The organism is Pseudomonas frederiksbergensis (genome assembly GCF_003732275.1).
Classification (GTDB): domain Bacteria; phylum Pseudomonadota; class Gammaproteobacteria; order Pseudomonadales; family Pseudomonadaceae; genus Aquipseudomonas; species Aquipseudomonas frederiksbergensis_H.
This window is the reverse complement of record NZ_MOBM01000002.1, coordinates 1-112243: the sequence shown is the minus strand read 5'-3', so window position 1 is coordinate 112243 and position 112243 is coordinate 1. Positions and strand designations below refer to the sequence as shown.

At 59.2% G+C, this 112243-nt stretch carries 110 protein-coding genes and 3 pseudogenes (1 of these 113 cut by a window edge); 59 read left to right on the top strand and 54 right to left on the bottom strand.

The window, feature by feature from the left end; all coding sequences use genetic code 11:
* Both BK662_RS00880 and BK662_RS00875 read left to right on the top strand, forming a co-directional pair.
* On the top strand, positions 1–1662 hold the 3' portion of the coding sequence (locus BK662_RS00880; RefSeq protein WP_123355917.1) for an ABC transporter ATP-binding protein/permease. 66 nt of this gene lie to the left of the window's left edge; the window shows 1662 of its 1728 coding nt (coding positions 67–1728); the start codon falls outside the window, past its left edge; its stop codon occupies positions 1660–1662.
* 180 nt (positions 1663–1842) lie between these two features.
* Complete coding sequence (locus BK662_RS00875; protein WP_052965770.1) at positions 1843–2589, top strand: FadR/GntR family transcriptional regulator; 747 nt, start codon at positions 1843–1845, stop codon at positions 2587–2589.
* Between the two features lie 70 nt (positions 2590–2659).
* On the opposite strand, the gene BK662_RS00870 is transcribed toward BK662_RS00875, so the two are convergent.
* The 3 genes from BK662_RS00870 to BK662_RS00860 all read right to left on the bottom strand — a co-directional run bounded on the left by BK662_RS00870 (position 2660) and on the right by BK662_RS00860 (position 4734).
* Positions 2660–3034, bottom strand: a complete 375-nt coding sequence (locus BK662_RS00870) for a hypothetical protein (RefSeq protein ID WP_123356106.1) — start codon at positions 3032–3034, stop codon at positions 2660–2662.
* Between the two features lie 162 nt (positions 3035–3196).
* Entirely contained in the window at positions 3197–3388 is a 192-nt protein-coding gene (locus tag BK662_RS00865) for a hypothetical protein (RefSeq protein WP_123355916.1), read from the bottom strand.
* Between the two features lie 14 nt (positions 3389–3402).
* Positions 3403–4734 carry a phospholipase gene (locus BK662_RS00860; RefSeq protein WP_123355914.1) on the bottom strand — a complete coding sequence of 444 codons (1332 nt, stop codon included), beginning with the start codon at positions 4732–4734 and terminating at the stop codon, positions 3403–3405.
* A 235-nt stretch (positions 4735–4969) separates the two neighbouring features.
* Between BK662_RS00860 and kdgD the strand changes: the two genes are divergently transcribed.
* The 5 genes from kdgD (at position 4970) to BK662_RS00835 (ending at position 11659) form a co-directional block, all read left to right on the top strand.
* On the top strand, positions 4970–5881 hold the full coding sequence (kdgD, locus tag BK662_RS00855) for a 5-dehydro-4-deoxyglucarate dehydratase (protein ID WP_123355912.1): 912 nt from the start codon (positions 4970–4972) through the stop codon (positions 5879–5881).
* 61 nt (positions 5882–5942) lie between these two features.
* Positions 5943–7388: an aldehyde dehydrogenase family protein gene (locus BK662_RS00850; protein WP_123355910.1), complete on the top strand. Its 1446-nt coding sequence runs from the start codon at positions 5943–5945 to the stop codon at positions 7386–7388.
* Positions 7389–7598: 210 nt separating this feature from the next.
* Positions 7599–8966: an MFS transporter gene (locus BK662_RS00845; RefSeq protein ID WP_123355908.1), complete on the top strand. Its 1368-nt coding sequence runs from the start codon at positions 7599–7601 to the stop codon at positions 8964–8966.
* A gap of 11 nt (positions 8967–8977) precedes the next feature.
* Positions 8978–10531 (top strand): galactarate dehydratase, encoded by a 1554-nt coding sequence (gene garD, locus BK662_RS00840; protein WP_038978949.1) that lies wholly within the window; start codon positions 8978–8980, stop codon positions 10529–10531.
* Between the two features lie 186 nt (positions 10532–10717).
* Positions 10718–11659 carry an AEC family transporter gene (locus BK662_RS00835; protein WP_123355906.1) on the top strand — a complete coding sequence of 314 codons (942 nt, stop codon included), beginning with the start codon at positions 10718–10720 and terminating at the stop codon, positions 11657–11659.
* 130 nt (positions 11660–11789) lie between these two features.
* Here the strand turns inward: BK662_RS00835 and BK662_RS00830 are convergent, their stop codons facing one another.
* The 6 genes from BK662_RS00830 to gatC form a co-directional block, all read right to left on the bottom strand.
* Positions 11790–12170: a carboxymuconolactone decarboxylase family protein gene (locus tag BK662_RS00830; protein ID WP_123355904.1), complete on the bottom strand. Its 381-nt coding sequence runs from the start codon at positions 12168–12170 to the stop codon at positions 11790–11792.
* The gene (locus tag BK662_RS00825) at positions 12167–13228 is read right to left on the bottom strand and encodes a calcium/sodium antiporter (protein ID WP_123355902.1); all 1062 of its coding nucleotides are present in this window, start codon (positions 13226–13228) and stop codon (positions 12167–12169) included. Before BK662_RS00825 ends, BK662_RS00830 begins: the two co-directional genes overlap by 4 nt.
* 50 nt (positions 13229–13278) lie before the next feature.
* A complete protein-coding gene (locus tag BK662_RS00820; RefSeq protein WP_123355900.1) occupies positions 13279–13653 on the bottom strand; it encodes a septal ring lytic transglycosylase RlpA family protein in 375 nt (124 codons plus the stop codon).
* A 149-nt stretch (positions 13654–13802) separates the two neighbouring features.
* Positions 13803–15248: an Asp-tRNA(Asn)/Glu-tRNA(Gln) amidotransferase subunit GatB gene (gene gatB, locus BK662_RS00815; protein ID WP_008008595.1), complete on the bottom strand. Its 1446-nt coding sequence runs from the start codon at positions 15246–15248 to the stop codon at positions 13803–13805.
* Between the two features lie 10 nt (positions 15249–15258).
* Entirely contained in the window at positions 15259–16710 is a 1452-nt protein-coding gene (gene gatA / locus BK662_RS00810) for an Asp-tRNA(Asn)/Glu-tRNA(Gln) amidotransferase subunit GatA (RefSeq protein ID WP_123355898.1), read from the bottom strand.
* Between the two features lie 16 nt (positions 16711–16726).
* On the bottom strand, positions 16727–17014 hold the full coding sequence (gene gatC, locus BK662_RS00805; protein ID WP_007901429.1) for an Asp-tRNA(Asn)/Glu-tRNA(Gln) amidotransferase subunit GatC: 288 nt from the start codon (positions 17012–17014) through the stop codon (positions 16727–16729).
* A 210-nt stretch (positions 17015–17224) separates the two neighbouring features.
* Between gatC and mreB the strand changes: the two genes are divergently transcribed.
* The 8 genes from mreB to tldD all read left to right on the top strand — a co-directional run bounded on the left by mreB (position 17225) and on the right by tldD (position 28885).
* Positions 17225–18262 (top strand): rod shape-determining protein MreB, encoded by a 1038-nt coding sequence (gene mreB / locus BK662_RS00800; protein WP_002555108.1) that lies wholly within the window; start codon positions 17225–17227, stop codon positions 18260–18262.
* Positions 18263–18405: 143 nt separating this feature from the next.
* Complete coding sequence (gene mreC / locus BK662_RS00795) at positions 18406–19551, top strand: rod shape-determining protein MreC (RefSeq protein ID WP_123355896.1); 1146 nt, start codon at positions 18406–18408, stop codon at positions 19549–19551.
* Positions 19551–20042, top strand: a complete 492-nt coding sequence (gene mreD, locus BK662_RS00790) for a rod shape-determining protein MreD (protein ID WP_038978956.1) — start codon at positions 19551–19553, stop codon at positions 20040–20042. The genes mreC and mreD overlap by 1 nt, the downstream gene beginning before the upstream one ends.
* 357 nt (positions 20043–20399) lie before the next feature.
* On the top strand, positions 20400–20996 hold the full coding sequence (locus BK662_RS00785) for a Maf family protein (protein ID WP_123355894.1): 597 nt from the start codon (positions 20400–20402) through the stop codon (positions 20994–20996).
* Positions 20997–21053: 57 nt separating this feature from the next.
* Positions 21054–22511 carry a ribonuclease G gene (gene rng / locus BK662_RS00780; protein WP_123355892.1) on the top strand — a complete coding sequence of 486 codons (1458 nt, stop codon included), beginning with the start codon at positions 21054–21056 and terminating at the stop codon, positions 22509–22511.
* A 75-nt stretch (positions 22512–22586) separates the two neighbouring features.
* Entirely contained in the window at positions 22587–26390 is a 3804-nt protein-coding gene (locus BK662_RS00775; protein WP_123355890.1) for a YhdP family protein, read from the top strand.
* Between the two features lie 185 nt (positions 26391–26575).
* On the top strand, positions 26576–27430 hold the full coding sequence (locus tag BK662_RS00770) for a carbon-nitrogen hydrolase family protein (protein WP_123355888.1): 855 nt from the start codon (positions 26576–26578) through the stop codon (positions 27428–27430).
* Positions 27431–27442: 12 nt separating this feature from the next.
* A complete protein-coding gene (tldD, locus tag BK662_RS00765; RefSeq protein ID WP_123355886.1) occupies positions 27443–28885 on the top strand; it encodes a metalloprotease TldD in 1443 nt (480 codons plus the stop codon).
* Positions 28886–29000: 115 nt separating this feature from the next.
* On the opposite strand, the gene yjgA is transcribed toward tldD, so the two are convergent.
* Positions 29001–29525, bottom strand: a complete 525-nt coding sequence (gene yjgA, locus BK662_RS00755; protein ID WP_007901505.1) for a ribosome biogenesis factor YjgA — start codon at positions 29523–29525, stop codon at positions 29001–29003.
* A 108-nt stretch (positions 29526–29633) separates the two neighbouring features.
* Here yjgA and pmbA point away from each other — a divergent pair, with 108 nt between their 5' ends.
* The 6 genes from pmbA (at position 29634) to BK662_RS00725 (ending at position 35435) form a co-directional block, all read left to right on the top strand.
* Positions 29634–30980 (top strand): metalloprotease PmbA, encoded by a 1347-nt coding sequence (gene pmbA / locus BK662_RS00750; protein ID WP_123355884.1) that lies wholly within the window; start codon positions 29634–29636, stop codon positions 30978–30980.
* Between the two features lie 245 nt (positions 30981–31225).
* Positions 31226–31621 (top strand): FagA protein, encoded by a 396-nt coding sequence (locus BK662_RS00745; protein ID WP_123355882.1) that lies wholly within the window; start codon positions 31226–31228, stop codon positions 31619–31621.
* A gap of 160 nt (positions 31622–31781) precedes the next feature.
* On the top strand, positions 31782–33164 hold the full coding sequence (locus BK662_RS00740; protein WP_123355880.1) for a class II fumarate hydratase: 1383 nt from the start codon (positions 31782–31784) through the stop codon (positions 33162–33164).
* 27 nt (positions 33165–33191) lie between these two features.
* Complete coding sequence (locus BK662_RS00735) at positions 33192–33632, top strand: DUF2753 family protein (protein WP_123355878.1); 441 nt, start codon at positions 33192–33194, stop codon at positions 33630–33632.
* Between the two features lies 1 nt (position 33633).
* A complete protein-coding gene (locus tag BK662_RS00730; RefSeq protein WP_123355876.1) occupies positions 33634–34245 on the top strand; it encodes a superoxide dismutase in 612 nt (203 codons plus the stop codon).
* 296 nt (positions 34246–34541) lie between these two features.
* Positions 34542–35435, top strand: a complete 894-nt coding sequence (locus tag BK662_RS00725) for a ZIP family metal transporter (RefSeq protein ID WP_123355874.1) — start codon at positions 34542–34544, stop codon at positions 35433–35435.
* A gap of 178 nt (positions 35436–35613) precedes the next feature.
* Here BK662_RS00725 and BK662_RS00715 read toward each other — a convergent pair whose 3' ends face one another.
* From BK662_RS00715 to BK662_RS00670, 10 genes are all read right to left on the bottom strand, one after another.
* Positions 35614–35889 (bottom strand): HPr family phosphocarrier protein, encoded by a 276-nt coding sequence (locus BK662_RS00715; RefSeq protein ID WP_008037392.1) that lies wholly within the window; start codon positions 35887–35889, stop codon positions 35614–35616.
* Positions 35890–35904: 15 nt separating this feature from the next.
* The gene (gene rapZ / locus BK662_RS00710) at positions 35905–36762 is read right to left on the bottom strand and encodes an RNase adapter RapZ (protein WP_123355872.1); all 858 of its coding nucleotides are present in this window, start codon (positions 36760–36762) and stop codon (positions 35905–35907) included.
* A gap of 2 nt (positions 36763–36764) precedes the next feature.
* On the bottom strand, positions 36765–37229 hold the full coding sequence (gene ptsN / locus BK662_RS00705; protein WP_007901530.1) for a PTS IIA-like nitrogen regulatory protein PtsN: 465 nt from the start codon (positions 37227–37229) through the stop codon (positions 36765–36767).
* Positions 37230–37241: 12 nt separating this feature from the next.
* The gene (gene hpf / locus BK662_RS00700) at positions 37242–37550 is read right to left on the bottom strand and encodes a ribosome hibernation-promoting factor, HPF/YfiA family (protein WP_003178005.1); all 309 of its coding nucleotides are present in this window, start codon (positions 37548–37550) and stop codon (positions 37242–37244) included.
* Positions 37551–37629: 79 nt separating this feature from the next.
* Positions 37630–39123, bottom strand: a complete 1494-nt coding sequence (locus tag BK662_RS00695; RefSeq protein WP_032835202.1) for an RNA polymerase factor sigma-54 — start codon at positions 39121–39123, stop codon at positions 37630–37632.
* 184 nt (positions 39124–39307) lie between these two features.
* On the bottom strand, positions 39308–40033 hold the full coding sequence (gene lptB, locus BK662_RS00690) for an LPS export ABC transporter ATP-binding protein (protein WP_007901537.1): 726 nt from the start codon (positions 40031–40033) through the stop codon (positions 39308–39310).
* Positions 40033–40581, bottom strand: coding sequence for a lipopolysaccharide transport periplasmic protein LptA (gene lptA / locus BK662_RS00685; RefSeq protein WP_095055113.1), 549 nt, complete (start codon positions 40579–40581; stop codon positions 40033–40035). Before lptA ends, lptB begins: the two co-directional genes overlap by 1 nt.
* Complete coding sequence (lptC, locus tag BK662_RS00680; RefSeq protein WP_123355870.1) at positions 40568–41140, bottom strand: LPS export ABC transporter periplasmic protein LptC; 573 nt, start codon at positions 41138–41140, stop codon at positions 40568–40570. Before lptC ends, lptA begins: the two co-directional genes overlap by 14 nt.
* 7 nt (positions 41141–41147) lie before the next feature.
* A complete protein-coding gene (locus BK662_RS00675) occupies positions 41148–41672 on the bottom strand; it encodes a KdsC family phosphatase (protein ID WP_008008625.1) in 525 nt (174 codons plus the stop codon).
* The gene (locus BK662_RS00670) at positions 41672–42646 is read right to left on the bottom strand and encodes a KpsF/GutQ family sugar-phosphate isomerase (protein ID WP_123355868.1); all 975 of its coding nucleotides are present in this window, start codon (positions 42644–42646) and stop codon (positions 41672–41674) included. The genes BK662_RS00675 and BK662_RS00670 overlap by 1 nt, the downstream gene beginning before the upstream one ends.
* 276 nt (positions 42647–42922) lie before the next feature.
* Between BK662_RS00670 and BK662_RS00665 the strand changes: the two genes are divergently transcribed.
* The 10 genes from BK662_RS00665 to hisC all read left to right on the top strand — a co-directional run bounded on the left by BK662_RS00665 (position 42923) and on the right by hisC (position 50873).
* Positions 42923–43732 (top strand): ATP-binding cassette domain-containing protein, encoded by an 810-nt coding sequence (locus tag BK662_RS00665; RefSeq protein WP_123355866.1) that lies wholly within the window; start codon positions 42923–42925, stop codon positions 43730–43732.
* Positions 43732–44529: a lipid asymmetry maintenance ABC transporter permease subunit MlaE gene (gene mlaE, locus BK662_RS00660; RefSeq protein ID WP_008008628.1), complete on the top strand. Its 798-nt coding sequence runs from the start codon at positions 43732–43734 to the stop codon at positions 44527–44529. The genes BK662_RS00665 and mlaE overlap by 1 nt, the downstream gene beginning before the upstream one ends.
* Positions 44529–44996, top strand: a complete 468-nt coding sequence (mlaD, locus tag BK662_RS00655) for an outer membrane lipid asymmetry maintenance protein MlaD (RefSeq protein ID WP_123355864.1) — start codon at positions 44529–44531, stop codon at positions 44994–44996. The genes mlaE and mlaD overlap by 1 nt, the downstream gene beginning before the upstream one ends.
* 11 nt (positions 44997–45007) lie before the next feature.
* Positions 45008–45661, top strand: coding sequence for an MlaC/ttg2D family ABC transporter substrate-binding protein (locus tag BK662_RS00650; RefSeq protein ID WP_123355862.1), 654 nt, complete (start codon positions 45008–45010; stop codon positions 45659–45661).
* A complete protein-coding gene (locus BK662_RS00645; RefSeq protein ID WP_123355860.1) occupies positions 45658–45963 on the top strand; it encodes an STAS domain-containing protein in 306 nt (101 codons plus the stop codon). Before BK662_RS00650 ends, BK662_RS00645 begins: the two co-directional genes overlap by 4 nt.
* 114 nt (positions 45964–46077) lie before the next feature.
* Positions 46078–46317: a BolA family protein gene (locus BK662_RS00640; RefSeq protein ID WP_007912386.1), complete on the top strand. Its 240-nt coding sequence runs from the start codon at positions 46078–46080 to the stop codon at positions 46315–46317.
* Positions 46318–46339: 22 nt separating this feature from the next.
* Positions 46340–47605, top strand: coding sequence for a UDP-N-acetylglucosamine 1-carboxyvinyltransferase (murA, locus tag BK662_RS00635; RefSeq protein ID WP_007901567.1), 1266 nt, complete (start codon positions 46340–46342; stop codon positions 47603–47605).
* Between the two features lie 127 nt (positions 47606–47732).
* Positions 47733–48368, top strand: a complete 636-nt coding sequence (hisG, locus tag BK662_RS00630; RefSeq protein ID WP_007901570.1) for an ATP phosphoribosyltransferase — start codon at positions 47733–47735, stop codon at positions 48366–48368.
* A gap of 124 nt (positions 48369–48492) precedes the next feature.
* A complete protein-coding gene (gene hisD / locus BK662_RS00625; RefSeq protein WP_123355858.1) occupies positions 48493–49818 on the top strand; it encodes a histidinol dehydrogenase in 1326 nt (441 codons plus the stop codon).
* Between the two features lie 2 nt (positions 49819–49820).
* Positions 49821–50873, top strand: a complete 1053-nt coding sequence (hisC, locus tag BK662_RS00620) for a histidinol-phosphate transaminase (RefSeq protein WP_123355857.1) — start codon at positions 49821–49823, stop codon at positions 50871–50873.
* Positions 50874–51049: 176 nt separating this feature from the next.
* On the opposite strand, the gene BK662_RS00615 is transcribed toward hisC, so the two are convergent.
* The 3 genes and pseudogenes from BK662_RS00615 to algW form a co-directional block, all read right to left on the bottom strand.
* On the bottom strand, positions 51050–51769 hold the full coding sequence (locus BK662_RS00615) for a DUF4198 domain-containing protein (RefSeq protein WP_123355855.1): 720 nt from the start codon (positions 51767–51769) through the stop codon (positions 51050–51052).
* A gap of 12 nt (positions 51770–51781) precedes the next feature.
* Positions 51782–52186, bottom strand: a pseudogene (locus tag BK662_RS00610) (TonB-dependent receptor domain-containing protein); the annotation flags it as partial.
* Between the two features lie 188 nt (positions 52187–52374).
* Positions 52375–53535, bottom strand: a complete 1161-nt coding sequence (gene algW / locus BK662_RS00605; RefSeq protein WP_123355853.1) for a Do family serine endopeptidase AlgW — start codon at positions 53533–53535, stop codon at positions 52375–52377.
* 103 nt (positions 53536–53638) lie between these two features.
* Between algW and BK662_RS00600 the strand changes: the two genes are divergently transcribed.
* The 3 genes from BK662_RS00600 (at position 53639) to cysN (ending at position 57492) form a co-directional block, all read left to right on the top strand.
* Positions 53639–54397 carry a Nif3-like dinuclear metal center hexameric protein gene (locus tag BK662_RS00600; RefSeq protein ID WP_018927191.1) on the top strand — a complete coding sequence of 253 codons (759 nt, stop codon included), beginning with the start codon at positions 53639–53641 and terminating at the stop codon, positions 54395–54397.
* A 269-nt stretch (positions 54398–54666) separates the two neighbouring features.
* Positions 54667–55584, top strand: coding sequence for a sulfate adenylyltransferase subunit CysD (gene cysD / locus BK662_RS00595; protein WP_008008639.1), 918 nt, complete (start codon positions 54667–54669; stop codon positions 55582–55584).
* Positions 55585–55593: 9 nt separating this feature from the next.
* A complete protein-coding gene (cysN, locus tag BK662_RS00590) occupies positions 55594–57492 on the top strand; it encodes a sulfate adenylyltransferase subunit CysN (protein ID WP_123355851.1) in 1899 nt (632 codons plus the stop codon).
* 167 nt (positions 57493–57659) lie between these two features.
* On the opposite strand, the gene yihG is transcribed toward cysN, so the two are convergent.
* The 3 genes from yihG to BK662_RS00570 form a co-directional block, all read right to left on the bottom strand.
* A complete protein-coding gene (yihG, locus tag BK662_RS00580; protein ID WP_123355849.1) occupies positions 57660–58568 on the bottom strand; it encodes a 1-acylglycerol-3-phosphate O-acyltransferase, YihG family in 909 nt (302 codons plus the stop codon).
* Positions 58569–60668, bottom strand: a complete 2100-nt coding sequence (gene pta, locus BK662_RS00575; protein ID WP_123355847.1) for a phosphate acetyltransferase — start codon at positions 60666–60668, stop codon at positions 58569–58571. It abuts the gene before it with no gap.
* A 74-nt stretch (positions 60669–60742) separates the two neighbouring features.
* Positions 60743–61081, bottom strand: coding sequence for a DUF3565 domain-containing protein (locus BK662_RS00570; RefSeq protein WP_123356104.1), 339 nt, complete (start codon positions 61079–61081; stop codon positions 60743–60745).
* Between BK662_RS00570 and BK662_RS00565 the strand changes: the two genes are divergently transcribed.
* From BK662_RS00565 to BK662_RS00555, 3 genes are all read left to right on the top strand, one after another.
* Complete coding sequence (locus tag BK662_RS00565) at positions 61050–61535, top strand: FKBP-type peptidyl-prolyl cis-trans isomerase (RefSeq protein ID WP_007901600.1); 486 nt, start codon at positions 61050–61052, stop codon at positions 61533–61535. The genes BK662_RS00570 and BK662_RS00565 overlap by 32 nt on opposite strands.
* A gap of 122 nt (positions 61536–61657) precedes the next feature.
* Entirely contained in the window at positions 61658–62140 is a 483-nt protein-coding gene (locus BK662_RS00560; protein ID WP_123355845.1) for a glutathione peroxidase, read from the top strand.
* 186 nt (positions 62141–62326) lie between these two features.
* On the top strand, positions 62327–63430 hold the full coding sequence (locus BK662_RS00555) for an NADH:flavin oxidoreductase (RefSeq protein WP_123355843.1): 1104 nt from the start codon (positions 62327–62329) through the stop codon (positions 63428–63430).
* Positions 63431–63556: 126 nt separating this feature from the next.
* On the opposite strand, the gene BK662_RS00550 is transcribed toward BK662_RS00555, so the two are convergent.
* A complete protein-coding gene (locus BK662_RS00550; RefSeq protein ID WP_123355841.1) occupies positions 63557–64756 on the bottom strand; it encodes a glycosyltransferase family 4 protein in 1200 nt (399 codons plus the stop codon).
* A 40-nt stretch (positions 64757–64796) separates the two neighbouring features.
* A complete protein-coding gene (gene cysZ / locus BK662_RS00545; RefSeq protein ID WP_123355839.1) occupies positions 64797–65552 on the bottom strand; it encodes a sulfate transporter CysZ in 756 nt (251 codons plus the stop codon).
* A gap of 315 nt (positions 65553–65867) precedes the next feature.
* On the opposite strand from cysZ, the gene trxB reads away from it, so the two are divergent.
* The gene (gene trxB / locus BK662_RS00535) at positions 65868–66824 is read left to right on the top strand and encodes a thioredoxin-disulfide reductase (protein WP_008008648.1); all 957 of its coding nucleotides are present in this window, start codon (positions 65868–65870) and stop codon (positions 66822–66824) included.
* A gap of 191 nt (positions 66825–67015) precedes the next feature.
* Here trxB and BK662_RS00530 read toward each other — a convergent pair whose 3' ends face one another.
* The 11 genes from BK662_RS00530 to BK662_RS00470 all read right to left on the bottom strand — a co-directional run bounded on the left by BK662_RS00530 (position 67016) and on the right by BK662_RS00470 (position 75791).
* Positions 67016–68299 (bottom strand): NAD(P)/FAD-dependent oxidoreductase, encoded by a 1284-nt coding sequence (locus BK662_RS00530; RefSeq protein ID WP_123355837.1) that lies wholly within the window; start codon positions 68297–68299, stop codon positions 67016–67018.
* Between the two features lie 162 nt (positions 68300–68461).
* Entirely contained in the window at positions 68462–69295 is an 834-nt protein-coding gene (locus BK662_RS00520) for a transporter substrate-binding domain-containing protein (protein ID WP_123356102.1), read from the bottom strand.
* A gap of 47 nt (positions 69296–69342) precedes the next feature.
* Positions 69343–70071: an amino acid ABC transporter ATP-binding protein gene (locus tag BK662_RS00515; RefSeq protein ID WP_123356100.1), complete on the bottom strand. Its 729-nt coding sequence runs from the start codon at positions 70069–70071 to the stop codon at positions 69343–69345.
* A 69-nt stretch (positions 70072–70140) separates the two neighbouring features.
* Positions 70141–71115 (bottom strand): amino acid ABC transporter permease, encoded by a 975-nt coding sequence (locus BK662_RS00510; protein WP_123355835.1) that lies wholly within the window; start codon positions 71113–71115, stop codon positions 70141–70143.
* A 131-nt stretch (positions 71116–71246) separates the two neighbouring features.
* Positions 71247–72497 (bottom strand): 2-aminoadipate transaminase, encoded by a 1251-nt coding sequence (locus tag BK662_RS00505; RefSeq protein WP_123355833.1) that lies wholly within the window; start codon positions 72495–72497, stop codon positions 71247–71249.
* A gap of 255 nt (positions 72498–72752) precedes the next feature.
* Positions 72753–73091 (bottom strand): HopJ type III effector protein, encoded by a 339-nt coding sequence (locus BK662_RS00495; protein ID WP_123355831.1) that lies wholly within the window; start codon positions 73089–73091, stop codon positions 72753–72755.
* Complete coding sequence (locus BK662_RS00490) at positions 73084–73380, bottom strand: DUF1244 domain-containing protein (protein ID WP_123355829.1); 297 nt, start codon at positions 73378–73380, stop codon at positions 73084–73086. Before BK662_RS00490 ends, BK662_RS00495 begins: the two co-directional genes overlap by 8 nt.
* Before the next feature lie 68 nt (positions 73381–73448).
* Entirely contained in the window at positions 73449–73820 is a 372-nt protein-coding gene (gene folX / locus BK662_RS00485; protein ID WP_105340102.1) for a dihydroneopterin triphosphate 2'-epimerase, read from the bottom strand.
* A gap of 2 nt (positions 73821–73822) precedes the next feature.
* Positions 73823–74398, bottom strand: coding sequence for a GTP cyclohydrolase I FolE (gene folE / locus BK662_RS00480; protein ID WP_123355827.1), 576 nt, complete (start codon positions 74396–74398; stop codon positions 73823–73825).
* Positions 74399–74420: 22 nt separating this feature from the next.
* The gene (folM, locus tag BK662_RS00475) at positions 74421–75131 is read right to left on the bottom strand and encodes a dihydromonapterin reductase (protein ID WP_123355825.1); all 711 of its coding nucleotides are present in this window, start codon (positions 75129–75131) and stop codon (positions 74421–74423) included.
* Between the two features lie 90 nt (positions 75132–75221).
* Complete coding sequence (locus BK662_RS00470; protein ID WP_123355823.1) at positions 75222–75791, bottom strand: antibiotic biosynthesis monooxygenase; 570 nt, start codon at positions 75789–75791, stop codon at positions 75222–75224.
* Positions 75792–76001: 210 nt separating this feature from the next.
* Here BK662_RS00470 and BK662_RS00465 point away from each other — a divergent pair, with 210 nt between their 5' ends.
* On the top strand, positions 76002–76961 hold the full coding sequence (locus tag BK662_RS00465; RefSeq protein WP_259695863.1) for a MerR family transcriptional regulator: 960 nt from the start codon (positions 76002–76004) through the stop codon (positions 76959–76961).
* A gap of 3 nt (positions 76962–76964) precedes the next feature.
* Here BK662_RS00465 and BK662_RS00460 read toward each other — a convergent pair whose 3' ends face one another.
* Together BK662_RS00460 and BK662_RS00455 are read right to left on the bottom strand one after the other, a co-directional pair.
* A complete protein-coding gene (locus tag BK662_RS00460; RefSeq protein ID WP_038978999.1) occupies positions 76965–77570 on the bottom strand; it encodes a hypothetical protein in 606 nt (201 codons plus the stop codon).
* A gap of 54 nt (positions 77571–77624) precedes the next feature.
* Positions 77625–78101: a PAS domain-containing protein gene (locus BK662_RS00455; protein WP_123355819.1), complete on the bottom strand. Its 477-nt coding sequence runs from the start codon at positions 78099–78101 to the stop codon at positions 77625–77627.
* A gap of 103 nt (positions 78102–78204) precedes the next feature.
* Between BK662_RS00455 and BK662_RS00450 the strand changes: the two genes are divergently transcribed.
* The 4 genes from BK662_RS00450 to BK662_RS00435 all read left to right on the top strand — a co-directional run bounded on the left by BK662_RS00450 (position 78205) and on the right by BK662_RS00435 (position 81553).
* Positions 78205–78660 (top strand): flavodoxin, encoded by a 456-nt coding sequence (locus BK662_RS00450; RefSeq protein ID WP_123355817.1) that lies wholly within the window; start codon positions 78205–78207, stop codon positions 78658–78660.
* A 185-nt stretch (positions 78661–78845) separates the two neighbouring features.
* A complete protein-coding gene (locus BK662_RS00445) occupies positions 78846–79628 on the top strand; it encodes a class II aldolase/adducin family protein (RefSeq protein ID WP_123355814.1) in 783 nt (260 codons plus the stop codon).
* On the top strand, positions 79629–80531 hold the full coding sequence (locus BK662_RS00440) for an alpha/beta fold hydrolase (RefSeq protein WP_123355813.1): 903 nt from the start codon (positions 79629–79631) through the stop codon (positions 80529–80531).
* A 110-nt stretch (positions 80532–80641) separates the two neighbouring features.
* Positions 80642–81553 (top strand): SDR family oxidoreductase, encoded by a 912-nt coding sequence (locus tag BK662_RS00435; protein ID WP_123355811.1) that lies wholly within the window; start codon positions 80642–80644, stop codon positions 81551–81553.
* 48 nt (positions 81554–81601) lie between these two features.
* Here BK662_RS00435 and BK662_RS35080 read toward each other — a convergent pair whose 3' ends face one another.
* From BK662_RS35080 to BK662_RS00420, 3 genes are all read right to left on the bottom strand, one after another.
* Positions 81602–82228: a hypothetical protein gene (locus BK662_RS35080; RefSeq protein ID WP_259695862.1), complete on the bottom strand. Its 627-nt coding sequence runs from the start codon at positions 82226–82228 to the stop codon at positions 81602–81604.
* 92 nt (positions 82229–82320) lie between these two features.
* Positions 82321–82578, bottom strand: coding sequence for a bacteriocin immunity protein (locus BK662_RS00425; RefSeq protein ID WP_123355809.1), 258 nt, complete (start codon positions 82576–82578; stop codon positions 82321–82323).
* The gene (locus BK662_RS00420; protein WP_259695861.1) at positions 82565–84583 is read right to left on the bottom strand and encodes a pyocin-S2/colicin E7-DNase domain-containing protein; all 2019 of its coding nucleotides are present in this window, start codon (positions 84581–84583) and stop codon (positions 82565–82567) included. The genes BK662_RS00425 and BK662_RS00420 overlap by 14 nt, the downstream gene beginning before the upstream one ends.
* 687 nt (positions 84584–85270) lie before the next feature.
* Here BK662_RS00420 and BK662_RS00415 point away from each other — a divergent pair.
* The 4 genes from BK662_RS00415 (at position 85271) to BK662_RS00400 (ending at position 91617) form a co-directional block, all read left to right on the top strand.
* Positions 85271–87064, top strand: coding sequence for a DUF1302 domain-containing protein (locus tag BK662_RS00415; protein WP_123355807.1), 1794 nt, complete (start codon positions 85271–85273; stop codon positions 87062–87064).
* Between the two features lie 23 nt (positions 87065–87087).
* Positions 87088–88455, top strand: a complete 1368-nt coding sequence (locus BK662_RS00410; RefSeq protein WP_123355805.1) for a DUF1329 domain-containing protein — start codon at positions 87088–87090, stop codon at positions 88453–88455.
* A gap of 140 nt (positions 88456–88595) precedes the next feature.
* Positions 88596–91148, top strand: a complete 2553-nt coding sequence (locus BK662_RS00405) for a LuxR C-terminal-related transcriptional regulator (protein WP_123355803.1) — start codon at positions 88596–88598, stop codon at positions 91146–91148.
* A gap of 145 nt (positions 91149–91293) precedes the next feature.
* A complete protein-coding gene (locus tag BK662_RS00400; protein ID WP_123355801.1) occupies positions 91294–91617 on the top strand; it encodes a hypothetical protein in 324 nt (107 codons plus the stop codon).
* A gap of 44 nt (positions 91618–91661) precedes the next feature.
* Here BK662_RS00400 and BK662_RS00395 read toward each other — a convergent pair whose 3' ends face one another.
* Positions 91662–92453, bottom strand: coding sequence for an IclR family transcriptional regulator (locus BK662_RS00395; RefSeq protein WP_123355799.1), 792 nt, complete (start codon positions 92451–92453; stop codon positions 91662–91664).
* Positions 92454–92616: 163 nt separating this feature from the next.
* Here BK662_RS00395 and hmgA point away from each other — a divergent pair, with 163 nt between their 5' ends.
* From hmgA to maiA, 3 genes are read left to right on the top strand one after another with little or no spacing between them, the layout of a single operon-like run.
* Complete coding sequence (gene hmgA, locus BK662_RS00390; protein WP_123355797.1) at positions 92617–93921, top strand: homogentisate 1,2-dioxygenase; 1305 nt, start codon at positions 92617–92619, stop codon at positions 93919–93921.
* A gap of 3 nt (positions 93922–93924) precedes the next feature.
* Complete coding sequence (gene fahA, locus BK662_RS00385; RefSeq protein WP_123355795.1) at positions 93925–95229, top strand: fumarylacetoacetase; 1305 nt, start codon at positions 93925–93927, stop codon at positions 95227–95229.
* Positions 95230–95241: 12 nt separating this feature from the next.
* A complete protein-coding gene (gene maiA / locus BK662_RS00380; protein WP_123355793.1) occupies positions 95242–95877 on the top strand; it encodes a maleylacetoacetate isomerase in 636 nt (211 codons plus the stop codon).
* A gap of 104 nt (positions 95878–95981) precedes the next feature.
* On the opposite strand, the gene BK662_RS00375 is transcribed toward maiA, so the two are convergent.
* A complete protein-coding gene (locus tag BK662_RS00375; RefSeq protein WP_123355791.1) occupies positions 95982–96785 on the bottom strand; it encodes a SirB1 family protein in 804 nt (267 codons plus the stop codon).
* 183 nt (positions 96786–96968) lie between these two features.
* Here BK662_RS00375 and BK662_RS00370 point away from each other — a divergent pair, with 183 nt between their 5' ends.
* The 4 genes from BK662_RS00370 to BK662_RS00355 all read left to right on the top strand — a co-directional run bounded on the left by BK662_RS00370 (position 96969) and on the right by BK662_RS00355 (position 101320).
* The gene (locus BK662_RS00370; protein WP_007907941.1) at positions 96969–97988 is read left to right on the top strand and encodes a Glu/Leu/Phe/Val dehydrogenase family protein; all 1020 of its coding nucleotides are present in this window, start codon (positions 96969–96971) and stop codon (positions 97986–97988) included.
* A 123-nt stretch (positions 97989–98111) separates the two neighbouring features.
* Entirely contained in the window at positions 98112–99206 is a 1095-nt protein-coding gene (gene pdhA, locus BK662_RS00365) for a pyruvate dehydrogenase (acetyl-transferring) E1 component subunit alpha (RefSeq protein WP_123355789.1), read from the top strand.
* Positions 99199–100188 carry an alpha-ketoacid dehydrogenase subunit beta gene (locus BK662_RS00360; protein ID WP_123355787.1) on the top strand — a complete coding sequence of 330 codons (990 nt, stop codon included), beginning with the start codon at positions 99199–99201 and terminating at the stop codon, positions 100186–100188. The genes pdhA and BK662_RS00360 overlap by 8 nt, the downstream gene beginning before the upstream one ends.
* A gap of 28 nt (positions 100189–100216) precedes the next feature.
* The gene (locus tag BK662_RS00355) at positions 100217–101320 is read left to right on the top strand and encodes a dihydrolipoamide acetyltransferase family protein (protein WP_123355785.1); all 1104 of its coding nucleotides are present in this window, start codon (positions 100217–100219) and stop codon (positions 101318–101320) included.
* 165 nt (positions 101321–101485) lie between these two features.
* Here the strand turns inward: BK662_RS00355 and BK662_RS00350 are convergent.
* Positions 101486–101740: pseudogene (locus tag BK662_RS00350) on the bottom strand (YebG family protein); the annotation flags it as partial.
* Between the two features lie 368 nt (positions 101741–102108).
* Here BK662_RS00350 and BK662_RS00345 point away from each other — a divergent pair.
* Positions 102109–102609: a phosphate-starvation-inducible protein PsiE gene (locus BK662_RS00345; RefSeq protein ID WP_008014507.1), complete on the top strand. Its 501-nt coding sequence runs from the start codon at positions 102109–102111 to the stop codon at positions 102607–102609.
* Here BK662_RS00345 and BK662_RS00340 read toward each other — a convergent pair.
* On the bottom strand, positions 102606–102923 hold the full coding sequence (locus BK662_RS00340; RefSeq protein ID WP_123355781.1) for a DUF3509 domain-containing protein: 318 nt from the start codon (positions 102921–102923) through the stop codon (positions 102606–102608). The two genes, BK662_RS00345 and BK662_RS00340, sit on opposite strands and share 4 nt — an antisense overlap.
* A gap of 83 nt (positions 102924–103006) precedes the next feature.
* On the opposite strand from BK662_RS00340, the gene BK662_RS00335 reads away from it, so the two are divergent.
* Positions 103007–103240 carry a hypothetical protein gene (locus BK662_RS00335; RefSeq protein WP_123355779.1) on the top strand — a complete coding sequence of 78 codons (234 nt, stop codon included), beginning with the start codon at positions 103007–103009 and terminating at the stop codon, positions 103238–103240.
* On the opposite strand, the gene BK662_RS00330 is transcribed toward BK662_RS00335, so the two are convergent.
* Together BK662_RS00330 and BK662_RS00325 are read right to left on the bottom strand one after the other, a co-directional pair.
* Complete coding sequence (locus BK662_RS00330) at positions 103222–104523, bottom strand: serine/threonine transporter (protein WP_123355777.1); 1302 nt, start codon at positions 104521–104523, stop codon at positions 103222–103224. The two genes, BK662_RS00335 and BK662_RS00330, sit on opposite strands and share 19 nt — an antisense overlap.
* Before the next feature lie 63 nt (positions 104524–104586).
* Positions 104587–105963 (bottom strand): L-serine ammonia-lyase, encoded by a 1377-nt coding sequence (locus tag BK662_RS00325; protein ID WP_123355775.1) that lies wholly within the window; start codon positions 105961–105963, stop codon positions 104587–104589.
* 136 nt (positions 105964–106099) lie between these two features.
* Here BK662_RS00325 and BK662_RS00320 point away from each other — a divergent pair, with 136 nt between their 5' ends.
* Positions 106100–107047, top strand: a complete 948-nt coding sequence (locus BK662_RS00320) for a LysR substrate-binding domain-containing protein (RefSeq protein WP_123355773.1) — start codon at positions 106100–106102, stop codon at positions 107045–107047.
* A 214-nt stretch (positions 107048–107261) separates the two neighbouring features.
* Positions 107262–107669: an HPF/RaiA family ribosome-associated protein gene (locus BK662_RS00315; RefSeq protein WP_008070486.1), complete on the top strand. Its 408-nt coding sequence runs from the start codon at positions 107262–107264 to the stop codon at positions 107667–107669.
* A gap of 275 nt (positions 107670–107944) precedes the next feature.
* On the opposite strand, the pseudogene BK662_RS35735 reads toward BK662_RS00315, so the two are convergent.
* A pseudogene (locus tag BK662_RS35735) lies at positions 107945–108103 on the bottom strand (hypothetical protein); the annotation flags it as partial.
* A 56-nt stretch (positions 108104–108159) separates the two neighbouring features.
* On the bottom strand, positions 108160–109077 hold the full coding sequence (locus BK662_RS00305; RefSeq protein WP_123355769.1) for a helix-turn-helix domain-containing protein: 918 nt from the start codon (positions 109075–109077) through the stop codon (positions 108160–108162).
* A 399-nt stretch (positions 109078–109476) separates the two neighbouring features.
* Between BK662_RS00305 and BK662_RS00300 the strand changes: the two genes are divergently transcribed.
* A complete protein-coding gene (locus tag BK662_RS00300; protein ID WP_123355767.1) occupies positions 109477–110379 on the top strand; it encodes a DMT family transporter in 903 nt (300 codons plus the stop codon).
* Between the two features lie 22 nt (positions 110380–110401).
* Here the strand turns inward: BK662_RS00300 and BK662_RS00295 are convergent, their stop codons facing one another.
* Positions 110402–110911, bottom strand: a complete 510-nt coding sequence (locus BK662_RS00295) for a DUF2165 domain-containing protein (RefSeq protein WP_123355765.1) — start codon at positions 110909–110911, stop codon at positions 110402–110404.
* Positions 110912–111081: 170 nt separating this feature from the next.
* Positions 111082–112053 carry a 2-hydroxyacid dehydrogenase gene (locus BK662_RS00290; RefSeq protein WP_123355764.1) on the bottom strand — a complete coding sequence of 324 codons (972 nt, stop codon included), beginning with the start codon at positions 112051–112053 and terminating at the stop codon, positions 111082–111084.
* Positions 112054–112243: the final 190 nt, after the last annotated feature.

Here is a 112243-nt window from a genome sequence, read left to right as displayed (position 1 = left end):
TGGGCGATAACCACGCCTTACTGGCGCAGCGAAGAGAAGGGCAAGGCCTGGACGTTGCTGATCGCGGTGATCGCGCTGTCATTGTTCAGCGTGGCGATTTCGGTGTGGATCAACAGTTGGTACAAGGATTTCTACAACGCCCTGCAGAAGAAAGACGAAGCGGCGTTTTGGCAGTTGATCCTGTACTTCTGCGGCATCGCCGCCGTGGCGATTCTCGGCGCGGTGTATCGGCTCTACCTGACTCAGATGCTGACCATTCGTTGGCGAGCGTGGCTCACCGAGAAGCACTTCGCCCGCTGGCTCGATAACAAGAACTACTACCAGCTGGAGCAGGGCGGTTACACCGATAACCCGGACCAGCGGATTTCCGAAGACCTCAACAAGTTCACCACCAACACCTTGGGCCTGGGCCTTGGTTTGATCCGTAACGTCGTCAGCCTGGTGTCGTTCTCGATCATTTTGTGGGGCGTGTCGGGTAGCATCGAAGTGCTTGGCTTCACGATCCCCAGCTACATGTTCTGGTGCGCGCTGGTTTATGCCGTCGTCGGCAGCTGGTTGACGCATGTGATCGGTCGTCGCTTGATCGGCCTCAACAACAACCAGCAACGTTTCGAAGCCGACTTGCGTTTCTCCATGGTGCGGGTTCGCGAGAATGCCGAAAGCATTGCGCTGTACAACGGCGAACCTAATGAGAACCGCCGTCTGAGCAGCCGCTTCGGCATGGTCTGGCATAACTTCTGGGACATTATGAAAGTGTCCAAACGCCTGACCTTTTTCACTTCCGGTTACGGCCAGATCGCGATCATCTTCCCGTTCATGGTCGCCGCTCCGCGTTACTTTGCCGGCAAGATCGAACTCGGTGAGCTGATGCAAATCAACTCCGCGTTCGGCAACGTGCAGGAGAACTTCAGTTGGTTCATCAGCGCGTACCAGGACCTCGCCGAGTGGCGTGCCACGTGTGATCGTCTGCTGAGTTTCCGCCAGGCCATGACCGATAACGAAGAGCGCGCACCGGCCATCGACGTGCTGAGTCAAGGCTCGGCGTTGAAGGTTCATAACCTCGGCCTTGACCTCGCTGACGGTCGTCATCTGCTGACCAATGCCGACATGACCGTGGAGGAGGGCGAGCGAGTCATGCTCAGCGGTCGTTCCGGCAGCGGCAAATCTACCTTGCTGCGGGCGATGGGCCACCTTTGGCCGGCGGGCCACGGCAGCATCCGCTTGCCGACGGGGCGTTACCTGTTCCTGCCGCAAAAACCGTATCTGCCGATTGGCACCCTGCGTGAGGCGCTGAGTTATCCACAACCCGGCGACACCTACCCGCACGAGCGCTACGTCCACGTGCTGGAAGCCTGCCGCTTGCCGCACCTGGTTTCGCGTCTGGATGAAGCCAATCACTGGCAGCGCATGCTCTCGCCGGGCGAGCAGCAACGTCTGGCCTTCGCCCGTGCGCTGCTTTATGCGCCGCAATGGCTGTACATGGACGAAGCCACTTCGGCGATGGATGAAGAGGATGAAGCGTCGCTGTATCAGGCATTGATCGATGAATTGCCAGGCTTGAGCATCGTCAGCGTCGGGCATCGCAGCAGCCTGAAGCGTTTCCACCCACGGCATGTGCGCATCGAGAATGGCCATCTAGTGGACCAAACCGTGACCGCCTGACACCGTCCCCCTGTAGGAGCTGCCGAAGGCTGCGATCTTTTGATCTTGATCTAAAAAACAAAATCAAAAGATCGCAGCCTTCGGCAGCTCCCACAGGGGAATGTGTGCCGACGGTGATCGTACAACCACGTTGAGCTATGATGCGGTTTCAGCCGTAACTTTCGAGAAAAGACGTTCACCATGGAAAACCCGATCGACGCACCTCGCCTCCCTCGCAAGCGCCGCAGCCTCGCTCAGGAACTGGTGACGGTGCTGTCCGAGCAGATCCGCGACGGTCACCTCAAACGTGGCGACAAATTGCCCACCGAGTCGGCGATCATGGATGCCCATGGTGTGAGCCGCACCGTGGTGCGCGAAGCGATTTCCCGTTTGCAGGCCGCCGGGCAAGTTGAAACCCGTCACGGCATCGGCACCTTCGTGCTCGATACCCCGAGCCCGAGCGGTTTCCGTATCGACCCGGCCACCGTGGTGACCTTGCGTGATGTGCTGGCGATTCTGGAATTGCGCATCAGCCTGGAAGTGGAATCCGCGGGCCTTGCCGCGCAACGTCGCAGCGCTGAGCAGTTGGCGTTGATGCGAGCGGCGCTGGACGCGCTGAATGAAAGCGCCTCCCACGCCAGCGATGCGGTGGCTTCGGACTTCCAGTTCCACCTGCAAATTGCCCTGGCCACCGGTAACCGCTACTTCACCGACATCATGACTCACCTGGGCACCAGCATTATTCCGCGCACGCGCCTGAACTCCGCGCGCCTGGCCCATGATGATCAGCAGCACTACATGAGTCGACTGAGTCGCGAGCACGAAGAGATTTATGATGCGATCGCCCGCCAGGATTCCGATGCGGCGCGGGCGGCGATGCGGTTGCACCTGACGAATAGCCGTGAACGGTTGCGCCAGGCGCATGAAGAGGCGCAAGCGCAACGCTGATCACGTCTTATCGATGAACGATCAACACTAAAACGCGCCTGACCGGTAAACGGTCAGACGCGAAAAGGAGTCAGGCTTCGACGTACAGTCTCAGGGGCTCCGAACACGGCTCCAGACTGGACTCATCCGCGAATTTGTAACGCAATTCGATTTCTGTGTTCTGGTACTTTTCCAGCTCTGCTTTCGGTATCAGCAGTTCAATTCCCATCCGTTTTACCATGTCGTCGCTGGCGTCATCCCAGACACCGGTGGGCTCTGCGAGGCCCTCCCAATCTGGTTCTTCCGTATCCGCCCCAAGGATTGGATAGACATCCCAATTTGGCGGAATATCGTTCGGATCCGGGACGCGGACTATCAAGAAATCACCCACGTTCGACAGTTTTATGATTGCTTTGTCGGGCTCGTGAGGCGAGAACCGGGGAAGAACCGGGATAGAAAAAGTCATGATGATCGCTCTCCGTGCGAAGTCTGCCACGATCCATTCATGGCAGCGGTCACACTGTACGTGGCGCATTCATGACGTGCTGGGCGCGATTTTGACCAATCATTTCAGAGGCCGTGGCGCTCGCACCCTCACGATAGAGCCGGGCCTCGTCTCGCCACTGCCTCAGTCAGTCCTCAAAATCGAACGGTCCACCCTCACTGCCAGCTCAATGGCCCCAGGCCTTGTGTTGAACGCCACGTTCCCGCGCTCATCCACGACCGCCCGGGCAATTGGCAAGCCTTTGGACAGCAACTCCAGCGGCGCACCTTTCATCGATTGGCCCGAAGCCAGTTCCAGTTTCAGTTTGATAGTCATCAGTGATCTCCTTATCAGGCATTGGCCGCTGAATTCAGCACGCCGGTTGGTTGGTAGTCCTTGAGCAGCAGATAAGTACTCCAGCCCCACCAGTCGTCGACGGTGGCGGTGTCGTTGAGGTTGTTGACGTCCTTGCGCCGCAACACCTTGTTGCCGTCAACCTTGAACAGTGGCGAGAAATTGCCTGCCGGGTTCAGTACCGCTTGCAGGTCAGGCAGCCTTTTCAACGCAGCAAAGCTGCCGGGCGACGGGGCGATGCCACCGAGGTACGCCGCGAACACTTCATCCGCAGACACCTGAACCGCTTGATTCACCTGGGCGCGATTGGCGCTGTCGATGGCGTCGAAGTAGCGCTTGTCACCGTAGGCGTGCCAGCGATCACCGTTGTCATTGCTCACGTTGAGGCCGAACTTGCTGTCTTCATCGTGCATGAAGCGGGTAATCAACGAACCGAGATCACTGGGCGTGACCACCGCCGCCAATTGTTTGCGCGGTACTCGCAGGTGGCCGGCGGAATACAGGTCGGTCAGGTAGTGATCGGCAAAAGCGTTCATCGCATAGGCCAGCTCCAACTGCTTTTCATCACCGCTGTTGTGGGCCAGCACTGCTTGTTGCAGCGCTGCCGTGTGCCCGGCGATGTAGGCCAGTAACGCCCATTCGGCAAAGTGGTCAGCATTGTTGGCGGCCAGCTTCAGATAACGCCCCAAAGGGAACAGCGCCGAGACGAAGCTGCCGCCGCCGGTGATCTTGTTCCACTCTTCCGACAACGTATCACCCAAGGCGTCATAAGCTTCGTGAGGTTGTCTACCGTCCCTGATCGCTTGATTGATGGCGGCGATTTCCTTCTGCATGACGCCGAGAATCAACTTCGCCTCGGCGTTTGAGGCCGGCAGTACCGCCAGGGAGTTGAAGGCGTTGGTAAAGCGCTGGATTCGGTCCGCGGCTGTTGCGCCTTCGCAGATCGGTTGATCGGGAATTCCATAGAAATCCCCTCCCAGCGCAATCACTTTTCCATAGGTCAATGCCAGGCCATTGGGCAGGTGCAACTCCACCTGCGAGGCCGGCAGCGCAGGCGCATCCTTGACGAAGCGCAGCAGGGTGCTGTCGCCGATCGCGGTATGTTCTGCACCCTCAAACCTCAACTGGGGCGCGCCTTTCAGCGCATTTTTTGATGGCGTCGACAGCAGGCTCTGGCGCTGATGTTTGAGGCCGTGATGGCTGCCGGCGGTGAGTTTAAGCGTGTCGACATCGCCAGAAAGGGCGATGCCGTGCTCAGTAAAAAGATCATCCAGATCGGCAATGACCTGTCGGGTATTTTCCTTCGATTGTGCGTGTAGACCTGACATTTCTAGCTCCTTGATATGTCGTAGGTAGAATCAAATTTAACTGTATGTATATACAGCCATCTGGATCATAGATGAGAACTTTCCTACGTCAAGGAATTACTTTTTCCGACGCTAATTTTGCGGCTCGCGATGAAATGCAGTTGACGGTTGTATTTTAAGTTGTACGATGACCTACAACTTCGGCGAAGGCTGAACCGTTTTCTCACACAACGTTGCTACCCAGGGTGTTCGAATAATGAATCCACAAGAACTGAAGTCCATCCTCTCTTCCGGCCTGCTGTCATTCCCGGTCACCGACTTCAATGCTCAGGGCGATTTCCATCGCGCGGGCTACATCAAACGTCTCGAATGGCTGGCCCCATACGGCGCCTCGGCATTGTTCGCCGCGGGCGGCACCGGTGAGTTCTTCTCTCTGGCGGCCAGCGAATATTCGGAAATCATCAAGACTGCTGTCGACACCTGCGCGACCAGCGTGCCGATCCTGGCCGGTGTCGGCGGCTCGACTCGTCAAGCCATCGAATACGCTCAGGAAGCCGAGCGTCTGGGCGCCAAAGGCCTGTTGCTGCTGCCGCACTACCTGACCGAAGCCAGCCAGGACGGTGTTGCCGCCCACGTTGAAGCCGTGTGCAAATCGGTAAAAATCGGCGTGGTGGTTTACAACCGCAACGTCTGCCGCCTGACCGCGCCTTTGCTGGAACGTCTGGCCGAGCGCTGCCCGAACCTGATCGGTTACAAGGATGGCCTGGGCGATATCGAGTTGATGGTGTCGATCCGTCGCCGCCTCGGTGATCGTTTCAGCTACCTGGGCGGTTTGCCGACCGCTGAAGTTTACGCCGCGGCCTACAAGGCTTTGGGCGTACCGGTCTACTCGTCGGCGGTGTTCAACTTCATCCCGAAAACCGCGATGGATTTCTACCACGCCATTGCTCGCGAAGATCACGCCACCGTCGGCAAGATCATCGACGACTTCTTCCTGCCGTACCTGGACATCCGTAACCGCAAGGCCGGTTACGCCGTGAGCATCGTCAAGGCCGGGGCAAAAATCGCAGGCTTCGACGCAGGCCCTGTGCGGGCGCCGCTGACCGATCTGACGGGTGAAGAGTACGAAATGCTCGCCGCGCTGATCGACAAGCAAGGTGCGCAGTAACACATCCGATTAAACAAGGCCGCTGAGTATTCAGCGGCCTTTTGCGTGAGGAGAACATCCCGTGACGAATGCAAAGCGTTTCGATAACTACATCAACGGCGAATGGGTGGCGGGTAGTGATTACTGCGCCAACATCAACCCGTCCGAGCTGACCGATACCATCGGCGACTATGCCAAGGCTGATCTGGCTCAGGTCCACGCCGCCATCGACGCCGCTCGCGCCGCGTTCCCGGCCTGGTCCACTTCGGGCATTCAGGCACGTCACGATTCCCTGGATAAAGTCGGTACTGAAATCCTCGCTCGTCGCGAAGAGCTCGGCACTTTGCTGGCCCGGGAAGAGGGCAAGACCCTGCCCGAAGCCATCGGCGAAGTGACCCGCGCCGGTAATATCTTCAAGTTCTTCGCCGGTGAATGCCTGCGCCTGTCCGGCGACTATTTGCCGTCGGTGCGTCCGGGCGTGAACGTCGAAGTCACTCGCGAAGCCCTCGGTGTGGTCGGCCTGATCACCCCGTGGAACTTCCCGATCGCGATCCCGGCGTGGAAAATCGCTCCGGCCCTGGCCTACGGCAACTGCGTCGTCCTGAAACCTGCTGATCTGGTGCCGGGATGTGCTTGGGCGCTGGCGGAAATCATCTCCCGCGCAGGCTTCCCGGCCGGTGTGTTCAACCTGGTGATGGGCAGCGGTCGCGTGGTTGGCGATGCGCTGGTGCAGAGCCCGAAAGTCGACGGCATCAGCTTCACCGGTTCCGTGGGTGTGGGTCGTCAGATCGCTGTCAGCTGCGTGTCGCGCCAGGCCAAGGTTCAACTGGAAATGGGCGGCAAGAACCCGCAGATCATTCTCGACGACGCCGACCTCAAGCAAGCGGTCGAGCTGTCGGTACAGAGCGCGTTCTATTCCACCGGCCAGCGTTGCACCGCGTCGAGCCGCTTCATCGTCACTGCCGGGATTCACGACAAATTCGTCGAAGCCATGGCCGAGCGCATGAAGTCGATCAAGGTTGGCCACGCGCTGAAAACCGGCACTGATATCGGTCCGGTCGTCTCGCAGGCTCAGCTTGAACAAGACATGAAGTACATCGACATCGGCCAGTCCGAAGGTGCGCGTCTGGTCAGCGGCGGTGGTCTGGTGACGTGCGACACCGAAGGCTATTTCCTTGCCCCAACGCTGTTTGCCGACAGCGAAGCGGCGATGCGCATCAGCCGCGAAGAGATCTTCGGCCCGGTGGCCAATATCGTTCGCGTCGCCGATTACGAGGCGGCGCTGGCCATGGCCAATGACACCGAGTTCGGCCTGTCGGCGGGCATCGCTACCACGTCTCTGAAGTATGCCAACCACTTTAAGCGCCACTCCCAGGCCGGGATGGTGATGGTCAACCTGCCGACCGCCGGTGTGGATTACCACGTTCCGTTTGGTGGGCGTAAAGGTTCATCCTATGGATCACGTGAGCAAGGTCGCTATGCGCAGGAGTTTTACACGGTCGTGAAGACCAGCTACATCGGCTCCTGACGCGAAACACCGCTGTATCGGCGCGCCACCCCGGTAGCGCCAATACCGCAAACCGACGTAGGAGCTGCCGAAGGCTGCGATCTTTTGATCTTGATTTTGGTGCCCTCAAGGACGCTAAAGATCAAAAGATCGCAGCCTTCGGCAGCTCCTACGCACGGACAAAAACAGCTTCACCCGCGCATAAAAATAATCAGTGGGAGTACATCTACAATGCAATCGACCAAGCCGACTCACGTCCGCTATTTGATCCTGCTCATGCTGTTTCTGGTGACCACGATCAACTACGCCGACCGGGCCACCATCGCAATCGCCGGCTCCAGCCTGCAAAAAGACCTCGGCATTGACGCGGTCACTCTCGGTTATATCTTCTCCGCATTCGGTTGGGCCTATGTGGCCGGGCAAATTCCCGGTGGCTGGCTGCTGGACCGTTTCGGTTCGAAAAAAGTCTATGCGCTGAGCATCTTCACCTGGTCGCTGTTCACCGTGCTGCAAGGCTATGTCGGTGAGTTCGGCATGTCCACGGCGGTGGTTGCGCTGTTCATGCTGCGCTTTTTGGTGGGCCTGGCCGAAGCGCCATCCTTCCCCGGCAACGCACGCATCGTGGCGGCCTGGTTCCCGACCGCTGAACGCGGTACAGCGTCTGCGATCTTCAACTCGGCGCAATACTTTGCCACCGTGTTGTTCGCACCGCTGATGGGCTGGATCGTCTACAGCTTCGGTTGGCAGCACGTGTTCATCGTCATGGGCGTGATCGGCATCATCTTCTCGGGGATCTGGCTGAAGGTTATCCACAGCCCGCGCCAACACCCGATGATCAACGACGCCGAGTTCAAGCACATCGCCGACAACGGCGGCATGGTCGACATGGACTCGGACAAAGGCAAAGGCAAAAAGGGCGACGGTCCGAAGTGGGACTACATCCGCCAACTGCTCACCAACCGCATGATGCTCGGCGTGTATCTGGGCCAGTACTGCATCAACGGCATCACTTACTTCTTCCTGACCTGGTTCCCGGTGTACCTGGTGCAGGAACGCGGCATGACCATCCTCAAGGCCGGTTTCATTGCCTCGCTGCCGGCGATCTGCGGGTTTATCGGTGGCGTGCTTGGCGGGGTGATTTCCGATTACCTGCTGCGCAAGGGCCACTCGCTGACGTTCGCCCGCAAGGCGCCGATCATCGCCGGCCTGCTGGTTTCCAGTAGCATCGTGGCTTGCAACTATGTGGACGTGGAATGGATGGTCGTCGGCTTCATGGCCCTGGCATTCTTCGGCAAAGGCGTCGGTGCGTTGGGCTGGGCCGTGGTGTCCGACACCTCGCCGAAACAGATCGCCGGTCTCAGCGGTGGCCTGTTCAACACCTTCGGCAACATCGCGTCGATCACCACGCCGATCGTCATCGGTTACATCATCAGCTCCACCGGCTCGTTCAAATGGGCGCTGGTGTTCGTCGGTTGCAACGCGCTGGTGGCGGTGTTCAGCTATCTGGTGATTGTTGGCCCGATCAAACGTGTGGTGCTCAAAGAGCCGCCAGTCAGCGGTCCTGAAACCAACAATAAGTTATCTGAAGCGCATTCCTGAGGAGCGGCGTCATGCAGTTGATTGAACATTCCGACTCGCCGCGCTACATCCGCCTGCACGAGCGGGACAATGTGGTGATCGTGGTCAACGATCAGGGCGTGCCGGCCGGCACTGAATTCCCCGATGGCCTGGTCACCGTGGATTTCGTGCCGCAGAGCCACAAGGTCACTCTCGAGGACATTCCAGAGGGCGGTCAGGTGATTCGTTACGGCCAGACGATCGGCTACGCGTTGCAGCCGATTCCTCGCGGCAGCTGGGTCAAGGAAGATCAACTGCGCATGCCGACCGCGCCACCGCTGGACAGCTTGCCGCTGTCCACCGAAGTGCCGGCCGCGCAGGCACCGCTGGAAGGCTTCACCTTCGAGGGGTATCGCAACGCCGACGGCACCGTCGGCACGCGCAACATTCTCGGCATCACCACCACTGTGCAATGCGTCACCGGGGTGCTGGATCACGCGGTGAAGCGCATCAAGGACGAGTTGCTGCCCAAGTACCCGAACGTTGATGACGTGGTGGCGTTGACCCACAGTTACGGCTGCGGTGTGGCGATCACCGCCACCGACGCGTACATCCCGATCCGCACTGTGCGCAATCTGGCGCGCAACCCGAACCTGGGGGGCGAAGCGCTGGTGATCAGCCTGGGCTGCGAGAAATTGCAGGCCGGGCAGGTGATGCACGAGAACGATAGCTCGGTGGATTTGAGCGATCCGTGGTTGTACCGCTTGCAGGATTCCAGCCACGGTTTCACCGAGATGATCGAGCAGATCATGGCGCTGGCCGAGACTCGTTTGAAGAAGCTCGATCTGCGTCGTCGGGAAACCGTGCCGGCGTCCGAGCTGATCCTCGGCATGCAGTGCGGCGGCAGCGATGCGTTCTCTGGCATCACTGCCAACCCGGCGCTCGGTTATGCCTCGGACCTGTTGTTGCGGGCGGGGGCGACGGTGATGTTTTCCGAAGTCACCGAAGTGCGTGATGCGATTTACCTGCTGACGTCCCGCGCCGAAACCGAGGAAGTGGCTCAGGAGCTGGTGCGGGAAATGGACTGGTACGACCGTTACCTGGCCAAGGGCGAAGCGGATCGCAGCGCCAACACCACGCCGGGGAACAAGAAGGGCGGGTTGTCGAATATTGTCGAGAAGTCCCTGGGCTCTATCGTCAAATCCGGTAGCAGCGCGATCAATGGGGTGCTCGGCCCTGGCGAGCGCTTCAAACGCAAAGGGCTGATTTTCTGCGCGACCCCGGCCAGTGATTTTGTCTGCGGGACGTTGCAGTTGGCGGCGGGGATGAACCTGCATGTGTTCACCACCGGGCGGGGTACGCCTTATGGGTTGGCGATGGCACCGGTGGTGAAGGTGTCGACCCGCACAGAACTGGCGCAGCGCTGGCCGGACCTGATCGACATCGATGCCGGGCGGATTGCCACCGGGCGAGCGTCGATTGAAGAGCTTGGCTGGGAGTTGTTCCACTACTACCTGGACGTGGCCAGCGGCAAGAAACAGACGTGGGCGGAGCAGCATAAGCTGCATAACGACATCACCTTGTTCAACCCGGCGCCGATTACCTGATACCGCGTTATCGTTCATCGCGAGCAGGCTCGCTCCCACAGTGGATCTTCTTCCTACACAGATTTTGTGTTCGACACCGGACAAATGTGGGAGCGAGCCTGCTCGCGATAGCGGTCTACCTGACGCCGGAGTCCCCAGTGGCTTATCATTAGCCCCCTAACGACGCCCACCCAAGGTTCTCCCGGCATGCTGGCTATTTTCCTCGAAACCCTGAACATCACCGCGCCGGTGTTTGCCATGCTGTTTCTGGGGGCGCTGCTCAAGCGCATCGACTGGATCAACGACAATTTCATTCATACCGCGTCGGCCCTGGTGTTCAACGTCACCATGCCGGCGTTGCTGTTTCTGGGCATCTTGCATGCCGACCTGCATGCCGCGCTGCAACCGGCGCTGCTGATCTACTTCTCGGTCGCAACGCTGCTGTGCTTTGCGATTGCCTGGGGCTGGGCGATCTGGAAATGCCCGCGGGAAGACCGGGGCATCTACACCCAAGGCGCGTTTCGCGGTAACAACGGCGTTATCGGCCTGGCACTGGCGGCGAGCATGTACGGCGACTACGGGATTTCCCTCGGGGCCATTCTCGCGGCGCTGGTGATCCTGTTCTACAACACGCTTTCGACCATCGTGCTGGCGGTCTACAGCCCGGTGATCAAGTCTGACCCGTGGAGTATCTGCAAAAGTGTGATGGTCAACCCGCTGATCATCAGCGTGTTTGCGGCGGCGCCATTTGCCTATTTCGAAATCGGTTTGCCGGGGTGGCTGGAAAAGTCCGGCCAGTACCTGGCACAAACCACTTTGCCATTGGCGTTGATCTGCATCGGTGGCACGTTGTCGCTGGCGGCGATGCGTAAAAGCGGCACGATGGCGCTGAGTTCAAGCCTGGTGAAGATGATCGGCCTGCCGGTGCTGGCGACGCTTGGTGCCTGGCTCTGGGGTTTTCGCGGGGCAGAGTTGGGGATTTTGTTTCTGTACTTCGGCAGCCCGACCGCTGCGGCCAGTTTCGTCATGGCTCGGCAGGCCAACGGCAATCATGAACTGGCGGCGGCGATCATCGTGATTACCACGCTGATGGCGGCGGTCACCACCAACATCGGGATCTTTTTGTTGCAGTGGGGTGGGTGGATTTAACCGAAGGTTTTGCGGTGTTCTTCAAGGCCTCATCGCGAGCAGGCTCGCTCCCACAGGGGGAATGCATTCCAAATGTGGGAGCGAGCCTGCTCGCGATAGCAATCTTTCTAACACTACAAACGCCAGCCTGTTACTCCGGCTTCTGGTAGCTATCAATCACTTCCTGCGCCGCCCGAAACGCATCGATCGCCGCCGGCACGCCGGCATACACCGCGCAATGCAGCAGCGCCTCGCGAATTTCCTTCACGGTGCAACCGTTGTTCAGCGCGCCGCGCACGTGACCTTTCAATTCTTGCGGGCACTTCAGTGCGGTCAGCGCGGCGAGGGTGATCAGGCTGCGGGTTTTCAGCGGCAGACCTTCACGGTTCCACACACCGCCCCAAGCGTGTTCATTGACGAAGTCCTGCAGCGGCTGAGTGAACTCGGTGGTATTGCCCAAGGCGCGGTCGACGAAAGCGTCGCCCATCACTTGGCGGCGGACTTCAACCCCAGCCTTTTTATCAGTGCTCATGGCGATTCCCTCTTGTGGTGTTGGCGACGCCAGGCGCGCAGCGACGTGAACAGCAAAAACGCCCCCAGCGCCGGCAGGACGAAAAACAGCATCAGGTGTTCCAGCTTGCCGGCCAGTGGCATGCCGGTGGTGAACGACACCACGTGCAGCCCATAAGCCAGGTACAAACCCAAAAACAGCAAGCCTTCGGCGCGAGTCACCCGGTAGCCGGAATAGAACACTGGCAGGCACAGCGCGGCGACACCGAGCATCACCGGCAGGTCGAAATCCAGGGCGTTCGGCGAGACCGACAGCGGCGACGGCGCGATCAATGCGGTCAGCCCGAGCACGCCCAAGAGGTTGAACAGGTTGCTGCCGATCACGTTACCCACCGCGATGTCCCGCTGACCGCGCAACGCGGCGATCAACGACATGGCCAGCTCCGGCAGGGAGGTGCTGACGGCGACGATGGTCAGGCCGATGATCCGCTCCGACAACCCCAGGTCGGTCGCGACCGCCACCGCGGCGCCAAGCAGCAAGTGCCCGGCGAATACCAGCATCGCCAGCCCGGCGACAATCATCAGCAGGCTGCTGAACCACGGTGCCTGTGGCGCTTCATGCGCCCCCGATGGCGGGCGGGCCGAGTGTCGCGACTGGCGCAGCAGCAAGCCCAGGTACAGCACCAGCGCGCCCAGCAGAATAATGCCGTCTGTGCGGTTCAGTTCTTCGTTCCACGCCAGTACGAACACCAACAGGCTGGCGCCGATCATCAGCGGAATATCCAGGCGCACCAATTGCCGCGAAACCCGCAGCGGAATAATCAGCGCCGAGAGCCCGAGGGTGACGAGGATGTTAAAGATGCTGCTGCCGATCACGCTGCCGACGGCGATGTCGGCGTTTTGCGCCAGGGTGGCTTGCAAGCTGACCGCCATCTGCGGTGCGCTGCTGCCGAGGGCCACGATGGTCAGGCCGATGATCAGCGGCCGCACATGCAGTCGCGCGGCCAGGCGCACGGCGGCGCGCACCATCAGTTCGGCACCGACGATCAGTAAAAACAGACCGCTGAACAATTCAATCACGCTGATCAGGGGTAAATCGGCAAGTCCGAAAATAGTCAGCGCTCCGTCTATCAATCGTCGAGGGCTTGCACGCGAACTTTCGCGGTGCCACTGCGCAGCATGCCCAACTGCTCGGCCGCTTCACGTGACACGTCGATCAGGCGCCCACGAGAGTATGGCCCGCGGTCGTTGACGCGTACCACGCAGGACCTGTCGTTATTCAGGTTGGTAATCTTCACCCGGGTGCCGAACGGCAACTGGCGATGGGCGGCGGTCAGGCCGTGCTGGTTGAAACGCTCGCCACTGGCGGTGCGTTTGCCATGGTGTTTGGCGCCGTAATACGAAGCTACGCCGGTCTTGTCGTAGCCGTGTGGATCGATGGTATCCGTACTGGCACAACCGGCCAGCAGAGAGAGCAGGGCGCAGGCACTGAGCAGACGCTTCATAAAAGATATTCCCGAAACAAATGTGGGAGCGGGCTTGCTCGCGAATGCATTCTGACAGTCAACCTTGTGTTGAGTGCCGAACCGCTTTCGCGAGCAAGCCCGCTCCCACAAGGGAATGGAGCCAGGCTTGAGATCTGGCTCCATTCCGGTCAGCCTTCGAGCTTGCTTTTAAGCAGTTCGTTGACCTGTTGCGGGTTGGCCTTGCCTTTGGAGGCTTTCATGGCCTGGCCGACGAAGAAGCCGAACATCTTGCCGCGTTTGGCTTCGTCTGCCGCGCGGTATTGTTCAACCTGTTCGGCGTTGGCCGCGAGCATTTCGTCCAGCACCGCCGAGATTGCGCCGGTGTCGGTCACTTGCTTGAGGCCGCGCTTGTCGATGATCTCGTCTGCGCTGCCTTCGCCGTTGGCCATGGCTTCAAACACCACCTTGGCGATCTTGCCGGAGATGGTGTTGTCCTTGATGCGCAGCAGCATGCCGCCCAGTTGCTCGGCCGAAACCGGCGACTGGTCGATGTCCAGGCCTTGTTTGTTCAACAGGCTGCCCAGTTCAACCATCACCCAGTTAGCCGCCAGTTTGGCGTCGCCGCCGATGCTCACGACTTTCTCGAAGTAATCGGCTTGCTCGCGGCTGGTGGCCAGGACGCTGGCGTCGTAGACCGACAGACCGAACTGTTCCTGGAAACGCTCGCGTTTCTGCGGTGGCAGTTCCGGCAGGGTGGCACGCACATCGTCGAGGAACGAGTCCTCGATGACCACCGGCAGCAGGTCCGGATCGGGGAAGTAACGGTAGTCGTTGGCTTCCTCTTTGCTGCGCATCGGACGGGTTTCGTCCTTGTTCGGATCGTACAGACGGGTCTGCTGGATCACCTTGCCGCCGTCTTCGATCAGCTCGATCTGACGTTGCACTTCGCTGTTGATCGCCTTCTCGATAAAGCGGAACGAGTTGACGTTCTTGATCTCGCAGCGTGTACCGAATTCAACCTGACCCTTTGGACGGATCGACACGTTGCAGTCGCAACGCAGCGAGCCTTCGGCCATGTTGCCGTCGCAGATGCCGAGGTAACGCACCAGCGCGTGGATTGTCTTGACGTAGGCCACGGCTTCCTTGGCGCTGCGCATGTCCGGCTCGGAAACGATTTCCAGCAGCGGCGTGCCGGCACGGTTCAGGTCGATGCCGGTGGCACCGTTGAACTCTTCGTGCAGGCTTTTGCCGGCGTCTTCTTCCAGGTGCGCACGGGTCACACCGACACGTTTGATCGTGCCGTCTTCCATGGCGATGTCCAAGTGGCCCTTGCCGACGATCGGCAATTCCATCTGGCTGATCTGGTAGCCCTTGGGCAGGTCCGGGTAGAAATAGTTTTTACGGGCGAACACGTTGTGCTGACCGATCTCGGCATCGATGGCCAGGCCGAACATCACCGCCATGCGCACCGCTTCCTGGTTCAGCACCGGCAATACGCCGGGCATGCCCAGGTCAACCAGGCTGGCCTGGGTGTTCGGCTCGGAACCGAAGGTGGTGGAACTACCGGAAAAGATTTTCGACCGGGTGGTGAGCTGGGTATGAATCTCCAGCCCGATCACGACTTCCCATTGCATGTGTTTCTCCTCAGAAGCCGGTTGGGGTGCGAGTGTGCCAGTCAGTGTTCAGTTGGTACTGATGGGCAACATTGAGCAAGCGGCCTTCCTGGAAATACGGGGCGAGCAGTTGCACGCCGACCGGCAGGCCATCGACAAAACCTGCAGGCATGGACAAGCCCGGCAGACCGGCGAGGTTGGCGGTGATGGTGTAGACGTCTTCCAGGTACGCAGCGACCGGGTCGCTGTTCTTGGCGCCGAGCTTCCAGGCCGGGTTCGGCGTGGTTGGGCCGAGGATGATGTCGACCTCATTAAAGGCCGCCATGAAGTCGTTCTTGATCAGGCGACGGATTTTCTGCGCCTTCAGGTAATAGGCGTCGTAGTAACCGGCCGACAGCGCGTAGGCACCGACCATGATCCGGCGCTGCACTTCCGGGCCGAAGCCTTCACCACGGGAACGCTTGTACAGGTCTTCCAGGTTTTTCGGGGCTTCGCAGCGATAGCCGAAACGCACGCCGTCGAAACGCGACAGGTTGGAAGACGCTTCCGCCGGGGCGATCACGTAGTACGCAGGGATTGCGTGCTGCATGTTCGGCAGGCTGATTTCCTTGACCACGGCGCCGAGCTTTTTCAGCTCTTCAACGCTGGCCATGACCAGGTCGGCGATGCGTGGGTCGAGACCGGCGCTGAAGTATTCCTTCGGCACGCCGATACGCAGGCCTTGCAGCGAACCGTTGAGGCCGGCGCTGTAATCAGGCACGGGCTCGTCGATGCTGGTGGAGTCCTGCGGGTCGAAACCGGCCATGCCTTGCAGCAGGATCGCGCAGTCTTCGGCGGTGCGGGCCAATGGACCGCCCTGATCGAGGCTGGACGCGTAGGCGATCATGCCCCAGCGCGAAACGCGACCGTATGTCGGTTTCAGGCCGGTGAGGTTGGTCAGCGCGGCGGGCTGACGAATCGAACCACCAGTGTCGGTGCCCGTCGCCGCTGGCAGCAGACGAGCGGCAACCGCGGCAGCCGAACCACCAGACGAGCCGCCCGGAACGTGTTCCAGGTTCCATGGGTTTTTCACCGCGCCGTAGTAGCTCGACTCGTTGGCCGACCCCATGGCGAATTCGTCCATGTTGGTCTTGCCCAGGGTCACGGCCCCGGCAGCAGCCAGTTTGGCGACGACGGTGGCGTCGTACGGTGCTTTAAAGTTGTCGAGCATCTTCGAGCCGCAACTGGTGCGGATGCCCTGGGTGCAGAACAAATCTTTGTGTGCGATCGGCGCGCCGAGCAGGGCGCCGCTCTCACCGTTGGCCCGACGAGCGTCAGCGGCTTTCGCCTGCTGGAGCGCCAGGTCTTCGGTGAGGCTGATGAAACTGTTGAGCTGCGGGTCGAGCTGGGCGATGCGCGCCAGCAGGACTTTGGTCAGCTCTTCGGAAGAAAACTTTTTATCGGCGAGTCCGCGGGCGATCTCGGCCAGAGTCAATTGATGCATTGCAGGCTCTTTCCCTTTAGTCGATGACTTTCGGAACCAGATACAGGCCGTTTTCGACCGCTGGTGCGATGGACTGATAGGCCTCGCGATGATTGGTTTCGGTCACGACGTCTGCACGCAGGCGCTGGCTCGCTTCCAATGGGTGGGCCAGCGGCTCGATACCGTCGGTATTGACCGCTTGCATTTCGTCGACCAGCCCGAGAATGCTGTTCAGGGCCGAAGTGATGTGTGGAAGATCGGCATCATTGAGGCCAAGGCAGGCCAAATGAGCGATTTTTTCCACGTCGGAGCGTTCAAGCGCCATGGGATTCTCCAGTGGAAAACAGAACGGACGGCGTCCGTGTGTTAGATTGTCGGAACACTACCGCATTTCTACGGTCTCAAGGCCGCGATTGTGGGGCTTGGTGCACAGAAAAGCGGCCAATTTAACATATTGGCGCCTTGCCCAAAATCCCTGTCGTTGTTAGAGTTTGCCGCACTTTTTTACCCACGCGTTGCCTAGGGTCCCTTTCCCATGTTCAAGAAACTGCGTGGCATGTTTTCCAGCGATCTTTCCATTGACCTGGGCACTGCCAACACCCTTATTTACGTGCGCGAGCGCGGTATCGTCCTGAATGAGCCCTCCGTTGTGGCTATTCGGACACACGGTAACCAGAAAAGTGTCGTTGCTGTAGGCACCGAGGCCAAGCGCATGCTCGGCCGTACGCCGGGCAACATTGCTGCCATTCGTCCGATGAAAGACGGTGTGATCGCCGACTTCAGCGTCTGCGAAAAAATGCTGCAGTACTTTATCAACAAGGTTCACGAAAACAGCTTTCTGCAGCCTAGCCCTCGTGTGCTGATCTGCGTTCCATGCAAATCGACCCAGGTTGAGCGTCGTGCCATCCGTGAATCGGCCCTTGGTGCCGGTGCTCGTGAAGTGTTCCTGATCGAAGAGCCGATGGCTGCTGCGATCGGTGCTGGCCTGCCGGTAGAAGAAGCTCGTGGTTCGATGGTTGTCGATATCGGTGGCGGTACCACTGAAATCGCGCTGATCTCCCTTAACGGTGTGGTTTATGCCGAATCCGTACGGGTTGGCGGCGACCGCTTCGACGAAGCGATCATCACCTACGTGCGTCGCAACTACGGCAGCCTGATCGGCGAATCCACTGCCGAGCGCATCAAGCAGGAAATCGGTACGGCCTACCCGGGCGGCGAAGTTCGTGAAGTCGACGTTCGTGGCCGTAACTTGGCCGAAGGCGTTCCACGCGCATTCACCCTGAACTCCAATGAAGTGCTGGAAGCTCTGCAAGAGTCCCTGGCCACCATCGTTCAGGCTGTGAAAAGTGCGCTGGAGCAGTCGCCTCCGGAGCTGGCATCGGATATCGCCGAACGTGGTCTGGTACTGACCGGTGGTGGTGCCTTGCTGCGCGACCTCGACAAGTTGCTGGCCCAGGAAACCGGTCTGCCGGTGATCGTCGCCGAAGACCCGCTGACCTGCGTTGCTCGTGGCGGTGGCCGTGCATTGGAAATGATGGATAAACACACCATGGATCTGCTTTCCAGCGAATAAGTCGCCGGATCGCCTCTATGCTGTTGAGCGCGCAGGCAGCACTTTGCAGTGCTGCCTGTTGACGTTTATCTTCTGTCAGTCTGCATCCAGGCCGGTTTGATGCCGTATGAATAAAGAGAACATTTGCCTGGGAGGAGCGGCTTATTAAACCGCTTTTCACCAAAGGCCCCTCACTGGGCGTGCGCTTGTTGGTGCTGGCCGTGCTATCGGTCGCGCTGATGGTGGTCGATGCCCGCTTCACACTGCTCAAGCCAGTGCGTAGCCAAATGTCGCTGGTGCTGATGCAGTCTTACTGGATCACCGACCTGCCGCAGCGGCTATGGCAAGGTGTGGCCAGCCAATTCGGCAGCCGGACCGAACTGGTCGCCGAAAACGAAAAACTCAAAACCGAAAACCTGCTGTTGCAGGGGCGCATGCAAAAGCTGGCCGCCCTTACCGAGCAGAACGTTCGGCTGCGCGAGTTGCTCAACTCTTCTGCGCTGGTCAACGAAAAGGTCGAAGTGGCCGAGTTGATCGGCATGGACCCCAACCCCTTTACCCATCGCATCATCATCAATAAAGGTGAGCGCGACGGTGTGATCCTCGGTCAGCCGGTACTCGATGCCCGCGGCCTGATGGGTCAGGTGGTGGAGTTGATGCCGTACACCTCCCGCGTACTGTTGCTGACTGACACCACCCACAGCATTCCGGTGCAGGTGAACCGTAACGGTCTGCGGGCGATTGCCAGCGGCACCGGGAACCCGGAACGCCTTGAGCTGCGTCATGTGGCCGATACCGCCGACATTAAAGAAGGCGATCTGCTGGTCAGCTCCGGCCTCGGCCAGCGTTTCCCGGCAGGTTACCCGGTGGCGACGGTCAAGGAAGTGATTCACGATTCCGGTCAGCCATTCGCCATCGTCCGTGCGGTGCCGACCGCCGCGTTGAATCGCAGCCGTTATCTGCTGTTGGTGTTCAGTGACGGTCGCACAGCCGAGGAGCGCGCCAACGAAGCCGCCCAGGCTCAGGAAGCGCTGGACCAGCACGGCGGTGGGCCGATCATTCCAGCGACCGTGCCGAAACCGGCCGTGTCGGTGATCCCGGCAGCTGTCGCTGCTCCGGCTGTTCCGGCGGCGGCACCTGCTGCCGCGCCTGCTGCCGCGACCCCGGCAAAACCTGCCGCTGCCCATGCTGCCAGCAAGCCACCCGCATCGGCACCAGCCGCCAAACCACCGACAGCCCAACCCGCTGCCGTGAAGCCTGCTGCCAAACCGCCTGTCTCCGCGCCGGCCACCACTGGGGGAAGAGAATAATGGGCGGTGCAACTTCCTCCCGAAACGGCTGGATGGTCTGGCTGACCTTTGCCATTGGCATGCTGCTCAGCGTTTCACCGTTGCCGCAATTCATGGAAATCCTGCGTCCTCTGTGGCTGGCCTTGCTGTTGGCCTTCTGGGCGTTGGCCCTGCCGCAGAAAGTCGGCATGGTCACCGCCTGGTGCCTGGGGCTGGCCGAAGACGTGCTGTATGGCACGTTGCTGGGCCAGAACGCATTGATCCTCACGCTCATTACCTTCCTGGTGTTATCGCTGCAACAGCGCCTGCGCATGTTCCCGATGTGGCAACAGAGCCTGGTGATCCTGGTGATCTTCGGCCTCGCCCAACTGGTTCAGTTGTGGCTGAGCGCCCTGACCGGCAATCGTCAGCCGACCCTGGCGCTGGTGTTGCCGGCACTGGTCAGCGCGTTGCTCTGGCCATGGATCAGCTACGGTTTGCGCGGTTTGCGTCGACGCTACAAAATCAATTAATTCGGTCAGGCATGTGCCCGCACCTGGTGCCCTGTCTCGCCAAAAAGGAACAGTATTTGTGAGACAGGGCACTAGGGTCTGTTGACGTTTGGTGTCGACCGCGACGGAGGCCCATTTGGCGCAGGGCAAGGCGCGAGGAACGTAGTTTGGTTGTTCCAAATAAGTTCCGAGCAACGCAGCCCTGCGCCAAATGGGCACCGTCCCTTCGGGTTGCGCGCCAAAGTGTGCGAGGCTGCGTTGCGGGATTTGCCAAGGGAACAACCATGGGCGGCATCCCGCGCCTTGCCTCGCGCACTTTGGCGCAGCAACGCGGTTCGCCACCAAACGTCAACAGACCCTAGACAGGGAGATGTCTCGATGAAGCAGCTGTACCTCGCCTCAGGCTCGCCGCGTCGGCATGAACTGCTCACGCAGATCGGCGTGTCGTTCTCCGTCATCAGCGCGGACATCGATGAAACCCCTTTACCTGAAGAATCCCCGTCGGCCTATGTCGAGCGTCTGGCGCGCGGCAAAGCCGAAGCCGGGCACGTCACGGTCGTGTCCGACGCCGATTTCTGCGTACTGGGTGCCGACACCGCCGTCGTGCTGGACGGGAAAATTCTCGGCAAGCCGGTGGACGAAGCCGACGCATGCGCCATGCTTATGCTGTTGTCCGGGTGTGAACATGAAGTGCTGACGGCGATTGCGGTGCGCGATGGCGAGCGCTGCGAGTCTTTGGTGGTGTGCAGCCTGGTGCGTTTTCGCAACATCGACCGCGACGAAGCAGCGGCCTACTGGGCCAGCGGCGAACCCCGGGACAAGGCTGGCGGTTACGGAATTCAAGGACTGGGCGCGGTGTTCGTCGCCGGGCTCAATGGCAGTTACTCGGCGGTAGTCGGATTGCCGCTGTGCGAAACCTTCGAGCTACTCGGCCATTTCGGCATACCCTGTTGGCAAACCCTTAACGCGCGCTGAGCGCCGTACTGACAAGATGCGGCCATTATCGTGAACATGCCTGAACGAGACCCTGCCATGAGTGAAGAGATCCTGATCAACATCACACCGATGGAATCGCGCGTGGCGGTGGTTGAAAACGGTGTCCTGCAAGAGGTCCATGTAGAGCGTACGCAAAAACGCGGGATCGTCGGTAACATCTATAAAGGCAAGGTCGTGCGGGTATTGCCGGGCATGCAGGCGGCCTTCGTCGATATCGGTCTGGACCGCGCCGCCTTTATTCATGCCTCGGAAATTTCCCTGCGCGAAGGCCCAGCGGTGGAGAGCATCAGCACGCTGGTCCACGAAGGTCAGAGCCTGGTAGTGCAAGTCACCAAGGACCCGATCGGCTCCAAAGGTGCACGCCTGACGACGCAACTGTCTATTCCTTCGCGCTATCTGGTGTACATGCCGCGCACTGCCCATGTCGGCATTTCCCTGAAGATCGAGGACGAAGCCGAGCGTGAACGCCTCAAGCAAGTGGTCACCGACTGCGTGGCCAAAGAAGGCATCAAGGAAGCCGGCGGTTTTATTCTGCGTACCGCGGCCGAAGGGGCCGGGGCCGATGAAATCCTCATGGACATCCGCTACCTGCGCAGGCTCTGGGACCAGATCAACGAACAGATCAAGACCATCAGCGCGCCGAGTGTGATCTACGAGGACCTCGGCCTCGCACTGCGCACCTTGCGTGACCTGGTGAGCCCGAAGATCGAGAAGATCCGCATCGACTCCCGGGAGACCTTTCAGAAAACCACGCAGTTCGTCGCCGAACTGATGCCGGAAATCGCCGACCGCCTGGAGCATTACCCTGGCGAACGGCCGATCTTTGACCTGTATGGCGTCGAAGACGAAATCCAGAAAGCCCTGGAACGCAAGGTGCCGCTCAAGTCCGGCGGCTATCTGGTGGTCGATCCGGCGGAAGCCATGAGCACCATCGACGTCAATACCGGGGCCTTTGTCGGTCATCGCAACCTCGAAGAAACCATCTTCAAGACCAACCTCGAAGCCGCCACCGCCATTGCCCGTCAGCTGCGTCTGCGCAACCTGGGCGGGATCATCATCATCGACTTCATCGACATGGAAGATGAAGAGCATCAGCGTCAGGTGTTGCGCACGCTCGAGAAGCAACTGGAACGCGATCACGCCAAGACCAACATCATCGGCATCACCGAGTTGGGCCTGGTGCAGATGACCCGCAAGCGCACCCGCGAAAGTCTTGAGCAAGTGCTGTGCGAACCGTGCAGCAGCTGCCAGGGGCGCGGCAAACTCAAAACCCCGGAAACCGTGTGCTACGAGATCTTCCGCGAAATCCTGCGTGAGGCCCGGGCCTATCAGGCCGAAGGCTATCGGGTGCTGGCGAATCAGAAAGTGGTCGACCGCTTGCTCGATGAAGAATCGGGTAACGTCGCCGAGCTCGAAGGCTTTATCGGACGCACCATTCGGTTCCAGGTGGAAACCATGTATTCCCAGGAACAATACGACGTGGTGTTGCTCTGAATCGTTGTGTTTCACCTCCACTAGAACGGCTGGCCTCAGCTTTTTGCAGTATTTTTGCCATGGGAGCCACCTGACATGGAGCGTCTGACACGCATTTTGGCCGCACTGACCCGCTGGGGTCTGGGCCTGTGTGCGTTGGTTTTAGTACTGATGGCGCTGTTCGTCAGCCTCGGCCGAGAGCTGACGCCGCTGGTGGCCGAGTATCGTGCCGACGTCGAAGACAAAGCCAGCGATGCCTTGGGCATGCCCCTGCAGATCGGCAAGCTGGAAGGTAACTGGAGTGGCCTCGCCCCGGTTCTGCTGGCCCATGACGTGATGGTCGGCGAGGGTTCCAATGCCTTGCGCCTGGATCAGGTGCGCGCGGTGCCGGATCTCTGGGCCAGCCTGCTGGCGCGCGAAGTGCGCATCGCACACCTGGAACTCAACGGCCTGAAGCTCAGCCTCAAGGAAGGTGAGGACGGTCATTGGGCGCTGGAAGGTTTGCCGGTGCAGCAGGACCAGCCGCTGAACCCGGAGCAACTGCTCAATCGCATGCAGATGATCCAGCAGCTGTCGGTGCTCGACAGCCAGATCACCTTGCAGCCGTTGGGGGAGTCGCCGCTGACCCTGACGTACGTCGGCCTGAATCTGAAAACCGGTCCATCCCATCAGCGGCTCGATGCCCGTTTGACCCTGCCCGACGGTCAGCCGGTTGCGATGAGCCTGCGCACCCGTTTGCGCGCTGCCCAATGGAAGGACGGCGAAGCGGACGCTTACCTGAGCCTGCCGCAAAGTGATTGGTCGAAATGGTTGCCCGAGCGCCTGACCCAGCAATGGAATTTTTCCGAGATCAAGGCCGGTGGCGAGTTCTGGATTAACTGGAGCAAGGGCACCGTGCAACGCGCCGCGATTCGTTTGAACGCGCCGCAACTCAAGGGCGCCTATGCCGAGCGCAAGCCGATCCAGATCAATAATCTGGCGCTGAACGGGTATTTCCAGCGCAGTTCCAAAGGCGTTCTGGTGACCCTGGATTCTCTGGCGATGAGCCTGGGTGACACCCGCTGGGAATCGAAACTGCAATTTCAACAAACTGCCGCGACCGATACGGTGCCAGAGCTCTTGCACCTGCAAGCCGACCGTCTCGATCTCACACCGCTCACTCCGCTGCTGAACGCACTGGGCCCGCTGCCCGAAGGTGTCGCCACGGCGGTCGAGCGGCTCAAGGTCACCGGAGTTTTGCGCAACGTGCTGATCGACTTCCGCCCAGCCGCTACCGATGACAGCAAATTCAGCTTTGCCGCCAATCTGGAAAAGGTCGGCTTCGACGCTTATCGCGGTGCACCAGCGGTGAGAAATGTCAGCGGCAACATCAGCGGCGACCTTGGGCAGGGTGAGCTGCGCATGGACAGCAAGGATTTCTCACTGCACCTGGACCCGATTTTCGCCAAGCCATGGCAATACATTCAGGCCAACGCACGGTTGACCTGGAAACTCGACAAAGAAGGTTTCACCCTGATCGCACCGTACCTGAAGGTACTGGGCGAGGAGGGCAAGATTGCCGGCGACTTCCTGATCCGCCTGCATTTCGATCACACCCAGGAAGACTACATGGACCTGCGGGTCGGCCTGGTCGACGGCGATGGTCGCTACACCGCCAAGTACCTGCCGACGGTTCTCAGCCCGGGGCTGGACGAATGGCTGCGCACCGCGATTCTCAAAGGCGCGGTGGATGAAGGCTTCTTCCAGTACCAGGGTTCGCTGAACCACGGCGCCGCCGAAACGGCTCGCAGCATCAGCCTGTTTTTCAAGGTCCACGATGCCGAGCTGGCGTTTCAGCCAGGCTGGCCGCATGTCAGCAAGGTCAACGGCGATGTGTTCATCGAAGACAGCGGTGTGCGGATCCTCGCCAGCAAGGGCCAATTGCTCGACACCCAGGTCAGCGACGTCTACGTCAATATTCCCCGTGTACCTGCCGGGCAGAGCACTCATCTGTTCCTCGACGGCGCGTTCGCTGGCGGGTTGGGCGATGGCTTGAAGATTCTGCAGGAAGCGCCGATCGGCACCGCCGACACCTTCGCCGGTTGGGAAGGTGAGGGCGATCTGCAAGGCAAGCTCAAACTCGATATCCCGCTGGTCAAAGGCGAGAAGCCGAAAATCCTTGTCGACTTCAAGACCGACAAGGCTCGTTTGAAGCTCAGCGAGCCCACCCTGGAACTGACGCAACTCAAGGGCGATTTCCGTTTCGACAGCACCAAGGGGCTGAGCGGGCAAAAGATCACGGCGCGAGCGTTCGACAAGCCAGTGACCGCACAGATCTTCGCTGAAGGCAGCCTGGGCAAGCTCAACACTCGGGTTGCCGCATCGGGTGAGGTCGAGGTCAAGAAACTCACCGATTGGCTGAATGTCACTCAGCCGTTGCCAGTGACGGGGATGATTCCTTATCAGTTGCAGCTGAACCTTGATGGCGCCGACAGCCAATTGATGGTCAGCTCCAACCTGAAGGGTGTGGCGGTGGATTTACCGGCACCGTTCGGCATGGCGGCCGATGTCGGGCGCGATACCGTGTTCCGCATGACCCTGCAAGGACCGGAGCGGCGTTACTGGGTCAACTACGGTGAGCTGGCAAACTTCACGTTTGCGGCACCGACCGGCAATTTCGCCGACGGTCGCGGCGAGTTGCTTCTCGGTGGCGGCAATGCCGTGTTACCCGGTGCCAAAGGCTTGCGCGTGCGAGGTGTGCTGTCCGAACTGGATGTCGCCCCTTGGCAGGATCTGGTGAACAAGTATGCCGGTCAGGATCCGGGTGGCAGTGCCAAACAGTTGCTCAGTGGCGCGGATTTGAAGGTTGGAAAACTCACTGGTTTCGGCACCACCCTCGATCAGACGTCGGTGCAGTTGACGCGTAAACCGACCGCGTGGGCCTTGCAACTCGACAGTCAGCAGGCCAAGGGCAGCATCGGTATTCCCGATGCGAAATCCGCACCGATTGCGGTCAATCTGCAATACGTACGTTTGCCGGCACCAGACCCTAAGGTGCAGGCTGACGAGAATTCGCCGGATCCGCTGGCCACCGTGGACCCGACGAAGATTCCGGCGCTGGATGTCACCATCAATCAGCTGTTCCAGGGCCCGGATCTGGTGGGCGCCTGGCATTTGAAAGCCCGGCCGACCGCCAAGGGCATTGCCTTCAATACCCTGGATCTGGGCCTCAAGGGCATCCTCTTGCAGGGCAGCGGTGGTTGGGAAGGCATGCCGGGTAATTCCAGCAGTTGGTACAAGGGCCGGGTCAGTGGCAAGAACCTTGCCGACGTGCTTAAGGGCTGGGGTTTTGCGCCGAGCGTCACCAGTGAAGAATTTCATATGGATGTCGACGGTCGCTGGCCTGGGTCACCGGCGTGGCTGGCGACCAAGCGCTTCTCCGGCAGCCTTGATGCGTCACTGAATAAAGGTCAGTTTGTTGAAGTCGAGGGCAGCGCTCAGGCGCTGCGGGTATTTGGTCTGCTCAACTTCAACTCCATCGGCCGCCGCTTGCGCCTGGACTTTTCCGACCTGTTCGGCAAAGGCTTGAGCTATGACCGGGTCAAAGGCCTGCTGGTCGCAAGTAACGGGGTCTACGTGACCCGTGAACCGATTCTGCTGACCGGTCCGTCGAGTAATGTGGAGCTCAACGGCACACTGGACCTGGTGGGTGATCAGGTCGATGCCAAGTTGCTGGTGACTTTACCGGTGACCAACAATCTGCCGATTGCGGCGCTAATCGTTGGTGCACCGGCCGTCGGCGGGGCGCTGTTCCTGATCGATAAGCTGATCGGTGACCGCGTGGCGCGCTTTGCCAGCGTTAAATACACCGTCAAAGGCCCATGGAAAGAACCGAAAATCACCTTCGACAAGCCTTTTTGAATTCTTTTGAAAAAGCACTCTTTGGGCCTATGGAGTAGCATGTTTTCATGCGACGCCGCTTACCCCTGCAGGAGCTGCCACAGGCTGCGATCTTTTGACTTTGAAGATCAAGGTCAAAAGAGCGCAACCTCGTTTCACTCCGCAGCTCCTACAGGTATGCGTAAATTTCACATAGGGAATAGGCCATGTCTGTAGCGGTGATTCAAATGGTCAGCCAGAGCGACGTGCTGGCCAATCTGGCCCAGGCCCGTCGTCTGCTTGAGCAGGCGGCGACCGGTGGCGCGCGGCTTGCCGTGCTGCCGGAAAACTTCGCTGCCATGGGCCGTCGCGACATTGCCGACATCGGCCGCGCCGAAGCCTTGGGCGAAGGCCCCATCCTGCCATGGTTGAAACAGACCGCCCGCGACCTCAAGTTATGGATAGTGGCCGGCACATTGCCGTTGCCGCCGGTGGATCAACCGACGGCCAAAGTGCATGCGTGCTCGTTGCTGGTTGATGACCAGGGCGAGACCGTGGCGCGCTACGACAAACTGCACCTGTTCGACGTGGACGTGGCGGACAATCGCGGGCGTTATCGCGAATCCGATGACTATGCTTATGGCAGTGGTGTGGTGGTTGCCGACACACCAGTGGGCCGAGTCGGTCTGACCGTCTGTTACGACTTAAGATTTCCGGAGCTTTACAGTGAATTGCGTGCTGCCGGCGCAGAGTTGATTACCGCACCGTCGGCCTTTACCGCGGTGACCGGCGCGGCCCATTGGGACGTACTGATTCGCGCAAGGGCCATCGAGACTCAGTGTTACATGCTCGCGGCCGCCCAGGGTGGGACGCACCCGGGGCCACGAGAAACCTTTGGTCATTCCGCCATCGTCGACCCATGGGGACGTGTGCTGGCACAACAGGATCAAGGCGAGGCCGTGCTGCTGGCCCAACGCGACAGCAGCGAACAGGCGTCCATCAGGGCGCGGATGCCGGTGTCCACTCACCGGCGCTTTTTCTCGCAGGGCGCCCAGCGACCTGCATCAGAACGACGAATTTAAGGCGTAAAGCATATGAGCGAGTTGTTGTCCTCCGTCAGTGAACACCTCCTGGCGCCCGGCGGCGTAACGATCGAGAGCCTGCAAGGAGTGCTCGGCGATCTGGCCGGCCCGGGCATCGATGCCGCCGACCTGTATTTCCAGGGGCAGATTTCCGAGTCCTGGGCGCTGGAAGACGGGATCGTCAAGGAAGGCAGCTTCAACCTCGACCAGGGTGTCGGCGTACGGGCGCAATCGGGTGAAAAAACCGGTTTCGCCTACAGCAATGCAATCACCCTCGAAGCGCTGGGCGCGGCTGCCCGTGCGGCCCGTTCGATCTCCCGGGCCGGGCAGAACGGCACTGTGCAAGCGTTCACCACCCAGGATGTCGCCCAATTGTACGGGCCGGATAACCCGCTGGAAGTGATGACCCGTGCCGAGAAAGTCGAGCTGCTCAAGCGCATCGATGTGGCGACTCGTGCCCTCGACCCGCGTATCCAGCAAGTCACCGTGAGCATGGCCGGGGTGTGGGAACGGATCTTGATTGCTTCCACCGACGGCGGGTTGGCGGCGGATGTGCGACCGCTGGTGCGTTTCAACGTCAGCGTGATCGTCGAGCAGAATGGCCGTCGTGAGCGCGGCGGTCATGGCGGTGGCGGTCGTACCGATTACCGCTATTTCCTCAGCGATGACCGCGCCATGGGCTATGCCCGCGAAGCGTTGCGTCAGGCGCTGGTGAATCTGGAAGCGATTCCGGCACCGGCCGGTACGTTGCCGGTGGTGTTGGGTTCGGGTTGGTCCGGCGTGTTGCTGCACGAAGCCGTCGGCCATGGTCTGGAAGGCGATTTCAACCGCAAGGGCAGTTCGGCCTACAGCGGGCGCATGGGCGAGATGGTTGCCTCGAAGCTCTGCACCATCGTCGATGACGGCACCCTTGCCGGGCGCCGTGGTTCGCTGAGCGTCGACGACGAAGGCACCCCGACCGAGTGCACCACGCTGATCGAAAACGGTGTGCTCAAAGGTTATATGCAGGACAAGCTCAACGCGCGCCTGATGGGCGTAGCCCGCACCGGCAACGGTCGCCGCGAATCCTATGCGCACCTGCCAATGCCGCGCATGACCAACACTTACATGCTCGGTGGCGAAAGCGACCCGGCGGAAATCATCGCCTCGGTGAAAAAGGGCATCTACTGCGCCAACCTCGGCGGCGGTCAGGTGGACATCACCAGCGGCAAGTTCGTGTTCTCCACCAGCGAGGCGTACCTGATCGAAGACGGCAAGATTACGGCCCCGGTCAAAGGCGCGACGTTGATCGGCAACGGGCCGGAAGCCATGAGCAAGGTGTCGATGGTCGGTAACGATCTGGCGCTGGACAGCGGTGTGGGGACGTGTGGCAAGGATGGGCAGTCGGTGCCGGTGGGTGTCGGCCAGCCAACGCTGAAAATCGATGCGATCACTGTGGGTGGCACAGGCGCATAAGGATGTACACAATCCGTGTAGGAGCTGCCGAAGGCTGCGATCTTTTGATTTTGCTTTTAAGAAACAAGATCAAAAGATCGCAGCCTTCGGCAGCTCCTACAGGGATAGGCGTTACTCAGCGCAGACCGCGTTGAGTCTCGTCCAGCTCACGGATGTACTTGAAGATTTTACGGCTCGAGGCCGGTGGCTTGTTGGTCGCCAGTTCGTGCTGGGCCTGACGGATCAGGGAGCGCAATTGCTGACGATCAGCCTCCGGGTAGTCGAGCACGAACTTCTCCAGGACCGCATCGTCGCCCGCGATCAAGCGATCGCGCCAGCGTTCCAGGCCATGGAAACGTTCGTTGTACTGCCGAGTGGAGGCATCCAGTTGATCGAGCAGAGTCAGAATGGCGTCAGTGTCCTGATCGCGCATCAGTTTGCCGATGAACATAAGGTGCCGTTTACGCGCGATATTCGCGGTGTGCTTGGGCGCATCGGCCAGAGCCCGGCGCATAGCGTCGGTCAACGGCAGTTTTGCCAGCAAGTCAGGCTTGAGCGTTGTAAGGCGCTCGCCAAGGTCAACCAGAGCATGAAGCTCGCGTTTAACCTGGGATTTGCTTTTTTCTCCCGTATCGAGGGAGTCGTCGTAAGAATCAACCATGGTGGCCGTCCGCAAAGAAACGCCGCCATGATAACCAGTCGGGGGCCGCTTGTCCGGCCCGGTCGCTCGAAGGCCCTAGCCGAAAGCAGAATTTGAGTGGAGAACAGCATGAGTGCAGTTGAAAGCGTCGGCCCACAAGCGTTGCCGGCACTGCAAGAACAAGTCGAGCAGATCATCGCTGAAGCCAAGCGCCAGGGCGCCAGTGCCTGTGAAGTGGCCGTGTCGCTGGAGCAGGGCTTGTCGACCACGGTGCGTCAGCGGGAAGTCGAAACCGTTGAGTTCAATCGCGATCAGGGCTTTGGCATTACCTTGTATGTGGGGCAGCGCAAAGGCTCGGCCAGTACCTCGGCCAGCGGTTCGGAAGCGATTCGCGAAACCGTCGCCGCCGCGCTGGCCATTGCCAAGCACACCTCCGAAGACGAAGCCTCGGGCCTGGCGGATGCCGCGTTGATGGCCAAGGATCTGCAGGATTTCGACCTGTTCCATCAGTGGGACATTACCCCGGAGCAAGCCATCGAGCAGGCCCTGGCCTGTGAAGCGGCGGCGTTTGCCACCGACAGCCGGATCAAGAACGCCGACGGCACCACCCTCAACACTCACCAGGGCTGCCGGGTTTACGGCAACAGCCACGGTTTTATCGGCGGATACGCGTCGACTCGTCACAGCCTCAGCTGCGTGATGATCGCCGAAGCCGATGGCCAGATGCAGCGCGATTACTGGTATGACGTGAACCGTCAGGGCAATTTGCTGGCCTCTGCGCAGAGCATCGGCCAACGTGCCGCGCAACGGGCGGCGAGCCGTCTGGGCGCGCGTCCGGTGCCGACCTGCGAAGTGCCGGTGCTGTTTTCCGCGGAATTGGCCGGTGGCTTGTTCGGCAGTTTCCTGTCGGCGATCTCCGGCGGCAGTCTGTATCGCAAATCATCCTTCCTCGAAGGCACGCTGGGGCAGAAGCTGTTCCCGGAATGGTTGACCATCGATGAACGTCCGCATTTGATGCGCGCCCTGGGCAGTTCGGCGTTCGATGGTGATGGTCTGGCGACCTACGCCAAGCCGTTCGTGGAGAAGGGCGAGTTGGTGTCCTACATACTCGGCACCTACTCCGGCCGCAAGCTGGGCATGCCGAGCACCGCCAACGCCGGCGGCGTACACAACCTGTTCGTCACCCATGGCGACGAAGATCAGGCCGCCTTGCTGCGCCGCATGGGCCGTGGCCTGCTGGTGACCGAACTGATGGGGCAGGGCTTGAACATGGTCACAGGCGATTACTCCCGTGGTGCGGCGGGTTTCTGGGTCGAGAACGGCGAAATCCAGTTCGCGGTCCAGGAAGTGACCATCGCCGGCAACATGCGCGACATGTTCAAGCAGATCATTGCGGTCGGTAATGACCTGGAATTGCGCAGCAACATTCGCACCGGTTCGGTGTTGATCGAGCGGATGACAGTGGCGGGTAGCTAACCTCCGGCTGCTGCACAAAAAAGCGCTCCACCCAATTGGGTGGCGCGCTTTTTTATTGGGCCATGCACCGTCCCTTGTGGGAGCGAGCCTGCTCGCAAAGGCGGTGTATCAGCCGACATCAATTTTGAATATCAGGCCGCCATCGCGAGCGGGCTCGCTCCCACAATGATCGGTTTGTGTTGGATGTCTTGTTTGGTTCTCATTATCATCTAATAATAAATCTCATTACCGAATGAGCCCGGATCATGAGTTCTGCCTTGCACGAGCAGCCTTACCTCGAAAGCTGGCGCTGGATGAGTCGCCAGATCCGTTGCGCCATGGATCCTGACGAACCGCGCCTGATCGAGCACTACCTGGCCGAAGGCCGGTATCTGGCCTGTTGCACGGCCACCTCTCCCTGGACCATCGCCGAAACCTCTTTCCGTTTGCTACTCGACACCGCCGTCGATGTCGCGCTGCCCTGGCACTGGCGCAGCCTGTGTCTCGACCAGGCTTGGCGGCCGTTGCGCGATCTCGAACGTCAATCGCTGTGCGGCTGCCGCCTTAAGCGCTGGCAAAGCTATGCCTGGCAACTGGGGACCTGCGAGTTGCAACCTTCGATTCCTCTCATAGAACTGGTGCAAGGATCTCCTGATGAATAGGGTCTGCCATCAGTTATTTCCTATGCCGCGCCGGCCCTTCGGGTTGTGTCTGAAAGCGGGCCAGACTGCGTTGCAGTCCTTGGCAAGGGAAAAACCATTACCAGCGGACTGCGCCTTGCCTGGCCCGCTTTCATACACAACGCGACATAGGAAATAACTGATGGCAGACCCTTACACACGTATCGAACGCGACAGCATGGGCGAATTGCAGGTCCCGATTGACGCTTTGTATGGCGCGCAAACCCAGCGCGCAGTGGATAACTTCCCGATCAGCGGCAAACCGATGCCCGTGCAGTTCATCCGGGCGCTGATTCTGGCCAAGGCTGCGGCCGCCCGAGCCAACGTCGAGCTCAAGCAGATCAGCGAATCCCAGGGCAAGGCGATCGTCGATGCGGCTCAAGGCCTGCTTGAGGGCGATTTCATGCAGCACTTCCCGGTGGATATCTTCCAGACCGGTTCCGGCACCAGTTCCAACATGAACGCCAACGAAGTGATCGCCACCCTGGCCAGCCGCTTGTTGGGCGAGCCGGTGAATCCCAACGATCACGTCAATTGCGGCCAAAGCAGCAACGACATCATCCCGACCACCATCCATGTCAGCGCCGCGTTGAGCTTGCATGAGCAGTTGCTGCCGGCGCTGGTGCATCTGGTGCGGGTGATAGAGCACAAGGCCAAGCAGGTTCATCCGTTCGTCAAAACCGGGCGCACCCATTTGATGGACGCCATGCCCGTGCGCATGAGTCAGGTGCTCAATGGTTGGGCGCAACAGCTCAAGGCCAATATCGGTCACTTGCAGGATCTGCTGCCAAGCCTGCAGTCCCTGGCCCAGGGCGGCACGGCGGTGGGCACCGGGATCAATGCCCATCCGGAATTTGCCGCGCGTTTCAGCCAACAACTCAGCCAACTGACCCAGGTGCAGTTCACGCCGGGCAAGGACCTCTTTGCGCTGATCGGCTCGCAGGACACGACGGTCAGCGTTTCAGGGCAGCTCAAGGCCACAGCAGTTTCCTTGATGAAAATCGCCAATGACCTGCGCTGGATGAATTCCGGCCCATTGGCGGGGCTCGGTGAAATCGAACTCGAAGCCTTGCAGCCAGGCTCGTCGATCATGCCCGGCAAGGTCAATCCGGTGATCCCGGAAGCCACCGCGATGGTCGCCGCTCAGGTGATTGGCAACGACACGGTGATCACCGTCGCCGGCCAGTCGGGCAATTTCGAGCTGAACGTCATGCTGCCGATCATCGCCCAGAACCTGCTGAGCAGTATCGAGTTGCTGGCCAACGCCAGCCGTCTGCTGGGCGACAAGGCTATCGCCAGCTTCAAGGTCAACGAGGCCCGGCTCAAGGAAGCGCTGTCGCGCAATCCGATTCTGGTCACTGCACTCAACCCGATCATTGGTTACCAAAAAGCCGCTGAAATTGCCAAGAAGGCTTATCAGCAGGGCCGGCCGGTGATCGATGTCGCCCTGGAGCACACCGACCTGACGCGCAGCCAACTGGAAGAATTGCTCAACCCAGAGAAGCTCACCGCCGGCGGCGTGTAATCACTGCTACCGCTTTGGAGGCTCACCATGGAGCACTGGAAACGCACGATCGAAAGAGCAAATCGCTGTTTCATGCTGGGCGAGCTGGTCGATGCCCGCGAGGCTTATTTGCAGGCATTGGCCCTGGCCCAGGTGTTGTTCGAGCGCTGGGCGGATGCCGACGAAGCGGTGGCGGCCTGCGTGATTTCCCACCACAACCTGGCAGACCTGCACTTGCGTCTGAACCAGCCGGAGGAGAGCGCCGAGTATTTGTGCGCGATCCATCAACGACTGTTGCAGACCATGCAGAACCCGCGACTGGCGCCGGCCTTGCGTGAAGCCGCGCTGCGCCAGAGCAGCAAAACCTATGTCGAGTTGCTGAATTTCATCAGCGATCACGGCGAGTATCCGCGCACCCATCGTTTGTTGCACACCGACACCGCTTCGACCTCGCATCAGCCTGCGCCCCTACAACATGGAGTTCATTGAAATGGCTTTTACCCTGCCGGCCTTGCCGTACGCCTACGACGCCCTGGAACCGCACATCGATGCGCAGACCATGGAAATCCACTACACCAAACACCACCAGACCTACATCAACAACCTCAACGCTGCAGTCGAAGGCACTGAGTTTGCTGAATGGCCGGTGGAAAAACTGGTGGCGGCTGTCCAGCAATTGCCGGAAAACCTTCGTGCGGCGGTGATCAATCAGGGCGGTGGGCATGCCAACCATTCGTTGTTCTGGGAAGTCATGGCACCCAACGGCGGTGGGCAGCCTGAAGGCGCGCTGGCCAAGGCGATCGACGAGCAACTGGGTGGCCTCGACAGCTTCAAGGAGGCTTTCACCAAAGCTGCGTTGACCCGTTTTGGCAGCGGTTGGGCCTGGTTGACCGTGACGCCGCAAAAGACCTTGATCGTTGAAAGCAGCGGCAACCAGGACAGCCCATTGATGAACGGCAATACGCCGATTCTCGGCCTGGACGTCTGGGAACACGCTTATTACCTGCGCTATCAGAACCGCCGTCCGGAATACATCAATGCGTTCTACAACGTGATCAATTGGTCCGAAGTCGCCGCGCGTTATCAGGCTGCGCTGGTTTAGGGGGCGTTCTCAACTAGTTTCCCCTCCGCGCCGGGTCTGCTGTTGTGCAGGGCAAGGCGCGAGAAGCGTGGTTTGGTCATTCCAAATAAGCTTCGAGCAACGCAGCCCTGCACAACAGCAGGCCCGGCCCTTCGGGTTGTGCCTTAAAGCGGGCCGGGCTGCGTTGCAGGCCTTGGAAAGGGAACAACCATTCCCAGCGGCCTGCGCCTTGCCTGGCCCGCTTTAAGGCGACAACGCGGAGGGGGAACTAGTTGAGAACGCCCCCTAAGTCTCTATAAAACAATCCAGGGCTGACTATGGGCACTGAAACACTGGCGGTCGGAAGTGGACGGATGTTTCGTTACGCACTCGGATCGCTGTTATTGCTGGCGGGCATGACGTTATTGGCTGCCCAAGGGCTGAGCTGGCTGGACCTCGAACCGAAACTGCAGCGTGCCCTGCAAGGCGGGGCGATTTGCGCCTTGGGCACGGCTTTGGGCGCGGTGCCGGTGCTGGTGATTCGGCAGATGCCCCAGGCAGTCAGCGATACGCTGCTGGGTTTTGGGGCCGGAGTGATGCTCGCGGCGACGGCGTTTTCGCTGATCGTGCCGGGCATTGCCGCGGCCGAAAACCTCGGGCTGACGCCTTGGGCGGCCAGCGGCCTGATCAGCTTCGGCATCATGCTGGGCGCATTCGGGTTGTTTCTGGTGGATCGCAAGGTGTCTGGCGCTACGCCTGAAAGGCTCGTGGGAACGTTGGTGCGACCAGTGATTCCACCGCGGATCTGGTTGTTTGTGTTTGCCATCATCGCCCACAACATCCCCGAAGGCATGGCGGTCGGCGTCTCGGCCGGCGGTGGCATGCCTGACGCCGACAGCCTGGCCATGGGCATAGCTTTGCAAGATGTGCCGGAAGGGCTGGTGATTGCGTTGGTGTTGGCCGGAGCAGGGATGTCGCGGGGCAAGGCGTTCCTGATCGGTGCTGCGTCAGGGTTGGTCGAGCCGGTCTTCGCATTGTTGTGCGCCTGGCTGGTGAGCCTGGCCGAACTGCTGTTGCCTTTGGGGCTGGCACTGGCGGCCGGTGCGATGCTGCTGGTGGTGACTCACGAAGTCATCCCCGAATCGCGCCGCCATGGTCACGACAAACTGGCCAGCCTTGGGCTGCTGATCGGGTTTTGTCTGATGATGGTGATGGATACGGCGCTTGCTTGAGGATATGCAGGCTTGGTGAGGAGCTACTTTTGTGGCGAGGGAGCTTGCTCCCGCTCGGCTGCGGAGCAGTCGTAAAATCAGCGAATGCGGTTATGTTTGGCGTACAACGGTGGCAGTTTTTGGGGCCGCTTCGCAGCCCAGCGGGAGCAAGCTCCCTCGCCACAAGAGCCCGCGCTGTTTATTCGCCTTCGTCGAAGTAACGGTTGATCAAGTCTGTCAGCGCATCCAGCGCTCTTTGCTCGTCTTCGCCTTCGGTACTGATATAGATTTTGGTGCCCTTGCCTGCAGCGAGCATCATCATGGCCATGATGCTTTTGCCATCGACCGTGGATTCCGGAGTGCGTCCTACCCTGATCGTGCAATCCTTGAACTCACCGGCGACGCCAACGAATTTTGCAGATGCGCGGGCATGCAGGCCCAGCTTGTTGATGATTTCGATTTCCAGAGCAGGCATCGCGATGTGAATCCTTTAGCTGAGGTCGCGGTGGCGGACCTGGACGTTCTTCAGGGTTTTTTGCAGGGCCTGACCCAGACGTTCGGTCAGGTAGACAGAGCGGTGATGCCCGCCGGTGCAGCCAATGGCAATGGTGACATAGGCGCGGTTGCTGGCGGCAAAGCGGGGTAACCACTTGACCAGGTAGGAGGAAATGTCCTGGAACATCTCTTCGACGTCCGGCTGTGCCGCCAGGTACTCGGCCACCGGCTGATCGAGCCCGGATTGTGCCCGTAGCTCCGGTTTCCAGTAGGGGTTGGGCAGGCAACGCACGTCGAACACCAGATCGGCGTCCACCGGCATGCCCCGCTTGAACCCGAAAGACTCCACCAGGAACGCAGTGCCAGGCTCCGGCTGATTCAGCAGGCGCAGCTTGATGGTATCGCGTAGCTGATACAGGTTCAGATTGGTGGTGTTGACCTTGAGGTCGGCCAGATCGGCGATAGGCCCCAGCAGATTGGTTTCGTCCTGTATCGCCTCCGCCAATGAGCGATTGGCGCTGCTCAGCGGGTGACGACGGCGAGTTTCCGAAAAGCGTTTGAGCAAGGTTTCTTCGTCGGCGTCCAGGTACAGCACATCGCACTGGATATGCCGGCTTCGGACCTCTTCCAGCAATTCGGGGAACCGTGACAGGTGGCTTGGCAGGTTGCGCGCATCGATGGACACGGCCACCAGCGGTTGTGCCAGTTCGGTGTGAATCAGCGCGCGTTCCGCCAGTTCTGGCAGCAAGCCGGCAGGCAGGTTGTCGATACAGTAGTAGCCGTTGTCCTCGAGCACATCGAGGGCGGTACTTTTACCTGAGCCGGAGCGGCCGCTGACGATGATCAGGCGCATGATTAGTGACCGTTCTGCTCGTCCAGGACAACCTGATACAACGCTTCGTTGCTCGGGGCGCTGCGCAGTTTTTCACGCACCTCCTTGCGATCAAGCATGCTGGCGATCTGGCGGAGCAATTCCAGGTGTGCATCGGTGGCGGCTTCCGGGACCAGCAGCACGAACAGCAGGTCAACCGGGGCGCCGTCAATGGCGTCGAAATCGATAGGGGCTTCCAGGTGCAGCAGCGCACTGATTGGCGAGGTGCAGCCTTTGAGCCGGCAGTGGGGGATGGCGATGCCGTTGCCGAAACCGGTAGAACCGAGTTTCTCACGGGCAATCAGGGCCTCGAAGACGTCCTGCATTTCCAGATCCGGTACTTCGCGGTGGATAAGGTTGGCAATTTGCTCGAGGGCTTTCTTTTTACTGCCACCCGGCGCGTTCACTTGGGAACGGCCGGGGGTCAGGATGGTTTCTAGTCGGATCATGGATTGGGGGTGTTAACGACCGGTCGCGCCCTGAAGGAGGCTCTGGGTCTTTTCCTTATGCTTTTTGAGTTGGCGATCCAGCTTGTCAGTCAGCAGGTCGATGGCGGCATACATGTCCGTATGCTCGGCATTGGCGACCACTTCTCCGCCGGGAATATGCAGCGTGGCTTCGATCTTCTGCAGCAGTTTTTCGACGTTCATCGTGACTTGCACATTGGTGATCTTGTCGAAATGCCTCTCTAATCGGTCGAGTTTTTCGCCGATGTAGGTGCGCAGGGGTTCGGTCACTTCCAGTTGGTGTCCACTGATGTTGACTTGCATACAGCTTCTCCTTCGTTGCCAGTGCATAAAGCGGCAGGCAGAAATGCCTGCCACTGGAACGCTGTGGCGAGCCCGGCGGCTACATCAACCGCTTCCGTTCGCTGGAAGGCGCGATCCCCAGGGATTCGCGGTACTTGGCGACGGTGCGACGGGCTACCTGAATGCCTTGTGCCTCCAGTAAACCAGCGATCTTGCTGTCACTCAACGGCTTTTTCTGATTTTCCGCGGCAACCAGTTTTTTGATGATCGCGCGGATCGCCGTGGACGAGCATTCACCGCCTTCGGAGGTGCTGACGTGGCTGGAAAAAAAGTATTTCAGTTCATAGATGCCCCGTGGGGTATGCATGAATTTTTGTGTGGTCACCCGTGAAATCGTCGATTCATGCATGCCCACCGCTTCGGCGATGTCATGCAACACCAACGGCTTCATGGCTTCGTCACCGTATTCAAGAAAGCCGCGTTGATGCTCGACGATCTGGGTGGCGACTTTCATCAGGGTTTCATTGCGGCTTTGCAGGCTCTTGATGAACCAGCGGGCTTCCTGCAACTGATTACGCATGAAGGTGTTATCAGCGCTGGTATCGGCACGACGCACGAAACCGGCGTATTGGGCGTTGACCCGCAGGCGTGGCACCGATTCCTGATTCAGCTCCACCAGCCAGCGCTCGTTGTCCTTGCGCACGATCACGTCGGGAACGACGTATTCGGCTTCGGTGGACTCGATCTGTGAGCCCGGGCGTGGGTTGAGGCTCTGGACCAATTCGATGACCTGACGCAGTTCATCTTCCTTGAGCTTCATGCGGCGCATCAGCTGGCTATAGTCGCGGCTGCCGAGCAGGTCGATGTAATCGGTGACCAGACGCTTGGCTTCGGCCAGCCAAGGGGTCTTGGCGGGCAGCTGGCGCAGTTGCAGCAGCAGGCATTCACCAAGATTGCGGGCGCCGATGCCCGCGGGTTCGAATTGCTGGATGCGGTGCAGGACGGCTTCGATTTCGTCCAGTTCGATGTCCAGTTCCGGGTCGAACGCTTCGAGGATTTCCTCGAGGGTTTCGTCCAGGTAGCCCTGATTGTTGATGCAGTCGATCAGGGTCACGGCGATCAGGCGATCGGTGTCGGACATTGGTGCCAGGTTCAGTTGCCAGAGCAAATGGCTTTGCAGGCTTTCACCGACCGATGTGCGGGTGGTGAAATCCCACTCGTCGTCATCGTTGCTCGGCAGGCTGCTGGCGCTGGTCTGGTAGACGTCTTCCCAGGCCGTGTCGACGGGCAATTCGTTGGGAATGCGCTCATTCCAGTCGCCTTCCTCGAGGTTATCCACCGTTGGGGCGGTTTCCTGGTAGGAGGGTTCCTGAATGTCGGCGTTGGGTTTCTGTTCGGCGCTATCGGCCAAGGGGTCGGCGTTATCGAAGTCGTCGCCTTCTTCCTGGCGTTCGAGCATCGGATTGGACTCCAGGGCCTCCTGGATTTCCTGTTGCAGGTCCAGGGTCGACAATTGGAGCAGGCGGATGGCCTGTTGCAGCTGCGGTGTCATCGTCAGCTGCTGGCCCATTCTCAAGACTAGCGATGGTTTCATGGCAGGGGCTTAACACCTTATTCGCCGGCGCACATGCGCCATCCACTACAGAGCGCCGAAGCGCCAAACATAAGCAAATTATATGCCCGAAACTGAAGTGTTTGCCTAGAGCGCTGTAACAATAAAAACTTATTGATTTTTTATTGAAGCGAGCGCTCTCTCGGCGACCCGGGCACCTCAGTGCTTACAGGCGGAACTCATGGCCCAGATACACTTCCTTGACCAGTTCATTGGCCAGGATGGTGGCAGAGTCGCCTTCAGCGATCAGTTGGCCATCGTTGACGATGTAGGCGGTTTCGCAGATATCCAGGGTTTCGCGGACGTTGTGGTCCGTGATCAGTACGCCAATGCCTTTGGCCTTGAGGTGATGGATGATCTGCTTGATGTCGCCCACCGAAATCGGGTCCACACCGGCGAAGGGTTCGTCGAGGAGGATGAACTTCGGATTGGTAGCCAGCGCCCGGGCGATTTCCACGCGGCGGCGTTCACCACCGGACAGGCTCATACCGAGGTTGTCGCGGATGTGGTGGATGTGAAATTCCTGCAGCAGGCTTTCCAGCTCTTTGCGACGACCGGCCTTGTCGAGTTCCTTGCGGGTCTCGAGAATGGCCATGATGTTGTCGGCCACCGACAGTTTGCGGAAGATCGACGCTTCTTGCGGAAGATAGCCGATGCCCGCCTTCGCACGACCGTGCATCGGTTGGTGGCTGACGTCCAGGTCATCGATCAGTACGCGACCCTGATCGGCCTGCACCAGGCCGACAATCATGTAGAAGCAAGTGGTTTTACCGGCGCCGTTAGGACCAAGCAGGCCGACGATCTGGCCGCTGTCGATGGACAGGCTGACGTCGCGCACGACCTGGCGGCTCTTGTAGCTCTTGGCCAGATGCTGAGCTTTCAGAGTTGCCATTACTGGGCCTTTTGCTCGTCGGTTTTCTTCTTCGGCTGGATCACCATGTCAATGCGAGGACGTGTCTCAGTGACCTTGTTGCCCGTGGCGCGACCGGCGCTCGCAAGCTTTTTGACCGTGTCGTAGACGATTTTCTCGCCTTGGGTGACGTTGTTGTCCTTGTCGATGACTTTGGCGCGATCGATCAACACGACGCGATTTTGCGAGGCGTGGTACTGGATCGTCACCCCGTAACCCTGAACCGGCTTGGTGTCGCCGGCGGTTTGCAGTTGCTCGAAATAGGCGAGGTTGCCCACCGAAGTCACCACGTCGATGTCGCCGGCCGGGGTGCGGGTGATGGTCACGGTGTTGCCGGTAACCTTCATCGAGCCCTGGGTAATGATCACGTCACCTTTATAGGTGGCAACGCCATTCTTGTCGTCCAGTTGGGCATCGTCGGCCTGAATGCGGATAGGCTGCTCTTGATCGTTCGGCAGAGCCCAGGCGCTCACGCTTCCCAGTGCTGCGCCCAGACTGAGCAAAATAGGGAGAGTTTTAACGAGCCTCATACTGTCCTCTTACGTTCGATAGCAGGTGTATCCTGCTTTCTTTCAAGTACGCTTTCATTCCGTTGCCTGTCGATACACCGCCGGCGCCGTCGATTCTAACGGGTTGATCGGTCTGCGCATATTGCTGCTGCGGGAACACTGTCATACGGGTGGTGGTAATCAGGGTTTTGCGGTTTTTTTCGTCGAAACGCGTGATACGTACCGAATCAATCAGCTCGACCTGAGTGCCGTCCGGATTGACTTCGCCGCGCTCGCTCTGAACGTGCCAGGGGAACTCGGTGCCGCGGAACATGTTCAGGTCAGGATTGGTCAGCAACGTCACTTCGGTCGCTTTCAGGTGTTCGACCTTGTCCGACGTCATCTCGTATTGCAGTTTGCCATCGGGCAGGTACTGCACGCTGTGGGCGTTGACGGCGTAATAGTCGATCGCGCTTTCATCAACTTTCGCCACCTGCTTGTCGAGGAAGCGTTCCGGGCTGATGTTCCAGTAGCCGACCGCTGCAAAAATCGCTGCGATGCAACCGAACACCAGGATGTTGCGAATCTTTTTGTTCAGCATGATGGGCTCACAGGTACGCGGCGTTGGCCGCGTCGAGGCGGCCCTGGGCGCGCAGGATCAATTCGCAGAATTCGCGAGCAGCACCCTCGCCACCGCGGGCCTGGGTGATGCCGTGGGCATGTTCGCGAACGAAACTGGCAGCGCTGGCCACCGCCATGCCCAGGCCTACGCGGCGAATCACCGGCAGGTCCGGCAGGTCGTCGCCAAGGTAGGCCACTTGTTCATAGCTCAGGTTGAGTTGGGCAAGAAGTTCGTCGAGCACCACCAGTTTGTCTTCGCGACCCTGATAAAGGTGTGGAATACCGAGGTTCTTCGCGCGCCGTTCAACCACCGGGGTCTTGCGTCCGCTAATGATGGCGGTCTGCACGCCGGCGGCCATCAGCATCTTGATGCCCTGGCCGTCGAGGGTGTTGAACGTCTTGAATTCGCTACCGTCTTCGAGGAAGTACAGGCGCCCGTCGGTCAGCACGCCATCAACGTCGAACACCGCCAGTTTGATCTGTTTGCCGCGTTGCAGCAGGTCCGTGCTCATTACAATACTCCCGCACGCAGCAAGTCGTGCATGTTCAAGGCGCCGACCGGGCGGTCTTCGCTGTCGACTACTACCAGCGCGTTGATTTTATGGTCTTCCATGATTTTCAGCGCCTCGGCGGCAAGCATCTCGGCGCGCGCGGTCTTGCCGTGGGCGGTCATCACTTCATCAATGGTCGTGCTGTGGATATCAATGGTGCGGTCCAGAGTGCGGCGCAGGTCGCCGTCGGTGAAGATCCCGGCGAGTTTTCCATCTGTGCCCAGTACGACGGTCATGCCCAATCCCTTACGGGTCATTTCCATCAAGGCATCCTTGAGCAGCGTACCGCACGTCACTTGCGGCAATTCGGTGCCGGCATGCATGACATTTTCCACTTTCAGCAACAAGCGGCGGCCAAGGGCTCCGCCCGGGTGGGAAAAAGCGAAATCTTCAGCGGTAAAGCCTCGAGCTTCAAGCAAGGCAACGGCGAGAGCATCACCCATGACCAGCGCCGCGGTGGTCGACGAGGTGGGTGCCAGGTTCAGCGGGCAGGCTTCGTGTTCGACGCTTACATTGAGGTTGACTTCCGCTGCCTTGGCCAGCGGCGACTCGGGGTTGCCGGTCAGGCTGATCATTTGAATGCCCTGGCGCTTGATCAGCGGCAGCAAGGTGACGATTTCGTTGGTGGAACCGGAGTTCGACAGCGCCAGGATGATGTCATCACGGGTGATCATGCCCATGTCGCCATGACTGGCCTCGGCCGGATGCACGAAGAATGCAGTGGTGCCGGTGCTGGCCAGGGTGGCGGCAATCTTGTTGCCGATGTGCCCCGATTTGCCCATGCCGACCACGACCACGCGGCCTTTGCTGGCCAGAATCATCTCGCAAGCACGTACGAAATCTGCATCGATATGGGGCAGCAAACCTTGTACGGCCTCCAGTTCGAGGCGGATGGTACGTTGTGCTGATTGAATCAGGTCGCTGGATTGGTTCATGTCGGAAATCGAATAGCCTGATGAAAAGGCGGCGATTATAACGGTAATGATCAAAACCCTCACGCAAGTTCGTCGCGGTTTGTCATTACTTGTTACCGAATCTCTCTAAATAGATGATTTCAGGTGGTCATGATGCTGAACGTGCCCGGCTTGGGCCTTGGGCGCTTGGCCTTTGCAGTGATATAGTTCGCCGCCAGTTCGGCCTGCCCGGGGAGGTATGTGCTTTCGCCAGAAAGCCAGGCGTCCGAGTGAGAGGCTGCATCGCAAGGAGTTTAGATGAGTGCCGATAACGCCTACGCGGTCGAGCTGAAGGGACTGACCTTCAAGCGCGGTGCGCGCAGCATTTTCAATAACGTCGATATCCGCATACCGCGCGGCAAGGTCACCGGCATCATGGGGCCTTCCGGGTGTGGCAAGACCACGCTGCTGCGGCTTATAGGTGCACAATTGCGCCCTACCGGCGGCGAAGTCTGGGTCAATGGCCAGAACCTGCCGACGTTGTCGCGCAGCGATCTGTTCGATGCGCGCAAGCAAATGGGTGTGCTGTTTCAGAGCGGCGCACTGTTTACCGACCTTGATGTGTTCGAGAACGTCGCCTTTCCGCTGCGTGTTCATACCGAGCTGCCGGAAGAAATGATCCGCGACATTGTCCTGCTCAAATTGCAGGCCGTGGGCTTGCGTGGCGCCATTGACCTGATGCCTGACGAACTGTCCGGCGGCATGAAGCGTCGCGTCGCGCTGGCCCGGGCCATTGCTCTCGATCCGCAAATCCTCATGTATGACGAGCCCTTTGTTGGCCAGGACCCGATCGCCATGGGCGTGCTGGTACGCCTGATCCGCCTGCTCAACGATGCGCTGGGCATCACCAGCATCGTGGTCTCCCACGATCTGGCCGAGACCGCGAGCATCGCCGACTACCTCATTGTGGTGGGCGACGGGCAAGTGTTGGGCCAGGGCGCACCCAAGGATTTGATGAAGTCGGATGAGCCACGTATTCGTCAATTCTTGACAGGCGAACCCGACGGTCCGGTCGCATATCACTTTCCAGCGCCGGATTACCGCGCAGATCTTCTGGGGAAGCGCTGATGCGCAAGATTTCACTGATAGAAAGAGTGCGCCGCTTTGGCTACGCCGGCATCGATGTGCTGGCGGTATTCGGGCGTTCGGCGCTGTTCCTGTTTCATGCCTTGCTCGGTCGTGGCGGCATCGGTGGCGGTTTTGGCCTGCTGGTCAAGCAACTGCATTCGGTGGGCGTGATGTCCCTGGTGATCATCGTGGTCTCCGGGGTATTCATCGGCATGGTGCTGGCGCTGCAGGGCTTTAACATCCTGTCCAGCTACGGTTCGGAGCAGGCCGTCGGGCAGATGGTTGCGCTGACGCTGTTGCGTGAACTCGGGCCGGTGGTCACGGCCTTGCTGTTCGCCGGACGCGCGGGCTCGGCACTGACCGCCGAAATCGGCAACATGAAATCCACCGAACAGCTGTCCAGTCTGGAAATGATCGGGGTTGACCCGCTCAAGTACATCATTGCCCCGCGCCTGTGGGCCGGCTTCATTTCCCTGCCGGTGCTGGCAATGATTTTCAGCGTGGTGGGCATCTGGGGCGGTTCGTGGGTGGCTGTCGACTGGCTGGGTGTCTATGAAGGCTCTTACTGGTCGAACATGCAAAACAGCGTGACGTTTGTCGACGATGTGCTCAATGGCATTATCAAAAGCATCGTTTTTGCCTTCGTCGTGACCTGGATCGCCGTATTCCAAGGCTATGACTGCGAGCCCACTTCCGAGGGGATCAGTCGTGCCACTACCAAGACCGTGGTGTATGCCTCTTTGGCTGTACTCGGCCTGGACTTTATTCTGACCGCCTTGATGTTTGGAGATTTCTGATGCAAAACCGCACCCTGGAAATCGGTGTCGGCCTTTTCTTGCTGGCTGGCATCCTGGCTTTGCTGTTGCTTGCGTTGCGGGTCAGTGGTCTGTCCCCGAGCGCAGCCACCGATACTTATAAACTTTATGCATATTTCGATAATATCGCCGGTTTGACGGTCAGAGCTAAAGTGACCATGGCCGGTGTGACCATCGGCAAGGTCACGGCGATCGATCTGGACCGCGACAGCTTCACCGGTCGGGTGACCATGCAACTGGAAAAGCGCGTAGATAACCTGCCGGCTGACTCCACTGCCTCTATCCTGACCGCTGGCCTGTTGGGTGAGAAATACATCGGAATCAGCGTGGGCGGGGAAGAGACCCTGCTCAAGGATGGTGGAACCATCCACGACACGCAGTCGTCGCTGGTGCTCGAGGACCTGATCGGTAAATTCCTGCTCAATACCGTTAGCAAAGACGCCAAATGAGGAGCTTTTGAATGATCTCTACCTTGCGACGTGGCCTGTTGGTATTACTCGCGGCACTGCCGTTGGTGGCTAACGCCGTGGCAGCAACTTCGGCGCATGATCTGGTTCAGGACACTACGACCCGGATGCTTGCCGACCTGTCGGCCAATAAAGAGAAGTACAAGCAGGATCCACAAGACTTTTATACGGCGCTGAACACCATCGTCGGACCTGTGGTGGATGCCGAGGGCATTTCCAAAAGCATCATGACGGTCAAATATTCGCGCAAAGCCACGCCCGAGCAGATGCAGAAGTTTGTCGAGAACTTCAAAAAAGGCCTGTTCCAGTTTTATGGCAACGCTTTGCTTGAATACGACAACCAGGGCATCACGGTTGAACCTGCCAAGGACGAGTCGGGAGACCGTACCAGCGTTGGCATGACGGTCAAAGGCAGCAGCGGCGCGATCTATCCTGTGTCTTACACACTCGAAAAGATCAATGGCGAGTGGAAGCTGCGCAACGTGATCATCAATGGCATCAATATCGGCAAGCTGTTCCGCGATCAGTTTGCTGATGCGATGCAGCGCAATGGCAACGATCTGGACAAAACCATCAACGGTTGGGCCGGGGAAGTCGCCAAAGCCAAGGAAGTCACCGAAAAATCTACCGAGAACCAAACCCAATGAGTGAGTCGGCCATTCGCATGAGCGAATCCGGCGAGCTGCTGCTCAGTGGCGTACTGGATTACCGGACAGGCCCGAACCTGCGCAAGCAGGGGCAGGCGCTGATCAAGTCCAGCAACGCAGCTGCGCTGGTGGTTGATTGCTCCGCGGTGGAGAAGTCCAGTAGCGTCGGCTTGTCGCTGCTGCTGTGTTTCATGCGCGATGCCCAGGCGGCCGGCAAGGCCCTGAGCATTCGTGCGATGCCCGAAGACATGCGTGAAATCGCTCAGGTCAGCGAACTGACCGAGCTGTTGGCGCATCCCTGAACCGCATCTATAAAGAAGCCCCCCGTCAGAGTCCTGCTTCGCGGGGTTCGCAGGCGCGGGGCTTTTTTGTATGATGTCCGACCCGCGCGCACAGGGCGCCGATTGAGGTTGAGCATGCAGGCCGTAGAAGTGAAGAGCTTCCTTGAAGGAAAGCTGCCCGGAACGCTGGTAGAAGTTGAGGGCGAAGGCTGCAACTTTCAGCTGAACGTGATTAGCGATGAACTGGCGGCGTTGAGCCCGGTGAAGCGTCAGCAGCAGATCTATGCCCATTTGAACCCATGGATCACCGATGGCAGCATCCATGCGGTCACTATGAAATTTTTCAGCAGCGCGGCCTGGGCCGAGCGCACCTGAGCCCAAGGGCGTCGAGATTCTTATGGATAAATTGATTATTACCGGTGGCGTTCGTCTTGATGGCGAAATCCGCATCTCCGGGGCAAAGAACTCTGCCCTGCCGATCCTGGCTGCAACCCTGCTGTGCGATGGCCCGGTTACCGTTGCCAACCTGCCGCACCTGCACGACATCACCACCATGATCGAGCTGTTCGGTCGCATGGGCATTGAGCCGGTGATCGACGAGAAGCTCAGCGTCGAAATCGACCCGCGCACCATCAAGACCCTGATCGCGCCGTACGAGCTGGTGAAAACCATGCGTGCCTCGATCCTGGTGCTGGGCCCGATGGTTGCCCGTTTCGGCGAAGCCGAAGTCGCACTGCCTGGCGGTTGCGCCATCGGTTCGCGTCCGGTCGACCTGCACATCCGTGGCCTCGAAGCCATGGGCGCGGTCATCGACGTTGAAGGCGGCTACATCAAGGCCAAGGCCCCTGAGGGCGGCCTGCGTGGCGCGCACTTCTTCTTCGACACCGTCAGCGTGACCGGTACCGAGAACATCATGATGGCGGCCGCTCTGGCCAAGGGCCGCAGCGTGCTGGCAAACGCCGCTCGCGAGCCTGAGGTCATCGACCTGGCGAACTTCCTGAACGCCATGGGCGCCAAGATCACAGGCGCCGGCACCGATACCATCACCATCGATGGCGTCGAGCGTCTGCACCCGACCACTTACAAGGTGATGCCTGACCGTATCGAGACCGGCACCTACCTGGTGGCGGCGGCGGTAACTGGCGGTCGTGTGAAGGTCAAGGACACTGATCCGACCATCCTCGAAGCCGTTCTGGAAAAGCTTCGCGAATCGGGTGCCGAAATTACCTGCGGCGAAGACTGGATCGAGCTGAACATGCATGGCAAGCGGCCGAAAGCCGTCAACGTGCGGACCGCTCCATACCCGGCGTTCCCGACCGACATGCAGGCGCAGTTCATCTCCCTCAACGCCATTGCCGAAGGCACTGGTGCGGTGATCGAGACGATCTTCGAAAACCGCTTCATGCACGTATACGAACTGCACCGCATGGGCGCTCATATCCAGGTCGAAGGCAACACCGCGATCGTCACCGGCATCGAGAAGCTCAAGGGCGCGCCAGTAATGGCCACCGACCTGCGTGCTTCGGCCAGCCTGGTGATCTCCGCGCTGATCGCCGAAGGCGATACCCTGATCGACCGCATCTACCACATCGACCGTGGTTACGAGTGCATCGAAGAGAAACTGCAGATGCTCGGCGCGAAAATTCGCCGCGTACCGGGCTAGTTTCTGCTGCATGGGCGCAAGGACGCGCCCGTTGATTTCGTTCAAGTCGGGGCTGTAATGGCCTCGATGTATGTCCGGCGCCGTTTGCGACCGGGCATGAGTACCTTGATAAGGACTGACGTTTCCCATGTTGACCATCGCACTGTCCAAGGGCCGCATCCTTGACGACACCCTGCCGCTTCTGGCTGAAGCGGGCATCGTGCCGACCGAGAATCCGGACAAGAGCCGCAAGCTGATCATCCCTACAACTCAGGCCGATGTGCGCTTGCTGATTGTGCGTGCCACCGATGTACCGACTTATGTCGAGCATGGTGCCGCGGACCTCGGCGTCGCCGGCAAAGATGTGCTGATGGAATATGGCGGCCAGGGGCTGTACGAACCTCTGGATCTGCGAATTGCCCTCTGCAAGCTGATGACCGCCGGCCGTGTCGGCGATGTCGAGCCCAAGGGCCGTCTGCGGGTGGCAACCAAATTCGTCAACGTCGCCAAGCGTTACTACGCCGAGCAGGGCCGTCAGGTCGACATCATCAAGCTCTACGGCTCGATGGAGCTGGCGCCGCTGATCGGTCTGGCGGACAAGATCATCGACGTGGTCGACACCGGTAACACCCTGCGTGCCAATGGCCTGGAACCCCAGGATTTCATTGCCGACATCAGCTCCCGGCTGATCGTCAACAAAGCTTCGATGAAAATGCAGCACGCCCGTATCCAGGCGTTGATCGACACCCTGCGCAAGGCAGTGGAGTCTCGACACCGCGGCTGATTTACCTGCGCGACCTTGAGTCGCGCCGTCTATCCGCCTCATAGCCAGAATTCTCAGGTGCCCAAGCGGATCGAATGTTAGCTTCGGGCGCCTGAGTTTTTGCCAATCCTATGAGGCTCTCGCTATGACCGCACCGACTGCAATTCGCCGACTCAACGCTGCTGACCCGGATTTCGCACATCATCTGGATCATCTGCTGAGCTGGGAAAGTGTGTCTGACGACTCGGTCAATCAGCGGGTGCTGGACATCATCAAAGCCGTGCGCGAGCGAGGCGACGCGGCACTGGTGGAATTCACCCAGAAGTTCGACGGCCTGCAAGTCGCCTCGATGGCAGACTTGATCCTGCCACGTGAACGCCTGGAACTGGCATTGACCCGCATCACCGTGCCTCAGCGCGAAGCCCTGGAAAAAGCCGCGGCCCGCGTGCGCAGCTACCACGAAAAACAGAAACAGGACTCCTGGAGCTACACCGAAGCCGACGGCACGGTGCTGGGCCAGAAGGTCACGCCGCTGGATCGCGCCGGTCTGTATGTGCCAGGCGGCAAGGCGTCGTATCCGTCCTCGGTGCTGATGAACGCAATTCCGGCCAAGGTTGCAGGCGTGACCGAAGTGGTCATGGTCGTGCCGACGCCGCGCGGCGAAATCAACGAGCTGGTGCTGGCTGCGGCCTGCATCGCCGGGGTTGACCGGGTGTTCACCATCGGCGGCGCCCAGGCAGTTGCGGCGCTGGCTTACGGCACCGAAAGCGTGCCGAAGGTCGATAAGGTTGTTGGCCCTGGCAACATCTATGTCGCCACCGCCAAGCGCCACGTGTTCGGTCAGGTCGGCATCGACATGATTGCCGGCCCCTCTGAGATTCTCGTGGTGTGTGACGGCCAGACCGACCCGGACTGGATTGCCATGGACCTGTTCTCCCAAGCCGAGCACGATGAAGACGCCCAGGCGATTCTGGTCAGCCCGGATGCCGAGTTTCTCGACAAAGTCGCCGCCAGCATCGCCAAACTGCTGCCGACCATGGAACGCGCCGAAATCATCGAAACCTCGATCAATGGTCGCGGTGCGCTGATCAAGGTTCGCGACATGGAACAAGCCATCGAAGTCGCCAACCGTATCGCGCCAGAACACCTGGAATTGTCGGTTGCCGATCCGCAGGCCTGGTTGCCGCATATCCGTCACGCCGGCGCGATCTTCATGGGTCGTCACACGTCCGAAGCCCTGGGCGACTATTGCGCAGGTCCAAACCACGTGTTGCCGACGTCCGGCACCGCGCGCTTCTCTTCGCCATTGGGCGTTTACGACTTCCAGAAACGCTCGTCGATCATCTTCTGCTCCGAGCAGGGGGCTTCCGAACTGGGCAAAACCGCTTCCGTGCTGGCCCGTGGCGAGTCGCTGACCGCTCACGCCCGCAGCGCCGAATACCGCATCGCTAACGACAAGAAGGGCAACTGAAGATGAGTAAATTCTGGAGTCCCTTCGTCAAGAACCTGGTGCCTTACGTGCCGGGCGAGCAGCCGAAGCTGGCGAAACTGGTGAAGCTCAACACCAACGAAAACCCGTACGGTCCATCGCCCAAAGCGTTGGCCGCGATGCAGACCGAACTGAACGATAACCTGCGTCTGTACCCGGACCCGAACAGCGACCTGCTCAAGCAGGCTGTTGCCAGGTACTACGGCGTGCAGGGCAATCAGGTGTTCCTCGGCAACGGTTCCGATGAAGTCCTGGCGCACATTTTCCACGGTTTGCTGCAACACGATCAGCCATTGTTGTTCCCGGATATCAGCTACAGCTTCTACCCGGTTTACTGCGGGTTGTACGGCATCGAGTTCGACGCGGTGCCGCTGGATGAACAGTTCCAGATCAACCCGTCGGACTACGCCAAGCCGAACGGCGGGATCATTTTCCCCAACCCGAATGCGCCGACCGGTTGCCTGTTGGCACTGGACGCGGTTGAGCAAATCCTCAAGGCCAGCCCGGATTCGGTGGTCGTGGTGGATGAGGCTTACATTGATTTCGGCGGTGAAACGGCGATCACGCTGGTGGATCGTTATCCGAACCTGTTGGTGACTCAGACCCTGTCCAAGTCCCGTTCGCTGGCGGGCCTGCGGGTGGGGCTGGCGGTGGGGCATCCGGACCTGATCGAGGCGCTGGAGCGGATCAAGAACAGCTTCAACTCCTATCCGCTGGATCGTCTGGCGATTGTCGGTGCGGCGGCGGCTTTTGAAGATCGTGAGTACTTCGAGAAGACTTGTCGTTTGGTCATTGAGAGCCGTGACAAGGTAGTCGGTCAGTTGGAGGCGAAGGGGTTTGAGGTGTTGCCGTCGGCAGCAAACTTCATTTTCGCCCGTCACCCGAAGCACGATGCGGCAGGGCTGGCGGCGAAATTGCGCGAACAGGGCGTGATCGTTCGGCACTTCAAGCAAGAGCGGATTGCCCAGTTCCTGCGTATTTCCATCGGCGCGCCGGAGCAGAATCAGGCGCTGATCGACGGCCTCGGCGACCTTTAGACCGCTTTCGCGAGCAAGCCCGCTCCCACACTGGATCTCTATTGTTCACCAATAGTGTGTCCACAGAAGATCCAGTGTGGGAGCGGGCTTGCTCGCGAAGAACGATAACGCGGTCGGCCTGTTGTTGCGCGGCGTTTCCATCGCGGGCAAGCCACGCTCCCACAAGGTTTTGTGGGTTACTCGTGATGCGGTTCGCCAAGGAAGGTCAGCGACGTGAACAGCCCGCGCGTCGCCACATCCGGGTTGTCCTTCAGCGAAATCTCCATCTGCGCCGCAATCACATTCAACCCTTCATTACGCACCAATACTTGCGCCCGACCCTCTGCGTCGGTTTCGGTGCTCAAGGTATTCGGCGCGCTGCGATAGTCGCCCACCAGCTTCACGCCTGCCGCCGGCTTACCGTCCAATAGCACTCGAACCGGCAACGATTTACCCGGCCCAACGGTCAGCGGATCAACCTCCGGCAGAATCAACAATTTCATCTGATCGAGCTTCGGCAACTTCGCCCCCGGCTGGTATATCGCCAGGCTGTACTTGAAGGTCTGGGTCGACTCAATGGCCCCCGGTACTTTGCTGCGCCCTTCGTTGATCCATTTTTTATCCGCCGTCTGCGACCACATGCCATTGTTCAGCGCCACGGCCATCACCGCCGGTGGTTTCAACGGCTGCAGGCGGGCGTGGTCGGCCAGCCGTTGCACGTTCACCGGGATCATTTTTCCGGCAACGTCATAGGCCCACGCGCCGCTGATTTTCTGCGCCTTGAAGGCGTTGTCTTCGGCGCCATGACCATAGATGACTTCGATGTTACCGCGACGTTGTTCGGTCCAGAGACCGTGGGCCGAGACTTGGCTGGCGCACAGCAGGCCGAGTAGCGCCAGGGATTTGAGATGTTGCATGGTGACGTCCTTTTACAGGTTGAGTGTCAGGCTGACGGTGAAATTGCGCGGCTCGCCGGGGTTGACCCAGTAGTTGCTGTAGGAGCGCTCGAAGTATTTCTCGTCGATCACTCGCACGGCATCGGTTACTTGCCCGGTGACTTGCAGGTCGACACCCTGGCTGCGGGCCTTGCCCACGGCGCGGCTGGAATCGGTGCTCGGATCGAGCGCCAGGACGTTTTCCTTTTCGATATGGAAGGCGGCGAGGGTGGTGCTCAAGCGGTCGTCGAACAGCTCGCTCTTGATCCCGACTTCATAACCGATGCCTTCTTCCGGGTCGAAGGATTTGCCGGCGGCGTCCAGCCCATTGTTCGGTTTGAACGAGGTGGAGGCGTTGGCGAACAACCCCACTTCGGGCGTCAGTTGGTAGAGCAGGCCATCCCCCAACAAACCGAGGGCCAGTCCTGCCAGGGAAGCCATTGTTCGAGACGACATGCTATATTGTTCCAATAGTGATATTGAAACAATATAACATGCCTAATGAGAATGTCTGCTGTTAAGAGGCTTTGGAGTTTTGGAGCTGCCGAGGGCGCAAAAAGATCAGCCTTCGGCAGCTCCTACGGGGATTACTCTTCTTCTTTTTCCTTGACCGGCGCGGGTGGCGGACGCAGACCGATTTCTGCCGTGAGCTTGAGCTCTTTGCCGTTGCGCATTACCTGAATGGTGACCTTGTCGGTCGGCTTGATCCGCGCCACCTGGTTCATCGAGCGGCGGCCGTCACCGGCCGGTTCACCGTCGATGCTGAGGATCACGTCGCCCAGTTGCAGGCCGGCCTTCTGCGCCGGGCCGTCATGGAAAATCCCCGAGACCACAATCCCCGGACGTCCTGACAGACCAAAGGACTCCGCCAGTTCCTGACTCAACGGTTGTGTTTCGATGCCGAGCCAGCCGCGAATCACCTGGCCGTGTTCGATGATCGACTTCATCACTTCCATCGCCAGTTTGACCGGGATCGCGAAGCCGATGCCCTGAGAGCCGCCGGACTTGGAGAAGATCGCCGTGTTGATGCCGGTCAGGTTGCCGTTGGCGTCCACCAGCGCACCGCCGGAGTTGCCGGGGTTGATCGCGGCGTCAGTCTGGATGAAATCTTCGTAGTTGTTCAGCCCGAGCTGATTGCGCCCGGTGGCACTGATGATGCCCATGGTCACGGTCTGGCCGACGCCGAACGGGTTGCCGATGGCCAGGGCCACGTCGCCGATACGGATATTGTCGGAACGGCCGACGGTGATCGACGGCAGGTTTTTCAAGTCTATCTTCAACACCGCGAGGTCGGTTTCCGGGTCGCTGCCGATGACGCGGGCCAGGGTTTCACGACCATCCTTGAGCGCCACCACGATCTGGTCGGCACCGCTGGTCACGTGGTTGTTGGTCAGCAGGTAACCTTCCGGGCTCATGATCACGCCCGAGCCGAGGCTCGACTCCATGCGCTTCTGCTTGGGCGAGTTGTCGCCGAAGAAGCGGCGGAACTGCGGATCTTCGAACAGCGGATGGCTGGGCTTGTTGACCACTTTGGTGGTGTACAGGTTGACCACCGACGGCGCGGCCGTGGTCACCGCATCGGCATAGGACACCGGACCCTGCTGCAGACCGATGGTTTGTGGGGCTTGCTGCAGATTCACGTCCAGGCTCGGTAGCCCGACCCATTGCGGGTAACGCTGCATAATCAATAGAGCGATAAGCACGCCGGCCAACAGCGGCCAGCCGGAAAAACGCAGCGCCTTGAGCATTAAGCACGTCCTACAGAGGTTGCAGGCGGTGTGAGACCGCCCATAATGTCGCGCATTATACGAGGCCGAGCGCGCCTCTGAACGGGATATTTAGGAGTCTTTTATGGCCGTCGCCCTGAGCACCCTGGTCGAAGAAGCCGACCGCTACCTGGCAAGTGCGAAGATCGCCGATTACTGCCCCAACGGTTTGCAGGTCGAAGGCCGGCCGCAAGTGATGCGCATCGTCAGCGGCGTCACCGCCAGCCAGGCGTTGCTGGACGCCGCGGTAGAGGCCCAGGCCGATCTGGTGCTGGTGCATCACGGCTATTTCTGGAAAGGCGAGAACCCGTGCATCACCGGCATGAAGCAGCGTCGGTTGAAAACCTTGCTCAAGCACGATATCAGCCTGCTGTCTTATCACTTGCCGCTGGACCTGCACCCGGAAGTCGGTAACAACGTACAGCTTGCCCGGCAACTGGACATCACTGTCGAAGGCCCGCTGGATCCGGACAATCTGAAAATCGTTGGCCTGGTCGGCTCGTTGAGCGAACCGATGACCCCTCGGGATTTCGCCCGTCGCGTGCAAGAAGTCATGGGGCGCGAGCCGTTGCTGATCGAAGGCAGCGAGATGATTCGTCGGGTCGGCTGGTGCACCGGTGGCGGCCAGGGTTACATTGATCAGGCGGTGTTGGCTGGCGTCGATCTGTACCTCAGCGGCGAGGCCTCCGAGCAGACGTTCCACAGCGCCCGGGAAAACGACATCAGCTTCATCGCCGCCGGTCACCACGCCACCGAGCGTTACGGTGTGCAGGCGTTGGGCGATTACCTGGCGCGACGTTTCGCCCTCGAGCACATCTTCATCGATTGCCCGAACCCTATTTGATGCTGTACAGATTTTCACTTAACACCGCAATTCAACTGTGGGAGCGAGCCTGCTCGCGATGGCTGCGTCACATTCGACATTCATGTCACTGACACACCGCTATCGCGAGCAGGCTCGCTCCCACAGGTGCTCATACACCCGAACGGGCAGGTATATTCATATACCCTTTCGATCTAGCCAGCGTCCTGATTAGAAGGAGGCGCTGTGCTAGGATTCCCCGCTCGAACACGGCCCGCAGGCCGTCCATAAGATCGTTTTCGTGAGTAGCCATGGTCGACAAACTGACGCATCTGAAACAGCTGGAGGCCGAAAGCATCCACATCATCCGCGAGGTCGCCGCCGAGTTCGATAACCCGGTGATGCTGTACTCCGTCGGTAAAGACTCCGCCGTGATGCTGCACCTCGCGCGCAAGGCATTCTTCCCGGGCAAACTTCCGTTTCCGGTGATGCACGTCGACACCCAGTGGAAGTTCAAGGAAATGTACGCGTTCCGCGACCGCATGGTCGAAGAACTCGGCCTGGACCTGCTGGTGCACGTGAATCCCGAGGGTGTTGCGCAGGGTATCAACCCGCTCACCCACGGCAGTGCCAAGCACACCGACATCATGAAGACCGAAGGCCTCAAGCAGGCCCTCGACAAGTACGGCTTCGATGCGGCATTCGGTGGCGCTCGTCGCGACGAAGAGAAATCCCGGGCCAAAGAGCGCGTGTATTCCTTCCGTGACACCAAGCACCGCTGGGACCCGAAAAACCAGCGTCCCGAGTTGTGGAACGTCTACAACGGCAAGGTCAACAAGGGCGAATCGATCCGCGTATTCCCGTTGTCGAACTGGACCGAGCTGGACATCTGGCAGTACATCTACCTCGAAGGCATCCCGATCGTGCCGCTGTATTTCGCCGCCGAGCGCGACGTTATCGAGATGAACGGTACCTGGATCATGATCGACGACGAGCGCCTGCTCAATCACTTGAGCGACGAAGACAAGGCGCGCATCGTCAAGAAGAAGGTCCGTTTCCGTACGCTGGGCGACTACCCGTTGACCGGTGCGGTCGAGTCCGAGGCCACCAGCCTGACCGACATCATTCAGGAAATGCTCCTGACGCGAACTTCCGAACGCCAGGGCCGAGTCATCGATCACGATGGCGCAGGTTCGATGGAAGAAAAGAAACGTCAGGGTTATTTCTAAGGGGTTGTCATGTCGCACGCATCTGATTTGATCAGCGAGGACATCCTCGCCTATCTGGGCCAGCACGAACGCAAGGAAATGCTGCGCTTTCTTACCTGTGGCAACGTCGACGACGGCAAGAGCACCCTGATCGGGCGCCTACTGCACGACTCCAAGATGATCTACGAAGATCATCTTGAAGCCATCACCCGCGACTCGAAAAAAGTCGGCACCACCGGCGAAGACATCGACCTGGCGTTACTGGTCGACGGCTTGCAGGCCGAGCGTGAGCAGGGCATCACCATCGATGTCGCCTACCGCTATTTCTCCACCGCCAAACGCAAATTCATCATCGCCGATACCCCCGGCCATGAGCAGTACACCCGCAACATGGCCACCGGTGCATCCACCTGTGACCTGGCGATCATTCTGGTCGACGCCCGTTACGGCGTGCAGACCCAGACCCGTCGCCACAGCTTTATTGCCTCGTTGCTGGGCATCAAGCACATCGTTGTCGCCATCAACAAGATGGACCTCAACGGCTTCGACGAAAGCGTGTTCGAGTCGATCAAGGCCGATTACCTGAAGTTCGCCGAAGGCATCGCGTTCAAGCCAACCACCATGGCGTTCGTGCCGATGTCCGCTCTCAAGGGCGACAACGTAGTGAACAAGTCCGAGCGTTCGCCGTGGTACACCGGCCAGTCGCTGATGGAAATCCTCGAAACCGTCGAAATCGCCAGTGACCGCAACTACACCGACCTGCGTTTCCCGGTGCAGTACGTCAACCGTCCGAACCTGAACTTCCGTGGTTTTTCCGGCACCCTGGCCAGCGGCATCGTGCACAAGGGCGACGAAGTCGTTGTGCTGCCGTCGGGCAAGAGCAGCCGTGTGAAATCCATTGTCACCTTCGAAGGTGAGCTGGAGCATGCAGGTCCTGGTCAAGCAGTGACGCTGACCATGGAAGACGAAATCGACATTTCCCGCGGTGACTTGCTGGTACATGCCGACAACCAGCCGCAAGTGACTGACGCCTTCGACGCCATGCTGGTGTGGATGGCCGAAGAACCGATGCTGCCGGGCAAGAAATACGACATCAAGCGTGCCACGACTTACGTGCCGGGTTCGATCACCAGCATCGTCAATCGCGTGGACGTGAACACCTTGGCCGAAGGTCCCGCCAGCTCTCTGCAGCTGAACGAGATCGGTCGGGTCAAGATCAGCCTCGACGCGGCTATCGCGCTGGACGGTTACGACAGCAACCGCACCACCGGTTCGTTCATCGTCATCGATCGACTGACCAACGGTACGGTCGCGGCCGGCATGATCGTCGCCCAGCCGTTGAGCCATGGCAGCAGCACCCACCACGGCAAACTGGCTCACGTGGCTACCGAAGAACGTGCCCAGCGCTTTGGTCAGCAACCGGCCACCGTGTTGTTCAGCGGCTTGTCGGGCGCTGGCAAAAGCACCCTGGCCTACGCGGTTGAACGCAAGCTGTTCGACCTGGGTCGTGCGGTGTTTGTACTCGATGGCCAGAACCTGCGTCACGACCTGAACAAAGGTCTGCCAAATGATCGCGCCGGGCGTACCGAAAACTGGCGTCGTGCGGCGCACGTTGCGCGTCAGTTCAACGAAGCCGGTTTGCTGACATTGGCAGCCTTCGTTGCGCCGAGTGCTGAAGGCCGTGAGCAGGCCAGGGAACTGATCGGCAAGGAGCGTCTGCTGACGGTCTACGTCCAGGCCTCTCCGACGGTCTGTGCCGAGCGTGATCCGCAAGGTCTGTACGCGGCGGCTGGCGACAACATTCCGGGCGAATCCTTCCCGTACGACGTGCCGCTGAATGCCGATCTGGTGATCGACACCCAGTCGCTGTCGGTGGACGAAAGCGTCAAGCAAGTGCTGGATCTGCTGCGTCAGCGTGGCGCGATCTAAGCGTTAGCTGCCAATAAAAAACCCGCAGATGAGTGATCGTCTGCGGGTTTTTTTGTGTCCTGCGATATTCAATGTGGGAGCGTGCTTGCTCGCGAAAGCGGTGTGTCAGTCAATATAAATGTTGAATGTCAGCCAGCCTTCGCGAGCAAGCCCGCTCCCACACTGGATCAGTGTTTGTCTGGAAATTCGCGGTGCATCTGCCCCAGCAGCGCATCCTTGTCATTCCACAGCTGATTGATCCAACCCTGAAACTCGAGCCGATACGCACCGTCCTGGTCGTAGTTCTTGCCGACGAACTGCGGTGGAATCTTCAGCTCCTGAAAGTGCACCACCACGTCCTTAACATTGCCACAGAGCAAATCCCAGTAACCCGGACGCCCGGCCGGATAGTGGATGGTCACATTGACGATGGCTTCCAGCTGGTCGCCCATGGCATCCAGCACGAAGGCAATACCGCCCGCTTTCGGCTTGAGCAGGTAGCGGAACGGTGAGCTCTGCTGTACGTGCTTGCCCTCGGTGAAGCGCGTGCCTTCGACGAAGTTGAAAATCCCCACCGGGTTATTGCGGAACTTGTCGCAGGTCTTGCGGGTGGTTTCCAGGTCTTTGCCTTTCTTCTCTGGATGCTTTTCCAGATAGGCCTTGGAGTAACGCTTCATGAACGGAAAACCGAGTGCCCACCACGCCAGACCGATCACCGGCACCCAGATCAGTTGCTGCTTGAGGAAGAACTTCAGCGGGCGGATGCGCCGATTGAGCACGTACTGCAACACCATGATGTCGACCCAGCTCTGGTGGTTGCTGGTGATCAGGTACGAGTGCTGATAGTCCAGGCCTTCCAGCCCGCTGAGCTGCCAGCGCGTATGCCCGAGCAGGTCCATCCAGGCCTTGTTGTTGCTGATCCAGGTTTCGTGGATATGGCTCATCAGCCAGTCGGTGAAACGCTGGGCGGCGGGGAAGGGCCGCAGCAGTTTGAAGATTGCCACCACGAACAGCGGCGTGCAGCAGACAATCGTGTTCAGCGCCAACAACAGCGAGGCGATCACGCCGCGCAGGGGGGCGGGTAGAAAATCCAGCATTTAAACATCCATAGGTCGGTTGGCAGCCTGGATCGCGGTCAACGCGATGGTGTAGACGATGTCGTCGACCTGCGCGCCGCGCGGCAGGTCGTTAACCGGTTTGCGCAGGCCTTGCAGCATCGGGCCGAGGCTGACGCAGTCGGCGCTGCGCTGCACGGCTTTGTGGGTGGTGTTGCCGGTGTTCAAGTCGGGGAACACGAACACCGTGGCACGACCAGCCACTTGACTGTTCGGCGCCAGTTGTCGGGCCACGGTTTCGTTGGCGGCGGCGTCGTACTGCAACGGGCCGTCGATCAACAGCGAGTTTTGCTGTTCGTGAGCGAGCAATGTGGCCTCGCGAACCTTCTCGACTTCTTCACCGCTGGCCGACTCGCCACTGGAGTAGCTGATCATCGCCACGCGCGGAGTGATGCCGAACGCCGCTGCCGAATCGGCGCTTTGCAAGGCGATCTCGGCCAGTTCGCTGGCACTCGGGTGCGGGTTCATCACGCAGTCGCCGTAAACCAGCACTTCTTCCGGAAACAGCATGAAGAACACCGAAGACACCAGTGTGCAGCCCGGCGCGGTCTTGATCAGTTGCAGGGCCGGGCGGATGGTGTTGGCGGTGGAGTGAATAACCCCGGACACCAGCCCGTCGACTTCATCCAGCGCCAGCATCATGGTGCCGATCACCACGGTGTCTTCCAGTTGCTGCTCGGCCATCGGCGCGTTGAGGCTTTTAGTCTTGCGCAGTGCAACCATCGGCTCGACATAGCGCTCGCGAATCAAGTCCGGGTCGAGGATTTCCAGCCCCGGCGGCAACTCGATGCCTTGGGCGCGGGCGACCGCTTCGACGTCCGCCGGTTTGGCCAGCAACACGCAACGGGCAATGCCGCGCGCCTGACAGATCGCGGCGGCCTGCACGGTCAACGGCTCGCTGCCTTCGGGCAACACGATGCGCTTGTTGGCGGCTTGGGCGCGCTGGATCAGTTGGTAGCGGAACACCGCTGGTGACAGGCGCATTTCCCGTGGCGTGCCGCAGCGCTGGTGCAGCCAGTTGGCGTCGAGGTGGCTGGCGACGAAATCGGTGATGATCTCCGCACGTTCGCGGTCGTCGATCGGGATTTCCTTGTTCAAACCGTTCAACTGGTTGGCGGTGTCGTAGGAACCGGTGCTGACCGACAACACCGGCAAGCCGGCCTGCAAGGCGCCACGACACAAATCCATGATGCGCGGGTCGGGCAGGGTGTCGCTGGTCAGCAACAGGCCGGCCAGAGGCACGCCATTCATCGCCGCGAGGCTGACGGCGAGGATGATGTCGTCACGATCGCCGGGGGTTACCACCAGCACACCGGGTTTGAGCAGTTCCACGGTGTTGCGCACGGTGCGTGCGCAGATGATGATGTTGGTCATGCGCCGGGTTTCATAGTCGCCGGCGTTGAGCACCTGAGCGCCCATCAGATCGGCCACATCGCGGGTACGCGGCGCATTCAGTTCGGGCTGGAACGGGATGCAGCCGAGCAGGCGAAAATCGCCACTGCGCAGTAACGGCGAGTGTTCCTTCAAGCGCGAGGCGAAGGCCTCCATGCTTTCGTCGGTCTTGACCTTGTTGAGGATCACGCCCAGGACTTTCGGGTCTTTCGGACCGCCGAACAATTGCGCCTGCAACTCCACCCGGCCGGACAATTCGGTCAGGACTTCGTTCTCCGGTGCCGAGACCAGAATCACATCGGCGTCCAGGCTCTTGGCCAAATGCAGGTTGACCCGCGCCGCGTAACTGGCGCTGCGGGTCGGGACCATGCCTTCGACGATCAGCACGTCCTTGCCGATAGCGGCTTGCTGATAAAGGGTGATGATTTCTTCGAGCAGTTCGTCCAGCTGACCGTCGCCGAGCATCCGCTCGACATGGGCCAGACCCAACGGCTGAGGCGGTTTCAAGCCGTGGGTGCGGGCCACCAGTTCGGTGGAGCGTTCAGGGCCTGTGTCGCCCGGGTGCGGCTGGGCAATCGGTTTGAAAAAGCCGACTTTGAGACCGGCCCGCTCAAGCGTACGCACCAGCCCGAGGCTGATGGAGGTCAGACCCACACCAAAATCGGTGGGCGCGATAAAAAAAGTTTGCATGCGGATTCTCTGGAAGTGCATGTGGGCAGCCGTGGCCGCCAGGTGATCATCTATGTCTGACGATCTACCGAAATTCAGTCGTCAAGGTTATCGCTAACCGAGCCTTGTGCGCACCATCCGCAATCAAAGGGCTGGCCTATTTTTTCATTACGCAGTGAAGGGTCCAGCACCCAGGCCCGGGATTGCCATGGGGGCTGGTGTCGCAGGTGTTGGGTATGGCCGCAGGAAAGCTCGGCCACCCAGTGGCCATCCTCATCCTGATGAAAGCCTGTGACGGTCGAGGCTTTCGTCGCACCCCGTCTGTCCGGGTTGTGTTCGCTTTCGGGCGATTGCTTCGCTAAACTTGGTCTTTCTATCTTCTTATGCAAAAGGTCTCGCCCCATGCTGATCGCCGCCAATAAGGCTGTCTCCATCGACTATACCCTGACCAACGACGCTGGTGAGGTCATCGACAGCTCCGCCGGCGGCGCGCCGCTGGTCTACCTGCAAGGCGCAGGTAATATCATCCCGGGCCTGGAAAAGGCACTGGAAGGCAAAGCAGTCGGTGACGAACTGACTGTCGCCGTAGAACCTGAAGATGCCTACGGCGAATACGCTGCCGAACTGGTCAGCACTCTGAGCCGCAGCATGTTCGAAGGCGTTGACGAGCTGGAAGTGGGCATGCAGTTCCACGCTTCCGCGCCGGACGGCCAGATGCAGATCGTCACCATTCGCGATCTGGACGGCGACGATGTCACCGTTGATGGCAACCACCCGTTGGCCGGTCAGCGCCTGAATTTCCAGGTCAAGATCATCGACATCCGTGACGCCAGCCAGGAAGAAATCGCTCATGGTCACGTCCATGGCGAAGGTGGCCATCACCACTGATTTTCTGCGCTAAGCTCAGAGAGCTGGAGAGGCGCCTGAGGGCGCCTTTTTAGTCCGCGGCTGTCCTTGATGGCACCGCCAAGTGGCTGTTTCGAGAAGAACACGGGAATTTGGAGTTCGTCATGAGTGCTTTTCACGACCTTAAACTGACAGCCCTGGATGGTCAGGAGTTACCTCTGGCGCCCTTCAAGGGGCGTGTCGTGCTGGTGGTCAACGTCGCCTCCAAATGTGGTTTGACCCCACAGTACGCGGCGCTGGAAAACCTCTATCAGCAATACAAGGACAAGGGTTTCAGTGTGCTGGGCTTGCCATGCAACCAGTTTGCCGGGCAGGAACCGGGTACCGAGCAGGAGATCCAGGCATTCTGCAGTCTCAACTATGGCGTGACCTTTCCGTTGTCCAGCAAGCTGGAAGTCAACGGTCATGAGCGTCATCAGTTGTATCGCCTGCTGGCGGGCGAAGGCGCGGAATTCCCGGGCGACATCACCTGGAACTTCGAGAAATTCCTGCTGGGCAAGGACGGTCGCGTACTGGCGCGGTTCTCGCCTCGTACGGCGCCGGATGACCATGTTGTCATCCAGGCGATCGAAAAAGCGCTGAGCTAAAAAAGCAAGATCAAAAGATCGCAGCCTTCGGCAGCTCCTACGGGTTACGCATTCCCCTGTAGGAGTTGCCGAAGGCTGCGATCTTTTCGTTTCTAATCCTTAATCACTTAAATCAATAGTGCTGTTCAAGGCTTGGCAGTCTCCATATTATCGCCGTCATAAAGTCTATGTCCCGTGGAGCGTCCCATGCCCGTCAAAGCCCTGTTCAAGCCTTTTCACCTCGGCGCCCTCGAACTGCCGACCCGCGTCGTCATGGCGCCGATGACCCGCTCGTTTTCGCCGGGCGGCGTGCCCAATTCCAAAGTGATCGAGTATTACCGTCGTCGCGCCGCTGCCGGGGTTGGTCTGATCATCACCGAAGGCACCACCGTCGGTCACAAGGCCTCCAACGGCTATCCGAACGTGCCGCACTTCTACGGTGAAGCGGCATTGTCCGGCTGGAAGAAAGTCGTCGACGCGGTGCATGCCGAAGGCGGCAAGATCGTTCCGCAATTGTGGCATGTGGGCAGCGTGCGCCGCATCGGCACCGAGCCGGATGCCAGCGTGCCGGGCTACGGTCCATCGGAAAAATTGAAGGACGGTCAGGTCGTGGTTCACGGCATGACCCGGCAGGATATTCAGGAGGTGATCGCCGCGTTCGCCCAGGCTGCCAAAGACGCTCAAAGCATCGGCATGGACGGCGTGGAAATCCACGGTGCCCACGGTTATCTGGTGGACCAGTTCTTCTGGGAAGGCAGCAATCAGCGCACTGACGAATACGGTGGCAGCCTGGCGAACCGTTCGCGCTTCGCCATCGAACTGATTGAGGCGGTACGTGCCGCGGTCGGTGAGGGTTTCCCGATCATCTTCCGTTTCTCCCAATGGAAGCAGCAGGACTACACCGCGCGCTTGGTGCAAACCCCGGAAGCCTTGGGTGAATTCCTTAAGCCGTTATCCGACGCTGGCGTGGACATTTTCCACTGTTCGACGCGGCGTTTCTGGGAGCCTGAGTTCGACGGTTCCGAGCTGAACCTGGCCGGCTGGACCCGCAAGCTCACCGGCAAGCCAACCATCACCGTCGGCAGCGTCGGCCTGGATGGCGAGTTTCTGCAATTCATGGTCAACACCGATAAGATCGCCCAACCGGCCAGCCTGGAAAAACTGCTGGAGCGTTTGAATAACGATGAGTTCGATCTGGTGGCCGTGGGTCGTGCATTGCTGGTGGACCCGGATTGGGCGCAGAAAGTGCGGGACGGTCGTGAGGAAGACATCCTGCCGTTTAGCCGTGAGGCTTTGATGACGCTGGTTTAAGCGGCGACAGGACTGACGCCTTCGCGAGCAAGCCCGCTCCCACATTCGACCGAGTTCTCTCAGGGGAATGCGATCAAAGGTGGGAGCGGGCTTGCTCGCGAAGATTGACTCAATGTCATCAAGGATTCAGGGTAATGTCTGTGCATTAGGAACTACCTGCTCCCCAACACAAGCCCCGCGCAACTGCCCCTCGAACTGCTCGATAATCGCCGCCCAACCCTGACGACTCGCATGCTGGCGCGCATTAAGACGCACGCAGCGCAAGGTTTCGCGCTCTTCCAGCAGCCAACGTGCCGCATCGCAGAACGCCTCTTCATCCCCGGGCATGGCCAGTACGCCGTTGTAGCCATGGCGAATATGCTGCGCCGCCGCCGCCTGATCGTACGCCACTACCCCCAGCCCCGAGGCCAATGCCTCAAGCACCACATTGCCGAAGGTTTCGGTCAGGCTCGGAAACAGAAACACATCCCCCGACGCATAATGACTGGCCAAGGCTTCGCCGCGTTGTGAACCGCAGAAAATCGCCTCGGGCAATTCCTTCTCCAGCATCGATCGTTGCGGACCGTCTCCGACCACAATCAATTTCATTTTCCGCTGTGGATAAGTCATTTTCAGCGTGTTGAAACTGCGCTTGAGCAAGCCAAGATTCTTTTCCTGGGCCAGACGTCCTACGTGGATGAAGGCAATATCATCCTCGGCCAGTCCCCATTGCTCGCGCAGCGGCTTCAGCCGTTTGGCCGGATGGAACAACTGACTGTCGACGCCTCGAGAGAGCAGCGCCAGGCGCTCGAAACTACGGCGCTCCAGTTCCAGACGCTGGCTGGCGCTGGGCACCAGGGTCAGGGTCGTGCGATTGTGAAACCAGCGCAGGTAGTGAGTCAGCAAGCGCGTCAGCAGCCCGAGGCCGTATTGGCTGGAATACTGCTGAAAATTGGTATGAAAGCCGCTGACCACCGAGATCCCCAAACGCCGTGCCGCGCGCAACGCCGACAACCCCAGCGGTCCTTCGGTGGCGATGTACAACACGTCCGGGCGATGCCGTTTCCAGCGCCGCAGCAGCTTGTGCATCGACGACTGACCCCATTGCAGGCCGGGATAACCCGGCAGTGGCCAGCCTCGACACAACAGCAACTCATCGTTGCTGCCCATAAGCGGGTCGCCACCCTGGCGTGGCCGCACCAACTCCACCTGATGCCCGCGCGCGCGCAAACCGTCGAACAAGCGACCAAGGGTATTGGCCACGCCGTTGATTTCCGGAGGGAAGGTTTCGGTGATCAGGGTGATATGCAGAGTTGTCGTCATGACCTCAGTGTCGGCTGAGGCCATGTCGTCATTGTTACGGTGGGATGATGGATTTGTGACGCGATTAACGGCGTTCTGCCACCAGATTTTCCGCGCCACGCTCACGCACCCAGAACAACGTCGCCCCAGCCACTGCCGCCGGCATCATCAGAATGTTGACCACCGGAATCAGCAACACCAGATAAACAATCCCGCCAAAGCTCATGCTCTGCCAGCGTTTCTGCCGCAGCCAGGCGAGCATTTCGTTCCAGCCGAGTTTGTGGTTATCCGCCGGGTAATCGATGTACTGGATCGCCATCATCCATACCCCGAACAACAGCCACAGCGGCGCGGCAATGATGTTGACCACCGGGATGAACGACAGAATGAACAGACCGATGGCCCTGGGCAGGAAGTAGCCGAGTTTGCGCATTTCCCGGGACAGGGTGCGCGGGATCATGGCGATCAGTTCGCCCCAGCTGAAGGCCGGGAAGTCGTCGGTGCCGCGCACCACCACTTCGACCTTCTCCGCCAGGAAGCCATTGAATGGCGCGGCGATAACGTTGGCCAGCATGGTGAAGGTGAAGAACACCATCAACACCACCAACACGACGAATATCGGCCAGAGGATGTAGCTGAGGAAGCTCAGCCAATCCGGCAGGGACGGCATCAGCGTATCGACCCACATACTGAACTGATGGCCGGCCAGATAGATCAATCCGACGAACAGCACCAGGTTGATCGCCAGCGGCAACAACACGAACAAGCGCAGGCTTGGGCTCAGGACCAGCTTGAGGCCCTCGCGCAGGTATTGCGGGCCAGACAGAACAGGGGCGGGCATAACGTGCTCCGAGCAAAGGGTAAACGCGCCGACCTTACCGGCTTTGCCTGACAGGCGAAAGCGCGGTAGTAGCATCGACATTAACTGTAACAAAGGCGTCTATAAATTCACTGCAACGGGATAGAGACCGCCTATGAGCTGGATTGTTAAACCGTATTTCCTTAATCTTCGCCCCCTCGATACGCTGCACCCATTCTTTTACAGGACTGTCGAGCCCAAGCCTTCCCCAAGTGCTTTCAACGGTCCTTTTTTATTCCCGCCGGCAATCCGGCGTTCCGCGCCCAGTGTTTCGGGCCCGGTCAACAGGAGCAGGTCATGTCTGAAGTTCGTCATTCGCGAGTGATTATTCTCGGTTCCGGCCCTGCCGGTTACAGCGCAGCGGTCTATGCCGCCCGTGCCAACCTCAAGCCACTGCTGATCACCGGCATGCAGGCTGGCGGCCAACTGACCACCACCACCGAAGTCGACAACTGGCCGGGCGACGTCCACGGCCTGACCGGCCCGGCGCTGATGGAGCGGATGAAAGAGCACGCCGAGCGCTTTGAAACCGAGATCGTGTTCGATCACATCAATGCCGTGGACTTCGCCGCCAAGCCATACACCTTGATTGGCGACAGCGCGACTTACACCTGCGACGCACTGATCATCGCCACCGGCGCCAGCGCCCGCTACCTGGGCCTGCCATCGGAAGAAACGTTCATGGGCAAAGGCGTTTCGGCCTGCGCGACGTGCGACGGTTTCTTCTATCGCAACAAGCCAGTGGCTGTGGTGGGTGGCGGTAATACGGCTGTGGAAGAAGCCCTGTACCTGGCCAACATTGCAAGCACCGTAACCTTGATCCACCGTCGCGAAACTTTCCGCGCCGAGAAGATCCTGATCGACAAGCTGAATGCCCGGGTTGCCGAAGGCAAGATCATCCTGAAGCTGAACTCGACCCTCGACGAAGTATTGGGCGACAACATGGGCGTGACCGGTGCTCGCCTGAAGAACAACGACGGCAGCTTCGACGAGCTGAAAGTCGACGGCGTGTTCATCGCCATCGGCCACACCCCGAACACTTCGTTGTTCGAAGGTCAGCTGACGTTGAAAGACGGCTACCTGGTTGTGCAGGGCGGCCGTGACGGCAACGCCACTGCGACCAACCTCGAAGGCATCTTCGCCGCCGGTGACGTGGCTGACCACGTTTACCGTCAGGCCATCACCTCGGCCGGCGCCGGTTGCATGGCGGCCCTGGATGCCGAGCGCTATCTCGACGATCTGCAGAACGCTTGATGCTGATTCTGTAGAAAGCAAAAAACCGGCTTCGGCCGGTTTTTTATGGGGTCGCAAACGCTCGATCAACAGTGTGGGAGCGAGCCTGCTCGCGATAGCGGTGGGTCAGTCGATATCAATGTTGAATGATAAATCGCTATCGCGAGCAGGCTCGCTCCCACAGGTTATGCGTTGGCCGAAGTCGATTGCGATCAGCCGCGAAACCGCTCCTGAACAAAATCCATGACCTTCAACGACTGATAAATCGCATTGGCCGCAACTCGCCCAAACGGCCCTCCGTTCCAGTCCAGCAGGTACGGTTTGAACACCTGATACCGCGCACTTTCCCCGCACACGGCTTCGGCAATGACCCTGCCGCCAATCGAGCCGGTATTCAGGCCATGGCCACCAAACGAGGTACAGGCCCAGACGCCCGGTTCCAACAGCCCCAGGTTAGGCATTTTGTTGGTGGAGTACCCCATCAGGCCCGACCATGCCAATTCGATTTTTACCGGCGCCAGTTGTGGATACACCGAGACCATGTCCGCCTTGAGCATGGCCGCCAAGGCTTTTTCGTTCTGTTCGTTGCGGGTGGTGATGCGTCCGCCCCAGAGCAGGCGGTCGCCTTCGACCACGCGATAGTAGTCCGAGGCGCGGCGGTCGTCGGAGAAGGCGGCGCCGGAGTCGAGGACGTTTTTGATCGAGTCGCCCAGGTGTTCGGTCAGTACCACGTAGGTAGCGATGGGCAGGTAGGCGCGGCTGAGTTTCTGCAACTCCGGGCCGCCGTAACCGCCGGCGCAGAACACCAGGTCCTGGCAACGTACGGAGCCGTGAGCAGTCTGGACAATTTTATCGCTGCCCTCGCGATGCCAGGCCAGCATTTTTGAGTGTTCGAAAATCTTCCCTCCAGCTGCTTCGATGGCGAGGGCCAGGCCCAGGCAATAATTCAGTGGATGAAAGTGCAAGGCGTTCGGATCCTCGATGCCCTGGAAATAGCGCAGGGTGTGGGCCCGTTCGCGAACCTGGGTGGTGTCGAGGTAGTTGAGTTCATAGCCGAAGTCGCGGCGCATGGTGTCGATGTGGTTTTTCACGCCTGCGCTGTCGTCGTAACGCTTGACCCGAATCGTGCCGGCGGATGGATCGCAGCCGGTCAGCGCCAGTTCGGCGATGTTGTGGCGCACTATTTCCACGCCTTCGACGGACATTTGAAACAGCGCTCTGGCCTGTTCCAGTCCGAGTTTTTTGCGAATCGCCGCCGACCCTTCAGCCCAACCCGGCGAGACCACGCCGCCATTGCGGCCGGACGCGCCCCAGGCGACTTGATGGGCTTCGAGGATGACCACGCGTTTGCCGCGCCGGGTCAGTTCCAGGGCGGCGGTAAGGCCCGCGATCCCGGCGCCGATGATGCAGACGTCGCAGGTTTCGTGGGTATTCAGTTCGGACCTGGCCGCGCGGGGCAACGAGGTTTGGGAGTACCAGGTGGTGGGGAAGGACATGCTGAATCCTTGACAAGTTGCCGGTCAATGAAGCGAACGCCTGGCTTTTGTGGGAGCGAGCCTGCTCGCGATGGCGGTCTGACATTCAACATTGATACTGAACGTTATGGCCTCATCGCGAGCAGGCTCGCTCCCACAGGTGGGCGGTGTGATCGAGGTCGGTTACTTGACTGTCGAGTAGTCCACGCCGTACCACTTGGTCGACAGTTTGGTCAGCGTGCCGTCCTTGTGCATCGCGCCGATGATTTCACCGAGTTTGGCTTTCAACTCCGCGTCACCCTTGTCGGTGGCGATGGCCAGTGGTTCGTAGAACACCACGCCGTTGTCGACGGCCCGCAGCGGGTAATTTTTCTTGATGGCAGCTTCCAGCGTGCTGCGCTGAGTGAGGATGCCGTCGAGGCGAACGCCATCGCCCAGGCGCAGGTCATCCAGCGGCCCGAGGGAACCGGCATAGGTTTTCATCTTTGTGGTCTGTACGTCGTAGGCGACGGGCGGCATGTCCGTCGCTTCGATGGCCAGCGCCTGGTTCAGGTAATCCTCGGAAGTGGTGCCGCCTTCGACACCGATTGTCTTGCCATTGAGGGCTTTGTGGTCGGTGAGTGTGGATTTGTTGTGAACCGCAAACACGTAGGGCACGTAGTAATAAGTCGCGGGAAAGTCGAGGATCCGTGCGCGGCTTTTGGTGGCGGTCATCGAGCCCACGGACATGTCCCAGCGCCCGTTCCACTTGCCCGCGGTGATCACGTCCCAGTCGGGGGTGATGAATTTGACCGCGACGCCGAGACGCTTGGCGATCTCCTTGGAAACGTCGATGTCGAACCCGTCGATTTCATTCTTGTCGTTGATAAAACCCTGGGGTGGCCAGGTTGCCGAAGTGGCGACGGTCATGGTTTTGCTGCTTTGGATTTTGTCCAGTACGGCTCCGGCGTTGGCGGCGCCGACGAACAACAGCGACATGGCGGCTGTGAGGGTAAGTACGTGTTTTTTACTGAGCATGTTCATCTCCACTTCTCGTTATTGTTATGCGGGGGTAAAAGCAGTTCTCAGTGACCGATGATTTGCGACAGGAATTGCTGCGCGCGTTCGGTCTGTGGGTTGTTGAAAAATTCGGCAGGGGTGGCTTGCTCGATGACCTGGCCCTGGTCCATGAACAGCACGCGGTCGGCCACCTTGCTGGCAAAACCCATTTCGTGGGTCACGCAAATCATGGTCATGCCGTCGGTGGCCAACTCGCCCATCACGTCCAGCACTTCGTGGACCATTTCCGGGTCCAGGGCCGAGGTCGGCTCGTCGAACAGCATGACTTTGGGGTTCATGCACAGCGCTCGTGCAATCGCCACTCGCTGCTGCTGGCCGCCGGACAATTGGGACGGGTACTTGTGCGCATGCTCGGCAATTCGCACTCGCTCCAGATAAACCTGTGCGCGCTTTTTCGCCTCGGCGGACGACACGCCTTGCACCAGTTGCGGGGCCAGGGTCAGGTTGTCCATCACGCTCAAATGCGGGAACAGGTTGAAACTCTGGAACACCATGCCGATCTCCCGGCGCACGGCGCTGACACTGTCTGCCTCGCTGGTGAGGGTGATGCCGTTGACTTGGATGTGGCCTTTCTGGAAGTTCTCCAGGTGGTTGATGCAACGAATCATCGTCGACTTGCCCGAGCCCGACGGCCCGCACACCACCAGAATTTCACCCGTGGCGACGTTCAGATCGACATCGCGCAAAGCGTGAAAATTGCCATACCACTTGTTCAGGCCGGTGATGGAAATCATTGAGGGGCTGGTCTTCACAGCAGGTGCCAGGTCGAGTTGCTCAGCGGTATTGGTTCGAGTCATCACGCATCAACCCCTTGCAATGGATCGGTTGACCCGTTTTTCGATTCGCGCCTGCACCCGTTCGAGGATGAACGACAGGGCCCAGTAGATCATCGCTGCGGTGATCAGCATTTCCAGGTGACGGAAATCCGCGCGACCCTGGGTCTTGGCCAGGTACATCAGTTCCCAGACGCCGATCACCGACACCAGCGAACTGTCCTTGAGCATGGCGATGAACTGGTTGCCGGTGGGCGGAATAATCACCCGCAAGGCTTGCGGCATGATCACCCGGCTCAGGGTTTTGAACGGGTTGATGCCCAGCGCCCGTGAAGCTTCCCACTGGCCTACCGGAATACTCTGGATGCCCGCACGGAAAATCTCTGTCATGTAGGCGCCGTAGCACAACGACAACGCCAGGATGCCGGCCGGTACCGCGTCGACCACATAGCCCAGCTGCGGCAGTCCAAGGTAAATCAGGTAGATCTGGATCAGCAGCGGAACACCGCGGAAGAACGAGGTGTAGAACGAGGCGATGGCATTGGCCAGGCCGTTGTTCGACAGCTTGGCCACGGCACCGATCAACGCCAGCACGAAGGCAATCACAATCGCGATGGCGGAGATGTACAGCGTGGTGGCGGCGCCCTGGATGATCAGGAAACCGATCTTGTCGAGGATGAAGCTGTAGGAAAGGTCGAAGGTGTCGAAGAATGCCAGGAACAGGATCAGCAATTCGATCCAGACCACGGTGGTCTGCACCTTGAACTTCAAGCGCCCAAGGACGTGGAAGTTCAGCGTACCCAGTGCGGCAATCGCCAAGCCAATGGCGATGTTACGAGCGGTCAGGCCGTCCGGGGTATTGCCCAACAGCGGATGCAGGAAATGACTGAGGGCGCTGTTACCCAGGTTCATCAGGTAGGAGCCGAGGAACAGCACCACGGCTACGCCAAGCAGGAATTGAGGATCATTGGACTTTTTCTTATAAATTATATTGTCGTGATACATGACTGCCTCAGGCTTGTAGGTGGTAGTGATCTCGCTTGCTAAAAGGGGTATTTGGTCAGTATTACGGCGCAAAATCGGGGACTACAAGCGAACATAATTCGCTACGTCAGTCCCGGATCGTAATTTGCTGTTCAGGAAAGCGTTGCCAGGCACGCCTCAAGGATATCCAGCCCTTCCTCCAGCACGGCGGCCTCAGTGGTCAATGGCGCCAGCAGCCGAATGATGTGTCGCGACTTGCCGCTGGGCATCAGCAGCAAGCCCGAGTCGCGCGCGAGAGCCAGCAGCTGTGTCAGTTGCGCCGAGGCCGGTGTGCCGTCGGCATTGATCAGCTCGATGCCGCGCATTGCTCCGACGCCAGTCAAGCGGCCCAGATACGGTGACCGTTCGCGGGCTCGCCAGGATTCGTAGCGGCTGACAATCGCTTCTTCCTGTTGCGCACCCCAGGCGTGCAAATGCGCGTCAGTCATTTCGTCCAAAGTCGCCAACGCGGCGGCGCAGGCGATGGGGTTGCCCGAGTAGGTGCCACCCAATCCGCCCTTGGGCAAGTTATCGAGTAGCGACTTGCGCCCGACAACCGCACCCAGCGGCACGCCGCCGGCAATGCTTTTGCCCAGCAGGATCAGGTCCGGTTCAATGCCCAGTCGCGAGAACGCAAACCGCTGGCCGGTACGGCCGAAGCCGGACTGGATTTCATCGGCGATCAGCAGGATGCCTTTGTCATCACAGAAACGTCGCAGCGTCTGGGCGAACTCCACATCCATCGCCAGGAAACCCGCTTCGCCCTGCACTGGTTCGACGATAAAACAGGCCACGTCATCAACATCGATCTCGACGTTGAACAGTCGCTCCATGGCCTTCAGGGCCTCGGCGCAGGTCACGTCATTGTCTTTGCTGGGGAAGGGCAGGTGAAACACCGGCCCCGGCAACACACCGACTTTCTGTTTGTAGGGCGCGACTTTGCCGTTGAGGTTGAGGGTGGTGAGTGTGCGACCGTGGAAGGCGCCGTCGAAGGCGATGACTGCCGTGCGACCGGTGGCGCCACGGACGATCTTCAGGGCGTTTTCCGCCGCTTCCGCACCGCTGTTGGTGAGCATGCCACTGACCGGATAATCCACCGGAATAAACGCCGTCAGGCGATCCATCAGTTCGATGTAGGGCACATGCGGGGCGGCGTTGAACGCGTAGTGGGTCAGGCGGGTGGCCTGTTCGCGAATGGCCTCGACGATGCGCGGATGGCAATGGCCGAGGTTCAGCACGCCGATACCACCGACAAAATCGATGTAGCGTTTGCCGTCGGTGTCCCAGACCTCGGCGTTTTTACCGTGGCTGAGCGTGACGGGATGAACGATGTTGATTGACCGACTGATGTTTTCGCTGCTCATGGATACCGGACTCAGAAGAAGGGATGCTTCTTTTTATCTAAGCCGCGAGCAGAGGTGCCCGGCAAACGAAATAAAGTTGCCGGGTCAATATTAAAAGTCGGGATGTGCCCTGATACCGATCGATGGCGACGCATAATCTGTGGCGAGGGAGCTTGCTCCCGTTGGACTGCGCAGCGGTCCCCTTCTTTATTAAGATAAGCAGGGTCGCTTCGCGACCCAACGGGAGCAAGCTCCCTCGCCACAGGCGGGCTTCAGTCAGCGGCGAGTCAGCGGCTGCTGAGAGAACTTCACACCGGCCAAACCATGGGCAATCAGCGCGCGGATATTGCCGTGGTCGCTGCCTTCAGGCGTGGCGACCACCGAACGGAAATGCTCACCAAACGCCAACAGCGCTTCTTCATCGCTCAGACCTTCCAGCAATGCCAGACCCAGGGTCTTGCACGAACCTTCGTTCTGCCCGGCGGCATTTTCCACGCCACCGTTATTGAACGCCTGGGGCTGATAGTCGTAACCGGCGGCAATGAACGCCAAGGTATCGGCGAAAGCGTGTTTGCCGCTCTTGAGGCTGGCGCGCAGGGTGTTCAGATCACTCATTGGGTTTTCCTTTGGCGAACGCCGCTTGCTGGTCGGCGCTGGCTTCTTTCTGGTATTGGGCTTTCCACTCGGCGTACGGCATGCCGTAAACCACTTCGCGGGCTTCGTCGAGGCTGACGTCGATCTGGCGTTCGTCGGCAGCGGCCTTGTACCACTTGGACAGGCAGTTGCGGCAGAAACCCGAGAGGTTCATCAGGTCGATGTTCTGCACGTCCTTGCGGCTGTCCAGGTGGGTAACCAGCCGGCGAAAGGCGGCGGCTTCAAGTTCCAGGCGTTGTTGATCGTTCATGATGGGCTCTGTGCAATCAAATCGTGGCGCGGATGATAAAAGCCTGGCGACCGATGCGCCAGACGCGGTCAGCGGCTCGCGGCCAGGGTAATCGATACCGACTCGGCGAAGCGCAAGGCATGGGGCTTGTCGACTTCGACTTCGGCGTACAGCACCGACTCGTTGGCCATGACCAGGTCCAGCAATTCCTGGGTCAGGCGTTCGAGCAGGGCAAAGCGATTGCCCTCCACGTGGGCGATGATTGCCTTGGTGATGGTGCGGTAATTCAACGCGTGATCGATATCGTTGTCACGCACTGCATCCTGGGCGGCGTACAGAATGGTCAGGTTGATCAGCACATCCTGCTTGTTGAGGATTTCGTCCTCGTTGATCCCGATGAAAGTTCGCAAACACAGGTCCTTGACCCGGATGCGTGCCATTCCTGGTTGAAGTTGTGGCATTGCTACTTGCTCCGTCCAATCAATTGCAGGAACTCCTGGCGGGTATTACTCGACTCGCGGAAGGCGCCGAGCATCACCGAGGTGTTCATGGTCGAATTCTGTTTCTCGACGCCGCGCATCATCATGCACATGTGCTGGGCTTCAATGACCACTGCGACACCGGCGGCGTCGGTCACTTGCTGCACGGCGTCGGCGATTTGCCGGGTGAGGTTTTCCTGGATTTGCAGTCGGCGGGCGAACATATCCACAAGCCGCGCAATCTTCGACAGGCCCAGCACCTTGCCCGTTGGAATATAAGCCACATGAGCCTTGCCGATGAAGGGCAGCATGTGATGTTCACAGAGCGAGTACAGCTCGATGTTGTCGACGATGATCATTTCATCGTTGTCTGAGGCAAACAGCGCGCCGTTGACGATCTCTTCGACACTTTGTTCGTAACCATGACACAGGTATTGCATCGCCTTGGCGGCGCGGGCCGGGGTGTCTTGCAGTCCTTCGCGGTCGGGGTTTTCACCGAGGCCGATCAGGATCTCGCGATAGCTCTGGGACAGCGTGTTCTGAGGCAGGAATAACGTCATGGGACATCCTCGCGGGAGCGGCTTATTTGACGTGCCGTCCGCCATTGACGGTCAGGGTCGTGCCGGTGACATAAGGGTTGTCGAGCAAATAGCGCAGGCTCTGGTAGATCACTTCGCTGCCGGGCTCGATGCCCAGTGCCGATTTGGCCAGAACCCTGGCCCGGTACGCCGCGTCATCGTCGGGGTTGAACAGTAGCAGGGCTGGGGCGATACCGTTGACCTTGATGCCGGGCGCGTATTTCGCGGCAAAGGACAGGGTCAGGCTGTCGAGCCCGGCTTTGCTGGCGCAGTAGCCGATGTGCTTGCTGCTGCCCCTGCGGGTCACATCATCGCTGATGTGTACGATGTCGGCAGGACTTGAACGCCGTAGCAAGTCAGCACAGTGCAGGTTGATCAGGTAAGGCGCCAGCATATGCACGCTGAACATTCGGGTGAAGGCTGCGGCTTCGGTGCCCGGGGTTTCGGCCAGCCATTCAGAAGCGTTATGGACAATCGCCCGCAAACTGTCGGTGTGGTTTTTCAGTTCGCCGATGAACGCGAGTATTCCGGCCTCGCTGGAAAAGTCCGCAAACACCGCGGTCGCCCCCAGATCGCGCAGGGTTTGCACACCAGGGCGTTCGCTGCGGTAGCTGAAAATGACCGGATGGCCGTCTTCGAGCAAACGCTGCGCACAGTGCAGGCCGACACGCTGGCCGGCACTGGTGATGAGGATTGGGGCTGCGGAAGAGGTCATGAACGGCTCACGTCGCGGTAAGAGCAAAACTATACCAGCGACGAGAGTTGTTCACCTACGTCCTGCGATGGCCTCGCTCCTACATGGGGGTTATTGATTTTGGGTGGTGGGTGCTGCGGGTAACGGACGCGCAGATGGGGTTTGCAGCCACCCGGCCAGCAGATGCGTCGACAGTGGAATGAAGAAATACACCATCAATGGCGTCAGGCACAGGGTGCTGACAAACACGCGGGTCAGCAAACCCGTTTCAGCCAGCAGCGGCCCCAATACAAAGTTGAACAACAGGGACACTGGAAAGAACGCCAGCCAGATAGCCACGGCCTGTTTCCAGCGTGGCGGACGTTGACCGACCGCACCGAACCAGCCATCGATGCCACTGACCCGATGTTCCGAAGGGTTGGCAAACAGATCACTGCCGCGTCCCAGCCAGGCAGTGCGCGACGCGGAATGCTCCCAGGCATGCATGGTCTGCTCATCGGCGAAGCGGAAGATAATCTGGAATTCGTCATCGTCGGGCGGTGGCGCGAGCACACCAGAGCCGAGGTAACCGGGGAAGTCGGTGGCCAGTTGTTCGCCTTCGCGCAACCAGGCCATCAGGTCCTGATAACGCCCATCGGCAACGCGGCGCGCAACCATCAGCGTGACGGGTGAGGTAGACATTATGTATCTCCATAGGGCAAACGCGTCGCTCCGGATAAGAGCTTCGCCAGACACAGCGCCGGGGGTGGTGGGCTGCGTCTCGGGACAAGCAAGGATTATTCCTGATTATTTATGGGACGTAAGTACCAATTAGTTCAACAACGTGTTGAGTACTAATGGGGCAGGAGAGTTAGAATATGTCCAAATTTATACATGGACGTAGATCTTAAAATGCCCGTGCTGACCGACCTTGCACCTGGCTTGCCCCCCATCACCTCCCTGATTCGAGAAGAACTGTTTCCGATTCGTGAGGTAGCGCGCCTGACGGGGGTTAACCCGGTCACACTACGCGCATGGGAGCGGCGGTACGGTCTGATACAGCCGACGCGCACCGAAAGCGGGCATCGTTTGTATTCGATGACCGATATCGAGCGCGTTCGCAGCATCCTTGGCTGGATAGAACGCGGTGTCGCGGTCAGCAAGGTCGGCAAGATACTGGCCAAGACCGAACCGCTCAAGGTGCTGGCGCAGGTCATTCCCAACGAACTCGTTCAGGCTGACTACAGCCAATGGCAGCAGCAGATCAAGGCTGCGGTGAGGGCTTTTGACGAAGTTCAACTGGAGCACGCCTATGGTCAGATTTTTTCCAGTTACCCGCTGACGGTGGTGTTTCAGGACATTCTGATTCCGATCTGGAAGCGACTGCTACAACGCCATGAAGCGTTCGGTCAGACCAGCGAGTGGCTTTTCCTGGATGGTTTTCTGCGAGCTCGAGTGTTGCAACGCTTGCTGCTGGTGCGTGTCATGCAGCCGCGACAAGTGATTGTCTGCGCCTTGGCCGATCAATGTCGTGAACTCGATGTGCTGGTCACGGCGCTGTATCTGAGCAGCGTCGATTCGGCTATTCAGTTGTTGGCGATCGGTCAGCCCTTCGACGAGTTGATCCTGGTCTGTGAGAAGATCAAGCCCCAGGCACTGGTGCTGGTTTCCAATCAAGCGCCGGCCGGCGAACTGCCTCGACGTTTGAAACGCTTGGCCATGGGGCTGGATTGTCAGGTGTTGCTGGCCGGGGATGCATCGGACCTGGCACAGGAGAGCCTGGCCGGATCTTCGATCGGTTGCCTGGGAAACGCGGGAGTGTTAATGCGCCAGCGTCTGAAGCAGTTCCTGGCGGGAAACCTCGATACCTGAGATTCAGATATGCAGGGCAGGATGAGTCAGACGATGCTGCTGAAGGATGTACTGACGCAGACGTTCGGTTTCGTCCGTGTCGCTCTGGCTCAACTCGTAGGCGTAGAAACCCTGCTCGGTTTCACGCTCGAAGGTGCCGCGCAACGCAATCCGCTCATAACCTGACGGGCTGAACCACAACGCGAAGTGCTTTGGCGCCTTGGTCTTGTTGCGAACCTCCAGCAAGACCCCTTTGAACGATATTTCATGCACCCACATCGTGCCGGGTTGCCCCTTGGCATTTTCCAGCGCCACCGGCTCTTCGAGCGCCAGGCGCCATGGCCGAATCATCGGCCCGTCTTCATAGATGCTGGGGACGCCGAGGCGTAGGTGCATGGCGTGAAACTCATCTTCCACCAAGTGCAGCGGGAAGGTCATTTGCTGATTTTCGAAATTGGCCTGGATGGTGACTTGTTCATGAGCAGCCAGGCGGGTGAGCAAATCACGAATCTGCGAACCACCGTTGACGAGCAGGCTCGACGTCGCATCTCGCACATTGAGTTGCGGGTTGTGTTGCATGTTCTGGATAAAATCCAGCTCATCCTGCGTCAGGAGTGCGTCGCGCTGCATGATTTGCTCGAAAGAAATAATTACAAAGTCATCGGTGATTGTAGTAAATGACCACTAATTCGCAGATTGGTTTGAGCCGTTCGTCGTTTTGAGTGCAACAATTTCTGCCTGTGCCTCGGCCAATTGCGCTTCCAGCTGCGCGACTCGCTGCTGCGCCTTGACCTGAGCCGTGACGTCTTTCTGCACTCCGACGAAATAGGTCTGTCCGTCATGCGGGTTTTTTACCGTGGAAAGCGAGAGTTCGTTCCAGAACGGCGTGCCGTCCTTGCGGTAATTTCTGAGGATTTCCCGGCAGGAGCCGCCGCTGTCCAACGCCTGCCGAATCAAGGTGAGGGCTGCTTGATCCCGGTCTCCTGCCTGCAAAAAACGGCAATCCTGGTAGAGGATTTCTTCGCTGGTATAACCCGTCAGGCGCTCGAATGCCGGGTTTACGTAAATCAGGATGTTGTCCTGCTCGCCTTCCTTTTCGGCAATCACGATGCCGTCGTTGGAGGCGTCGATCACCATTTGCAGCAGTGAGGCATTGATCATCGCAGAGTCCTTTGCGTATGGATTGATACGCTGCATTCTAAAAGATCAATGAGGGCCCTGCTGTTAATATCTCGACCCTTTACTCAGCTCCAGGATCAGATTGATGAAAGTCGCCATCCTTTCCGGCTCGGTGTACGGCACGGCTGAAGAAGTCGCCCGCCACGCTGCAAGCATTTTGAACGCTGCCGGTTTTGAAACCTGGCACAACCCGCGCGCGACACTCGCCGATGTTCAGGCGTTTGGCCCCGAAGCATTTCTGGCGGTGACCTCGACCACCGGCATGGGCGAGTTGCCGGACAATCTGCAACCGTTGTATTTCGCCATCCGCGATCAGTTGCCCGCCGCCTGGCGTGGTTTGCCGGGCGCGGTGATCGGTTTGGGCGACGCCAGTTATGGCGATACGTTCTGCGGCGGCGGTGAGCAAATGCGTGAATTGTTCGGCGAACTGGGCGTACGTGAAGTCCTGCCGATGCTGCGCCTGGACGCCAGCGAAACCGTGACGCCGGAAACCGACGCCGAGCCTTGGCTGGCGGAACTGGTCAGCGTTTTGCGGAGTTGACCGGCCGCTCGCGCCTTTATTGGTGGCAGTGCTTTGACATGGATCCAGACTCACCCGCGCACTGACTCGCTCGGCCATCAAGCTGGCTGCCAATGCAACTACACGAAGTCCGGGGGCTGACTAGACTGCTGTAACGCAGCAAAAAACAATAAAAACCCAGAAAAATAAAAAAGAGAATCCTTGCCGTGAGCGTAGCCCCCGTCCAATCGCCACACAGCATCAAAGACAAAGTCAGTGCCGCCGAATGGCAGGCACGCGTCGATCTGGCTGCCTGTTATCGTCTGGTCGCCCTGCATGGCTGGGACGATCTGATTTTCACGCATATTTCCGCCAAGGTGCCGGGCACTGAAGACTTCCTGATCAACCCCTTCGGGCTGATGTTCCATGAAATGACTGCGTCGAGCCTGGTCAAGGTCGATCAGGCCGGCAACAAGTTGATGGACAGCCCTTACGAGATCAACCCGGCGGGTTACACCATCCACAGCGCCGTGCATGAAGTCCGTCATGACGTCGTGTGTGTATTGCACACCCACACCGCGGCGGGGGTGGCGGTATCAGCTCAGAAGCACGGCATCTTGCCGATCAGTCAGCAGTCCTTGTTCGTCCTTTCCAGCCTGGCTTATCACGCCTACGAAGGCGTTGCGCTGAACCATGAAGAAAAGGCGCGACTGCAAGCCGACCTCGGAGAAAACAATTTCCTGATGCTGCACAACCACGGTCTGCTGACCTGTGGCGGCACCATCGCCGATACATTCCTGATGATGTTTACCTTTCAGCGTGCCTGCGAGATTCAGGTGCTGGCACAGAACGGTGGTGCGGAGCTGATCGCCATCGAACCGCAGATTCTGGCGGGCGCCAAGGCGATGATTGCCGGTGTCACCAAAAGTGCTCAAGGGATGGGCGGCGCGCTGGCCTGGCCGGCGCTGCTGCGCAAACTCGATAAACAAGACCCGGGTTATAAACTCTAAATGGCACTCGCCGAGATCCCCCTGTGTGTCTGGCGCAAACGCGGTCAGACGTTCGTATTTCGCGGTCAGACCATCCGCTATTGGGCAGCGGGGCAGGGCGAGCCGCTGTTGCTGATTCATGGCTTCCCGACCGCCAGCTGGGACTGGCATTACCTGTGGCAGCCGCTGGCGCAGCGCTATCGGGTGATTGCCTGTGACATGCTCGGCTTCGGCGATTCGGCCAAACCGGTGAACCACGACTACAGCCTGCTGGAACAGGCCGATCTGCAACAGGCCTTACTGGCGCATCTGAACGTTGATCAACCCGTTCACGTGTTGGCACACGATTATGGCGACAGCGTGGCCCAGGAGCTATTGGCCCGGCACTATGAAGCGCGCGCTGATATCGCCAGTTGCGTGTTTCTCAATGGTGGGCTGTTTCCCGAAACCCATCGCCCGGTGTTGATGCAAAAACTCCTGCTCAGCCCCTTGGGCTGGATGATCGGGCGAGCCTTTACCCGTGATGCGCTGGTGAAGAGTTTCCAGCAGGTGTTCGGTCCGCAGACCCGACCCACCGAAAGTGAACTGGATGATTTCTGGAGCCTGGTCGACAGTAATCACGGGCAACGGATCATGCACAAATTGATCAGTTATATCCCGCAGCGCCGTGTCCAGCGTGAACGTTGGGTCAGCGCCATGCAGCGTGGCGAGGTGCCGTTACGGGTCATCGATGGCGAGGTCGATCCGGTTTCCGGCGCGCACATGGTGGCGCGCTATCGGCAACTGATTCCCGACTCGGACACGGTCCTGCTACCTGAGATCGGCCATTACCCGCAGATCGAAGCGCCGGCGCAGGTGCTCAATTACTATCTGGAGTTTCGCGACCGGTTGGTTTCACCGGCGCGCAAGGTGGCCTGTTCCTGATTATCCCGCTGCCTTATCGCGCACCATTCAGCCGCCCCCGTGTTCATTGTGACCGGCAGCCCCGTGGCTGACACTCGCACTCATTGTCCCTTGGCCTGCTGGAGTTCCCCATGAATGAGTCTGTGCGCTTCGAAGATAAAGTGGTGATCGTCACCGGTGCGGGCGGTGGCTTGGGGCGGGCGCACGCGCTGCTGTTCGCAAAACAGGGTGCCAAAGTGCTGGTCAATGATCTCGGCGGCTCGGCTCAAGGTGAAGGCGCCAATGCTTCGGCGGCCGATCGCATGGTCGCAGAAATTCGTGAAGCGGGCGGTACTGCCGAGGCGAACCATGACTCTGTCACCGACGGTGACAAAATCGTCCAGAATGCCCTCGACACATTCGGCCGTGTCGATGTTGTGGTGAACAACGCCGGCATCCTGCGGGACAAGACCTTTCACAAAATGGACGACAGCGACTGGGACCTGGTTTACCGCGTCCACGTCGAAGGCGCCTACAAGGTCACCCGCGCCGCCTGGCCACACATGCGCGAGCAAAACTATGGTCGTGTGATTTTCACCGCGTCGACCTCGGGCATTTACGGCAACTTCGGCCAGTCCAATTACGGCATGGCCAAACTCGGTCTTTATGGCCTGACCCGCACACTGGCCATCGAAGGTCGCAAGCACAACATCCTGGTCAACGCCATCGCCCCCACCGGCGGCACCCGCATGACCGAGGGCCTGATCCCGCCGCAAGTGTTCGAACAACTCAAACCGGAACTGGTCAGCCCGCTGGTGGTGTACCTGGCCAGCGAGCATTGTCAGGAAACGTCCGGGTTGTTCGAAGTGGGTGGCGGCTGGATGGGCAAGGTGCGCTGGGAACGCAGCCTGGGCGCCGGGTTTGATCCGCGGGTGGGGTTTTCGCCGGAAGATGTGGCGGCGCATTGGCAGCAGATTTGTGATTTCGAGGGGGCAGCGCATCCGAAGGACAATATTGAAGCGTTGAAGGAAATGATGGAGAACTTGCAGAGGTATTCGATTTAAGGGCACTGACGCCCCAAGCCACTGGGTGCGGCTTGGGGGCGTCATTCTTTACTCGACGTAACGTTTTTCTATGACGAACTGTGGTGCTTTCCAATTGGGGCCTTTGATCGCGACCGCACCGACACCTTCGGCTAGAACACATTCCTCGAAAAGTCGCTCATAGGTTCTCACCAGCTCACCACTGGCAATCACATCGAATCGATATCGTCCAAACATTCGGTCGATCGAAGGAAATGCCAGACTGATTGCAAACACCAGAAGCAGGTCTCTTATGCATTCGGTCTTCACAATCTGTTCGAGAGCAGTCACCGAAATTTTCGTTGCAGTGGCGCAATCAAAAGCCCAAAGCTCTTGTCGTTTAGCAGCTTCTATCGCTTCTTCCGTATAACGCAGCGTTTCGTCGTCGCTGAGTTTGAAGTCTTCCAACGCGGCAGTATGGGCATTGTTCCAGATGGATGGATTACTCCTCGGAATGAAGTCGTCATGGATACCCATGGCTCGAAATCTTTCAAGTACTCGTAGGCTATGAGCATAAAACCTCCGGTCTATATCGGTCATCTCCAGTGCGCCTTGCAGAATTTTTTCCATACGCTGAATCATGATGTTATCGGCGTCGGAGAAAATGGCTCGATGAAGCTGCGACTTTACAGGTTTGGTTTTTTCGTTGTCGGTCATTGCGATACTCAGTTTTTGAGTCAGTTTGCATTGGGTTAACAGTAAAAACGTAAATGCCAAGCCGCTGAGTTATAGCAGGCTTGGCAAAAGCTTTATTCAGCTTTGAAGCCAGGTTTTCCATTGGCGGCTCGCCAGTCTTTCACTTTCTTGATGATGATCTCAGGTGTTGCGTCTTCGTCAGAGTCTGAGTAGTAAATAAGGTCGGAACCTAGCGGGTGCTCTGTTAGTTTTTTAAAAAGAAGTATTGCATCTATATGTTCTTTTTCAGTTGAATAGTCCGCACTACAGATTTTTGTTGTTAACTCAATAAACTCTGCTTCTGTATAGTCTGAAATATTAGTTGAGTTCATGTGGCTGGCCTTTTTTGTGTATTTCCGAGTGTCTTCTAGGGGTGACAATTCTAATGTTGTCAATGTCATATATGGCACCGCCTTCGGAAACAGGTTCTATATGGTGTAGTTCAAATTTTATGTTGCTGCCAAGGTGATCTTCTTCACGCGAAGATGGTGCGTGCCCTTTTTTCATTGCCTTTATATTGTTAGGCCTAAACTGTTTGGCCAAGTCAACATCATCTGTGATAGCTCTCCATAGGCTTTCCCGAAACAATCTGAAATTCGAAAACTCCTTCCCTCTGAGCTTATCCGCAATCTGCTTCGGGATGGCTGCACCGTCACTCTGTGAGGCAACTCCCAGCCATACACCGGAAACCGCCTCCCCATAACCACTGACCACCCCCGGCTCATTCCGCCGATCCCTGAACATCGTGTAAACAGGCGGCATACCCGACTCAGCCGGAAACACCGTGATGAAGCCCCCAAAACTGTAGAGATCCAGCTCCGGGAACGTATCGATCCTTCCTTCGAGAGCGGTCACGGTAGTGCCGTCGTAAACGACGACGTTCTGCTCGCTCGCCGGGAGGGAGGTTGACGCGTTGTTCGGCTTGACTATCGGCGACCAGGTCATGCCGATGGACGGGGCATCCGGGTTATAGGACGTGTAGGCGTTCAGTGTCGTGTCGAGCGTGGCGAGCCGCACCGGCACTTTGGAAGGCACTGTCGTTCCGTGGGTGGCCGCAACAAAGAACTCGGTGGTATTGCCCACAGTCCTTGAGCCCATCACGACCGGCAGTTCGATGTCTCCATTGGCCTCGGCAATGGCGTGCAAGTCAGGGAGGCTATCGGACACGAGATCCGAGAGCGGGACGCTCAAGGCGTGGAGATCGTCAGGCTCGGATGTCGAGAGTGTGAGGCTCCAGTTGTGGCGGTTGTCGGGCACCAGATCCGAAATCAAAGGGATGCTCATTTCGCGCCGATCACTGTTACCTAGTGGCGAGGGGAACAGCAGCGCGGCGAACCCGACCATCACCGCGCTTGCCGACGCGGTACCCGCCGCAATCACTGCGGCTACTGCGCTTTGCAGCGCCCCCCTGATTGCCTGGGTAGTGGCTGGATGAGTGGCGAGACGACCCATTGCCAAGGTGAACACCGGGCCAGCTGCCACAGCCGATCCCGATACGGGAAAAGGTCGATTGGCTCTGGCTGCGTCCATGGCGGCGATAAATGCATACAGTTCTTTAAGCTGGGCATCCGCTTCTGCACGCTCTTTTGCAGCAATCTCCTCTCGTTCTTTCGCCTCTTTGGCTTTGCGTGCGGCTTCGGCGGCCAAGCGCTGTGCTTCTTTCTGTGCCTCTTGCGCTTTGCGTGCCTGTTCCTCGGCTACGCGTTTGGCTTCAGCCAAGGCTCTTGCCTGAGCCGCTGCCGCCGCTTTTGCGTTGGCCTGGGCAATGGCGTTGTTTTGTGTGGCTAAGCGGGCGTCCAACAGCTTTATCTGCTCAGCCAGGAACTTCGCCTCGTAAGCTGCGGCGTAAGCGATATTCCATTTTTCTACTGCTCTGTAATAACCCCTTTGCCCTCCATGACGACCCGGGGGGACATCGAAACCCTTGTAGTCAGGGTTTTCACCTTTGTGGGTCAGTGGGTCATGGCCATAATAAAGATTGGCTATTCCTATGTGTTCTTGATGATCTGTCCTGGTTTTGAAAAGTTGTAGCTTAAGCGTCCGTAATTCAATCTCGAGAGCGTCGGTTCCAAGGGGTACCACTGTAGCAACGGCCGCTCTTGTTTTTGCAAGTTCGGAATCGGTTATATGAATGATGTTCTTGATGTTTTCGTTGAAGAGCTCCTCGGTATAAGCATTGTTATCAATCAGCCAATCAGTGGCGGAATCCATTAAGTCATATGCACGATCGGAGTGGTCGGGGTTTGACACGCCCCCGGCGCCAAATCCAAAACCAGAAGACGACGAAGGCGTACGAGGTCTACCTCTATTAACAAGGATGTTTTTTTCTTGCGGCATATCGAATTCCTTTCGATTCCAATACTGGAATAGCCATGCCGGCATCCAATGATGACGGCCGTTCATGGTCCTGTGTATCAGCGCCATCCAGGGCGCCGAGAAAGACTATAAATTCCAACGTAAAAGCCGGGCAGGTGAGCGTTTCCGACAGTGATGTAGGAAACAAGAAGTTTTATCTCGGAAATAAACCCACATAAAAAAGGCCGCTGCAAACGCAGCGGCCAAAGTAAGACGTTTGATCAAGGAGCAATAAATCAACGTCAGTGAACACGGGGCGATGAGTCGAAAAATACGCTTCAAATCATCTGGATTCTGTCGCCAACGGAGTGGTTTATCCTCCCCGTCGCTTCGTGCTTTCAGGCCGTTTGCCGTGAAAGCCCGGCAAGAATAAGGGCTTGAGCGCAAAGGAAAAATAGCGATTCCGGACATGCACTGTTGCAGTCTGAGCAACAGTCTCTGGCTGACCCTGTAGCAGCCTTCGGCAGCTGCTGCACACCCCGGCTTCATCCATGTCCCATGCGCTGCACTGATAACCCTCCATCCAGCCCGTCCATACCCCGCGCAAACCCCCGCCCCATGCGGGCATTCATCCTTTGGAGGTACAGCGCGAATACCTCCTTGGTGCGCTTATCGCTCTCGGCGTGCGGCAGTAGGGTGGGGCCTTCTGTCACTCACCGGGGAAGACGCATGACAAAAACAACAATGCGCGCCATCTTCAAACCGCAAGCGCTGGCCGTTGCGGTGGCCTTGGGCTGCTGTGCTCAGGCGCAGGCTGTTTCATTCAACATCGGCGAAATCGAGGGGCAGTTCGATTCCTCGTTGTCGGTCGGCGCGAGCTGGGGCATGCGCGATGCCGACAAGTCACTGGTGGGTACCGTCAACGGCGGTACCGGCCAGTCTTCGACCGGTGATGACGGGCGCCTGAACTTCAAGAAAGGCGAGACCTTCTCCAAGATCTTCAAAGGCATCCACGACCTCGAATTGAAGTACGGCGATACGGGTGTGTTCGTCCGTGGCAAGTACTGGTATGACTTCGAGCTGAAGGACGAAGACCGCGAGTTCAAGCAGATCAGTGACAACGGTCGCAAAGAGGGCGCCAAGTCGTCAGGTGCGCAGATTCTCGATGCGTTCGTCTATCACAACTATTCCATTGCCGATCTGCCAGGCACCGTGCGCGCCGGCAAGCAGGTGGTCAGCTGGGGTGAAAGCACCTTCATCGGCAACTCGATCAACAGCATCAACCCGGTCGACGTTTCCGCCTTCCGTCGTCCTGGCGCCGAAATCAAGGAAGGCCTGATTCCGGTGAACATGCTGTTCGCTTCCCAAGGCTTGACCGATCAACTTACGGTGGAAGGCTTTTACCAACTGGAGTGGGACCAGACCGTTCTCGACAACTGCGGTACCTTCTTTGGCGTCGACGTGGCGGCGGACGGCTGCAACAACGGTTACACCGTCGGCAGCCCGGCGATTGCGCCGCTGGCGCCGCTCGCGGCAGCCTTTGGCCAACCTATCCAGGTCAGCCGTGAGGGCGTGATCGTGCCCCGTGGTGGCGACCGCGATGCCCGGGACTCGGGACAGTGGGGCACAGCCTTGCGCTGGCTCGGTGACGACACCGAATACGGCCTCTACTTCATGAACTACCACAGTCGCACCCCGACCGTCGGCACCACCACCGCCGGGCTGTCGACACTGGCCAGCCTGCCCGGCATGGTCAGCATTGCCAACCGTCTGGCCCCGGGTAGCGGTTCGGGCCTGGCCCAAAGCGTGATGCTCGGGCGCGGCCAGTATTACCTCGAATACCCGGAAGACATTCGTCTGTACGGTGCGAGCTTCTCCACCACCTTGCCCACCGGCACTGCCTGGACCGGCGAAATCAGCTACCGGCCCAACGCTCCGGTGCAGGTCAACACCAACGACCTGACCCTGGCGTTGCTTAACCCGATCGCCGGCGGCGCCGCATCGCCCGTCGCGACCCGGCCAGGTGCCGACAACACGGGTTATCGCCGCAAGGAAGTGACCCAGGTCCAAAGCACCCTGACGCACTTCTTCGACCAAGTGCTGGGTGCCCAACGGCTGACCCTGGTCGGTGAAGCAGCGGTGGTTCGGGTCGGTGGCCTGGAGTCGCGGAGCAAGCTGCGTTATGGCCGTGATTCGGTCTACGGCCAGTACGGTTTCGGTGGCGATACCGACGGCTTCGTCACCTCGACCTCCTGGGGTTACCGCGCCCGGGCGATCCTCGATTACGCCAACGTGATCGGCGGGATCAACCTTAAACCCAACCTGTCCTGGTCCCATGACGTCGCCGGCTACGGTCCCAACGGACTGTTCAACGAAGGCGCCAAGGCGGTCAGCGTCGGTGTCGATGCCGATTATCGCAACACCTATACCGCGAGCCTCAGTTACACCGACTTCTTCGGCGGTGATTACAACGTCCTGGAAGACCGTGACTTCCTGGCGCTGAGCTTCGGCGTGAACTTCTGATCTGGCTGAGAAGGATGATGTTAATGCGCAAGATGATTCTGCAATGCGGCGCCCTGGCCCTGAGCCTGCTGGCCGCCAACGTGATGGCGGCGGTCTCGCCGGAAGAAGCCGGCAAGCTCGGCACCACACTTACGCCGCTGGGTGCCGAGAAGGCCGGCAACGCCGATGGCTCGATCCCGGCCTGGACCGGTGGCATCCCGAAAAACGCCGGCGCAGTCGATAGCAAAGGCTTTCTGGCTGACCCGTTCGCCAGCGAAAAACCGTTGTTCACCATCACCGCCGCGACTGTTGATAAGTACAAGGACAAGCTTTCGGATGGCCAGGTGGCGATGTTCAAACGCTACCCGGAAACCTACAAGATCCCGGTCTACGCGACCCATCGCACCGTGGCCCTGCCGCCGGAAATCTACGAGTCGGCCAAACGCAGCGCGCTGAATGTGAACAGCATCAACGACGGCAACGGCCTGGCCAATTTCACCGGCAATCGCTACTACGCGTTCCCGATTCCGAAGAACGGCGTCGAGGTGCTGTGGAACCACATCACCCGTTATCACGGCGGCAACCTGCGACGCATCATCACCCAGGTGACCCCACAGACCAACGGCAGCTACACGCCAATCCGCTTCGAGGAAGAGATCGCCGTACCGCAATTGATGAAGGACCTGGATCCGGAAAAAGCCGCCAACGTACTGACCTTCTTCAAACAATCGGTGACCGCGCCGGCGCGCTTGGCAGGCAACGTATTGTTGGTGCATGAAACCCTTGACCAGGTGAAAGAGCCGCGTCTGGCGTGGATCTACAACGCCGGTCAACGTCGAGTGCGACGCGCACCGCAAGTGGCCTACGACGGGCCGGGCACCGCCGCTGACGGCCTGCGTACGTCGGATAACTTCGACATGTTCTCCGGTGCGCCGGATCGCTACGATTGGAAACTGATCGGCAAAAAGGAAATGTACATTCCCTACAACAGCTACAAACTCGACTCGCCGAGCCTCAAGTACGATGACGTGGTGAAAGCCGGGCACATCAATCAGGACCTGACCCGTTACGAGTTGCACCGGGTCTGGGAAGTGGTCGGCACGGTCAAGCCGAGCGAGCGGCACATCTACGCCAAGCGCCACATGTACCTCGACGAAGACAGCTGGCAAGTGGCGCTGGCGGATCACTACGACGGTCGCGGCCAACTGTGGCGAGTGGCCGAAGGTCACGCCCAGTATTACTACGATCACCAGACTCCGGCCTACACCCTGGAGGCGCTCTACGACATCATTGCCGGCCGATACATTGCCCTGGGAATGAAGAACGAAGAGAAGCACAGCTTCGAATTCGGCTTCGACGCCAAGTCTGCTGACTACACCCCATCGGCCCTGCGCGCCGAGGGCGTTCGGTAAGGGTTTTGATACATTGATGACGTGCGAGGCGACCTGCGGGTCGCCTTTTTTATGGGCGCCAATCAGCGTCCTGAATACTTCTCAACAAGCGGGTTGGAGAGGGCTAGGGTGGCCGGACAATTATAAAAAGGCACGCCGCAATGACCGCCATGACTCCGTGTCTGGACCGTTCTGGATTCCTGCCCCGCCTGTCTTCTCATCACCTGTCGCGGGCCCGTTTGAGTGAGCCGTTACTGGCCTCAACGGCACGGGTGAAATTGCTCTGCGCACCCGCCGGCAGTGGCAAGAGCGCGCTGCTCGCCGAATGCCTGCTGCAGGCGCCAACCCAGTGCCGGGTGCATTGGTTGCCATTGTCTGGCGTGGCGTCGAGCGCGGCGGATTTTCGTTATCGTCTGGCAGAGACGCTGGGGTTGGCCTCATCGGATGAAACCGGGTTGCTGGGCTGTCTGGCGCGATTGCAGACGCCGACCTGGCTGTTTCTCGATGACTATTGCCGCCTGCCAAACCCGGAGCTGGACTCGCTGCTGGATCGCATGCTGGCGATCAGCAGCCCGATGCTGACCTGGTGGCTGGGTGCCCGCCGCCGGCCGCCCTGCAATTGGCCAAGGTTGCTGCTTGATGATGAGTTGTACGAGTGCGAAAGCACTTCGCTGACGTTCACTTCAGGTGAGGTCGAGCAGATATTGCAGCCCTGGGTACCCGAGCAGGCCAGCAAGGTGGCCAGCCGGATCATCCAGCGCACCGGCGGCTGGTGTGCCGGTGTGCGGATTGCGTTGCTGCAGAAGTGCGACTGGTCGCGTCAGGACAAACCCCTGGGACGGGCGGGCACCTTGCTCGATTATCTGGAGCATGAGTTGTTCAGCTCGCTGACACCTGAGTTGAGCGAGGCCTGGCGCGTACTGGCCCACTTGCCCCGCTTCAACGCCCGACTGTGCGACCACCTGTTCGGGGCCGGGGAGGGCGCTCAGTACTTGCGGACCTTACAAGCGCTGGGCTGTTTTATCGAACCCTGGCGGGACTCTACCGACTGGCTACAGATTTTCACCCCGTTCACCCAGTTGTTGCGCGATGAGCAATGGCCGGCGGGACGCTCCTGGCATCGGCGTGCCTGCCAGTGGTTCTGCGCCGAACAGGACTGGAAGTCGGCCTTTGAACAGGCATTGCTCGCCGAGGAATACGAAGTAGCGGTCAGCCTGTTGCAGCACTTCAGTTTCGAGCATTTGTTCGAGGAACAGACGGTGGTGCTGTTGTTGCGTTTGCATGAGCAGCAAGGTGAAGAACTGACGCTGGGCAGCCCGCAGTTGGTCGGATTGGTGACAGCTGCTCTATTGTTCGCCGGACGTTTTGAACAAGCGACTCTCTGCATCGCTCATTTAGCGAATTTCACGCCTCAACCCTCGGCGGTGCTTCAGCGTCAATTGATTGCGCGCTGGCAATCCCTGCAGGGCTGGTTACTGCATTTGCAAGGGCGAATGGAAACTTCGCGCGCACACTTTCTTGAAGCGTTGAACGCGCTCGATCCCCAGTGTTGGACGGCTCGCCTGATGTGTTTGTCCGGTCTGACGCAACAAGCCTTGCTAAGGGGCGAACTCGACGTGGCGCAAGTCCATAACCGCGAAGCGTTGTGCCTGGCGCGGGCGCAAGGTTCGCTGGTGTTCGAGGGCTTGATGGAACTTGATCATGCGCAATTGCTGGAGCAACGAGGTGCGGCGATGCGGGCCGAAAGTCTGCTTTGCGACGTCGATGAATTGCTGCGCCAGCGTTCGGATCGACCTGCACCCTTGCTGGGGCGAATTGCGTTGCGTCGTGGGCGGTTGGCCCTGTGCCTGGGTGCAGACGAGCGCGCTGGCGAATTCTTTCAGACGGGCCTGGACGATTGCTTGCGCAATCACGACAAGCGCGTGTTGTATGGGTTTTTGGGGCAGGCCCAATTGGCTGCAAACAAGTGCGATTACGCCCAGGCGTTTGTCCGGTTGCGCGACGCTGAGCGGCTGATGCAACAACGGCACATACCAGACACCGTTTACCGCGGCGTTCTGCTGCAAGTCAGCAGCCAGCTCTGGTTGCAACAAGGCCGCCCGGAGCTGGCACACGAGGCCCTGACGCGCGTGCTGCGCCACTATTGCGGGTCGAATGCTCGCCAGGCGCCGCCAGCGACCCTGGAGTTGATTGCGCGGGTCGAATATCAGTTGGTGCTGGCAGAGACCTATCTGCAACAGGCGAAAAATCCGCTGGATCAGCTCAAGGCCTTGCTCGATCACGCGCAACGCCATGCCATGCTGGCTTTGGAAGCGGAGCTGCACCTGGCGATCAGCGAAGTGGCGGACCTCATCGGCGAAGCCATGCTGGCCAGGTCGGCGCTGAAGGCAGGTCTGGAACTGGTGAGCCGCTGCAACTTGCAACAGGCATTGCGCGAATTGCGCCTGCGCCAGCCGAGCCTGCTGTGCCGATTGGTTGAAGATGAACAATTGAATCCCGTCGCGATGGATGCCAACCCGCTCAGCGGGCGAGAGCTTGAAGTGCTGGGTTTGATCGCCCAAGGCAACTCGAATCAGCAGATTGCCGAGCAATTGTTTATTTCATTGCATACGGTGAAGACTCATGCGCGACGAATACATAGCAAATTGGGCGCAGAGCGTCGGACGCAAGCCGTTGCCACGGCGAAGAAGTTAGGGCTGATATCGAAAACTTGATTGCCGGGCGGAAGATAAAAGTAGTGGATGTTGATGTAATGAATTCAAACACACCGTCGCGTGCATTAATCACAATTTTAACTAATATGCCTGTCAGCGCCTGAAAGGCAGTCGCTATCAATTATTAATCATTGAGTTATAAATCATGGAAGATCTGAATATTGATCGGGTGCGTGCCATTCTGCATGCAAAAGTAAGTGGGCGTGGAATCGATGTTGATAAGGTCTATATCAACGGGGCACAACCCCCTGATAATCAGTTGGTCACGTATTCTCAAACATTGGTATGGGCATTCTTTTTACGGTTACAGGACGGCGAAGTTCCGTATTTCGAAGGTGAGCATTTGGGGATTTTTTCCGAAGCTTATACATTCGATCCGCAGTATCGTTTTAAAGGGCTGGAGTTCGACGAAGTCAATGGACTCGGTGAAAATATGGCGAAGATTTTTCTGGCTGAATCGGTGATGTAATGAAAAGCGGTTGTGCGAACGTAAGTTCATGCACAACCGCTTTTTTATGCTGTCGGACCCGCAGGTTCAAACCCCATCCGCCAACTAACGGCGCGGGTGGCGGATAACAAGCGTTGTGCTGCCGGGCCGTTTTCATCGGCATGGAACAACGACGTCGGGCCGACGATGGTCATCACCGCCGCCACCTGGCCGACCGCGTTGAACACCGGTGCCGACAAGGCATCCACGCCGGGCATCAGCAAACCGTGAACATGGTGCAGACCGCGTTCGCGAATCTGCTCGCATAATGTGGCGTAGGTTTGCTCGTCAGCCAACGGATGAACGTCGACGGCGCGAACTTCGAGATCGCGCAACTCATCGGTTTCGCGGTGGGGCAAATAGGCACTGAACACCAGCCCTGTCGACGAGCTGAGCAACGGTAAAACCGAGCCCAATTGAGTGACTACCGTCACCGCCCGCACCGCCGGTTCGATGTGTACCACCGTCGCGCCCTGATTGCCCCACACCGCTATAAAGCAGGTCTCATTCAGCTCATCACGCAACTCGGCCAAGGGCAGGGCGGCGACTTTCAGCACGTCCATACTGTTCAAAGCAGCCAGACCGACCCGAAGCGCTTCACGGCCGAGGCCGTAGTGGTTGGTGGCGGGGTTCTGCTCGGCAAAACCGCTGGCGATCAGCGCCTGCAAATAGCGGTGAACCTTGCTCGCCGGCATCTGCACGTGTTCGGCCAGGCGCGATAGCGAGGTCGACGGCGACAGCTCGGCAAGCGCCTTGAGGATGTCGGTACCGACTTCGGCCGAGCGGACTTTCTGTTTACCGTTGCTTTCGCTGGTCATGAGGCGGTGTGATCCCGGGACGAATGGGCGTCTTTATAGCTTGACGGTCAATACCAATCAAATTACGTTATGCGTAATCGAATTACGACAAAAATAACCCTGGCGTGCCAAGACCTCTTCAGCAGAGTGACAGGCCATTGCCTACTCCCGTTCAGGAGGCTCCATGAACCTCGATTCAACGGCGCCCGCGCTGGCTTATCAGTCAGGCTTCGGCAACGAATTCAGCAGCGAAGCGTTGCCGGGGGCACTGCCCGTCGGCCAGAACTCCCCGCAAAAAGCCCCTTACGGCCTGTACACCGAACTGTTCTCCGGTACGGCCTTTACCATGCCTCGCAGCGAAGCACGGCGGACCTGGATGTACCGCATTCAGCCGTCGGCCAATCACCCGGCATTCGTCAAACTGGATCGGCAACTGGCCGGCGGCCCATTGGGTGAAGTAACCCCCAATCGCCTGCGCTGGAACCCTTTGGACATGCCGACCGAGCCCACCGATTTCATCGATGGGCTGGTGAGCATGGCCGCCAACTCGGGTGCGGAACAACCGTCCGGGATCAGCATTTATAACTACAGCGCCAACCGTTCCATGGAGCGCGTGTTCTTCAACGCTGACGGCGAACTTCTGTTGGTGCCGGAACTGGGTCGCCTGCGCATCGCCACCGAACTGGGCGTGCTGGAGCTGGAACCGCTGGAAATCGCCGTTCTGCCTCGCGGGCTGAAATTCCGTGTCGAACTGCTCGACCCGCAAGCCCGCGGCTACATCGCCGAAAACCATGGCGCCCCTCTGCGCCTGCCGGATCTGGGGCCAATCGGCAGTAACGGCCTGGCTAATCCCCGCGACTTCCTGACGCCGGTGGCCCATTACGAAAACCTCAAGCAACCGACCACCCTGGTGCAGAAATTCCTCGGCCGGTTGTGGGGTTGTGAGCTCGATCATTCGCCGCTGAATGTGGTCGCCTGGCACGGCAACAACGTGCCGTACAAATATGACCTGCGCCGTTTCAACACCATCGGCACGGTCAGTTTCGACCACCCGGATCCGTCGATTTTCACCGTCCTGACCTCGCCAACCAGCGTGCATGGTTTGGCCAACCTCGACTTCGTGATCTTCCCGCCACGCTGGATGGTCGCCGAGAAGACATTCCGTCCGCCGTGGTTCCACCGCAACCTGATGAACGAATTCATGGGCCTGATCCAGGGCGAATACGATGCCAAGGCCGTAGGTTTCGTGCCTGGCGGTGCCTCGTTGCACAGCTGCATGAGCGCCCACGGTCCCGACGGCGAGACCTGCACCAAGGCGATCAACGCTGAACTGGCGCCGGCTAAAATCGATAACACCATGGCCTTCATGTTCGAGACCAGCCAAGTGTTGCGCCCGAGTCGATTCGCCCTGGATTGCCCGCAACTGCAAAACAATTACGACGCTTGCTGGGCCACGCTGCCCGCCACTTTCGACCCGACCCGGAGATAATCCATGACTCAGACTTCCATCACTCGTAGCTGGGTTGCCTCCGCCAACGGCCATGCGGATTTTCCGCTGCAAAACCTGCCGTTGGGCGTGTTCAGCGTGAAGGGCTCCGCGCCGCGCAGTGGCGTGGCGATCGGCGACCATATCTTTGATCTGGAGGCGGCGCTGGATGCCGGCCTGTTCGAGGGCATTGCGAAGAAAGCAGTCGAAGCCACCCGTGGCGGTCAGTTGAATGCGTTCTTCGGATTGGGCCGCGAGGCTCGTGTCGCTTTGCGCGAACGTCTGCTGGAACTGTTTGCCGAAGGCAGCACCCTGCACGGCAAGATAGAGGCTCAAGGCGCCAAATTGCTGCCGCTGGCGGCGGATTGCGAAATGCACCTGCCGGCGAGGATCAACGACTACACCGACTTCTACGTCGGCATCGAGCACGCGCAGAATGTCGGCAAACTGTTCCGCCCGGACAACCCGTTGCTGCCGAACTACAAGTACGTGCCGATTGGTTACCACGGCCGTGCCTCGACCATTCGCCCGTCCGGCACTGACGTGCGTCGTCCGAAAGGCCAGACTCTGCCGGCCGGCCAGACCGAGCCGACGTTTGGCCCGTGCGCACGTCTGGACTACGAACTGGAACTGGGCATTTGGATCGGTCAGGGCAACGCGATGGGCGACTCCATCGCCATCGGTGACGCCGCCGACCACATCGCTGGTTTCTGCCTGCTCAACGACTGGTCGGCGCGGGACATCCAGGCCTGGGAATACCAGCCGCTGGGTCCGTTCCTGTCCAAGAGTTTCATCACCAGCATTTCGCCGTGGGTGGTGACGGCCGAAGCGCTGGAGCCGTTCCGTCGTGCCCAGCCTGCGCGCCCGGAAGGCGATCCGCAGCCGTTGCCGTACCTGTTCGACAAACGTGATCAGGCCGCCGGTGCCTTCGACATCGAACTCGAAGTGCTGCTGCTGACCGAGTCGATGCGCGAGCAAAATCTGCCAGCCCATCGGCTGACCCTCAGCAACACCCAACACATGTACTGGACCGTTGCACAACTGGTTGCGCACCACAGCGTCAACGGCTGCCAGTTGCAGGCCGGTGATCTGTTCGGTTCGGGCACGCTGTCCGGCCCTGAAAACGGTCAGTTCGGCAGCCTGCTGGAAATCACCGAGGGCGGTAAAAAGCCGATCGAACTGGCGTCGGGCGAGGTGCGTAAATTCCTTGAGGACGGCGACGAAATCATTCTGCGGGCGCGTTGCAATCGCGAGGGTTTTGCTTCCATCGGTTTCGGCGAATGCCGCGGCAAAGTGCTGCCAGCACGCTAAGAGGATCGGGTCATGGAACTCTATACCTACTACCGTTCGACCTCGTCTTACCGGGTGCGTATCGCGCTGGCGTTGAAGGGGCTGGATTACCAGGCGCTGCCAATCAACCTGATCGCGCCGCAAGGTGGCGAACATCGGCAGCCGACGTATCTGGGCATCAACCCGCAAGGCCGGGTGCCGGCCTTGCGCACTGATGAGGGCGAGTTGCTGATCCAGTCACCGGCGATCATCGAGTACCTGGAGGAACGTTATCCACAGGTGCCATTGCTGTCCAAAGACCTCGCCGCCCGCGCCCATGAGCGTGGCGTGGCGGCGGTGATCGGTTGCGATGTGCATCCGCTGCATAACGTCAGCGTACTCAATAAGCTTCGGCAGTTGGGACACGATGAGCCGCAGGTGGTGGAGTGGATCGGTCACTGGATCAGCCAAGGGTTGGCGACGGTGGAGCAATTGATTGGTGACATCGGTTATTGCTTTGGCGATCAACCGGGGCTGGCGGACGTCTATTTGATCCCGCAATTGTATGCGGCCGAGCGCTTCAATATTTCACTGCAAGCCTACCCGCGAATTCGTCGGGTGGCGGCATTGGCGGCGACACACCCAGCCTTCTTCCTGGCCCATCCGGCGAACCAGCCCGATACCCCATAACAAGGTTGTCAGAAACAAGATCAAAAGATCGCAGCCTTCGGCAGCTCCTACAGGGTGTACGCCATCCCAATGTAGGGGCTGCCGAAGGCTGCGATCTTTTGCTTTTAATGCACGACCGAATTCGGCGGCAAATGCCCGAGCCGTTCAGTCAGGCGAATCCGCTGGATCGGATCGTCACTGAGCAGCAATGCATGCTCCAGGTCAAAGCGCTCGGCATTCGGGCAGTCCAGTCGTTGATAGAGGCTGGCCCGGGCCAGATAGTCGGAGGCGCTGGCGTTGCCCAATTCAAGCACGCGCTCGGCGTCGATCAGGGCGTCGATGTAGTCGTCATTCGTGAGGTACAACTGGCGCAGGTTGCGCGACAGCCGTTGCAGCATCTGCACCGGTTCGGCAGTCAGTAAATGCTCGGTGCCGAGCTTCATGTTCGGGCCGTACTGGCGTTGCAGCAGTTCGCGGCAATCATTGGGGTACAGCCGTCGCCCGCCGCACGGGTCGAGCAGATGATCGGCGCCTTGCACCCGCAGCAGGAAATGCCCGGGAAAGTTGACCCCGACCATGGGAATCTCCAGCCTTCTGGCCAGTTCCAGCGCAATCAGGCCCAGCACCAGCGGCTGCCCCCGCCGACGTTCCAGCACTTTATTGAGTAACGCCACTTGCGGGCGCAAGGGCGTGGAGTCGTCCTGGGCGAACCCCAAGTCATTCATTCGCCGCAACAACGGTTGGGCCAATTCACTCACCGGCAGCATCGGCAACCCATAGCTGACCCGCTGTTGCAGGTCCTTGAAGTCCGCCAGTACCGCCTCGGGATCCAGCTCTTTATCGTGTTCGACAGCCATCCATAGCGCCGCCTCGAACAGCGCGGGCGGTGATCGTTGCAGACAATCGAAAAAACGTTGGCGCGGGGTCATCAAAATCTCCGGGCAATGCCTCGTTTTAGCCCCGTCACAGGTTTTCGTCCAGTACCGCACACAGGTGGTAACAGGTTATGTCCGAAAGCGTTCAAAGCGGCACCGCTTATTCCGGTGCGCTTCTGCAATTTTTGTGCGCAAGCCTATACTGGCGACTACAAGAAGTGATTCGGGAGCCCTACGATGTTCGCTCTCATGCAAAGCACTCGCCTTGAATCGCTGCACCTGAGCGTCGATCCGGTCACCGGGTTGAAGGCGGTGATTGCCATCCACAACAGCCGCCTGGGACCTGCCCTGGGCGGGTGTCGTTACCTTGCTTACCCCAGCGATGAATCCGCGATCGAGGATGCCGTGCGCCTTGCCCAAGGCATGAGTTACAAGGCGGCCCTGGCGGGCCTGGCTCAGGGCGGTGGCGTTGCGGTGATTGTTCGCCCGGCCCATGTGGAAAACCGCGCCGCGCTATTTGAAGCCTTCGGGCGCTGCATTAACGAACTCGACGGTCGCTACATCACCGCCATCGACGCCGGCACCTCAGTGGCGGACATGGATTGCATCGCCCAACAGACGCAATTCGTCACCAGCACCACCGCCGCGGGCGACCCGGCACCGCACGCTGCCATGGGCGTATTCGCCGGCATTCGCAGCACCGCCATGGCCCGCTTGGGCAGCGATAATCTCGAAGGACTGCGCATAGCCATTCAAGGCCTGGGTAATGTCGGCTATGCCTTGGCCGAACAGCTACACGCGGCCGGTGCCGAGCTGCTGGTCAGCGACATCGATCATGGCAAGGTGCAGCTGGCCATGGAGCAGTTGGGCGCTCATCCGATCGCCAACGATGCGCTGCTCAGCACACCGTGCGACATACTCGCGCCTTGCGGCCTGGGCGGTGTGCTTAACAGTAACAGCGTGTCGCAACTGCGCTGCGCGGCGGTCGCAGGTTCGGCGAACAACCAGTTGATCCATCTGGAAATCGCCGATCAGCTGGAACGCCGGGGCATTTTGTATGCGCCCGATTACGTGATCAATGCCGGCGGGCTGATCTACGTGTCGCTCAAACACCGTGGCGAAGAGCTGACGACCATCACCGCGCATCTGTCGAAAATCAGTTCACGGCTGACCGAAGTATTCGCCCATGCCCAGGCGGAAAAGCGTTCTCCGGCCCGGGTGGCGGATGAGTTGGCGGAGAAAGTGCTGTACCGGTGACGTTGTAGCGGTGAAAAGTTTGAAAGGAGTGAGAACCTATCCGGCCATTGCTCCCCAAGCCCTGCGCCACAAACGTCGGGCCTGACAAATGCACGCCGACTCACGCGTGCCAGGAGCCCTGTGATGCTTCACAAGGTTGAGCTGCCTTACACCCGATTTCTATCCCCTGACGGCCAGTTACTCGGCAATCTTCCCGACTGGGCCGACGATTTCAATCTGCTGACGCGCCTGTATCGGCAGATGGTCCTGACCCGCCTTTTCGATCAGAAAGCTGTCGCCCTGCAACGCACCGGGCGCATCGGCACTTATGCGCCGACCTTGGGCCAGGAAGCCATTGGTGTCGGGGTCGGCAGCCTGATGCACGCCGAAGACGTACTGATCCCGTATTACCGCGACACCGCCGTGCAGTTGATGCGCGGTGTGCGCATGGAAGAAATCCTCTTGTATTGGGGCGGCGATGAACGTGGCAGCGACTTCGCCGACCCGGCGGTCGCTGAGGATTTCCCGATCTGTGTGCCGATTGCCACCCAGGCCCTGCATGCCTGCGGCGTCGCCAGCGCCTTCAAGATCCGCTGCGAACATCGGGTCGCCGTCACCACCTGCGGCGACGGCGGAACCAGCAAAGGTGATTTCCTCGAAGCCCTCAACGTTGCTGGCGCCTGGCAGTTGCCGGTGGTGTTTGTGATCAACAACAACCAATGGGCGATTTCGGTGCCGCGACGAATCCAGTGTGGCGCCCCGACCCTGGCGCAGAAAGCCATTGGCGCCGGGTTCCACGGCGAGCAAGTCGACGGCAATGACATGCTCGCCGTTTACGACCGCGTGCAAGCGGCCCTCGAACGGGCGCGCCACGGTAAAGGCCCGGTGCTGCTCGAATGCCTGAGCTATCGCCTCGGCGATCACACCACCGCCGACGATGCCACGCGCTACCGGTCGGCGGACGAGGTCAAACAGGCCTGGCTCGAAGAACCGATCAAACGCCTGCAACGCTTCATGGCCGGGCAAGGCGTATGGGACGAAGGTCGCGAACAGGCACTGATCAGCGAATGCCAAGGCTTGGTGCAAGGGGCTGTGGATAACTTCGAAGCCGCGGGCCTGCAGGCGCCGGAATCGGTGATCGATCATGTCTACGCCCAGTGGCCGCAAGCCCTGGCCGAGCAGCGCGAAGAGTTTCTCGAACGGGTGGCGCGCCGGACGGGAGGTTCGGGCCATGAGTAACGGTAAGGTGACGCTGCTGGAAGCGGTGAATCTGGCGTTGCATCGGGCCATGAGTGAAGACGAAAACGTCATCGTCCTCGGTGAAGACGTCGGGGTGAACGGTGGCGTGTTCCGCGCCACGCTGGGCCTGCGCGACAGTTTTGGTTTCAAGCGGGTGATCGACTCGCCGCTGGCCGAAACCATGCTCGGCGGGCTGGTGGTGGGCATGGCGGCCCAGGGCCTGAAACCGGTGGTGGAAATCCAGTTCATGGGTTTCATCTACGCCACCATGGAGCACCTGGTGTCCCACGCCAGCCGCATGCGCAACCGCACGCGGGGGCGGATCACCTGCCCGATGGTGATGCGTACGCCGATGGGCGCAGGGATTCGCGCGCCGGAGCATCACAGTGAAAGCACTGAAGCGCTGTTCGCGCATATTCCGGGGCTGCGGGTGGTGATCCCGTCCTCGCCGGCCCGGGCCTATGGCTTGTTGCTCGCGGCCATCGACGACCCGGATCCGGTGATATTTCTCGAACCCACCCGACTCTATCGAATGAACCCGCAACCGCTGCTGGATGACGGCAAGCGCCTGCCGCTGGACAGCTGTTTCACCCTGCGTGAAGGCAGCGACCTTACCTTGATCAGTTGGGGCGCCAGCGTGATGGAAACCCTGCAAGCCGCCACGCAACTGGCCGAGCAGGGCGTCTCGGCGGAAGTGATCGATGTCGCCAGTATCAAACCGCTGGACCTCGACACGATGGAAGCCTCGGTGCGCAAGACCGGTCGCTGCGTGATCGTGCATGAAGCACCACGCTCCTGCGGGGTCGGCGCGGAAATCGCCGCGAGCCTTTACGAACGGGTATTTCTGGAGTTGCAGGCACCGATCCAGCGAGTCACCGCGCCAGACATCCCGCCGCCGCTGTATCGACTGGAATCGCTGTACATGCCCGGCGTCGAAGACATTCTTCATGCCTGCGACACCGTCATGCAGCACTACCCTTGAAGAGACGCCTGAGGCCGAGGAGGTTGCGATGAAATATTTCAAACTGCCGGATCTGGGCGAAGGCTTGCAGGAAGCGGAAATCGTCCGCTGGCACGTCAAGGTCGGCGATACCGTCAAGGCCGACCAACTGCTGGTGTCGGTGGAAACCGCCAAGGCGCTGGTGGACATTCCCGCGCCTTACGACGGCGTGGTGGCGAAAACATTTGGTGGCGAGGGCGACATCCTTCACGTGGGCGAACCGCTGCTCGGTTACGAAGGCGAAGCGGATGCGGGCACCGTGGTGGGACGGCTTGAGGGCGGCGGTACGAATCAGGAGGATGCATTTTTTATCGGCGCTGCGCCTTCGACTCGTGAGCATCTGGCGAACCGTGCCACGCCGGCGGTACGTCAACTGGCTCGGCAGCTTGGGGTTGAACTGAGCGGACTAACGGGCTCCGGCCAGGACGGCCAGATCACCCGCAGCGACGTAGAAAACGCGGCCCAGACGGAACGCGAACGCTTCGGCGGCGAGAAGCTGCGCGGTGTGCGACGCAGCATGGCACTGAACATGGCCAGGTCCCATGCCGAAGTGGTGCCGGTGACGATTTTCGGTGATGCCGATCTGCATCGTTGGGGACAGGCGCGAGAACCGCTGATTCGTCTGGCCAAGGCGATGGCGGCAGCCTGCGCCGTGGAACCGGTGCTCAACAGCGCCTTCGATGGCAAAACCCTGGCGCTCAAACAGCACGAACGACTCGATCTGGGCATTGCCGTGGATACGCCGGACGGCTTGTTCGTGCCGGTGCTGCGCGATGTCGGTCAGCGCACGGCGGCGGATTTGAAAGAAGGTGTGATGCGTCTGCGGGCCGACGTGCAGGCGCGCTCGATCCCGCCCCAGGAAATGATGGGCGCGACCCTGACCCTGTCGAACTTCGGCACCTTGTTCGGCCGCTACGCCAACCCGGTGGTGGTGCCGCCGCAAGTGGCGATCCTCGCTGCCGGGGCAATCCGCGATGAACCGGTGGCGGTCGAGGGGGCAGTGGTGGTGCATCCGATCCTGCCGTTGTCCCTGACCTTTGATCACCGGGTGGTCACCGGCGGCGAGGCGGCGCGGTTCTTCAAAGCGTTGGTCGAGGCGCTGGAACAACCCTAGATCCAGGTTTCTCGCAGGCATGAAAAAGGCCCTGAGCCATTTGACTCAGGGCCTATTCAATTCGGGCATTGCTTACTTTGGTGTCTTGGCGGCTTTGGCTGGCTTGGTCGGCTCAGCGCCCGCTACTTCAACAGGTGCAGCTACTTCAACAGGTTCAATGGCTTCGGCGGGTGCATTCAGCAGTTCGGACAGTGCGTCCGGCTGGCTCTTGAATGCCTTGGCGAATACATCACGGTTCTTCGCCATGTAGATCCCGGCTTCTTCCACTTGCTGTTCGGTCAGGGACGGAACGGCTTTTTGCAACACTTCAGCCAGCAATTCGGCCAGTTCGAGCATTTTGTCATGACGGTCAGCTTCGGCTTTATCCATGAACAAGCGCTCCAGATCTCGGCTGCTGCGGTATACCACTTCGACGGCCATTCACCACCTCACATGCCTTCACATTAGTTGTCTGTTTCGACCACTGTATTTATATACAGCGAAAAGGATAAGCGAATCCCTGCGCTTTGGGTAGTGGCTTTTTAATGTAGACCGAATTCAGGGTTTGTCAGGTGAACCGTGGCGCTCCCATCGCGAGCAGGCTCGCTCCCACAATGGTTTTGTGAACGCCGCAGATCTCTTGTGGGAGCGAGCCTGCTCGCGATGGGGTCCGCCCAGACACCACAAAAGTGTCCAGTAGCAGCCCGTCGCCATCTCACCCAACAGCATCTGGCCTTTTTTCTGCATGCAGAACAACCGTCACGTCCAACCCGCATCATCCGCTCGAACCGAGCTAAGGAACAATCAAAGTGAAAATCAACTGGGCCGAGAACCTGCGGCAGAACGTGCATCAATTGGCCGAGTCCCTGGGCAACCTGTTCGTCGAGACCTTCCACTACCTGGCGCTGTTCGCCATCGGTGCGGTGACCGCGTGGGCGGCGGTGATGGAATTCCTCGGAATGCTCGAACAAGGGCACATCAAGATCGATGACATCTTGCTGCTGTTCATCTACCTGGAACTGGGGGCGATGGTCGGGATTTACTTCAAGACCAACCACATGCCGGTGCGCTTCCTGATCTACGTGGCGATCACTGCGCTGACGCGACTGCTGATCTCCAACGTCTCGCACCACAATCCGCCGGACCTGGGGATCATCTACCTGTGCGGCGGGATTCTGCTGCTGGCGTTTTCGATTCTGGTGGTGCGTTACGCCTCGTCGCAGTTTCCTTCGGTGAAGATCGAACACCCGCAACGCAAGATCGGTGCGGGTTCCGGTGAGCATCCCGAAGTGGAGAAGGGCGAGATTTAAAGCCCCATTGAAGGTCGGGGGCGGGATTTGACCAGTGGCGGCGGCGGGTTGCGATTGTCGCCGTCGGTCATGGCTTCGAGGATGGCCACGGCGCTGTGGCCCTGTTCGATGGCGATGCCGAATTGAATGCTTTGCACCAGGCGTTTGAGGCGCTTGGGGTCATTGCGCTGTTCGGCGCTGATCATCCGTTTGGCCGCCACGCGGCCACTTTTGGAGAGGGTCAGCATGATGCTGCCGTCCAGCCCCTGAATGCTCAGGTTGACTTGATAATCCGGTGCAAAGGCATCGGTAATGAGTTGAAAGGGGTTGTCCATGATGCGTCGCCGCCTGATTGAACGTGCAGTTGTTGACCGGCCATGATCGGGATTAGTTCGCAATACCAGACCATCGGCCTTCCATGTTCATGTACTTCCATCCGTGCAACGTAGGAGCGGGCGAAGGCTGCGATCTTTTAATCTTGATGTTCGGTGAAGGCGCTGAAGATCAAAAGATCGCAGCCTGCGGCAGCTCCTACAGGGGCAAAGCAAGGGGCATGCCGGGAAAACGATGGAGCAATAAACACGGCAAAAAGAAGACGGGCACCCTGGCCCGCCTTCTTTTTGCCTGCCCGTTTCAGGGCATGAACGAGTAGATGATCGCAGACAGTGCAATCAAACCGATCAACACCACGAACACGTTCGAGGCCTGATTCGAGTACTGGCGCAAGGCCGGCACGCGGCGGATGGCGTACATCGGCATCAGGAACAACAGGCACGCGATGATTGGTCCGCCGAGGGTTTCGATCATGCCCAGGATGCTCGGATTGAAGGTCGCGACGGCCCAGCAGCTGAGGATCATGAACAGCGCAGTGATGCGGTTCAGCCAACTGGCGGACATGACGCGACCACGGCCACGCAGGCTTTTCACGATCAGCCCCTGAAAGCCTTCGCTGGCGCCGATGTAATGGCCGAGGAAGGATTTGGTGATTGCCACCAGCGCAATCAACGGCGCGGCGTAAGCGATGACCGGCGTCTGGAAGTGGTTGGCCAGGTACGACAGGATCGAAATGTTCTGCGCCTTCGCAGCGGCCAAATCAGCCGGGGATAACGCCAGCACGCAGCTGAAGCAAAAGAACATCACCGTGACGACCATCATGGCGTGAGCGATCGCGAGAATGCCGCTGCTTTTGCGTTCGGCTTGCTCGCCGTAACGCTGTTTCTGATCGACGGCGAAGGCGGAGATGATCGGCGAATGGTTGAACGAGAACACCATCACCGGAATCGCCAGCCATAAGGTCTTGAAGAACAGTGGCAGCGGCATGCCTTCACTGGCGGTGGCGAAGAACGCGCCGTTCCAGTTGGGGATCAGGCTGACGCCGAGCAGCAGCAATGCCGCAACGAACGGGTAAACCAGCACGCTCATGCATTTGACGATGACGGTCTGACCGCAACGGACGATCGCCATCAAGCCGAGAATCAACCCCAGCGACAGAATCGCCCGAGGAGGCGGGGTCATGTGCAACTGGTGCTCCATGAGGCTGCTCAGGGTGTTGGTCAGCGCCACGCTATACACCAACAGAATCGGGAAGATCGCGAAGAAATACAGGAGCGTGATCAGCTTGCCGGCGCCGACGCCGAAGTGCTCTTCCACCACTTCGGTAATGTCCCCGGAACGCCCGGACAACACGAAACGCGTCAGGCCGCGGTGGGCGAAGAAGGTCATCGGAAAGGCCAGTACCGCCAGGAGCAGCAGCGGCCAGAAACCACCGACACCGGCATTGATTGGCAGGAACAACGTGCCAGCGCCAATCGCCGTGCCATAGAGGCCAAGCATCCAGGTGGTGTCGTGTTTACTCCAGCCTTTGTGGGATATTTCGCTATTGCGTGTCAGGTCTACAGCGGGATTATCGGCAGCGGGTGTACGTACATCGGTCATCGTTTTTGCCTCGTTATTATTCTTGCTCGGGCTCACGTGTTACGGGCTGTCAGGAAATGTTCTTCAACATTCAACCCAGCTAACAGCCAGGCCGCCCCGTGAAGTTTCTTTGTATTTGTCGTGCATATCGGCGCCGGTATCGCGCATGGTGCGGATTACCCGGTCCAGGGAAATAAAGTGTTTGCCGTCGCCGCGCAGGGCCATTTGCGTGGCGTTGATCGCCTTCACGGCAGCGATTGCGTTGCGCTCGATGCACGGCACCTGCACCAGACCGCCGACCGGATCGCAGGTCAGGCCGAGGTTGTGTTCCAGGCCGATTTCGGCGGCGTTTTCCAGTTGCTCGGGAGTCGCTCCGAGTATGTCGGCCAGGCCGGCGGCTGCCATGGCGCACGCCGAACCGACTTCGCCCTGGCAGCCGACTTCGGCGCCAGAGATCGAGGCGTTTTTCTTGCAGAGAATGCCTACAGCTGCAGCGCCCAAAAAGAACGCCACGACGTCATCGTCCGACGCGTCCGGGTTGAATTTCATGTAGTAGTGCAGCACTGCGGGAATGATCCCCGCCGCTCCGTTTGTAGGCGCGGTCACCATGCGGCCGCCAGCTGCGTTCTCTTCATTCACGGCAAGGGCGAACAGGTTGACCCATTCCATGGCCGACAGGGTGGAACTGATGACATTCGGTTTGCCGATTTCCAACAGACTGCGGTGCAATTTCGCGGCGCGACGCGGAACATTCAGACCGCCGGGCAGGATGCCTTCGTGGCGCAAGCCTTGCTCGACGCATTCACGCATTACCGACCAGATATGCAGCAACCCCTGGCGGATCTCGGCGTCACTGCGCCAGGCCCGTTCGTTGGCCATCATCAGCTCGGAAACCCGCAGACCGTGCTGGTTGCAGAGCTTGAGCAATTCGGCGGCGCTGGAGAAATCGTAGGGCAGTACCACATCGCTGGCTGGCGCAATGCCCGACTCGGCTTCGGCAGCTTCGATGATGAAACCACCGCCCACCGAGTAGTACGTCTGCTCGAACAGCTCACCGGTTTCGCCGAAGGCTGTCAGGGACATGGCGTTGGGGTGGTAGGGCAGGCTCTCGTCGAGCAGCAGGAGATCGCGTTGCCAATTGAAAGCAATGGTCGATTTGCCGGCCAGACTCAGTTCGCCGGTTTCACGCAAGGTTTGGATTCGGCGGTCGATTGAGTTCGGATCAATACTGTCTGGCCATTCGCCCATCAGGCCCATGATGCAGGCACGGTCGGTTGCGTGGCCGACGCCGGTCGCCGAAAGGGAGCCGTAAAGTCGGATTTCTACTCGCCGTACGTCGGCCAGTAAATGTTGCTCAATCAGCGCTTGGGCGAAGGTTGCGGCGGCGCGCATCGGGCCTACGGTGTGGGAACTGGACGGACCGATGCCGACTTTGAAGAGATCGAAAACACTGATAGCCATGCTAAAGCCTATACAAGCAATGGAAGAGGAATCGCTGCCATTTTTTGTAGGACGAGCGCAAGGTCGGCGATACTGCCAACCTCGGTCCTACATGACCAACGAAACTTCCTAAGACAGCCTTTAGCAGGACTAAACAATGAGTCGCCAATTGCACGCCCAGACTTACGTCTGGCTGCACGTGTTTTCGTGTGCCGCGCGGCACTTGTCCTTCACCCGTTGCGCCGAAGAACTGCACATCACGCCGGGGGCGGTCAGTCAGCAAATTCGGCAACTGGAAGAGCGACTGGGTTTTCGCCTGTTTCATCGTCGCGCCCGGGGCGTGGAATTGAGCGCCGAAGGCCAGCGATTGGCTATCACCGTCAACGAAGCCTACGGCAGCATCGATGCGGAATTGCGACGACTGGATGCGGGAATGATCAGCGGGATTTTGCGGTTGCGCTCGATTCCCTCGTTCCTGAGCAAGTGGCTGACCCCGCGCCTGCCGCGTTTGCAACAGCGCTTTCCGGATATTCAGCTGCGGCTGGTGGCCGAGGACAGCAGTGTTCCGTTGCACGAAGGCGATTTCGATCTGGCGATTGACCTGAACGACGGCAGTTATCCCGGATTGTTATCCACAGCCTTGTTGGATGAGCAGATTTTTCCGGTCTGCGCTCCGAGCCTGTTGCGCGCAAGGCCGCCACTGCATGGCCCGGCGGATCTGGTGCATTTTCCATTGCTGCACGACATCACCGCCTGGCGCGGCAGTTACGAGTACGCGGAATGGGAGTTTTATCTAAACGCCATCGGCTTCGAGGGCGCGGATGTGCGGCGCGGGCATACCTTCAATCGCAATCACCTGACCATCGAAGCGGCGACTGCCGGGATGGGGGTGGCGATTGCGCGGCGAACGCTGCTCAACGATGAACTGGAGCGTGGGACGTTGATCGTGCCGTTTGGCCTGGCGGTGCCTAATCACAAGCGTTATGTGCTGCTCTATGCGCCGGGCGCGCTGAGTCATCCGGGCGTACGCGCGGTGCATGACTGGCTGGTGGAGGAGGCGGGGATATTTCGTAGTCTGCATCCGCTGGCGGAGCGGCAGATGTGAGCAATTGTGACTGAAGAGCGATGCGACCCAACTCCCGACATTAACAGCGCTTTTGCCCGTTGTCCGGCTTTTTTTGCGAATGAATATTTATCTTTTTTTAGGGGTTGAAATGTTCTGCGCGCACACCGATTGTGTAACCAAGAGGTCACGGTGATGAAGCCCAAGGGCCAGCCGAAGGGCCTCTCGCGAGCTAGCTGAAATAAGGGATGGAACTATGCAAATCCAAGTCAATAGCGATAACCATATTCAAAGCAGCATCCGACTGGAGGAGTGGGTACGAACTACCATTGAGAGCACGCTCGAACGTTATGAAGAGGACCTGACCCGCGTCGAGGTCCACCTGCGGGACGAGAACGGCGACAAGCCCGGTCCCCACGATATGCGCTGCCAGCTGGAAGCGCGGCCAAAAGGCCACCAACCGATTTCTGTCACTCATAAAGCCGCTAACCTGGAACTGGCGATCGACGGTGCGGCCGAAAAACTCGAACATGCGCTTGAACATCTGTTCGGCAAACTGCGGGGCAAACCACGTGCCGCTGTGGTGCCGTTCGAAAGGCCTACGGCCGATGCGCTGCTGGAAGACGAGTTTCTCGAGAACGAACAGGCTGCACAAAACGGCTGAGGCCTGATTCACTTTTTACCTTCCCACTTTATCTCCACCTAAAAAACGGGCCTGCTTATGCAGGCCCGTTCTTGTTTATGGTATTCGTCGGCTCCTGTGGTTCCATAAAAACCTGTGGCGAGGGAGCTTGCTCCCGCTGGGGGGCGAAGCGGCCCCAAAACCATGTGCGGTGTGTCAGGCAAATCTCGTTAGCAGTTTTTACGACTGCTTCGCAGCCGAGCGGGAGCAAGCTCCCTCGCCACAAAGTGTCCGACCTCTGCCCCCGGGGTCAGTAATCAAAACGCAATTGAAGTCTGCACATACACCGTCCGCGGTTCCCCCACGTACTTACCTTTATTGTTGTCATCGAACGAGCGGGTGAAGTACTGATGGTTGAAGAGCCCGCTCCCACATTCAACCGCATTCCTCTGAGAGAACGCGGTCAACTGTGGGAGCGGGCTTGCTCGCGAAGGCGACCGCACAGGCACCGAAAATCCACTGGATTGCAGCGCTACCGCAAAAACGCCTGCCGATATTCTCCGGGCGTACCCTCCAGCGCCTGGCGAAACCGGTTGGTGAAATGGCTCGCACTGGCAAACCCACAGGCTAACGCAATATCCCCCAGCGGCTGCGACGTCCCGCGCAACAACTCCCGCGCGCGGCTCAGTCGCCGCGCCAACACATATTGATGCGGCGGCAGGCCGAAGCTCACACGAAACATCCGCGCAAAATGATATTCGGACAACGCACACAATGCCGCCAACTGCCCGAGGCTGATCGCTTCAGCCAACTGATGGTCGATGAATTCCACCAACTGCCGCCGTTGATGCGCCGCCAATCCACCCTTGAGGCGCAAGCCCTGACGCACGCCGACCTGGCTGAGCAGGGCATGGCTGAGCATCTCGTGGGCCAGACTGCTGGTGAGCAGGCGTTCGCCCGGTTCGTCCCAGTTGAGGGCGATCAACTGCCGAAAGTGCCGGGCCTGCTGCGGGTCTTCGAGGAACGTACGCTCGCGCAACTGCAATTCGCGCGGCTCGCGATCCAGCAGCGTGACGCAGCCAAGGGCAAATTGTTCGGGGCTGAAATACAGGTGGGCCAGGCGAATATCGCCGTTGATCACCCAGCCTGACTGATGGTCAGCCGGCAGAATGCACAGCTTGTCCGGGCCGCCCTTGGTGCCGGGCTGGTCGCGGCGAAAGGTGCCGGTGCCGCCGGCGATGTAGCAGGACAAGGTGTGATGGCTCGGCGCTTCGTAGTCCTGGGCGTCATGGTGGTTGCTCCACAAAGCTGCAGCCAAGCCGTCACCGAGCTCGGCGCTGTGCTCCAGGCGAGCATTGGGCGAGCGGTTGAGGGCTTGAAAGACTTGCAGGGTATCGAGTGTCCTGTCTCGCAAATACAGTTCCCTTTTGACGGTGTCTGTTTCCGCCATGCTGCGTTGCCGCTCCTCGCCATAGCGGGCTATGACTCGTCGCGGCGCCTTGCCTGACGGCAACAGCCCCTCGTCAAAAAGGAACGTATTTGCGAGACAGGACACTTGTGCGGCCATGATCGGTTCTCTCCAACGCTTTACATCCTACTCCGTAGACGTTGGCCCGCCAGCCCGCCGGCGACAAAAGCGCAAGTTTATGCAAGTGCGCCCACGATTGGCGCAGCACACTGGACCCCTAATCAGGCAATGCACTGTGGCGAGGGAGCTTGCTCCCGCTTGAGTGCGCAGCGCTCACAAAACTGGCGAAATTTGCCAGGACTTGGGGCCGCTACGCAACCCAGCGCGAGCAAGCTCGCTCGCCACAAAGTGAACAGCATTGCCCATCCCGGAGCTGTCGCCATGAACCTTTCGTTGTATCTGCTGACCGTGCTGATCTGGGGCACCACCTGGATCGCCTTGAAATGGCAACTGGGCGTGGTGGCCATTCCGGTGTCGATCGTCTATCGCTTCGGCCTCGCCGCGCTGGTGCTGTTCGCGCTGTTGCTGCTCAGCCGGCGCCTGCAACCGATGAACCGTCGCGGGCACCTGATTTGCCTGGCGCAGGGTCTGTGCCTGTTTTGCATCAACTTCATGTGCTTCCTCACCGCCAGCCAGTGGATCCCCAGCGGTCTGGTCGCCGTGGTGTTTTCCACCGCCACCTTGTGGAACGCCTTCAATGCGCGGGTGTTCTTCGGCCAGAAAATTGCCCGTAACGTGCTGATGGGCGGCGCGTTGGGTTTGCTCGGGCTTGGTCTGTTGTTCTGGCCAGAGCTGGCCGGTCATACCGCCAGCCCGGAAACCTTGCTCGGGTTGGGTCTGGCATTGCTCGGAACCTTGTGCTTTTCGGCGGGCAACATGCTGTCGAGCCTGCAACAGAAGGCCGGCCTGAAACCCCTGACCACCAATGCCTGGGGCATGGCTTACGGTGCGGCAATGTTGTCGGCGTGGTGCCTGGTCAAAGGCATCCCGTTCGACATGGAATGGAATGCCCGCTACATCGGCTCGTTGCTGTATCTGGTGATTCCGGGCTCGGTGATCGGCTTCACCGCCTACCTGACGCTGGTCGGGCGCATGGGGCCGGAGCGGGCGGCGTATTGCACCGTACTCTTTCCTGTGGTGGCGCTGAATGTGTCGGCGTTTGTCGAAGGCTATCAATGGACGGCACCGGCACTGTCGGGGCTGGTGCTGGTGATGTTGGGGAATGTGTTGGTTTTTCACAAACCCGGGTCATTTCGATTGCACAAAGGTGCAAAAACGGCCTGATATATGGCCGTTCGCCAAAGTCTCATTTTTCGTTTTTTAGACTGATGTAAATGAGTGCGGGAAATATAAAGTCGAGTATCTGCGTAGCCCAGTCGGCGTAGTTCCAGGCTTCCGATTGATCCATGTTGAACCATTCGACACCGACAACCTGGATGCAGATGTAGTAGACGAATATGGCTATCAGTAGTCCGATCAGCGCATATTTTTTAGCATCGTGGAACGCTTCGGTGCTGGCATTCAACTGTCGGTAAAGTTGATAGGTGCCCATTAGGCAAAACGCAGTATATATAACTTCGAGTGTAATGATGAGCCAGTAGATTCGATGGTGAAGCATGGGCGAGGTGATCGCCCGGTAGCCATATCTCAGCTTGTCGCGGGTGGTGTCCATACTCAGGATATGTGCGACATACTCGTAGTTGGCAGGGTAGTCGGTCAAGTTGCTGTACATCATCAATAAGCCAAAAAAACTGATAAATGACATCAATGCCAGTTTGCTGACTCTGATGGTTTGCTGTGTTGTCAGGTTGTTCAAGTTTAGATTCTCCAAAATGAATGCTTGCCAAGACAAGTGTTGAGGAGAGTTTATAGGTTGGGTTGCTACTTGACGTGGTTACTGATTTTCAAGTTGTGTAAGTGCTTGTAGAAAGCGTCAAGAGTTGAACTAAGGTGTGGGCAGAGCGTTAAAACGCCTGCCCTGTTTTTTTATTTGAAAACTTGTGGATTTACCAGGTCCTGTGGGCGTTCCCCCAACAGTGCACTACGTAAATTGGCCAGTGCGCGATTGGCCATGGCTTCACGGGTTTCGTGAGTCGCGGAGCCGATGTGTGGCAAGGTCACGGCGTTTTTCAGTTGGAACAATGGCGACTCGGCCAGCGGTTCTTTCTCGTAGACGTCCAGCCCGGCGCCACGAATCCGGTTGTTTTGCAGCGCTTCGATCAGCGCCGGTTCGTCCACTACGGGGCCGCGGGCGATGTTTACCAAAATGGCGCTCGGTTTCATCAACGCCAGTTCACGGTGGCTGATCAGGTGCCTGGTTTTTTCGCTGAGCGGCACCACCAGGCAGACGAAATCGGCTTCAGTCAACAATTGATCAAGGCTGCGCAACTGCGCACCGAGCTCTTGCTCCAGTTCTGTCTTGCGACTGTTGCCGCTGTAAATAATCGGCATGTTGAAGCCCAAGCGACCGCGACGGGCGATGGCCGCGCCGATGTTGCCCATGCCGACGATGCCTAAGGTTTTGCCATGCACATCACTTCCGAACAACGACGCGCCGACGGTGGCTTGCCATTGGCCGGCCTTGGTCCAGGCGTCCAGCTCGGCGACGCGGCGGGCGCTGCTCATGAGCAAGGCGAAGGCCAGGTCGGCAGTGCTTTCGGTGAGGACGTCGGGGGTGTTGGTGAGCATGATCCCGCGTTCGTTGAAGTAGGCGAGGTCGTAGTTGTCGTAGCCGACGGAGACGCTAGAGACCACTTCCAGTTTGCTGGCGTTTTCCAGTTGCGCGCGGCCGAGTTTGCGACCGACGCCAATCAGGCCGTGGGCGTGGGGCAGGGCTTCATTGAACTGGGCGTTGATGTCGCCGTTTTTCGGGTTCGGCACGATCACGTCGAAGTCTTGTTGCAGACGTTCGACCATCGCCGGGGTGATACGGCTGAAGGCGAGGACGGTTTTTTTCATTGGAGATGGCTCGTCGGGCGGTGGTGAATGCCAAGCAAGCTAACATTCTTCCCGGACATTTTGCGAGTCTCGGACCGCCGGGTGTACGCCATTCAAAACCTGTAGGAGCGAACTGTGGCGAGGGGGCTTGCCCCCGTTGGGCTGCGAAGCAGCCCCAAAATCTCTGATGTATCAAATATCTTGTGAGTGC

What these genes read in the sequence shown, in the direction of transcription:
- BK662_RS00410 (WP_123355805.1), top strand. Translation starts at nt 87,088, where the DNA reads ATGCGCAAGATGATTCTGCAATGCGGCGCCCTGGCCCTGAGCCTGCTG.
- BK662_RS00785 (WP_123355894.1), top strand. Translation starts at nt 20,400, where the DNA reads ATGAAGCAGCTGTACCTCGCCTCAGGCTCGCCGCGTCGGCATGAACTG.
- BK662_RS00325 (WP_123355775.1), bottom strand. Translation starts at nt 105,963, where the DNA reads ATGGCTATCAGTGTTTTCGATCTCTTCAAAGTCGGCATCGGTCCGTCC.
- BK662_RS00420 (WP_259695861.1), bottom strand. Translation starts at nt 84,583, where the DNA reads ATGCCGCAAGAAAAAAACATCCTTGTTAATAGAGGTAGACCTCGTACG.
- hmgA (WP_123355797.1), top strand. Translation starts at nt 92,617, where the DNA reads ATGAACCTCGATTCAACGGCGCCCGCGCTGGCTTATCAGTCAGGCTTC.
- kdgD (WP_123355912.1), top strand. Translation starts at nt 4,970, where the DNA reads ATGAATCCACAAGAACTGAAGTCCATCCTCTCTTCCGGCCTGCTGTCA.
- BK662_RS00645 (WP_123355860.1), top strand. Translation starts at nt 45,658, where the DNA reads ATGAGTGAGTCGGCCATTCGCATGAGCGAATCCGGCGAGCTGCTGCTC.
- maiA (WP_123355793.1), top strand. Translation starts at nt 95,242, where the DNA reads ATGGAACTCTATACCTACTACCGTTCGACCTCGTCTTACCGGGTGCGT.
- gatC (WP_007901429.1), bottom strand. Translation starts at nt 17,014, where the DNA reads ATGGCGCTTGAACGCTCCGACGTGGAAAAAATCGCTCATTTGGCCTGC.
- lptA (WP_095055113.1), bottom strand. Translation starts at nt 40,581, where the DNA reads ATGAGGCTCGTTAAAACTCTCCCTATTTTGCTCAGTCTGGGCGCAGCA.
- rng (WP_123355892.1), top strand. Translation starts at nt 21,054, where the DNA reads ATGAGTGAAGAGATCCTGATCAACATCACACCGATGGAATCGCGCGTG.
- BK662_RS00845 (WP_123355908.1), top strand. Translation starts at nt 7,599, where the DNA reads ATGCAATCGACCAAGCCGACTCACGTCCGCTATTTGATCCTGCTCATG.
- mlaD (WP_123355864.1), top strand. Translation starts at nt 44,529, where the DNA reads ATGCAAAACCGCACCCTGGAAATCGGTGTCGGCCTTTTCTTGCTGGCT.
- BK662_RS00320 (WP_123355773.1), top strand. Translation starts at nt 106,100, where the DNA reads ATGAGTCGCCAATTGCACGCCCAGACTTACGTCTGGCTGCACGTGTTT.
- BK662_RS00490 (WP_123355829.1), bottom strand. Translation starts at nt 73,380, where the DNA reads ATGAACGATCAACAACGCCTGGAACTTGAAGCCGCCGCCTTTCGCCGG.
- pdhA (WP_123355789.1), top strand. Translation starts at nt 98,112, where the DNA reads ATGCTTCACAAGGTTGAGCTGCCTTACACCCGATTTCTATCCCCTGAC.
- lptB (WP_007901537.1), bottom strand. Translation starts at nt 40,033, where the DNA reads ATGGCAACTCTGAAAGCTCAGCATCTGGCCAAGAGCTACAAGAGCCGC.
- murA (WP_007901567.1), top strand. Translation starts at nt 46,340, where the DNA reads ATGGATAAATTGATTATTACCGGTGGCGTTCGTCTTGATGGCGAAATC.
- fahA (WP_123355795.1), top strand. Translation starts at nt 93,925, where the DNA reads ATGACTCAGACTTCCATCACTCGTAGCTGGGTTGCCTCCGCCAACGGC.
- BK662_RS00505 (WP_123355833.1), bottom strand. Translation starts at nt 72,497, where the DNA reads ATGAGCAGCGAAAACATCAGTCGGTCAATCAACATCGTTCATCCCGTC.
- BK662_RS00375 (WP_123355791.1), bottom strand. Translation starts at nt 96,785, where the DNA reads ATGACCCCGCGCCAACGTTTTTTCGATTGTCTGCAACGATCACCGCCC.
- BK662_RS00555 (WP_123355843.1), top strand. Translation starts at nt 62,327, where the DNA reads ATGCCCGTCAAAGCCCTGTTCAAGCCTTTTCACCTCGGCGCCCTCGAA.
- BK662_RS00675 (WP_008008625.1), bottom strand. Translation starts at nt 41,672, where the DNA reads ATGAGCACGGACCTGCTGCAACGCGGCAAACAGATCAAACTGGCGGTG.
- cysZ (WP_123355839.1), bottom strand. Translation starts at nt 65,552, where the DNA reads ATGCCCGCCCCTGTTCTGTCTGGCCCGCAATACCTGCGCGAGGGCCTC.
- folM (WP_123355825.1), bottom strand. Translation starts at nt 75,131, where the DNA reads ATGACCTCTTCCGCAGCCCCAATCCTCATCACCAGTGCCGGCCAGCGT.
- BK662_RS00370 (WP_007907941.1), top strand. Translation starts at nt 96,969, where the DNA reads ATGTTCGCTCTCATGCAAAGCACTCGCCTTGAATCGCTGCACCTGAGC.
- BK662_RS00695 (WP_032835202.1), bottom strand. Translation starts at nt 39,123, where the DNA reads ATGAAACCATCGCTAGTCTTGAGAATGGGCCAGCAGCTGACGATGACA.
- BK662_RS00570 (WP_123356104.1), bottom strand. Translation starts at nt 61,081, where the DNA reads ATGGAGACAGCCTTATTGGCGGCGATCAGCATGGGGCGAGACCTTTTG.
- BK662_RS00470 (WP_123355823.1), bottom strand. Translation starts at nt 75,791, where the DNA reads ATGTCTACCTCACCCGTCACGCTGATGGTTGCGCGCCGCGTTGCCGAT.
- BK662_RS00870 (WP_123356106.1), bottom strand. Translation starts at nt 3,034, where the DNA reads ATGACTTTTTCTATCCCGGTTCTTCCCCGGTTCTCGCCTCACGAGCCC.
- cysN (WP_123355851.1), top strand. Translation starts at nt 55,594, where the DNA reads ATGTCGCACGCATCTGATTTGATCAGCGAGGACATCCTCGCCTATCTG.
- garD (WP_038978949.1), top strand. Translation starts at nt 8,978, where the DNA reads ATGCAGTTGATTGAACATTCCGACTCGCCGCGCTACATCCGCCTGCAC.
- BK662_RS00510 (WP_123355835.1), bottom strand. Translation starts at nt 71,115, where the DNA reads ATGTATCACGACAATATAATTTATAAGAAAAAGTCCAATGATCCTCAA.
- BK662_RS00415 (WP_123355807.1), top strand. Translation starts at nt 85,271, where the DNA reads ATGACAAAAACAACAATGCGCGCCATCTTCAAACCGCAAGCGCTGGCC.
- BK662_RS00735 (WP_123355878.1), top strand. Translation starts at nt 33,192, where the DNA reads ATGGAGCACTGGAAACGCACGATCGAAAGAGCAAATCGCTGTTTCATG.
- mreD (WP_038978956.1), top strand. Translation starts at nt 19,551, where the DNA reads ATGGGCGGTGCAACTTCCTCCCGAAACGGCTGGATGGTCTGGCTGACC.
- BK662_RS00315 (WP_008070486.1), top strand. Translation starts at nt 107,262, where the DNA reads ATGCAAATCCAAGTCAATAGCGATAACCATATTCAAAGCAGCATCCGA.
- BK662_RS00460 (WP_038978999.1), bottom strand. Translation starts at nt 77,570, where the DNA reads ATGCAGCGCGACGCACTCCTGACGCAGGATGAGCTGGATTTTATCCAG.
- hisG (WP_007901570.1), top strand. Translation starts at nt 47,733, where the DNA reads ATGTTGACCATCGCACTGTCCAAGGGCCGCATCCTTGACGACACCCTG.
- gatB (WP_008008595.1), bottom strand. Translation starts at nt 15,248, where the DNA reads ATGCAATGGGAAGTCGTGATCGGGCTGGAGATTCATACCCAGCTCACC.
- BK662_RS00820 (WP_123355900.1), bottom strand. Translation starts at nt 13,653, where the DNA reads ATGAAGCGTCTGCTCAGTGCCTGCGCCCTGCTCTCTCTGCTGGCCGGT.
- BK662_RS00450 (WP_123355817.1), top strand. Translation starts at nt 78,205, where the DNA reads ATGAAAGTCGCCATCCTTTCCGGCTCGGTGTACGGCACGGCTGAAGAA.
- BK662_RS00340 (WP_123355781.1), bottom strand. Translation starts at nt 102,923, where the DNA reads ATGGACAACCCCTTTCAACTCATTACCGATGCCTTTGCACCGGATTAT.
- BK662_RS00860 (WP_123355914.1), bottom strand. Translation starts at nt 4,734, where the DNA reads ATGTCAGGTCTACACGCACAATCGAAGGAAAATACCCGACAGGTCATT.
- BK662_RS00640 (WP_007912386.1), top strand. Translation starts at nt 46,078, where the DNA reads ATGCAGGCCGTAGAAGTGAAGAGCTTCCTTGAAGGAAAGCTGCCCGGA.
- BK662_RS00600 (WP_018927191.1), top strand. Translation starts at nt 53,639, where the DNA reads ATGGCCGTCGCCCTGAGCACCCTGGTCGAAGAAGCCGACCGCTACCTG.
- BK662_RS00550 (WP_123355841.1), bottom strand. Translation starts at nt 64,756, where the DNA reads ATGGCCTCAGCCGACACTGAGGTCATGACGACAACTCTGCATATCACC.
- hisD (WP_123355858.1), top strand. Translation starts at nt 48,493, where the DNA reads ATGACCGCACCGACTGCAATTCGCCGACTCAACGCTGCTGACCCGGAT.
- BK662_RS00440 (WP_123355813.1), top strand. Translation starts at nt 79,629, where the DNA reads ATGGCACTCGCCGAGATCCCCCTGTGTGTCTGGCGCAAACGCGGTCAG.
- ptsN (WP_007901530.1), bottom strand. Translation starts at nt 37,229, where the DNA reads ATGATCCGACTAGAAACCATCCTGACCCCCGGCCGTTCCCAAGTGAAC.
- hpf (WP_003178005.1), bottom strand. Translation starts at nt 37,550, where the DNA reads ATGCAAGTCAACATCAGTGGACACCAACTGGAAGTGACCGAACCCCTG.
- BK662_RS00465 (WP_259695863.1), top strand. Translation starts at nt 76,002, where the DNA reads ATGCCCGTGCTGACCGACCTTGCACCTGGCTTGCCCCCCATCACCTCC.
- folE (WP_123355827.1), bottom strand. Translation starts at nt 74,398, where the DNA reads ATGACGTTATTCCTGCCTCAGAACACGCTGTCCCAGAGCTATCGCGAG.
- BK662_RS00650 (WP_123355862.1), top strand. Translation starts at nt 45,008, where the DNA reads ATGATCTCTACCTTGCGACGTGGCCTGTTGGTATTACTCGCGGCACTG.
- algW (WP_123355853.1), bottom strand. Translation starts at nt 53,535, where the DNA reads ATGCTCAAGGCGCTGCGTTTTTCCGGCTGGCCGCTGTTGGCCGGCGTG.
- BK662_RS00745 (WP_123355882.1), top strand. Translation starts at nt 31,226, where the DNA reads ATGAGTTCTGCCTTGCACGAGCAGCCTTACCTCGAAAGCTGGCGCTGG.
- tldD (WP_123355886.1), top strand. Translation starts at nt 27,443, where the DNA reads ATGAGCGAGTTGTTGTCCTCCGTCAGTGAACACCTCCTGGCGCCCGGC.
- BK662_RS00730 (WP_123355876.1), top strand. Translation starts at nt 33,634, where the DNA reads ATGGCTTTTACCCTGCCGGCCTTGCCGTACGCCTACGACGCCCTGGAA.
- yjgA (WP_007901505.1), bottom strand. Translation starts at nt 29,525, where the DNA reads ATGGTTGATTCTTACGACGACTCCCTCGATACGGGAGAAAAAAGCAAA.
- BK662_RS00770 (WP_123355888.1), top strand. Translation starts at nt 26,576, where the DNA reads ATGTCTGTAGCGGTGATTCAAATGGTCAGCCAGAGCGACGTGCTGGCC.
- BK662_RS00290 (WP_123355764.1), bottom strand. Translation starts at nt 112,053, where the DNA reads ATGAAAAAAACCGTCCTCGCCTTCAGCCGTATCACCCCGGCGATGGTC.
- BK662_RS00835 (WP_123355906.1), top strand. Translation starts at nt 10,718, where the DNA reads ATGCTGGCTATTTTCCTCGAAACCCTGAACATCACCGCGCCGGTGTTT.
- cysD (WP_008008639.1), top strand. Translation starts at nt 54,667, where the DNA reads ATGGTCGACAAACTGACGCATCTGAAACAGCTGGAGGCCGAAAGCATC.
- BK662_RS00565 (WP_007901600.1), top strand. Translation starts at nt 61,050, where the DNA reads ATGCTGATCGCCGCCAATAAGGCTGTCTCCATCGACTATACCCTGACC.
- hisC (WP_123355857.1), top strand. Translation starts at nt 49,821, where the DNA reads ATGAGTAAATTCTGGAGTCCCTTCGTCAAGAACCTGGTGCCTTACGTG.
- BK662_RS00300 (WP_123355767.1), top strand. Translation starts at nt 109,477, where the DNA reads ATGAACCTTTCGTTGTATCTGCTGACCGTGCTGATCTGGGGCACCACC.
- BK662_RS00530 (WP_123355837.1), bottom strand. Translation starts at nt 68,299, where the DNA reads ATGTCCTTCCCCACCACCTGGTACTCCCAAACCTCGTTGCCCCGCGCG.
- BK662_RS00335 (WP_123355779.1), top strand. Translation starts at nt 103,007, where the DNA reads ATGTTCATGTACTTCCATCCGTGCAACGTAGGAGCGGGCGAAGGCTGC.
- BK662_RS00405 (WP_123355803.1), top strand. Translation starts at nt 88,596, where the DNA reads ATGACCGCCATGACTCCGTGTCTGGACCGTTCTGGATTCCTGCCCCGC.
- BK662_RS00400 (WP_123355801.1), top strand. Translation starts at nt 91,294, where the DNA reads ATGGAAGATCTGAATATTGATCGGGTGCGTGCCATTCTGCATGCAAAA.
- BK662_RS00875 (WP_052965770.1), top strand. Translation starts at nt 1,843, where the DNA reads ATGGAAAACCCGATCGACGCACCTCGCCTCCCTCGCAAGCGCCGCAGC.
- BK662_RS00725 (WP_123355874.1), top strand. Translation starts at nt 34,542, where the DNA reads ATGGGCACTGAAACACTGGCGGTCGGAAGTGGACGGATGTTTCGTTAC.
- mlaE (WP_008008628.1), top strand. Translation starts at nt 43,732, where the DNA reads ATGCGCAAGATTTCACTGATAGAAAGAGTGCGCCGCTTTGGCTACGCC.
- BK662_RS00615 (WP_123355855.1), bottom strand. Translation starts at nt 51,769, where the DNA reads ATGCAACATCTCAAATCCCTGGCGCTACTCGGCCTGCTGTGCGCCAGC.
- BK662_RS00830 (WP_123355904.1), bottom strand. Translation starts at nt 12,170, where the DNA reads ATGAGCACTGATAAAAAGGCTGGGGTTGAAGTCCGCCGCCAAGTGATG.
- BK662_RS00495 (WP_123355831.1), bottom strand. Translation starts at nt 73,091, where the DNA reads ATGAGTGATCTGAACACCCTGCGCGCCAGCCTCAAGAGCGGCAAACAC.
- gatA (WP_123355898.1), bottom strand. Translation starts at nt 16,710, where the DNA reads ATGCATCAATTGACTCTGGCCGAGATCGCCCGCGGACTCGCCGATAAA.
- BK662_RS00515 (WP_123356100.1), bottom strand. Translation starts at nt 70,071, where the DNA reads ATGATTTCCATCACCGGCCTGAACAAGTGGTATGGCAATTTTCACGCT.
- mreB (WP_002555108.1), top strand. Translation starts at nt 17,225, where the DNA reads ATGTTCAAGAAACTGCGTGGCATGTTTTCCAGCGATCTTTCCATTGAC.
- BK662_RS00715 (WP_008037392.1), bottom strand. Translation starts at nt 35,889, where the DNA reads ATGCCTGCTCTGGAAATCGAAATCATCAACAAGCTGGGCCTGCATGCC.
- yihG (WP_123355849.1), bottom strand. Translation starts at nt 58,568, where the DNA reads ATGCTGGATTTTCTACCCGCCCCCCTGCGCGGCGTGATCGCCTCGCTG.
- lptC (WP_123355870.1), bottom strand. Translation starts at nt 41,140, where the DNA reads ATGCTGAACAAAAAGATTCGCAACATCCTGGTGTTCGGTTGCATCGCA.
- BK662_RS00435 (WP_123355811.1), top strand. Translation starts at nt 80,642, where the DNA reads ATGAATGAGTCTGTGCGCTTCGAAGATAAAGTGGTGATCGTCACCGGT.
- BK662_RS00865 (WP_123355916.1), bottom strand. Translation starts at nt 3,388, where the DNA reads ATGACTATCAAACTGAAACTGGAACTGGCTTCGGGCCAATCGATGAAA.
- BK662_RS00775 (WP_123355890.1), top strand. Translation starts at nt 22,587, where the DNA reads ATGGAGCGTCTGACACGCATTTTGGCCGCACTGACCCGCTGGGGTCTG.
- BK662_RS00560 (WP_123355845.1), top strand. Translation starts at nt 61,658, where the DNA reads ATGAGTGCTTTTCACGACCTTAAACTGACAGCCCTGGATGGTCAGGAG.
- trxB (WP_008008648.1), top strand. Translation starts at nt 65,868, where the DNA reads ATGTCTGAAGTTCGTCATTCGCGAGTGATTATTCTCGGTTCCGGCCCT.
- BK662_RS00455 (WP_123355819.1), bottom strand. Translation starts at nt 78,101, where the DNA reads ATGATCAATGCCTCACTGCTGCAAATGGTGATCGACGCCTCCAACGAC.
- folX (WP_105340102.1), bottom strand. Translation starts at nt 73,820, where the DNA reads ATGCCACAACTTCAACCAGGAATGGCACGCATCCGGGTCAAGGACCTG.
- BK662_RS00740 (WP_123355880.1), top strand. Translation starts at nt 31,782, where the DNA reads ATGGCAGACCCTTACACACGTATCGAACGCGACAGCATGGGCGAATTG.
- pta (WP_123355847.1), bottom strand. Translation starts at nt 60,668, where the DNA reads ATGCAAACTTTTTTTATCGCGCCCACCGATTTTGGTGTGGGTCTGACC.
- BK662_RS00670 (WP_123355868.1), bottom strand. Translation starts at nt 42,646, where the DNA reads ATGAACCAATCCAGCGACCTGATTCAATCAGCACAACGTACCATCCGC.
- BK662_RS00520 (WP_123356102.1), bottom strand. Translation starts at nt 69,295, where the DNA reads ATGCTCAGTAAAAAACACGTACTTACCCTCACAGCCGCCATGTCGCTG.
- BK662_RS00665 (WP_123355866.1), top strand. Translation starts at nt 42,923, where the DNA reads ATGAGTGCCGATAACGCCTACGCGGTCGAGCTGAAGGGACTGACCTTC.
- BK662_RS00425 (WP_123355809.1), bottom strand. Translation starts at nt 82,578, where the DNA reads ATGAACTCAACTAATATTTCAGACTATACAGAAGCAGAGTTTATTGAG.
- BK662_RS35080 (WP_259695862.1), bottom strand. Translation starts at nt 82,228, where the DNA reads ATGACCGACAACGAAAAAACCAAACCTGTAAAGTCGCAGCTTCATCGA.
- BK662_RS00360 (WP_123355787.1), top strand. Translation starts at nt 99,199, where the DNA reads ATGAGTAACGGTAAGGTGACGCTGCTGGAAGCGGTGAATCTGGCGTTG.
- rapZ (WP_123355872.1), bottom strand. Translation starts at nt 36,762, where the DNA reads ATGCGCCTGATCATCGTCAGCGGCCGCTCCGGCTCAGGTAAAAGTACC.
- BK662_RS00330 (WP_123355777.1), bottom strand. Translation starts at nt 104,523, where the DNA reads ATGACCGATGTACGTACACCCGCTGCCGATAATCCCGCTGTAGACCTG.
- pmbA (WP_123355884.1), top strand. Translation starts at nt 29,634, where the DNA reads ATGAGTGCAGTTGAAAGCGTCGGCCCACAAGCGTTGCCGGCACTGCAA.
- BK662_RS00305 (WP_123355769.1), bottom strand. Translation starts at nt 109,077, where the DNA reads ATGGCGGAAACAGACACCGTCAAAAGGGAACTGTATTTGCGAGACAGG.
- BK662_RS00355 (WP_123355785.1), top strand. Translation starts at nt 100,217, where the DNA reads ATGAAATATTTCAAACTGCCGGATCTGGGCGAAGGCTTGCAGGAAGCG.
- BK662_RS00395 (WP_123355799.1), bottom strand. Translation starts at nt 92,453, where the DNA reads ATGACCAGCGAAAGCAACGGTAAACAGAAAGTCCGCTCGGCCGAAGTC.